This window comes from Companilactobacillus metriopterae, assembly GCF_004117915.1.
Lineage (GTDB): Bacteria > Bacillota > Bacilli > Lactobacillales > Lactobacillaceae > Companilactobacillus > Companilactobacillus metriopterae.
This window is the reverse complement of record NZ_RSTD01000003.1, coordinates 1-115,343: the sequence shown is the minus strand read 5'-3', so window position 1 is coordinate 115,343 and position 115,343 is coordinate 1. Positions and strand designations below refer to the sequence as shown.

Below are 115,343 nucleotides of genomic sequence, written 5' to 3'. Positions count from 1 at the left end.
TCATTGCCTTATATGCATTAGGATCATCAACACCATATGTATTTTGAAGATAAGTATAAAATTCCACTGCATGTTTCATTCCGTCAGATACATCGTTAATTTGGCCACTTTGAATTTCCTGAATATCTGTATCAAGTTGGTCGCTCACATCCATCTGAGTATCTTGATTAATTCCAGTTTCCGGTTTGTCATCAGAAGCCTGATTATCTTCTAGCCACTGAGCATTAACATAATAATAGTAATTATTGTTAGGTGTTGCATCAGTAGGATCAATATTCCAATCTCCACCTGGATAAGTTATCTGATTGAAACTTCTAGTTTCAATAGTATTATTGTCTACTAGAGTGTTGTTTTGAACATTCTCCGTTGAAACCGTTGAATTATCAGCTGTTTCATCAGCGTATGCAGTATTCAAGGTTACAGATAACCCAAAAATTGCCGCAAGAACCCCTCCACAAATTAAAATAGAATTTTTATGTTTCATAATTATTCCCCTTTGCATTAATCCCATGCATAACTTTATTCTATGCTACACATAGCTCTAAAACAATTAAATTTATAAATAAAAATCAGGAGATTATTAATGTCTGATTCTAGAAGAAAACTTTCAAAATTTGTTGGTCAAAAAATCCTCTGTAGTGGAATTTTTAATAAACTAACACACAAACATAATAAAAATACCGGTAATACTAGTCCTGTTATCTTGCTTACTGATATTCACATCTTGAACAATGATTTTTCAAACAGGGATTTAGTAGCTGATCATGTGTGGATCAATGTCACAAAGGGAATGTTCCAGTATATTGATAAAGAATTATTTAATGGCGATTTAATTGTTTTTTCTGCTAAAGTTTCTACTTACAATATTGTTCGTGACGACGTTCTGCAAAAACGTGACAACCTTTATCAGGAAATGAAACAAAAAAACGATATTGCATTTAAACAATACCGTGAGAAATATCTAGATTGGGAAGATGAATGGCAGACAATAAAAGATACTAATGATTATGTCTACCAAGAATATACAAAAGGAAATTACACCTTTGATGAGATGCAAAAAATTCAAAAACAAAACATCAAAGCTTATCAGAATAGACGCCCAAATCTTGATTCAACCAGCAAAAAGCAGCAAAAACAATTTGAAAAATCTCAAAGAGAACAACAAGATTTAAAGCTAGTGGACTATCAACTACAAGAAATTAACATTCCCAAGAAATATGTAAATAAATTCAAACTAAAAAGAGTCTACTATGGTTGGGAACGTCAAAAATACGATAATAAACGTATGAATGAAACAAAATATACAAAGTACTTAGCAGCTCGTAGCATGGCTTACTATGACAAAAAGCCCTATGACAAATTTTCCCGCAAATAACTTCTTACCACTCTTCTTTAAACTCAGCTATAAAATCTTCCATGAATGCTGTACGTTTAGCAGCAATTTTTTTACCACTATTTGTGTTCATCAAATCTTTTAGCTTGAATAGTTTTTCATAAAAATGATTAACACTAGTACTTTTCTGACTTCGATATGTTTCTTTATCGAAGTCTTTTTTTATATTAATTTCTGGATCATAAATCAAATTTCCTTTGTGTCCACCATAAGCAAATGCTCTAGCAATTCCAATGGCACCCAGCGCATCTAAGCGATCAGCGTCTTGAACGTATTGACCAATTGTAGATAATTTCTTCTTATTTTTGAGATTATCGGAATAAGACATGTTTAATATAATATCCATAACCGCATCTACATCCACATGATTATCGACTAAGAATTTTTCAACTTCTTTAATACGAATATCTTTGCTTTCAGTTAATTTATCATCAATCACATCATGCAAATAACTAGCTGAAAGAAGTATCTTCACTTCTTCTTCAGACAATGTTAATTTATCGAAATTTACTAATTTTTTAGCCATTTTTGCGACTCTTTTAGAATGATAAACATCATGACCAGTTGGATCTTCACTCATATATTTTTTTATAAATTGAACTAACTTGTTTTCGATATCCATCAATTATTACCTCATTAGGTATATTCTATCATTTAATATTTAATCAATTTATTTATACAATAGTAATTACTACTATACATTTTATATAAATACGGTATTATGTAGTAAATAAGAAATACAGGTGTTCGCTTTTTGTGAACATAGTATTAGGGGGGGTTCAAAATGGACGAAAAAGAATTAAATAGAAGCCTGACATCCCGTCAAATGCAGATGATTGCACTTGGCGGAACAATTGGTGTTGGACTATTCATGGGATCAGCTTCAACTATTAAATGGACTGGTCCATCAGTATTGCTTGCCTACGCTTTAGCAGGAGCAATTCTATACTTAGTTATGAGAGCATTAGGGGAAATGCTATACGTTGATCCATCAACTGGTTCATTTGCTAAGTTTGCCACAGAATATATTCACCCTCTTGCAGGTTATTTGACTGCATGGAGTAATGTTTTTCAATACTTAGTTGTTGGTATCAGTGAGGTTATCGCGGTTGGTACATATCTAGCCTTTTGGTGGCCAAATCTTCCGCACTGGATTGCTGGTGTAGTTGTTGTTGTAACACTTTGTATCGCTAACTTAGTAACAGTTAAAGCTTATGGGGAACTAGAATTTTGGTTTGCTTTAATAAAAGTTGTAACAATTATTCTAATGATTGTTCTAGGTTTACTAGTTATTGTATTTGGTTTTGGTAACGGTGGACATCCTGTCGGTATCAGTAATCTTTGGACACATGGTGGTTTCTTCACTGGTGGTGTCAAAGGATTTATCTTTGCTTTATCTATCGTTGTTGCTTCATATCAAGGTATCGAAGTTATCGGTATTACAGCCGGTGAGGCCGAAAATCCACAAGCAAATATTATCAAGGCCATCAAATCAATTGTTGGTAGAATTTTAATATTCTATATAGGTGCTATTTTTGTTATCGTATCTATTTATCCATGGGATCAATTAGATACAATGGGATCACCTTTTGTCGAAACATTTGCAAAAGTTGGTATCACATTTGCCGCTGAAATTATTAACTTTGTTATGTTAACAGCTGCTATGTCTGGCTGTAACTCTGGTATCTTTAGTTCAAGTAGAATGCTGTTCACTCTTGGTGAAGAACATCGTTTACCAAAAGTATTTACAAATCTTTCAAAAAATAAAGTTCCATATGTATCAGTTATAGCTATTTCAGTTGGTATTTTAATCGGTTTAATTTTGAATTATTTATTACCACTTATTTCTCACACATCAGGTAACGTCTTTGTTATTGTCTACAGTTCCAGTGTCTTACCAGGTATGGTTCCATGGTTTGTTATTTTAGTTTCTGATTTAAAATTCAGAAAATTGCACCCTGATCAATTAAAGGGACATCCCTTTAAAATGCCATTCTTCCCAGTTGCAAACTACTTAGCAATTGTCGCACTGGCAATCATTCTAATCTTCATGTTCCTAAATCCTGAAACAATCGTCTCATTACTAGTTGGTGTTGTCTTCTTAATTGTTATGACAATCATTTTCTTTGTAAAAGAAAGACGTGCAAATTAAAAAAAGCCTACCCTTATGGGTAGGTTTTTTTTATATATTATCTATATGATAACTTGCCATACGTTTGATGATATCAGTATCATTATGTGAAAAGAATAAACTTTCTTGTTTGATGCTAGATATTTTTTGTTTATCGTCATCATCTAATTCAAAATCAAATATATCAAAATTCTCTCTCATTCTATCTTCATGTGTTGATTTAGCTAAAACAACAATATCTTGCTCAACTAACCAACGTTCAATGACTTGCGCAATTGACTTATTGTACTTGTCGCCAATAGACTGCAATACTTCATTACTAAAGATATTATTCTTTCCTTCAGCAAATGGTGCCCATGCTTCTAACATGATTCCTTCTGCCTTAAAAGCTTCAATTGCTTCCTTTCTTTGATAAAAAGGATTGATTTGGATTTGATTCATTTGTGGAGTAACTTTATTGAATTCTGCTAGATCAACTGTTTTATCAATTGAAAAGTTGGATACTCCAATTGCACGAATTTTTCCTTCTTCTTGCAATTCTTCTAAAGCGCGCCATGCACCGTAAGAATCGTTATATGGTTGGTGTAATAGAACCATATCAATATAATCTAAATTCAACTTTTTAAAAGACAATTCCATTGAATCTTTTACACCTTGATAACTAATGTTTTGAACCCAAACTTTTGTAGTTACAAAAATTTCAGAACGGTCAATTCCGGAATTATTTATAGCTTTTCCGACTGCTTCTTCATTTTGGTAACCTTGAGCAGTATCAATATGTCTGTAACCCACTTTTAGAGCACTTGCAACTGAAGCCTCTGCTTCTTTAGGATCAGTTATTTGATATGTTCCAAAACCTAGAATTGGAATTTCAACACCATTGTTTAACTTTACATTTTTCATAGATTAATCCTTCAAGATAATTGGAAATATTAGCACTAAATTTATTATAGTCAATTATTTCGTCCCGGTATGAACAGCTGCAGCTCCAAAAAATAGTTTTTGATATTCTACATTTTTAAAATTAATCTCAGAAAATAACTCACTTAACTGATCAGCTGATAAAAATTCTTCAGCTGTATTCTTCAAATAGGCATAATTATCATAATTATTAACTAGTAACTTAGAGAAAATTGGTACCATAGCAAAATACATTTTCCAAAGAGGTTTTACTATTAAGTTATCTGGCTTAGAAGTCTCCAAACAAACAACTTTTCCATTTTCATGAACAGCTTTTTTCATTTCTTGTAGCACAGCTTGAGCATCTGGAACATTTCTCAAACCAAATCCTATCGTGGCAACATCAAAATAATTTTCTTCTACAGGCAAATTCATAGCATCACCCTCAATTAGAGTTATTCTGTCATCCAATCCTTGTTTGATGATTTTCCTACGTGCAATTTCAATCATTTCAGGACTAATATCCACACCATAGACATGACCTGATGGACCTACTAATTTTGCCAATTCAATTGTCCAGTCACCAGTACCACAACAAACATCGAGTGCAATTTGACCTTCTGTCAAATCTATTGGAACCATGGATTTTTTGCGCCATTTTTTCTGCATTCCTAATGTTATAACATTGTTCATACGATCGTAATTTTTCGCTACTTCATTAAAGATATCTCGTACATCTGAAGTTGGTGTTTTATTAGTAATAGTCATTTTTATAACCACCTATAATTTTGCTTATACAAATTATAGTCTGTTATTAATGAAACGTCTAAGTTATTTTGGAAAATTTGTTTATTTGGCGTAATATTATTTACGAGGTATTTATAATGTCTAAATTTCCAATTTACGAAAGAACTCTATTTGCCCAGATATTAGCAATTACCGCTGGGGGAATTGATACATACACTTATTTAACACATAATGGTGTCTTTGCCACTATGCAAACAGGTAACCTAATTTTACTGGGTATCAATCTAGCACAGCTCAAATTTGGGGATGCTTTTAACCATTTGTGGCCGATTTTAATTTTCTGTTTAGGTGCAGCTATTACTACACTTCTTCAGTTAAAAATTCACAATAAAAAAGTTCGTCATCAATCAAATGTAATGATATTTGAAATAGTAGCTTTGCTAATTGTTGGTATTATAACTAATTTTGTACCCATTATTGTTACTAGTTTAATCGTATCTTTCACAGCAGCAGTACAATTTGTTACTTTTAATAAATTGCACGATATGCCACTAAATACTCTAATGATGACCGGAAATATTAAAAACGTTGGTCAATTCTTCGTTAAGGGGTTTGTCGAAAAAGATCCCAAGTTTATTCGTCGAAGTTGGCGAACAATTAGGGTAATTAGTTCCTTTTTTATAGGAATAATCATCAATGCTGTATTGGTTCATTATGTTGGTAATTACGCTATTTTCTTTGATGTTGTTATCTTGTGTTCTGCGCTCTTCATGCTGTTGAAAGAAAGAGCATCTGTATAAACAAAAAGACTATCTACTAAGTATAGATAGTCTTTTTTATTATTCTCTAGAATAGTTCGGAGCTTCTTTAGTTATAGTTACATCATGTGGATGTGACTCAGTTAAACCTGCATTTGAAATTTGGATAAATTGTGCGTCTTGTAGTGAAATTAAATCACCAGCTCCAACATATCCCATTCCTGATCTAACACCACCAAGTAATTGATAAATCACATCGCCAACAGCACCTTTTGCTGCAACTCGACCTTCAATTCCTTCAGGAACAAGCTTTTTAGCTTCGTTGACACCGCTTTGGAAGTATCTATCTGATGAACCTTCAGACATAGCGGCTAAACTACCCATTCCACGGTAAGATTTGAATCTTCTTCCTTGGAAAACTTCAAATTCTCCGGGTGATTCGTCAGTTCCAGCTAGCATTGATCCTAGCATTACAGCATTTCCACCGGCTGCCATTGCTTTGACAATATCTCCTGAAAACTTGATACCACCATCAGCAATAATTGTTTTGCCATATTCTCTTGCAACACTTGCTGCATCATAAATTGCTGTAAGTTGAGGTACACCAACACCGGCAACAATTCTTGTTGTACAAATAGATCCTGGTCCTATACCTACTTTTACAACATCAACACCAGCATCATACAATGCACGAGTACCCTCAGAAGTCGCTACGTTACCAGCAATTAGAGTAGCTTCGGTGAATGTATCACGAATTTCAGCTATCTTCCTAAGAACACCAGCTGAATGTCCATGAGCTGTATCGATAACAATTGCATCTGCTCCTGCATCTAACAGTGCCTTAGCACGGTCAAATGTGTCACTTGTCACACCAACCGCTGCCGCTACTAGCAATCTACCATATGTATCTTTGGCAGCATTAGGAAATTCTTGAACTTTTTCAATATCCTTAATAGTTATTAAACCACCAAGTTTTCCATCTTCAGAAATTAATGGTAGTTTTTCAATACGATTCTGTTGAAGAATAGCATTTGCTTCCTCAATACTTGTTCCAACTGGTGCTGTAACTAATGTTTCATGTGTCATAACTGAATCGATAGATACTGAGTAATCATCGACAAATCTCAAATCGCGATTTGTTATAATTCCTACTAGTTTTTGATCTTCGATATTTGAAACAATCGGAACACCACTAATATGATATTTGTGCATAAGCTCATCTGCCTCTGCAACAATAGAATCTGCTGTCAAAAATACAGGATCTACAATAACACCATTTTCAGAACGCTTAACTTTCTGAACTTCTTCAGCTTGTTTTTCAATGGACATATTCTTATGAATAACACCTAGTCCACCTTGTCGAGCCATAGCTATAGCCATATTAGCTTCAGTAACCGTATCCATACCTGCACTAATAATTGGAGTTTTCAAAAGAATATTCTTAGCTAACTGCACTGAAAGATCCACATCATTTGGCAGAACATGACTTTCCGCCGGAACTAATAAAACATCATCAAAAGTAAAACCCTTACGATCAAATTTTGTTTCCCACGCTGACATACCCTATCTCCCATCTTAATTAAAATTTACCTTATGATATAGGTTTTTTTGGACTAGGTCAATTTATAACCTATCTTTAAATAATTACGTTCTTTTTCCAATTATTGATTTTAAAAAGGTATAATATAAACTAATAATTTCTAGGAGGGCATTATGAATTTAACAATTTTTATCTTAATCGCACTTATTGGTATCGAGCACATACTTTTTGCAGGTTTGGAAATTTTTGCAAGTCCAAAGAGACAAGCCAGCGCTTTTGATATGGACGAAGAATTTTTGAATCAAGATGCAGCTCGTGTGGCACTTTCTAACCAAGGAATTTATAACTTTGCCCTTGGAGCAATGATAATTGCTACTATTTTTATTTTTACAGGACTTACATTTAAAGTTATTGCAGCAATGCTATTGTGTTTTGTATTCATCGTTGGAATTTTTGGAGGATTTACAGCTACACGTAAAATTTTCTTAGTTCAAGCATTACCAGCTTTCATTGTTCTAATAATGGTTATTTTTCTTCTTAAATTTTAGGATAGGTTATTAAAATGAAAAAAGATTCATTACTCAAAAGTTCCCTGTGGATTTCCATTAGTGGGATTTTTTCAAGAATTTTAGCAGTTGTGTACATCATTCCTTGGAACATTTGGATTGGACCTGTTGCGATTGCAGCAGCCAACACTATGTATGGGAAAGTCTATAATATTTACAATTTGTTTTTGATAATTGCTACCGCAGGAATTCCAGCAGCAATTTCCAAAGAAGTTGCTGCACATAATGCAGTGGGTAATTTTTACAAGAGTGAGAAACTCTTAAAAAAATACACTGCCTACATGACAGCAATTGGTATCATTCTTGCCGCAATAATGTTTTTTGGTGCAAAATACGTTGCAATTATACTTGCAGCGGGAGATATGCGTGTTGTTACACCAATTAAATATCTAAGTATCGCAATATTAATTATTCCGGCACTAGGTATTATGCGTGGATATATTCAAGGATATGCTTTTATCTCTTGGTCAGCCTTTTCTCAAGTTATTGAGCAAATTGTTCGAATAGCCTATATGCTATATGCAACTTACACAATCATGGTTCTTCAACACGGTAACTATAAATCAGCGGTTAACCAGTCAACTTTAGCATCATTTATCGGAGCTACAGTTGCTTATGTATTCCTGATTTGGATAAGATATCGAATTAGACATAGTATGACTAAAGAAGAGCGTGAAAGAAAAGTAGAAGATGACGGCATAGACGACATTAAGTTTTCTTCGATGTTAAAATCATCAGCGCCTTTCTTGCTAATTGATACAATTATGGTCGTTCTTCAACTATTCGATCAGACTACTTTTTCTCTAATTTATGAACACATACTACATGCTTCTCAAGATAAAATTGATTACTTATATTCAATATTCGGATTTCAGGCAAATAAAATCACTATGATTTTGGTTTCACTAGCTATATCAGTTTCATCATCTGTAATACCTGCTTTATCAGCAATGGTTGCTAAAAAAGTAGATAAAGAAATTTCCAAAGAGTTTATTCAAAAAATCATTATCTTCACTTTTTTCATTATTTTCCCTGCAGCAGTTGGTATGATTGCTGTTTCTAGTCAATTATGGACTGTATTCAATTATCATAATAATTTTGCTGCTCAAATTCTTGCAGCGTCATCTGTTCAAGCCATCTTCTATTGTTTATTTATGATTTTAGAGAATGTGCTTCAAGTAACAGATAATGTTCGTCAATCAATGGTTTACCTAGTTATAGCTTATGCAATTAAAATATTATTACAATTACCACTAACTATTTACTTAGGTGCCTTTGGACCTGTACTGGCATCAACTATTGCATTTGTAGTAGGTACTCTTCTTTCATTTAGAATAATTAACAAGCAATTTAAATTGATAGACCCATACCTATTAAAGAAGATTGGTTTAATAATTCTTGATGGATCGATAATGCTTTTAATAGTACTTGCATGTGATTATGGTCTAACTCTGATCATCAATGATACTACCAGAATACCTGCAACATTTGTGCTGGCTATTTCTGCAATTATTGGTGTTATAGTCTATGGACTGTTAGTTAAGAGAGATGGTTCACTAAAAATTCTTAGAGATATTAGGAATATTGAAATATATTAATAAAAATAATTAAATAATGGTTTGTACCTCCAATTTTCTAGTGTTACTCTTAAAACATCAGATTATTGGAGGTTTTTTTATGTTAGTAGGTAGTATTGAAGCAGGTGGTACAAAATTCGTATGTGCTGTTGGTGATGAAGACTATCGCATCAAGAATAGTATCAACTTCCCCACAACAACACCCAAGGAAACAATTCAACAAGCAATTGATTTCTTCAAACAATATGATATTGAAGCACTAGCAATTGCATCTTTTGGACCTATTGAGTTAAGAAAGAATTCACCTAAATATGGTTATGTTACATCAACACCTAAACCACACTGGTCAGACACTAATTTTGTGGGAATGATCAAGGAACAATTGAATATACCTATATTCTGGACTACTGATGTTAATGGTTCAGCATATGGTGAATATGTTATGTCTACTCTTACAAATGAAAAAATAGACTCTCTTGTTTACTACACTATTGGTACTGGCGTAGGTGGTGGAGCTATTTCAAATGGAGAATTCATCGGTAACGTTGGACATCCCGAAATGGGACACACTTTCTTGAAACGTCATCCTGAAGATTTGAATTTCAAAGGAATTTGTCCGTTCCATGACGACTGTTTAGAAGGATTAGTAGCTGGTCCTACCTTTGACGCACGTTTAGGTAAAAAAGGTAAAGATGTCCCTCTGACAGATAAAACATGGGATATCATGGCATACTACGTTGCACAGGCTGCCATTCAAGTTACTTTGATTTTACGTCCTGATAAAATCATCTTTGGTGGTGGTGTAGTTAGCGAAGGATTTTTAGAAAAAGTTCGTGATCAATTTAAAACATTACTTCATGACTACGTTGAAGTTCCTGATTTAGATAAATATATCGTGATGCCTTCAGTACAAAATAATGGTTCTGCTACGGTTGGTGATTTTGCTCTAGCTATCAGAGAATTAGAAAGTTAAACATAAAAAAAGAATCTTACCCAAAGGTAAGATTCTTTTTTTTATACATTACTTTTATTGACACGAATATCTGAAATAATATCATCTAAACTTATCAAACTCATCTCTCGTTCAGAAGCTGCCTGAACTTGAGCATACTTTGATTCCAGAACATCTTGAATATTTGCTCCAACCAAACAGTTGGGATTTGTATCTTCATCGACATGTAACAAACTTCCGGATTCATCAACAGCGCGATAAATATCCAATAAAGAAATATCACTAGGTTGACGTGACAATTTTGGTGATACTTTTCCAGGGCTAGTAATTAGAAGATCGGCGTTTGAAAGCTGTGACATGATCCTTCTAACTAAACTGGGATTTGACTCCATACTAGCTGCCATAATAGCACTTGAAGGATTTTCATCCTTGAATATTTCTATATATGAAAGAATATGCACCGCATCACTTAATCTATGTGGATATTTCATTTAAGTTCCTCTTTATTTAATTAATTCTTTTAGTTGTTCTGACAATGGTTCGATTGATCTACCAAGTACTTCTGTGATGTCAGCATCATTACCATCTAGTCCGCCTTCACGAATCATTGTTTGGAATGATGTCACAAGAAGAGCAGTTCCTTCATCCAAACCACTTTCTTTCAGACCATTAGTATACTGTTCGTCTGATACTTGTTCAATATCAAAATTGACTCCAGAAACTTCTTGCAATGCTTTAGCCATTTCACCATATGTAATTGCAGTTCCTGCAAATTCATAAATATCTTTAGTATTATCTGATGCTAAGACTTTTGCAGCAGCTTCTGAATAATTTCTTTCTAGTGTCCATCCAGCTTTACCATCTCCGGCAGAATATACAAACGGATTACCATTTAAAGCCCCGTTGATAGTTCCCATTTCGTTTTCTAGGTACCAATTGTTTCTTAAGAATGAATATGAGAAACCTGCATCTTTAATAAGTTTTTCTGTTTCACGGTGATCTGAAGCTAATGGATTCTTCGCTACATCAGCCTTAGGGAAACTAGTGTAAGCAACAAACTTAACTCCCGCAGATTTTGCAGCATTCACAACATTTCTGTGTTGATCAATACGTGCAACTTCTCCACCGGGTTGTGATGAAATAAATAGTAATCTATCTACTCCAGACAAAGCTTTACTCAACTCTGATTCGCTTGAATAGTCTGCTTGGCGTATTTCTATTCCTTCTGGCAAAAGCTTTTGAGCTTTTTCAGGATTTCTAACGATTGCTACAATATTTTCTAAATCTACTAATTGAGATAATTCTTTAACGGCATTCTTTCCAAATTTTCCTGTTGCTGCTGTAATTGCATATTTCATAATTATATTTTCCTCCAACTTGTTACTTTTAATGTAACTTGTGTTATTTATAGTAACACGTTAATTTTTTTATGCAAGTATTTTAGGCAAAAAAAAAGAAAGTATCTATTATACTTCCTTGTCGTATTTTTTTTTAGTTCTAAAAATAAAGAACTTACTGAAGATATAATTCAACGCAATTACTATTACGTTAGCAAATACCTTAGTGATCATTGCGTTAGCATGTAACAATGAAATACCGATTGTCATTGTTCCTTGATCAAAGACCCATGAGCCTGCTCTAAACAAGAAAAATAAAAATATTTCACGAAGCAACTCTGTAAAAGATGGCGCGTGAGACTTAAATACCCATAGTTTGTTAGTTATATAGGCAAACAATACTGAGGCAAAGTATGCAACAACATTAGCTATCTGATAATTCCAACCTAAGGACTTATTTAGAAAACCGAATAATACTATATTAAAAAGTGTTGTTAATACACCAAATACTACATATGGTATGGCATCTTTATATTTTTCCCAATATTTTTCTATCATAGATAAAATCTCCTAATGACTTAATTTCCAGTTTTTGTATCCTAATCCAAGGAAATAGGCAATTACTTCAAAAGTACTGATAAAGAATGTTACTGGCCAATTTGTAACAAAGGCTAGATACAATCCCAACCACACTCCTGCTAAAGATAATCCAACTGAAACCATTATTAATTTAGGTACTGAATGTACCAAATATTTTGCTGTTGCTCCTGGTAAAGTTAACAAGACAAATACCAACAAAGAACCAACAACTTGTGCACCTATACTTACACTCAAAGCCAGTGTTACTAAGAAAATGACTGAGAGAGATTTGGTTTTTAATCCACTTGCCTTAGCACCAACATGATCAAACGAATCGAATGATAATTTTCTATAAAAAATAATAAAAATTAAAATTACAAATACAGCTAATAAGATCAACTGAGTAACTTCACTGTTATCAATACCTACAATACTTCCAAAAAGAATATTAGTAGCATAGGAACTAGATTCTGAAGACAAAGACAAGAACAATATTCCTAATCCAATGAATAATGATGATATCGAACTAATTGAAGCTTCTCTTCTAGAAGACTCACTACTTAATCCTCCAACTGCAATGGAGCTGACTAAAGTGAATAAAATCATCCCTATCAATGGTGAAATTCCTATCAGGATAGCAAAACTAGCACCTGCAAACCCAATCTCAGATAATGTATGTGTCAAAAATGACATATTACGTGAGACAACAAAGACTCCAACTATACCAGCAGTTATTGCGATAAAAGTACTAGCAATAAAAGCATCTCTCATAAATTCGTAAGCAAACATTTATCCGACCCTCACTCAAACATATCTTCTGATATAGATTTCACATCAACACTATTTATCTGATGATTTTCAAAAAGTAACGCACGATTTGTGTACTTCTTTGTTAAATCATAGTCATGAGTAATAAAAAGAACTGTGATATTTTCCTTTTTATTTAATTCACTAACAAGATCCATCAATTGATACTTTACATCCACATCCATACTGGCTGTGGATTCATCTAATATCAAAATTTTAGGATCATTAATTAGTGCTTGTGCCAAATAGGCTTTTTGCTTCTCACCACCTGAAGCTAATCCCAAGGGACGAGACTGCAAATCAGTTAGATGAGTTTTATTGAGAATATTGTTAAGCTTAGCTTTATTTTGGTCTCTTTGAGATTTTAAAAAGGAAAATTTTTGGTTTAATGTAACAAAATTTTTAATATCCAAAGGATAATCCAAATCAATATTACGAAATTGCGGAACATATCCAATCTCGCTAGATTTGTTTATTTTGATTTCACCACTAGTTTTCTTTTCTAAACCCATCAACATTTTAATTAAAGTAGTTTTACCTGATCCATTAGGACCAACTAAACTAACAAATTCACCTTCATTAATTGAAAAATTAACATTTTCAAAGACCAGTTGTTGACCGAATTTTTTTGATAAATTCTTTACTTCAATCACGACTTATTTTTGCACTGCCTTTTCTATTTGATTTAAGTTTCCGTTCATCCATTCATAATACCCTATATCACTTGGTAGTGTCTCGGTAAATGAGATTACAGGGATATTATTTCCCTTGGCAATTTTGGTCATCTTTGTAACTATGCTACTACTTACTTGCTTGTTTACAATTAAAAAATCAACCTTGCCATTCCTAAGACCATCTTCCATATTTTGAATATCTTCTACAGATGGATCAGTATCATCTTCAATTGCTTTGGCAAAATGCTCGTTCTCAACTGAAATTCCTAAATCTCTCAACAAATAATATGGAAGAGGTTCTGTAATATAAGCTTTCTTACCTTTTGTGATTTCTTTTAAATCAGCTTCTCTAGTTGTTAATTTGCCTAATTTTTTTGAATATTTATCATAGTTAGATTGATAATAATCTTTATTTTTAGGATCACGTTTTGAAAGTTGATTTTTAACAGCTTCGCTTAATTTTAAAACATTGTTAACACCAAACCAAACGTGTTCATTTTGACCATTCTTTTTCTTAAGAACACCACTTGCCAAGTTGATTTCGTTATCTGATTTATTATTGGAATCAATTAGCTTATTGATCCAATCATCATAACCTAGTCCATTTGCAACAATTAAAGTTGAATCTGAAACATTCTTAGCATCATTGATTGTAGTTGTAAAACTATGTGGGTCAACATTAACTGATTTAATAATTGATTCTACCTTATACTTATCGCCAGCAATACTTTTGACTGGTTCAACATAAGTATTAACAGTGGTTGTAATGATTTTTTGATTTGACGTTTTCTTTGCAGAACAACCACTAATTATTATGATAAATGTTAAAGCTAAAATTAAGCTTAACTTTTTCATCCCATTCCTCCAAATACTAATATAAAAAAATAAAGAGACTAGGCAAAAATGCTAGTCTCTTTGTTGGTAGTTAATGTATAAGTCTTAAAAAATGTTATCAGACTCATTTTAAAAATGCAAGTTTACTACCAGATTTGCATATATCTACCGTCAGAAGAAACAACATAACTTCCTAATGGAGAATCTGAATTCTTTGAATAAATATTGATTTGGTAACCTGATAAACCATTGAATGTAGTTTGTCCGTTTGCTAGATATTGAGAAGTAGATCTATCATATGTGTTTTGTAATTGATCTGCTAAGTAGGTAATAGCTTGATCAGAAGTGGTTATTGATTGGTTTGAACTAGTAGATTGTGTCTTTGCACTAGTTGTAGTTGATGAGTTAGTGTTTTTTGCAGAATCTGTTGATTTAGAATCATCGTCAGATTTTGCAGTATCATTGCTCTCATTATTGTTCTTTGAATTATCAGATGATGAACTAGGTTTGTTATCATTTGATTTCTTTGCTGTGGCAACATCTGTCGCGTGGTTATTGGACTCTGTATCTTTTTGTGTTGAACAACCAGCTACTGTTACTCCCAACAAAATAATTGCAATGTATGATAGCTTCTTAAACATAGTCACTACCCCCTCTCTGTAAAACCATTATATATAATCTATAAACAGATTAACTAATTTACAAGAAACCTTAATAAATACTTTCGAAATCTATAACTTCTTTATTTCTAATCTTTAAGGCTAATTCTATTGTTTTATCTGCGATTATACTCTGTGCATCGATGACAGAATATTCATGATCTGGTGCCTTAGCTTGGGCAAATGATAATTCTGTACATCCCAAAATAATAGCATCGCAATCAAATTTTTCTTTCATCACTCTTAAAATTCCGTAATATTTTTCAGAATCAACCTGGCCATTTTCTTTTATGTCATCATAAATTAAACTTTCAACTTGATCTTGAACTTCTTGATCACCCAATGAATAATCATAGCCAGCTTGCTTAAGTTCATCTTCATATATATGATCCGCAATAGTTCCTTTAGTTGCGATAAGACCTATTTTTTTTGCTGATGGATAATTCTTTTTTATAGAAGAAACAGCTAAATGAGGCATATGAATCAGTGGAATATCTGTAGCTTCTTGCAATTCTTTGTAATAATAATGAGCAGTGTTACATACCATAACAAAAAAATCAGGTTTAAGTAAACTTTGTTGTTTGATGTCTTCCAGTAATGGAGGTAAGAAACTTGGTTTACTATGATCCATTATATGCTCTGTTCTATCAGGGACTGTAGCATGATTTACTAATATATAGTTCAAGTAATCTTGATCTTTTTTAATGGGAGTCCGTTCATTCAAAAGATTGATAAAACTTTCTGTGGCTAAAGTTCCCATACCACCAATAATTGTAAAGAATTGTTCCATATTAAATACCTCTGTTCTCCAATTCAGCCACAAAATCTTTGGCTATTTGCGTATCACCTTCATAAGGAGTATCCACACCATTTATTTTTTGATAAGGATCGCTACCCTTAGCGGCTAAAATAACTATATCAGATGGCTTATTGTTTGAAATTGCTTCCTTGATGGCAGTTTTACGATCAAGAATTGTTTTAACTGATACTTGCGAATGATCAATCTGAGAATCAATTTCTCGACAAATATCAGCTGGATCTTCGAATCCCGGATCATCTGTTGTCAAAATTGCTTGATCAGCGAGTTCCGTCAAAACTTTAGCAAAACCACTCCTTCTTGAAATTCCCTTATTACCAGGTGAACCAACTACTACAGTTATTTTTGACTCAGGATATTCTGTCTTCAAAAAATCCATCAAAGCTTTCATTGATGCATAGTTGTGTGCGTAGTCAACAAAAACATCCCCATGATCTTTTGTACTGATATGTTCCATGCGGCCAGGGATCTGCGTCTCTACTAACCCTTTAAAAATATCTTCGTTGCTTGCACCTTCCATTTTAGCTGCAATCATTGCAGCAGTAGCGTTAGATTCATTGAAATCTCCAACTAAACTTAATTTATATTCACCATTTAAGTCTAATTTACTTGCCTTTTCTGTAACTGATTTTACATCAAAAATTGAATCACTTAATGTGGCTTCCTTACTTTCAAAAATAACATCAGATTCATCAGCATTACGTCCATATAAATAAACATTATCGTCAGAACTAGTTTGCAGTGCTGCTTCTTTGACTGTTTCTAATTCGTTAGTTTCCGAGTTGATAATATTTACCTTTGAATTAATTAGAAGCTGCTTCTTGCAGTTCAAATAATCTTCAAAAGTAGGGTGTTCATTTTCACCAATATGGTCTGGTGAAATATTCAAAAATCCCCCAATATCAAATTGCAATCCATAAACTCGGTTACGTTTATATGCTTGAGAAGATACTTCCATAACGAGATGGGTCATTCCCTTATCAACGGCTGTTCGCATATCTCTAAATAATTCGAGAGATTCTGGAGTTGTAAGATCAGACTTAAATTTATCCCCTGGTTTTGGTCCCACAATTCTATCAACAGTAGAAAATAGTGCAACTTTATTAGGGTAAGTATGATTTAAAATATTGTAGATAAAATATGAAGTAGTAGTCTTACCCTTGGTCCCAGTGAAAGCTGTGATAGATAAGCTACGCTCTGGATTGCCATAGAATAGTGCACTCAATAAAGCTAAAGATTTTTGAGCATCTTTAACGATAATATAGTCGATTTTGTCACTATATTTTTGTTCAGCAACATAAAGTTTGGCACCATTAGAGATAGCACCCTCTAAATATTCTTTTTTAAAAGTTGTTCCCTTGCAAAAAAAAGCACCATTAGTTTGATCTTCCAAAGAATTGTAACTAACGTTGCTTAAATTTTGATTTTTATCAGAGATATTTTGTTCAACAATCAAATCATGTTCACTTAATAAATTAAGAGCTTCTTCAATATTTAAATTCATCTTTATCTCCTAAAATAGGTTTTTAAAAAAGTCTAGAAAACTGTCCCACCAAGATTTATGTGGTGTAGAAGTTTTTTTAGTTGTTACTTTTTTGGCAACATTTTTTTCAGGCAAGAAACCATATTAGAATACTGCTTTCACCTATAATCGATTTACATAGATTATAACATAAGCATAATTACTGATAATTTTTATGTAATAAAAAAGGTACTAGTTAAATAACTAGTACCTTTTTAGGTATTAATTTAAAAAGATTTATCTAAATTCTTTATTAATAGAATTATTCTTTATTTCTATAATTCTATCAGTTTGATAGGCTTCTTCCATATTATGTGTAACCATAATTATTGTTTTACCATATTTTACATTTATTTCTCTAATTAATTGAAAGGCAACTTTAGCCAAACCGGGATCTAATGCACCTGTGGGTTCATCAGCTAAAACAATATCTCCAGGCTTCAATAAAGTTCTTGCAAGAGCAACACGTTGTTTCTCTCCACCCGATAACTCATATATTAGAGCATCTTTTTTTTCTAACAGGTTAAGCATTTTCAATACTTCTAAAATTTTTTGCTCTTTAGTGTTTGATTTAACAAAATGCATAGACAATAATAGGTTTTCTTTCACAGTTTTATCTTCAATCAATGCAAATGATTGAAATAAATAATTAATTTTATTTCGTCTTAACAAAGTAGCTTGATGATTTCTTATATTTGATAATTTTTGACCAGAGATTAACACCTCGCCAGAATCGAAGGGTTCTAACAATCCAATAATATTTAGAATTGTAGATTTTCCAGAACCTGATGGGCCAACAATGGCAACAAATTCTCCTTCTTTAATTTCAAAATTAAAATTATTCAAAATACTTTGTTCGCCAAAAGATTTAGTTACATTACTAAATTCTATTAATCCTGACATACTTTTCCTCTTTATTTTTTTATTCTGTGTAAACGTATAAAAATTGCAATCACTATAAATTCTAATATCAATTCTGCTGGTATAAGTACTAACCCTAATTTAGATTTCAAAATCAATACTGTTATTAATTTAATAATTCCTAATGTTAAAACAGAAATTATTAAGGGTTTATAGAGTTGATAGTCTGAAAATCCTAGTATTTTTTTAATAAATAGAAACTCAGCGTTAGAAAGTGAAAATATAATGGCTATAGTTATTAAAATCAAAGCTATAGTAAATATTATAAAAGCAATTAATCCAATAAATAATGCAATAATTTGCTTCAAATCTCTTTGTAAACCACTAACGTATTCCTTAACTGGAACAAATTCTATTCTATTATCATCTAATTGATATTTTTTCATAATAGAATGACTTGTGTATTTATTTAAAGTTTTTGCGTTGTTAAATTTTAAAGGCCCAGTTAAAACATTGGCACGAAGACTTCCATATTCTACAGTACCCATATTATTTGCAGTGGTAACCAATATAACGGGTTCTTTATCTACATTAGGTTCGTTACTTTCAGTTAACCAAGTAAATATTGATTGTTTTGATTGATAATCAATAAATTGTATCTTCTTCTTTTTACCAAATATTGTATTAACATCAGCACTAGATAAATCATTTTCTTTTATCCAGTCTTTATAGAGATCTTTTTTATTTTTAGACCATTGATTAGGTATCAAATAAACCCGTGTACCGGAATATGCAATATTTTCAATTTTTTTACTGATTATTATATTATGATCTTTTAAATAATTTGGAGAAAAACTTAAAAGCGTAAACGGATTTTCTGGAACCTTTTCCCGTGTTAATTGCAAATTGTCCAATGTTGATTGTGAATAATATTGTCCAGATGCTAGATAAACACCATCTTTTTTTTCAATGGATTTATACCAATTCCACATTTCATTATCTAATTTATTGTCACTACCAGAAATAGTTCCCTGATTATTACCTGGAGATACAGATTTTAGAGTTTCATAATTAGAAACTTTTGACCAATTAGATAACATTACCTCATTTTGACGAACTTCATCAACTGGTTTATCTAAACCGCTTGATGTAACTACTAGTCCAACACTCAAAATAATATATAAAAATCCCGCAAAAAAGTATAAGATTTTTTTGGGCAATTTTCCTCTAATAGCGTTTAAAATATTTGATCCAACTATAATAAGACTTGCAATGGCGATCATAGAAATAACTATTAATACGTTAATTAGGCCTGAAATAACATAAACATTTATTCCTTTTAATCCAATTCCAGATATAATTGTCCCTAAAATTAAATTTAAAATTACGGTATATAAACTAAAAGTAAAGTAAGTTCCCATCTCACCATTTATAAGATCTCTTTTACTCCAGCCCAGTAATGATAAATTTCCAATTTCTTTTATAGAAGACAGTACGTAAATAACTAACAAAATAAGCAAAATTATTGCTATTATAACTATCGCACTTAATAGAATTATTCCAGTATTACCATTGTCAATAGAAAATCCCATTTTTTGTTGTTGTAAATCTGATACTGATTCACCAGATAATTTTGATAAATCTTTAAGAAACTTGTTTTGCTGATCAAAATTTAAGCCAACAATTTTATAATTTCCCGATATATTATCATTTATATTTGTATCAAGTTTATCAGCATAAATATTTATACCAAACAAAATATGTGGCAATTTCATAATTGAATGAACTGAGCCTAGATTCTCACCAATTATGGCTTTGGGATCGCTACTTTTAGATAATTTTATTAAATTTTCTTTTTGAAAAAAAGTTACGTTATTAGTTATTAAACTTGGTGCTTTTTGAAGATCTCCACCAACAGAAATTTGTATAGTAGGGCTACTATTTTGTGAAATTTCCATATTTTCTTTTATAACAGTTGCAGGCTGTGACAACAATAATTGAGCTATTTCCTCAGTATTTGATTTTTTTCTATTATCTAGGTTTATCGTAAAAGATGACTCATCAGATAATCCATAATTTTCTACATTTGTTTGAAAATTTTCTGATAAAAAAAATATCGCCATTAACAAACACAATACTGCTTGAATGACGATAATTAATTTTATCGAAAATTTTATATTTTTTCGAATATTCATAAATTCATATTCCTAGTAACAGCGCCAATATGCCGTTGCTGTACCTGTACCAACATTTTGCTGTGCATAGGCCACTACCCCTGGAGCTTTAATACCTGAAAATGTAGTATTTGCTGTTGCAGAGTGTCTAAATTTAGATGTCATAACTCTAGAATAGCTATTGACTCCCCATGTTCTACCGTGCTCCCAAGAGACATTATATCCCTTATAATGCACTGTTTCAGCTTGCACAACAGTAGTACCAACTGTACCAACGCTTAGTAATGCAACAAATGAAAGAACAACTTTTTTTAACCCCTTGAATTTCATAATGAAATTCCCCCTTAATAATATATTTTGTTACAATTAAATTATATCATATATTATATTTTATTAAATGTTTTATTAATTTTTTATATTTTTTTAACTTTATTAATTTAATAAGTTTGTAACCCACAATAAAAAAGATTATAAAAAAGAGCATAAAATTAACATTTATGTTCTTTTGCTTAATTTAAATTCATCTTTATCTACTAAAATAGGTTTTTAAAAAAGTCTAGAAAACTCTCCCACCAAGATTTATGTGGTGTAGAAGTTTTTTTAGTTGTTACTTTTTTGGCAACATTTTTTTCAGGCAAGAAACCATATTCTAAATTTGTAGGTAATATTTTTTTGTCGGTGTTTGTTCTAAAACCTAATGCCGTTTTAGAAACACCATATTCTAGTGCCGCAGTATTAACATCATTTTTAATCCATAAACCAACATTCTGATTTAATTTATAGCTTTGACTTGCAGATACTTTTACTTCTTGATCTTTATTCAGAACATCTTTATAAACATAGTTTTCATTTACGTATCTCATCAATGTTTGAGTGCTACGATATCTTTTGTCTAGATTATCACTATTTCCCTTAGCGTCCATAACAATTGTTACCAATCGACGACCTTTGAATGGAAGTGTACCTACAAAAGAATCACCAGCTTGAGTAGTAGTTCCTGTTTTCAATCCATCAAATTCATAACCTTCTTGATAGTCACGATTTCCTTTTAGCAATAGATTAAGTGAAGTATAGGTATGAGTATCTTTACCATTTGAGAATGCGAATTTTTGTTTAGATGTAGTCTTAGTTATTTCAGGATACTCTGACAAAACATGTTTTGTCATGATGGCTAGATCGTTGGTAGTCATCTTATTCTCGCCATCTTTGTTTCCAAGATACATTCCTTTTTTCAATGCAGAATTGTTCAATCCAGAAACATTGTTGATTTCTGCATCTTTAATTCCCCAATCATTAAGAGTTTTGCGCATTTCTTTTACAAAATCAGCCTGATTACCTGAAACTTTTTGAGCTAACATCATCGCTGCTGAGTTAGATGAAACAATCCAAGCAGCATCATAAAGGTCTTTAACTGTATATGATTGATCAGTTTTAAGTGAAACATTTGATAATTCATCTTTTTGAGTCATATCAGCTTGTTGCTTTGTTGGTGTTAATTTATCAGTATATTTTATTTTTCCTTCATTAATAGCTTTTGTGACCAAATATAGTGTAAGTATCTTAGTAATTGAGCCAATTGCTACTTGTTTATCGGGATTTTCAGAATATAAAATTTGCCCAGTTTTTTGATCAAAAACCATAGCAGCTGACGCTTCAGAGATTTCTTCTGCTGCGTTTGCTGGTTTTACATTAATAATCGGAAAGATCATTACCATGAGGGTAAAAATAATTGCGATTTTTTTCATCATCTTTGACATTTTAACTCCCACTAAAATTTATTTTGTAATTGGAAAATGAATAATAAATGATGTCATATGTTCATCAGATTTCACTTCAATGTTACCATCGTGCATTTTTACCAAACTTTTAGAAATTGCTAATCCTAGACCAGATCCACCAGTTTCTTTTGATCGAGAATCTTCAACACGATAAAATCGGTTAAATAATTGTGGTAAGGATTCATCAGGAATTGGAGTTCCATTGTTGGAAATTGAAACTACGATTTCATCATCTAACTGTTTGGCGCTCAGCCATAAATGAGTAGCACCTTCGCCATATTTTAAAGCATTAGTTATTAAATTGTTAAATACACGGCCTAACTTATTTGTATCACCTTGCATAATAATACTTTCTGGTTCAGTTGATACATCAATTTCAATGCCACGCTTATTAGCCTCTAATTCAAAATCAGCTGATAATTGATCTAACATTTGTGTCATATCAAATTCTGATTCATTTAACTGGCTCATTTTACTTTGCAAATTACCAAATTCAAAAAGTGCACTAACTAAGTTTTGCATTTCCAATGATTTTTTGTAAGCAACATGTGTATATTTGAAAAATTGTTCTTGATCAGCAATATTTCCTGATTCAATTAAACCTAAGTATCCAATGATTGATGTCAAAGGTGTACGCAAATCGTGACTAATATTGGCAATCAATTCATCTTTGCTGTTCTCAGATTCTTTTTGCTCACGAATATTTTCATTTAAACTAGAAACTAACTCATTGATATTTTCTACAACGGGTTGTAAGCTCCTATTCACTTTAAAATCAAGTCTCTTTGATGTATTACCTGAAGTTATCTCAAGTACTGTATCAGCCACACGACTTAATTCGAATTGATTATAAGCTTTTTTAGCAACGTGTAGTGATAATAATATTTCGATAATCTCTATCAAATAAAACCATAATATAGTGTCAACCGAATTGAAGATGCGACCAAATATATAGCCAATAGCATCTATTACACCACTAAAACCATTGTGCATTAAAAATGAATATGAAATTCCTATAAGTAGTAAATTAATTATTTGGAACAAAAGAAAGGTGCCTATTCCTTGGAATAGCAAGACACCTTTTTCTCTTGAAGTTAGTTTGATTCGTTCTTTCAAAATCAAACCTCCACTTTATAGCCAACGCCCCAGACAGTTTCAATAACTTTTTCACCGTCTGTTGCTTCTTCTATTTTATCTCTCAAATGCGATACGTGAACCATAACCGTTTTGGCTGAAACAACTGACTCTTGTTTCCAAACACGTTCAAAAATCTCATCTGCTGAATATACTCGATTTGGGTGACTTGCCAATAAATACAATACCCCAAATTCAAGTGCTGTAAGTTGGACTTTAACACCTGAAGATGTAACTACTTCATGAGAATCCTTGAATATGGTAATGGGTCCAACCTCTAGCTTATCAGGAACATTCTTAGATGATTGTTGTTCACTACGTCTTAACAATGAACGCACACGAGCCATGATTTCCAAAGGATTGAACGGTTTAGTGACATAGTCATCGGCACCAGTAATCAACCCTTGGATTTTATCCATATCAGTTGTCTTAGCTGAAACAATAATGATTGGAATTTGTGAATTTTTTCTTACTTCTTTAACAACACTAATACCATCTAGTTCAGGCATCATAATATCTAGGATCATCAAAGAAATATCACTATATTCTGCAAGTTTTTCCAATGCTTCTTGTCCAGAATTTGCAGATACTGGTTCGTATCCTTCATTCTTGATGTAGATACTTAGAAGTTCTACAATTTCTTTGTCGTCGTCTACTACTAAAATTTTCATATTATATCCTCAATAGTCACTAATTTCACAATATGTTAATATTATACAATAAACTAATCCCGATTAAAAATAGTCATGAAAGAGAAAATAATGGAATATCTAAAAAAGAGAATCAGATTCATATTAATTTTTATCTTTTCGATAATTGTACTATTTTTTGTTCATTACGAAATGGCAAAACGACCTGAATTTGCAAACAGCACTCGTATGATTTGGACTACAAATCTACTAAACATCTTCTGTGGTGGTTTTGCTTTATATTCTGTGGTGCAATTTTTCAGAGTTAAATAAAAAAGATCCTACCTAAAGGTAGAATCTTTTTTATTTTAGATGAATCCTCGTTCTGTAATCCCGAATTGTCTTCTAAATAGGAAACGTCCCCCATAAGCAACAACAGCGATTACTATATAGAATGTTCCGTTAAGCGAAGGATTAAACATTGATGGAACAACACTTGTTAGTGCCAATACACCAAACATTACTACCAATCCAACTAACATATATCCTATTGTAACCATTAGTCTTGGTCGCTCTGACTTAGGTTTCTTCATTTGTTGGTTAACCCATGTTAATAGGTAACCCCACATACCTGAAAGAATTAGCAATGTAACAACACCCATTTGTTGTCCTTGTTTTGCACTTTGTTTAGTCATCAATCCCATTATTCCGTACATAATAGCAAACAATGCTAAGAATAATAATGATGTATCCAAACCTAATGCCCAGAATGGTGATTTCTTAACTGGTTTTGTTGGATGAACAATGTCATTAACTTTTTGCGATACAGGACCGTACAATTGATTAGCAGGGATACCTTTAATTTGATTAGAAACTATCTCTGGAATCAATTCATTGATAACTTGTTGTGCTTCATCTTCAGTAAAGCCATCATTAACGAGAGTTTTATTTAATTTGAAAACATACTCTTCATTTTTGTTAGTCAATTTACTACGTAAATCTGAAACGTCAGTAGTTAAGATTTGTTCCTCAGTTTCTGAACTTTTTTCACGTTTTTCGACTTTTTCTTTTTGTTTATTTATAGCTTTTTTGTTCTTTTCTCTTAAATCATCAGACATTAAAGTTCCCTCTCAGTATTCTAGACGTTAAATCTAAACTCAATAATATCGCCATCTTCAACAACATATTCTTTTCCTTCAACACGAAGTCTTCCAGCTTCTTTGACAGCTTGTTCACTTCCATAACTATCTAAATCATCAAAAGAAGTTACTTCGGCTCGGATGAATCCTCTCTCAAAATCAGAGTGAATAACTCCGGCAACTTGTGGAGCTTTCATACCTTCGTGGAATGTCCAAGCACGTGTTTCTTTACCACCAGCTGTGAAGAATGTTCTTAGACCTAGTAATTTGTATGATGCACGAATCAACTTGTCTAATCCAGATTCAGAAACTCCTTCTGCTTCAAGAAATTCTTCACGTTCATCATCATCAAGTGATGCAATTTCTTCTTCTGTACGAGCTGAAATTCCAATAGCTTGTGCATTTTCAGATTTTGCATAATCTTCGACAATTTTGAAATATTTTGATGATTCAGGATTTGCCATATCTTCTTCTGCAATATTAGCAACATAAAGAATAGGCTTAGCTGTTAATAAGAATAATCCCTTAACAAGGGGCATCTCTTCTTTTGAAAAATCAATACTACGTGCTGGTTTTCCTTCTTCAAGAACAGGTTTAATTTTCTTTAGTACTTCAAATTCTTCAACAGCCGCTTTATCTTTACTACGTGCTGCTTTTTCAACACGATCATAACGCTTCGTTACGCTTTCCAAATCAGCCAGAACAAGCTCAGTATTGATTGTTTCAATATCATCTAATGGATCAACAACACCAGTTACACTGGTAATATTGTCATCATCAAAAGCACGTACAACGTGTACTATAGCGTCTACTTGGCGAATATTTTCTAAGAATTTGTTTCCTAACCCTTCACCTTTTGAAGCCCCTTTAACGATACCGGCGATATCAGTAAATTCAAAGGTTGTATGGATAATTTTTTTGGCAGGAATTATTTCATCAATTCTTGCTAATCTTTTATCTGGAACTTCAACCATTCCAACATTTGGATCAATAGTGGCAAAAGGATAATTTGCCATTTCCGCACCTGCTTTTGTAATAGCATTAAAAAGTGTTGATTTACCAACATTTGGTAATCCAACGATTCCAGCTGTAAGAGCCATCGTAATTCCTCATTTCTCATTTATTAATAATTAAATAATGTTCTTCTTTTGATGTATCAACTTCCTTTGAAGTTAATAAAACTTTTTTAAATTTTTTAGAAAAATTATTTCGTGGAATCATAACTATATGTCCACAACCCATGCATTTTATCTTTATATCTGCACCTAAGCGGATAATTTCAAAACGATTAGTTTGACATGCATGAGGTTTCTTCATCTGAACTAAGTCACCTAATTCATACATACTACTCTCCTAATCTAATTTAATACCAAGAATATCTAAAATTCTGTTTAAATCATCGATATTATTGAAATCAATTTCTAATTTTCCTCGACCGTTACGAGATTCCTTAACTGCAACAGATGTATCAAATTTTTCAACAAGTTTTGATTCTGTTTCGCGAACAAATGGTGATTTAGTAATGCTTCTCTTACGAACTTTTACGCTATTACTTTTTGCATCACTTGCTAATTGTTCCAGCTGGCGAACTGTAAGATCTTCTTTTACAGCTTTTTGAGCTAGAGCATCAATTTGTTCAGGATCTTTTAAACTCAATAATGTTCTGGCTTGACCCATTGAAAGTACACCATTTTGAACAAGTTTTTGTGTTTTATCTGGTAAATTTAACAGACGCAAATAGTTAGCTATGTATGGTCTACTCTTACCTAGTCTTGTGGCAACTTGGTCTTGTGTTAAATTCAATTTATCGATCAGTGTTTGATATGCTTCAGCTTCTTCAAGTGCAGTTAGATCTTCTCTTTGAAGATTTTCCAAAACAGCAATTTCCATCATTGCTGTTTCAGATAATACTCGAACAATCGCAGGTATTTCTTTTAGACCTGCTATCTTACTAGCACGATATCTTCTTTCACCAGCAATGATTTCATAACCATTGACACTTTCACGAACAATAATTGGTTGAAATATTCCATTTTCTTTAATTGAATTTGAAAGATCATTTAATGCGTCTTCATCAAATGTTTTACGAGGTTGATATGGATTAGGGCGAATTTGATCAATTTTTATATTTTGAACAGTTTCTGATGATTCATCAATTGCTTCAAAATCAGAAAAAATTGCATCAATACCTTTTCCAAGACCCTTATTATTTTTGCTTGATACCATTATTTTTCATAACCTCCTCAGCCAATTTTTTGTATGCTTCGGCGCCTGTTGACTTATCGTCAAAATCAACAATAGGCATTCCATAACTTGGTGCCTCTGCTAATCTTGTATTTCTAGGTACGATTACTTTATAAACTTTATCTTCGAAGTAAGATTGAACTTCCTCGACAACTTGGGCACCCAAGTTTGTACGTGCATCCAACATTGTCATCAAGACACCTTCAATTGCTAAATCTTTATTGAAGTGTTTTTGAACTAAACGAATAGTATTTAATAGTTGGCTTAAACCTTCCAGTGCATAATATTCACTTTGAACTGGGATAATTATTGAGTCACTTGCAGTGAAAGCATTGGTAGATAACTGTCCTAATGATGGTGGGCAATCAATCAAAACGATATCATAATCATTTTCAACGCGTTCTAATCCACTCTTCAAACGAGTTTCTCGTGCCATCATAGATGTTAATTCCATCTCAGCACCAGCTAATTGAATAGTTGCAGGAACAATATCTAAATTTTTGTGCTTTGTTTTGATGATGACATCTTCAAGTGGATATTCGTTAACTAAAACATCGTAAATATCTTTCTCAACTTCTGCCTTTTTTACGCCTAAACCACTAGTTGCGTTACCTTGGGGATCGACATCAATAATCAATACTCTTTGACCGAAATCTGCCAGACATGCACCTAAATTTATTGTTGTAGTTGTTTTTCCAACCCCACCTTTTTGATTGGCGATTGCAATTGTTAATACCATATTTTTTCCCCTTAAATCAGATCTTAATTTGCTGTTAATGGTTTCTTGACAGGTGTTCCTGGTTTTCTAGGATACTTTGCCGGTGTTTCTTTAATTTTATCTATGAATAAAATGTTTCGAATACCTTCATTGTTTGGCAATGCTATTTCTATTTGGTTGGATATTTCTCCACCTAATTCATCGACAGCATATTTCCCTTCCTCAATTTCTTGAGATGCTTTTTCAGCTTTCAGGGCAACAAACTTACCGCCTACTTTTGTCAAAGGTAAACAAAACTCTGCCAAAATATTCAAAGCTGCAACAGCTCTCGCCGTTACAATATCAAATGACTCTCTAGCATCACTCTTACCAAATTCTTCGGCTCTAGCGTGGACTAGATTAACATCTTCTAGACCTAACTTATTAACCAAATTATCAAGAAATTTGATACGCTTGTTCAATGAATCGATAATCGTAATCTTTAACTGTGGATTGATTATTTTTAAAGGAATTGATGGGAAACCTGCACCAGATCCAACATCACATAATGTCATACTACCCGACAATATATCAGGGCTTACAATTCCTAGAATTATGGAATCATAAAAATGCTTTAAGTAAACCTGATCTTTTTCAGTTATCGAAGTAAGATTCATAACCTTATTTGTTTCTACTAATTCTTTAAAATATATCTCGAATTGCTCTAGCTGGTGGTCGCTGATTTCGATACCATCTTCTAACAATTTTTTTCGAAATTCTTCAGGTGTCATAATCGTCCTCCAGTCGTGTAACAATATATGTTTCACACCATACAATCGTATATTAAAAATGCCTTTTTTTCAATAGATGAGACAAGTTATTCCTATTAAATACCATTAACTTTAAAAGTCTGATAGAATTGATTTATTAATTTAAAAAAACGGAGAATACTCATGGCAGAAACAATTAAAATTGCTTACTTATATGAAGATCTAATGAATACATATGGTGATAGTGGTGATGTTAAAATTCTGTCATTTCTTCTAAAAGAAAAAGGTTACGATACTCAAGTTGACAATATCAGTATAGATACTGACGTTTTCGATGCCTTTGACTATGACTTCTTATTCTTCGGAGGTGGGCAAGATTTTGAACAAACTGTTGTTGCCAAAGATATCATGCGTCATCGCGAAACAATAAAAGACTACATAGAGGATGAACGTCCAATGCTTGGCATCTGTGGTGGATACCAATTCTTAGGTACCTATTATGAAACCATTGGTGGTGATACTATCCAATGTCTAAACATTTTACCTATACACACAGTTTTCAAAGCTGACAGTAGAATGATCGGTGATACCGAATTTGAAACTCCATGGGGAATTGCCAGAGCGTTTGAAAATCATTCAGGTAGAACTTACTTTGATGATAATGAAAAAGTAGAAGCATTTGGAAAAATGGTTCAAGGCTATGGAAATAATCCTGAGGATGGTAATGAAGGATTACGCTACAAAAATACTTTTGGTAGTTACTCACATGGTCCACTTCTTAAAAATGAAAATATTGCCAATATGTTTGTAGAAAAAATTATTGAAAATCACAAAACAAGAGTCGCTGAATAATGAACATCGTATTACTTCTTTTAATTTTTTACTTCACTAAGAAACAGTTTGAATTTGAAAAAACTAAAAGAATATATTTACTTATTATTCCCGTTTATTCAATAATCATGTTTCTACTTAGTTTCAAACCCAGCGTCAGCAATAATTTATATTTACTTGTCATCTTAGTAATCTCAGGAATTGTAAGTTATATTCAAGCAAAATACACCGAAACAATAACTCTTCCTGATAAAGATAAATATAATCGTCCAGTTACAGAGATCAAAGGTGGTTATGTTTATCTTTTAGGATGGATTGTCATTTTCATCGCTGAACTCATATTAATTTGGTTCAAAGTAGGCAGATTAAATATATTGGAAACATTGAGTGAAGAAATAACTTTAGACCTATTCAAATTTAAACATTTTGGAAATGATTCATCTTGGTTTATATTAGCTCTTTCTGGATTCTCATCTTATTTTTATTCCCTATGGTTGAGACTCTTTAACCCTGATGTTAAGAAATCATTGAATAGAAGAAAAAACCAATCTATTAAATAGATTGGTTTTTTATTTGTCTAAAAATTTATTACTCTTCAAAATTGCAACTGATATCGCAGGAGCTATTATCACCGCGGCAATAAGTTCAGGAATTCCATTAACACCTACTATACCTAGCAATACAGCATTAAGAGACGAAACCTGTGTTCCATATGCACTAGCTAAAGTACTTGCATACATTAATCTCATCAAAACTAGAACCAAAACTGTATTAGTTAAAGAACCAACTGCAGAAGCTAAGCCCATTCCAAAAATTTTATGCTTGCCATTATTTTTGAAAATTAAGTATATATATCCTGCAATTAAACCAACTAAAATTCTAGGAATAATAGCTACAAAAGGATTAGTAAATACTGTCGTATCTATAATACTTGTTGGGCTAGTCCAGGCTCTGATAATTGTTCCAATACCCCAAACCAGTCCTACTATACCACCATCAATTGGGCCTAAAACAATAGCCGCAACAATAACCGTTATATGAATTATTGTTATATTAACAAAACCTGTTGGTAGAAATCCCAGAAATGGAACCATAGTCTGTATAAAAATTATTGCACTTAATATTCCCAATATAGAAATTCTGTAAGCATTGTTTCTATTCATAATTATTCACCTTCTGCTGCATCGACTGCTTTTATTATAGCGTTACGAAAACCATATTCTTCAAGAGCAGCCACTCCACGAATTGTTGAACCACCTGGAGAAGTGACTTCATCTTTCAAAGCAGATACATTTGAGTCTGATTGCATTGCTAGTTTGCCTGCGCCAATTGCCATTCCTATGGCTGCCTCGTATGCTAGTTTTCTATTTAGACCGTGCTTAACACCAGCATCACTCAATGCCTCTATAAATATATCTAAGAATGCTGGAGAACAACCAGCCACAGTACCTAATATACCAATTTGTTCTTCTGGAACTTCGACCACTTGTCCGGTATATCCTAGTACTTCAAATGCTTGTTTTTTCTCGTCTTCAGTAAAATCATCAGAGAAAGTTATTCCCGTAAACCCTGCACCAATTTTAACAGGTGTATTAGGAATTGCATGGGCAACTTTTGCCTTTGTTATTATTTTTTTCATTTCAGAAACAGAAGTTGATCCTGTAAATGCAATAACAATTTTGTTTTCTGATATTGATTCCAATTCTTTTAAAACAGAACCCAAGGCTGATTCTCCAACACCTATCAAAATAATTTCACAATTTTCTAGTGATTTTATATCCTCGACTATGTTAAAACCTAATTTTTCTTGTAGAGCCTTGGTTCTTGATGATTTACCACCTTTTACATATATATCTTTAGCTGAATATCCGCTACCTACTATACCAGTGATAACAGCTCCACCTATACTACCTGCGCCAATTAATCCTATCATGTGATGACCTCCTGAATATCTTTATAATACATTTTATCTTAAAGCATTAAATTAATAAAACATTCTATAATTTTAGGCAACAAAAAAAGCACTCAACATAAATGTTGAATGCTTTTAAGACTTTAATCTGCAAAACTAAAGAGCCTGAAGATTTAAAGGTTTTTTTGAATTTATATTAAACGTATTGTTCGTAATAAACTCTGTCTGAGTGTAACCAGAATCCGATGTTGTGTAATTTGCGTACCCAACTTAGAGTTAGTTCTTGTGGACTTGGTACAACTACAGTTTCTTTATCTTCTAATAGACTTAGAACAATCATTGCAGCTAGCAAGATAGCTAGACCAGCAACGGCTGTGGTCATCATCAATGTACCTAAGATAATTGGAGTTACCATAGCAATGATAATGGCTGCGAAGAAGATAATGAATCCGATACCAGCAACTATTGAGAATACCCAACCTACAACTGGAATTAATCCTAGAATACTTAGTACAATCATAATTGGTCCACCGACAAGGATAACAAGAGCTACCCAGATAGGCCATGACATAAATACAAATAGTCCTGGGATAAATAGAAGTAATAGTAATGAACTTAGGAATGCAATTATTTCAAGAACAATTGCTACCAAGTTAGGGAAGAATAGTGCCATGTTTGCGAATCCAAGAATAAATGCTAATGTACCGAATACTAATAGTATTGGTAGTCCGAAGACAAATAGTCCAAGCATTAGTAAGTATAGACCAACAATTTGGAATACGATTAATGCTGGAATGAATAGGAATACAATAATTGCTAATCCGATAAGTGTTGCTAAACTACCACCTAGTAGCCATGGAATAGCTGCTAAGAAGAATACTGCGAATGATGTACCTGTAATTAGAAGTGCTGCAGGAAGAACCAATAGTAGTAGAGGTAGAGCAATACCTAGGAAAAGAATCATTCCTATTGCAAATAGTGTTGCAACGATTAGGAATAGAAGTGCAAATATTGGAAGAAGCACTGGTAATAGACCTAATGTCAAGACAACACCAACTAATGCAACTGCAATAGCAACTGCAATTCCAAGAGCTACAACTGCCTTAATTGCTTGAATACCAATGAATAGACCTGCAAGAATAATGCGAGGGATCCATAGTAGTAAGTCAACTAATACAAATAATGTAGCGCCAATACCAAGAATAGTTCCAATAATTGTTAATGGTAATGTGATGATATTAATAATTGGAATTAAACTAATCAATCCACCAAGTCCTGCAATAGCAAGTGTTCCTAAGAACAAGATTGGTAATAGGATAGGTGAGAAGATTGTAATAACGGCATTCAGGATAATTGGAATAATATTTAGAACAAGTGCAGCAGCTAGTACTAGCGCTGTTCCTAAAATCCAAATTGGAGCTGTAAGTACGTAACCAATTCCCATAAGCACTGCAAGTACAGGAATAGCTAATAAAGTAATGAAAATCACGCCAGGCATATTCTTAGAAGTTTTACCTGTTGAAGTAGTTGTTGAAGCATTTACTAAACCTGATGGAGTATATTTACCAGCTAGGTAATCAGCATATACTTGTGAATCCTGCATTTGTTGGAAAGCAATAATTTGTGAAAAATCACCAGCACGGAACTTATCACCGAATGATTTAACAAGTTGAGGTAATTTAACCTCATAAGGATTATCACTTAATGGATTAGCTGTTGTATCTAGAGTAATCTTATAAACATTTCCGTCAGATGTTTTTTGAACAAATGAATGTACTGAACCTACTGTATCATCAGATGCAGTATTTTTAGATACGTTGTTCAAAATTTCAGGAATGCTTGATAAGATTTCAGCTTTATCATTACTTGATGCTTTACCCATCAAATTGTATACATCTCTTTCGATGTTGTAGAACAATGTTGCACCGTTTGAAGTTTGTGTAGAATCCTTAGAGTCAGCTACACCAGCTTGTTCGGCTGCTTGTTGTACCATCTGTTGAGAGATATAGTCATTCAAAGTTGCTGTAGAGTTATAAGTAACTCCGTTAAGTACGATTGAATCCGCACCAGCAGCTTCTTGTGAATCAACTTGAACGATTTGAAGGTGATCTTTAATGATATTCCATACACTAGTAGGATCGACTTCTTGACCCGGAACTATATAAGTACCATTAAGGTAATCTTGATATAGTTTTGAGTTAAGCATAACGTCCATGTCTACAGCGCTATCAAAAGCATCTGATTCGATGTTTTCACCGAATGATTTAACAAGTGCTGGCATATTCTTTTCCAAGATGCTTTCGCTATCTGGTTTGGCAGTTGCGTCAACTGTCACATATGCGTATCTACCTGTTGAAAGTAGTGTTCTGTATTTGAATACAGAATTTTGACTTTCGGCAGATGACATGTTTGACCATATCCAAGGCATAGTCTTAAGGATTTCTGCCCTTTCAGTTTCGGTCACTGAGTCGTCAAGTTTTGCATAAACTGCATCACGAGTTTCCTCATATACTGATGAATCTTGGTAAGATGTTTCTTCACCCTTAGGATCATCAGTAGTTTGGTCTTTGACAGCATTAGTAAGTGTAGCTTCTACATCAGTAGGCTTACCGTTTGGCGTGTCAATATACTCGCTATTGGCGTCAGCTTCTGTAGTTGCTGTAGTAGCATCATCATTAGCCACTGTAGCAGCTGCACTGTCTGAAGTTGCTGTAGCAGATTCTTGTGTTGTAGCAACAGGTGTTGCTTCAGCATTTGAATCGGTAGCAGCTTCAGCCGCTACACTACTGTCTGTTGTAGCAGCAGAGTTATCTGTTGTAGCAACGCTTGAGGCAGTTGCAGCAGAATCTGTTGTTACATCAGTATTTGTAGTAGCTTGACCAGATACTTCAATAGTAGTGTTGTCTAAAACAGCTTGAGCAGCTTCAGAGTATGTTGGAGCATAATCTGAACTTGCTTGAGTGCTTGTAGAACTTTCTGTAGTTGCTTCTGAATAAGAAGTTACAGATTGACTAGTTGATGTTGATGTCTGGTTAGCAGATTGACTTGATGTTGTTTCTTGAGATTGATTACTTACTGGAACAGCTTGTTCGTAAGATTGAATCTCGTTATCAGAAACAGTAACATCAGAGCCATTGAAGTCAGCCACAACAGTTGATTTAACAGCTACATTTTTTGTAGCAATATTAATTCCTGTTGTATAACTATCGCCCGTTACATCTTTTGTAAATGTATAAACAAATGAATTGTTTTCAACATCTTTTGTAACGGTGAAAGGAACGTCTGCTGATTCTGAGATAGCTTTACTGTTTTGAATATCAACGTTAGTTGGATCAAATTTTACAGTAAATTTATCACCTTTTTGAATCACATTCCCTTCTGAAGGTGCAATAGTCGTAACAAATGCTTGGCCTCCGTCCTCTTTTTCTACTTTAGAATTAAAGATGCTATTTGCATCTCTGTACGGAACGCTTGTATCAGTTGTTGGCTGAGTATCACTATTTGCAACTTCATTAGTTTGTGAAGCAGCTTCTACTAAATTAGCAGTAGTGTAAGAACCGAATGGTAACACTAGTGATAGAGCTGATAGAAATACGACAGCTTTCTTCAATAACGACATACCGTTTCCCCTTTCTATTTAATTTTCAATATACAAGATATAAAAGGTCATCTTTTACATCAACTAAAATAATATAGGAAAAATGGGAAAATACAATAGTTTTTTCACAAATAGAATTATATATTTAAGAAAATTTTAGAACTTTATTGATATATTTTGATAATAAAGAGTGTATTAAACGTTTTCATTTGTGTTTTCTAAAATTACACTGTATAAATTTTTCACAGCATCGACACCGAATTTATCAATATAGTAGTCTGAAAACCTAGAATCATTGATATACATCTCAACAATAGCTCTGTGGATAGCTGGAGTGTAATTTGGCATTGTGAATTTTAACCATTGCTGATGTTTCAAATATATCTGCTCAGCAAGTTCTGGTGTTTTTGTTTTATCATATTCGATAAGATATTTTATCATTTCTTCTTCTACTTCAGACATCTTTCGATAATCTTCCTCTGAAAGATTCATAAATTTACGATTGGATTCATCGATTTCTTCAGAAGAATACTTCTCAGTTAATTCCGATCCGTATTTTTCAGTGTTCTCTTTTATAGCACCTTTTTTAAATGCTTCAAATTTTTGTTGATCAGTCATTTTAGTTCCTCCTTCTTCACTATTAATAGTTTGATCAATCAACTGAATTAATTGATCATATTTATTTCTTTCTTCTATTAATAAGTCTTTTTGTTCATTTAAAATTTCCGACCTATTCAATTGACTATCTGATTGAATTTTTATTATTTCTGATAATTTAAAATTTAATTCTCTATAAAATAATATTTCTTGTAGTTTATCAACCTGATTTTCGTCGTAGTATCTGTAACCAGCTGCTGATTTTTCAGATGGTTTTAAAAGGTTTATTTGGTCGTAATACCTTAGAGTACGTGTACTTATACCTGCTAATTTTGCTAGTTCATTAATTGAATATTTGATGTTTTCCACCTCCTCAATAAATTGATTGTAATTCTTTACGTAACGTCAATTTCAAGTATTTTATATAAAAAATTGTTACTTTTTTATCTAGACTGATAAAATCAAATGTAAGAGCAATATAATACAAATGGAATCGAGGTTTTAATTATGAATGAGTTTACTCAAGTGTTAACCATCGGAGGATCAGATTCTGATGGTAGTGCTGGCATACAGGCCGATTTAAAAACTTTCCAAGCAAATAATGTTTACGGCATGTCTGTTTTAACTGCAGCTGTTGCAGGAAATTCATATGGTATTCACGATCAAATGTTGATGCCTAAAAGTTTTATAGAAAACCAAATTAAAGATATAAAAGATGATTTTAAAGTTTCTGCTTTTAAAACTGGTATGCTTTCTGATTCTAATACAATTAAAACAGTAGCAAAGCAAATTGAAGACAAACAATTCGGATTCTTTGTTTTAGATCCAGTCATTATTACAAAACACGGAGATATGCTACTAGAACAAGAAGCTTATAAAACCTTGATAGAAGATCTTTTTCCACTTGCAGATTTAATAACACCTAACTACTATGAAGCCCAAAAATTATCTGGCCTAGAGTTAAATAGTAAGGACGAAATTATAAATGCAGCAAAGATTTTACAAGAGTTGGGACCAAAAAACGTTTTAATAAAAGGAAAACATTCGAAAAATGAAACCACTGACGTAGAAGATTATGTTCTACTAGAAGATGGGACATCTTTCTGGTTTTCACAACCATTTGTCGATACGGAACATATCAACGGTACTGGTGATACACTTTCATCAACTATAGTCGCTCAGGTAGCTCTTGGTAAAAATCTGAAAGAATCAATTGAATATGCTAAAAAATTTACGTATCAAGCTATAAAAAACGTAATTGATGTAGGTCACAAATACGGTCCTATCAATCATTTTATAAAAAATGATATAATATAGTAATTATTACAACATCTTGGAGGTACAAAATGGTAAGAATCACAAAAATTTCTGCAAGTATTATTTTGCTAATCCTTGCAATTGTTTTGATGTTAAAAACTGGATTTGAAGGCTTTATTGCTGCTCTTATTGGCGCCGGTGCTATTGGTAGTGCAGCAGGTATTCTAATCGCTTTTACATATATAATTGCTGGTGCTATCTACTTAATCACAAATCGTAGTTATAGTATTGTTCCAGATGTTATCAGCTTCATTATTTTAATTTTGGGAGCCTTGATTGGATTTTTCAACGGCGGAGTTCCTGACACTAGATACTTATTGATTTGGTCATGGCTTTCTATCGCAATAGGAGCAATTGTTCTGATAATTAGTATTGTCGACTTGATTAACAATCCTGTACCTACTGATGAACCTGAATCTCAACAGAGTAATCGTCAACAATCATTTAACAACAATCAAAATCCTAATATGCAGTATTCTAATTTTGATCAAAATCCACAAAATTTTCAACAACCTCAAAATCAATATGGTCAACAACAGAACTTCAATGGTTATCAAAACCAACCTTATAACAATAATAATTACAATCAATATCAAAATAATAACTTTGATCAATATAATCAACCTCAGAATTACCAACAAAGCAATCAAAGGTTTAGACCAAACGAACCTCAAGGTAACTTTAATGCACCAAACAGATCAAATAATATGAGTAATTCAAACCCAATGGAATCAAGACAAGGTAGACGTTCACGCATGAATAAGAAGAAATAGCATTATAGCTAAGCTGAAAACGCTTAGCTTTTTTTAATTATTTATTACGAAATATCATAATTCTATTGCCAAATATATTAATTAATCATATGATAAATGATGTGAAAGTATTATTTTTATGTTATGGGAGGAATTTATTATGCTAAATCTTGGATTAAGCGTTGTTTCATTAGCAAGATTTCAATTTGCTATGACAACCGTTTTCCACTTTTTCTTCGTTCCTTTTTCTATCGGAATGGGATTTCTTGTAGCAGTAATGGAAACTATGTACGTTGTCAAAAAAGACAAAGTATATCTAGACATGACAAAATTCTGGGGAAAAATTTTCCTACTTAGTTTTGCTGTCGGTATCGTTACTGGTATTATTCAAGAATTCCAATTCGGTATGAATTGGTCTGAATATTCAAGATTCATGGGGGATGTATTTGGAGCACCGCTTGCTATTGAAGCTCTTCTTGCTTTCTTCATCGAATCAGTCTTTATCGGAATTTGGATGTTTACTTGGGATAAATTTACACCAGGTTGGCATGCAGTGATGATTTGGATGACTTCTATCGGTACAATGCTATCTGCTATTTGGATTCTTGCTGCCAATAGTTTTATGCAACATCCAACTGGATTCAAGATCAACGGTTCAACTGGTCGTATCCAATTGACTAACTTTGGTGACGTGGTTACAAATCCACAATTGTGGAGAGTATTTCCTCACGTTATCATTTCTGCTATCATGGCAGCTGGTGTTGTAATTGCCGGTATGAGTGCTTGGGGACTATTAAAGAAGAAGAAAGGTGAAAACCACTTCTTCAAAACATCACTTCGCTTTGGACTATGGGTTGGACTTATTTTCTCAATCCTTACTCTTATCGCTGGTGATTTCCAAACTCAACAAATGTTGAAAGATCAACCAATGAAGTTTGCTGCAACTGAAGGTATCTACAATGATACTGATGATCCAGCTCCTTGGACAATCATCGAATCAATCGATGCAAAAGATCACAAGGCTTCAAACCAAGTTGATATTCCTGTTATGTTGAGTGTTCTTACATATCACAAGACATCTGGTTCAGTACAAGGTATGAATTCTCTTAATAAAGAATTCCACGCTAAGTACGACAAGAAGTTTGGAAAAGATATGGATTACTATGCACCTGCTAAGACATTGTTCTGGAGTTTCAGAATAATGTCAGCTGTTGATGGTATCATCGGTCTTGTTTCACTACTTGGTCTTATCTGGTCAAGAAAGAAAAAAGACACAATCGAAAACAAGAGATGGTTCCTTATCATCATGGGAATCTGCATCTGGGTTCCATTTATTGGTATAACAGCTGGTTGGTTCGTAACAGAATTTGGACGTTATCCTTGGATCGTTTACGGTCTAATGACTATTGCTCAAGCTGTTTCTCCTACTTCAACTGTAGGATCACTATTATTCAGTAATATTGTTTACTTCTTATTGTTTACAATTCTTGGTGGAACAATGGTTTGGTACTCAAAGAGAACTCTAAACCAAGGTCCATACTACGAAATTGAGGATTCAATTGAAAATGTTGATCCATTCTCAAAGGAGGCGTTTGACAAATGACATTAAGTACATTTTGGTTTATCGTCATAGGTTTGCTATTCGCCATATTCTTATTCCTTGAGGGATTTGACTTTGGTGTTGGTATGGCAACTCGTCTAATCGGTAAAGATATGGACGAAAGAGTTGCTATCATGTCAACTATAGGACCACACTGGGATGGTAACGAAACTTGGTTAGTTACTGCCGGTGGTGCAATGTTTGCTTCACTACCACTTTGGTATGCTTCATTGTTCTCAGGTTACTACATTGTTTTACTTCTAGTTCTTGTAGGTTTGATCTTACGTGGTGTTTCATTTGAATTCGTTAAGCATGCTGAAACAAATGCTGGTAAGAATATTTGGATGTGGACTTTCTTCATTGGAAGTTTCATGGCACCATTCTTGCTATGCTTGATGCTTCTAAGTATGGTTCAAGGTATTCCTATGAATGCTAACGGAGATGCTTTCCCTAAATTCTTTGATATTGTTAACTGGCTATCAGTTGTTGGTGGTGTTGCAGGTGTTCTTCTTTCACTTGTACATGGTCTAAACTTTATCCGTTTAAGAATGGAAGGACCTCTACGCGAACGTGCTAGAAGTCTTAACAAAGTCCTTTACCCAATTCTATTTGCTGGTGAAGTAGTCTTTGCTATCTTAGTATTCTTCCAAACAGACTTCTTTGACAAGAGACCAATTTCATCATTAATCATTACACTTCTTATCGTTGTGTTCTCATTAATTGGATACTGGGGTGTTCTTAAAGATCACGAAGGTTGGAGTTTTGCTGGAAGTGGTTTATCACTATCAATGGTTATAGTTCTTCTATTCAACGGACTATTCCCACGTGTTATGATCGCTACTAACCCAGCACACAGCATCTTGATCAAAGATGCAGCAAATTCACACTATACATTAACAATTATGACAATTGTTGCATGTATTCTTGTACCTATTGTTGCAATTTACTTCATTTGGTCATATTCTTTATTTACAAAGAGAATTAATCCAAAAGAAGATAAGGTAAAATATTAATATGATTGATAAGCGTTTATTACGCTTACCAGGAACTAAAAAACTTCTACTAATGCTTGCAGGATTAACTTTCCTGCAAGCATTTGTTATTTTATTCCAAGGTAAGTATTTAGCAGAAGCACTAGTTAATTCATGGAAAATGAAGCCATTAGACACAATCTATATGCCAATGGCTTTATTTTTTCTTGCCTTTGTAGCAAGACATTTATTTAACTTGTTAAACAGTCGTATCGTTGATAACTATGCAGCCAATACATCTGAAGAAATTCGTTCAGAATTGCTGGATAAGATCTACGATACTGGTTCAGAAATTATTCTACGAAATGGTAGTGGTAATTTAGTTACCTCTTCTCTTGATGGAATTGACCTAATTGAAAATTATTTCAAATTGATTTTTACTAAGATCTTGAACATGTCTATCATTCCTCCCATACTTTTAATCTATATATATATGCAGAGCATTTCTTCAGGAATTACTCTGACAATTATTGTTCCTCTAGTTATACTATTTATGATTATTCTAGGGTTAGCTGCTCAATCTAAGGCAGATGAACAATATGAGCAATATACAATAATCTCAAATCACTTCTTAGATTCTTTAAGAGGTTTACCTACATTAAAAATGCTAGGTTTGAGTAAAAAATATGAAAACAATATACACGTTGTAAGTGATGAATATCGTCGTAGAACGATCAACACTCTTCGTATTGCTATCTTATCTACTTTTGCTTTAGATTGGCTTACAACGCTAGGTATTGCTATCTTGGCTGTATTCCTAGGTCTTGCTCTAATAAACGGTACAATGCCACTCTTCCCAGCGCTAGTTACACTGATTCTTGCACCCGAATATTTCTTACCTCTACGTGATTTTTCTAGTGATTATCATGCTACTCTAGATGGTAAAAATGCACTTGGTTCTATTTTTGAAACTCTAGCAATACCTGACAACAAAACAAAAGACACTTTGTCTAATTTTTCATGGGATGAAAATTCTCATTTAGAAATTAAAAATGTTGAGTTTAAGTATGAAGAAGATGCAATTTCTTCCAGTCTAGATATCAAAGAGCTAAAACTATCAGGATACAAAAAAATTGCTGTAATTGGTAAATCCGGATCAGGTAAAACTACCCTAATTAGATACTTGGGTGGTTTCTTGGGATCAAATACAAATGCCAACGTGGTCATTAATGATCAACAGTTAGATAATTTAAACGTTCAATCTTGGCGTGATCAGTTAGCATTTCTACCTCAATCACCATATTTATTTAGTGGAAGTATTAAGGACAACATTAAATTCTACAATCCATTAGCTTCCGATGATCAAGTCAATCTTGCTGCTAAACAAGCTGGTCTCGATATTTTTATCGATAGTTTATCTGAAGGATATGAAACTATAATTGGAGAAGGTGGTCGAGGTATATCTGGCGGTCAACAACAAAGAATCATGCTAGCCAGAGCCTTTCTAGCTAAAGATCGACATGTGTTGATTTTTGATGAACCTACTGCACATTTGGACATCGAAACAGAATACAATTTGAAAGCACCAATGGAAGAACTATTCAAAGATCACTTAGTAATTTTTGCTACACACAGATTACACTGGTTAAAAAATATGGATTACGTCATCGTTATGGATAACGGTAAAATTGTTGAGCAAGGTACTCCTGATGATCTTCAAAAATCACAAGGTCCTTACATGAATCTGATAGAAAATATGCGAGGTGATCAATTATGAGTTTCTTTAAAACATTCAAAAATGACACCTGGGTAAAACCATATATTAAACAATATAAGGGATTACTTTCATTAGCTATTTTCCTAGGATTTTGTACTTCATTTTGTGCAGCAGCATTGATGTTTACTTCTGGTTACTCGATCGACAAGGCAGCTACACAACCTGTAAATATTTTTCTTATATATGTGCCTATTCTATTAACTAGAGCTTTTGGTATTGGACGTCCAGTTTTTAAATACGCTGAGAGACTAAGAAGTCACAACTGGGTATTGAAGATAACTTCAGAATTAAGAACTCGTCTATATAGAACTTTGGAGAATGATGCATCATTCTTCAATGAAAAACACCGTTCTGGAGACATTATGGGTTTACTATCTGAAGACATAAATCATTTACAGGATTTATACCTAGTAACAGTTTTCCCAACCGTAGTCGCATATCTGCTATCATTATTTGGATCAATTGCTATTGGTGTATTCTCTCCTATATTTGGATTGATTATCTTCTTACTAATTCTTGTTGAAATTTTTGTAGTACCTGTATTTTCTGTTTTAATTGAAAGTGCTCGTCGCGAAAAACAAAAATCCATAAAAGCAAATCTATACTCAGAATTAACTGACAATATATTAGGTGTAGATGATTGGGTTATTTCTGGCCGTTATGACGACTTCAAAAATCTATCTCAAAAAAATCTAAAAGAACTTGAATCACTTCAAAGCAAGTCTAAGAAGTTCCGTCGTAATCGTGACTTTGTTTTACAAATTGTCTTTGCAGTTATCGCTGTTTGTTTTTTGATTTTTACTAATATAAAATTTACTAATTATCAAGCACAAGCCAATTTTGTAGCGGCGATTGTTCTGGCTATTTTCCCTCTTTCAGATGCAATTATCCCCGTTAGTCAAGGATTTGAAGAGTGGCCAGAATATAAGAGTTCTATTAATCGTTTGAATAGTTTAAAAACTGAAAAAGTTGAGCTTCCTGAACAAGTAGACTTTGATACTAAGGAATTCAAAGACATTGAATTAAAGAATGTTAACTTCACTTATAACGGTACTTCATCTGTAATCATCGAGAACTTCTCCCAAAAAATTAATCGTGGTCAAAAGGTAGCTTTACTTGGTCCAAGTGGTATTGGTAAAACTACTATCCTGCAGCTAATTTTAGGTGATCTAGTAGCCAACGATGGTTCTGTTAAAGTCAATGGAATTGATGTTTCTAAACTGCAAAATCACCGTACTGAAATTTTCTCAGTTCTAAATCAAAATCCTTTTCTATTTAATACAACAATTTTGAATAACGTTCGTCTAGGAAATGAAAATAAGTCAAACTCTGATGTAATAGAAGCTCTAGATAGAGTTGGTCTAAAAGATTTGATAGAATCATTACCTGACAAGTACGACACAATAGTTGGTGAAAACGGTGAAAGATTCTCTGGTGGTGAACAAGAACGTATTGCACTTGCGCGTATCCTTTTGCAAGATGCACCAATAGTTCTCCTGGATGAACCTTCCATAGGTTTAGATCCAATTACTGAAAATAAATTACTAGATACAATATTTAAAGTTCTAAAAGAAAAAACCATAATCTGGGTAACGCACCATCTTCAAGGTGTAAACTACGCAGATCATGTCATATTCATGGATGATAGAAAAATTGAAATGCAGGGTTCACCAAAAGAACTCTACAATTCAAATGAACATTTCAAAGATTTATACAATATGGATATTGGAATATAAAAAACCTACCCTTTGGGTAGGTTTTTTTAATCTATTCGATCTAATAATTTTTTTACTATTTTTTCTAATTGTTTACGATAACTAGATCTCGGTAATTTTTTGATACGTCTTTCAGCATGTGAAGTGAAAGTCTTAGCAATATCCTTAGCTTTGTTCAAATATCCACTTTCAACTACTATCTTGGCTGCCTGATTAATTTGCTCTTCCGTCAGACTTTCATTGGATAATAATTCTATTAATTTCTGATTCTTTTCATTAAATCCAATTATATAAGGTAAAGAATAAACACCATTACGCAGATCTTCGTAGTTTGGCTTTCCTGTGCTACTTTCATCTCCAAAATCTAAAACATCATCTATAACTTGAAATGCCATTCCTATATCATGTCCAATATTTTTAGATAAATTAACCAATTTATCATCACCGCCAGATACAACCGCACCCATCTTGGTACTCAAACTAAATAATTCGGCAGTTTTACCGGCAACTTCTTTGAAATACATTTTAGGTGTTGCATTAATGTTATTATTAATTAGTAGTTGGTCTAGTTCACCAATTAGAATTTTCTTCATACTAAGAGAATTACTAAGAATATCTAGCTTTGAAGGTAAGTATTTAGAAATACTCTCAAAGTACAAGGTAAATAAGTAGTCACCTGCATATATAGCGTTACGCTTACCATATCTAGTGTGAATAGTTGGTCGACTACGACGAACTGGCGAATCATCAATGACATCATCATGAATTAATGTGGCAACATGCAATAGCTCAAATGATGCAGACAAAGGTACTAACTGCTCGTTAGATACTTTTTCAGGTCCAAAATTTGTGAACAGCATAAAGAATGCTGGACGGAGCATCTTTCCACCAGAAGTTAAATCTATAATCATCTTTGTAATTTCAGGATTAGAAATTCTTATTTGATTATGAATATATGAAGTTGTGTTATCTAATTTTTCCGCAATTTTTGGATAATCTTTCCAAATTTCATTTGCCATTTAAATTCCCCACTAAACGACTGTACATATACAGTTTTAAAATAATATAATATAGTTTATCAAACAAAAAGGACTGAGTTAATTGAAACCATCTGTATTTTTCGAACTTGTCGAAATTAAAGCAAAAACAGCCAGTATTTTTCCATTTATAATGGGAACATTATATTCCTATTACCATTGGCATTCATTAAATCTATTATACTTATTTATTTTCTTTATTGCCATGCTATTATTCAACATGGCGGTAGATATTAATGATAATTATTTTGATTACAAGAATGCAAGCCATGCAAAAGATTTTCAAAAGAATACTAACGTCATTGGAAAAAACAATTTAAATATTCACCTAGTAGGATGGATCGACTTCATTTTTACTGCAACAGCAGCAATCCTGGGCCTTTTTATAGTATATAAAGTTGGATTAATTATACTTTATCTAGGTTTATTTTCGTTTGCCGTCGGATTTTTCTATGCAGGTGGACCTTTCCCAATCAATCGTGGACCTTTTGGAGAATTTTTCTCAGGTATAACAATGGGATTTGTTATCTACCTAATTGCCATATATATCAATGTTTATAATGTTGGTACAATCACCTTCAACAGTAAATTTTATGGAGATGTTCTACTTTCATCACTATTGACAGTTTTTGCCATTTCCAACCTTCTTTTGGCAAACAATATCGCTGATGCAGAAGAAGATGTTGAATTAGGTAGAAAAACGATTGTTTACTATTTAGGTGTAAACAATGCCAAATTTATGTTTAGCTCATTTTACGTAATAGGATTTATTGCGCTTATTTGTTCTGTGATACTAGGACTTCTTCCAAAAATGATGCTTCTAACATTATTAATCACACCAATAGTTTTTAAAAACACTCTGCAATTTAATAAAAATCCAATAAAAAAGAAGACCTTTCCACTTGCAATTAAGAGTTTATTTTTAATAACTCTAGTACAAGTTTTGACCTTCTTTTTAGGCGTTATATTTAATTTTTAACCATTAACGATTGTATATGTATCATGAGCAATCATTAATTCTTCATCTGTTGGAATTACGTATGCAGCAACTTTAGAATCATCTGTTGTAATTAATCGGTTGTCTCCTTCACCATAATTAAGATCATGATCTTCTTTAATTCCGAAAAGTTGTAGATTATCTAAAATCTTTCCACGAGTTTCTGGTGAATTTTCTCCAACACCTGCGGTAAATGCAATTGCGTCTAATCCGCCCATTTCTGCAGCGTATGAACCAATATATTTAACAATTCTATTTACATAAACATCGATTGCTAATTTAGCTCGAGGGTTAGTGTCTTCTTGTTCACGAATATCACGCATATCTGGTGATATACCTGAAATCCCTAACAAACCAGACTCTTTATTGAACTTAGTGATTATCTCATTTACATCAGTTATATTCAATTTTTCCATTAGGTAAGGAATAATTGACGCATCAATATCACCAGTTCTACTACTCATAGTAATTCCTGCTAATGGGGTGAATCCCATTGAAATATCAACTGGTTTTCCATTTTGGATTGCACTTATAGAAGCACCACTTCCTAAATGTAAAATAATGACATTCTTGTCTTCTAGTCCACCAAGGATTTCATTCAATCTTCTTGTTATATAACGGTGGCTAGTTCCGTGTGCACCATATCTACGAATCTTATATTTTTCATAGTATTCATATTTTAAACTGTACAAGTAGTTAACTTCTGGAATATCAGTAAAGTATGATGTATCGAAGACCGCTACTTGTGTAGCACTTGGTACAAGTTCTTCGAACAATTGAATAAATGTTGCTTCACCTTTGTTATGCAAAGGTGCATATTCAGCGAGTTCAAAAACTCGATCAATGTTATCTTTAGTAATAACTGTAGATTTCTTAAAGTCTTCACCACCGGCAACAACACGGTGACCAAAGGCAGAAATATCATCATATTTTTTAATTAAACCAACTTCAATCAAATCATCAAGAATTGATTGAATAGCAGCTTTATTTGACTCAATTTTTTCTTCGTGAGTAACTTTTTTGCCATTATATTTGAAACTAAAAGTTGAAGTTTCAAAGCCCATACGATCAATCATACCCGATGCTTGAACTTCCTTTTCAGGCATAGCAAACAATTTCCATTTTAATGTTGAGCTACCTGCATTAATAACCATTACTTTCATATCTGAACTTCTCCCTTTACTTAATCTATAGCAATTCATTAAAACATTGATATGTCAACATGATTTTGACACTATTTTAAAAAAATGCTACTCTTTAGTAACTATTATAAACGTTTGTTGGAGGAATTATTAGTGAAATTATTTAATCGCTTTCTAAATTATGATTTAGAGGATGAGGAAACTTCTCCTACAAAAGAAAAAGAGACAGCAACTAACTCAGATGTTACTGCCAAAACAACTGATAACGAAGTTAAAAATGACACAACTCAAGAAGCTGAGCCAGAAAAAATTGCTGGTTCTACACTTGAAGAACAACGTATGAATATTACTCAAAAAATGGGATCTCTTGCTCAAGAATACAGTTCCCTAAAGAAAGATTTAAAGAGTAATTTATTTAGTGAGTACGATAAACTTGTAGAACAAAAAGAAACTTTTGAAAGTTACCTAAAACGTTTAAAAAAAGATACCAAGAAAGATCAAGAATATCTAGATGAATTAGAAAATTACAGTGAAGAAGAACATCAAGAAAAAATTGATCTTGAAAAGAAAAATCAAGAATACGCTGCTGCAAGGCTATTTGAACTAAAAGACCAACAACATGAAGCATCAATTGCAATCTCGAAAGCTGAAGTAGAACTTTCTGAACTACATCAAAATTTAGCTCAAAATCAACAAGACGAATTGAATCTCTCTTCTTCAATTAAAGAAGAAGCAAACTTACAAAAATTGATGGAATTAATGGAAGAACAGAAAAATTCTATCGATACTATTTATAAAGCTAGAAAAGATATACAAAAATCGATTGATGAAAAATCAAAAAATCTAACACAACTTAATCAAAATTTGGAAGAAGTTTCTAAAGAACTTACTGCCCAAGCTAAAAATGTTGGTGACTTGGAAAACAAAGTTACCATTATGCAAAACAATTTTGAAAAAAATAAAGCCTCTCGTGCTTCAGATATTGCCCACTATCAGGGTAATATCAGCAATTTAGAAAAGGAAACCGAAAAAATTTCTAGTGAAATTGAAAAAGTTGACTCTAAAATTGATACGGTCGCTGAATATATTAAAGATACATTTAACACTAGACATCTAATTAGAGATATAGATATTAATTCAAGTAAAAATTACTTCCTTTTTGCTGATTCTATTTCTGAAAAAGATGATTTTGATCAACATATCAGAACTATCAAATTTATTGAAGGTCAGACAAATAAATCTGCTGTTTCAGTAACAACAAGCTATAATAGACATATTGTTGAGAAAATTAGCCAAAGCATGGATAATTCAAATCTACCCAAGCCTATAATTCTTAACATGTACGCAGATTTACAGAGTGTTGACGTAGTAGCAGCCAAAAACTTTATTTTAGAAGTTCATGACGATTGGACAGTTACAACAGAAGACAATCGTGAGCTTGTTTATGATGCTACAAATAGCTTAATCATGGAAGCTACATACAAAAACGGCATTATTCAAGAATTGAAAGAATTCCGTGAAAACACTCTAATTAAGACTAGTTTATATAATATGGCAGGCATTTTATCTTCAGAAATCATCTATAATAATGGAAAAATCAAAGAACAAAATTATTACAAAATGGATGGTCAAAAAGCCTTAGCTGAAATTTATAACGATGGAAATATTTCACTATTCCAAGTTTTTGATGGAAATGATGAAGTTAAAGAAGCATTTGAAAACAAAGAAAGCCTTATAGCTTGGTGGCTAGAAACTGTGGAATTCATCGAAGACACTACATTTGTAACAACATTTGGTGATCTAATGTTTGAAGTTATTAATAGTAATTTCCAACTAAATAATGAGAATATTATTGTTATCGTTAAAAATGTAAATGATGATATTGGTGTCTTAAATAAATTACTTAATGATAAAAAGTATATAACTGATATACTTGTTGAAAACACTACTGATTTGAAGAAAATCGAGCAAAGTATCAAGCACGATATAACAGTTAGTTTGATTGAAGAAAATCTAAATAATAGTGATCTGTTACCTGATAAACTAGAAATAATTTAAATAAGCACTCTGTTATGGAGTATTTTTATATTTGAGGAAAAATATGAAGAAAATATCAATAATTGTCCCTTGTTTTAACGAAGAAGAAACAATTCAAATTTACTACGATACAATGACAAAATTGATGAGCACTATTGATAAATTCAAAATTGAATATTGGTTCATAGATGATGGATCGAAGGATCGCACCTACCCTATCTTAAGAGAACTACAAAATGAACATCCAGAAGATGTTCATTTTGTATCTTTTTCAAGAAATTTTGGTAAAGAAGCTGCAATATATGCTGGTCTAAAAGAAGCAACTGGTGATTACGTTGCTGTAATGGATGTTGATCTTCAGGATCCTCCTGAAACCTTGCCAGAAATGTTCGATATTTTGGAAGAGCATGAATACGATTGTGTTGGTACAGCTAGAATGGACCGAAAGGGAGAAAATGTAATTATATCTGTCTGTTCAAATGCATTTTATGGTTTGATCAACAAAATGTCTCAAACTAAAATAATCCCTGGCGCTCGTGACTATCGTCTAATGACCAGACAAATGGTTAATGCAGTATTATCAATGACAGAATATAATCGTTTTTCTAAGGGAATTTTCAGTTGGGTTGGTTTCAACACAAAATACATCCCTTACAACAATCGTGAAAGGTCTGCTGGATCAACAAGTTGGAATTTTTGGAAACTAACTAAATATGCTATTTCTGGAATTATTGACTTCACAGAAAGACCTCTATCTCTAGCAACATGGCTAGGATCCATCTTCTCTTTGATATCAATTGTAGCTATGATTGCTATTGTTGTTAGAAAGTTAATCTATCCTATGAGCAGTGTGGATGGTTGGTCTTCGATTGTTTCGATAATTCTTTTAGTTGGTGGTATTCAGCTAATATGTATCGGTATTCTAGGTGAATACATCGGTAAAATATTCCTAGAAGTTAAAAAACGCCCTATCTACATCGTTAAAGAAAAAAAATAACCTCTTTACTTTAAATTAAAGTAAAGAGGTTTTTATTTATCAGCTGATAATTATACTATTTGTTTTTCAATAAGTTATAATAATACCTAGATAAGAGGGGAGATTTTATTTTGAATTCTCGTGAATTACAAGCCGAAAAGACAAAAAATAACATTTTAGAAGTAGCTACCGAAAGTTTCTTCACCAAGGGATTTCAGGCAACTTCTACTAGGCAAATAGCCCAAGAATTAGGTATTACTCAACCTAATATGTATCATTATTTTAAAAATAAGAAAGTTTTATACGCTGAATCCATAGATTTTTCCATGGGTGAATTTGGTAATAACTTATTAAAATACTACAACGAAAACAAAGATGACCCCTTCAGTGAATTGCTTCTAAAAATTTCAACATTCATGATTGAAAACTTTAAAATAAACTATTTCTTAATGCGCCATGATATTGAAACTTTTTTTACTGATGAAGAAAAGAAAAACATCAGCCAAAACTGGGGCGGCGGATACTATAAGGTTCTATATAATATATTCCAATCTAACAAAGAAGTTCTCAGAAAAGACATTGCTTTGCCAGTTCAAGTTGGAACTTATTTAACAATGTTGTTACCATATATAGAGTACGATGAAGAAAGCAGACGACATAACATAGCTAACTTAAAAACTATGGTTGAAATCTTCATAAATGGAGTAAAAATAAAAAATGAGGAGTAGATATGGAATTTATAAAAATACTGACGCTAATCCTTTTTTTAAGCATTGTAGTTAGTACTGTATTCAATCGAATCAATATACCCAGTGTTATTGGACAACTTCTCTTAGGTGTTATCCTTGGTAAAGGAGTACTAGATATTGTAAAACCGACACATTCTTTAGAATTATTCGCAGAAATTGGCGTAATTTTATTAATGTTCATTGCTGGTTTAGAGAGTGACTTCAAACTACTAAGGAAACACTTTGCACCAAGTTTTAACGTTGCAGTCTTTGGTGTTGTTATACCAATGATATTAACCTTTGTAACTTCTATTGCCTTTGGCATTGAATTACGTGAGAGTACGTTTATTGCGGTTATATTTGCTGCGACTTCCGTCTCAATCTCTGTCGAAGTTTTAAAGGGATTGAATTATTTACAAAGTAAATCAGGGACTGTTATTCTTGGTGCGGCTGTTGTTGACGATATATTGGCAATCTCAATTTTAAGCATTATGTCGGGTACATTAACAGGTGATTTTTCTTGGCAAAGTTTGGCACTATTAGTTTGCCTATGGATAGTGTTTGTTGTGGTAACTATTGCCAGTTACAAATGGATTATTCCTGAAATACTTAACTTAGTTAAATATCTCGATGCTCCTCAGGCACCTACAGTTGTAGTTCTAATAATATGTTTTATATTTGCGGTCTTCGCAGATGCTGTTCATTTGGACGCTGTTCTAGGTGCATTTGCTGCAGGAATAATTGTTTCCGCATCTGATCAATACGACAATGAAATTGGAGATAATATTGAAAAAATTGGATATTCAATATTTATTCCAATTTTCTTTGTAAGTATTGGTCTCTCACTCGATTTTTCAAACTTCTTAAAAGATTTCTGGCTAATAGTCAGCTTAACTGTCGTTGGAATAGTTGGAAAATTATTTGGAGCAGGTTTGGGTGCAAGGATATCTGGATTCAGTAACAAAGAATCATATATCATTGGATCTGGTATGATTTCCCGTGGAGAAATGGCATTAATTATTGCACAAATTGGCTTTGAAGTACGTCTTTTATCAGAAGAATATTACTCAGCAATTATTATAAGTATCATCCTAATTACTGTTTTATCACCATTTTTCTTAAAAAACTCAATTTCTAGAGATGTTATCGAGTAAATCAATACCATTTGTGAAAACAAAGATATATAATGAATAATAACGAAAATATTTAATTAATCATACTTGGAGGAAGATAATAATTATGGCTCACATTTTAATCTTAGGTGCTGGTTACGGTGGTTTACGTACAGCGCGCGAATTAGCTAAACACGCATCAAGTGATACAAAAATTGATTTAGTAAATGACTCAGAACTTCACGTTGAAAAAACAGGATTGCATACAATAGCTGCTGGAACAAGAAAAGCAGATGCAATTTCTTTCAAAATAACTGATGTTATACCATCAAAGGTTAACTTCATCAAAGCTACTGTTTCAAATATTGATGTTGATAACAAAAAAGTTTCTTTCTCTGATCACGACGACATGACTTACGATTACGTAGTAGTCGCTCTTGGCTTCAGATCTGAAGATTTCGGTCTTGAGGGAGCAAGTGAAAATGCTCTTATCCTTGAGAGTGTAAAAACTGCTGAAAAAATTTACGATACAATTGAAAAAAATATCTCTAACTACAAAACATCAAATGATCCCGCAGATTTGAGCATCGTTGTTTGTGGTGCTGGTTTTACAGGTATCGAAATGCTTGGTGAATTGGTAGATTCTACACAAGTTCTTAAAGCAAAATATAATGTCCCTGATATAACTGTTACTTGTTTAGAAAAAGCCACAAGTATCCTACCTATGTTTGATAGTGAACTTGCTAAGTATGCTGTTAACTATCTTACAAATCATGGTATCAATATTATTACAGGTGCCGATATCAAGAAAATCAATAAGGGTTCTGTTGAATATCAAATGGGCGATGATACTAAAGAAGTCAAAGCCAACTCAATTGTTTGGACTGTCGGAGTTAGTGGTAGTGATGTTATCAAGGATTCAGGATTTGATGCACGTAGAAATCGTGTGATGACAACTAGCTATCTTAATCTAGAAGATCACCCCGAAGCATTCTTCATCGGTGATGACTCAGCAATGATTCCTGAAGGACAAGATCGTCCATTACCTACAACAGGTCAATTAGCTACCGCTCAAGGTACTATTACAGCACAAAACATTGCTAATGCAATTAATGACAAGCCGCTAGTTAAATTTGATTACAAATCAAAAGGTACTGTTGCTTCACTTGGTCAAAACCATGGTATAGCTGAACTACCTAACAAGATGAAATTCCGCGGTCACATTGCCTCATTTATGAAACACATGTCAGCTGATGTTGGTATTTTTGAAGTTGCCGGTCTTAAAACAACATTCCGTAAAGGAACTTTATAATAAATAAAAAAAGAACCCCTAGTTGGGTTCTTTTTTTATTTACAATATATCCGCTCCTAAGACATTTTTAAAATGTTCTAAGGCAAATACGTGTCCTGTTTGACTAAACGATGCCACAGCTTCTTTATAGACGTTTATCGAGTATCCCAAGTTGTATGCATCTATTGCTGTATGAAGTACGCATATATCCGTGCAAACTCCAGTTAAATACAAATCTGTGACTTCCCTCTCACGCAATCTTAAATCTAGATCAGTTCCTGCAAATGATGAATATCTCGTTTTATCAAATTGATTAACTAATTCGCTATTTGAATTACTATCATACCAAGTCTTTAATTTGCCATATAATTCGTGTCCTTTTGTTCCCTTTACATTGTGAGTGGGGAATAATTTTTTCTCAGGATGAAACTTATCATCTTTAATATGAGTATCTGTTGGTAAATATACGAAATTTCCATTTTGATAAAATTCGTCTGCCAAACTAATAATTTTGTTTTCGATTTTCTGACCTGGTTCTCCACAAGTTAGAGCACCGTCATCAGCGACAAAGTCATTTGTATAATCAATTATTAATAGTGCCTTATTTTTGTCCATAACTATTACCTCACCCTACTAATTTTATCTCTTAATATACAATATTATTCTTGATTTCTTACATTATAACAACTTGATATTAAATTATTTTTAGAGTATTGTTGATAGCAATTATTTAAATTATTGGGGTATTTTTATGAACAAATTTAATCGGGGTAAAGTAAACAAAAAATACTTGTTTATAAGTATTTTGAGTGCTTTTTTTGTAGCGCTCGGAATTTTTTTATTACTGGCTAGTATTTGGGCTAACAGCAACTTCAACAACCTTAGTCCAGAACAAATCATTTACAATCTGACTCAACCCATGGAGGGTGCCGATAGTACTTTTATCAATAGTTTTATCACCGGTCCATTATTTATTGGGATATTATTACTAGTAGTTTTGGTAGCAATATTTTATCTTCCGATGGAAAAAAACACGAATTCAAGATTTGGAAAAAGGGCATTTATCTCAAGTCTACTTGTTTTTGTCTTAACGACATCGGTTGCTGCATATAACATCAAAGCTGTGGCTTTCTACAAATATCTAACATCTGATTCAAACTATATTCAAAGAAACTACGTTGAACCTAAAGAGAGTCTTTTGACTTTCCCTAAGAAAAAAAGAAATCTAATCTATATTTATGGTGAATCTTTAGAATCTACTGCAACTTCCAAGAGTATGGGCGGACAAGATAGCCAAAACATGCTTCCTAATCTTACTAAACTAGCTAATCAGGGAATTCATTTTTCTGATAGTGATAAGGAATTTGGTGGAGCTCAACAACTTGAAGGTACAGGATACACAATTGCAGGTATGGTGGCTCAAACAAGTGGTATGCCACTAAAAGTTCCCAGTGGATTAAAGACAAAGGGTTCATATGCGAATGGCCAAGACGACAAATTCTTACCTGGCATAACTTCAATAAACGATATTTTAGCCAAAAATGGTTATAATCAAACATTTTTGCTAGGTTCTGATGCAACATTTGGTGGAAGAAGAAATTACTTCAGCCAACATGGCGATGTCTTTATAGATGATTACAAAAATGCCAAAAAAACTAACAGGATCCCTAACAATTACAAAGTTTGGTGGGGATATGAAGATAGTAAGTTATTCGACTATGCAAAAGTAGATCTTAATTACTTGAGTCAACAAAATAAGCCCTTTAACTTAACTATGTTAACCGTTAATACTCATCACATTGGTGGCTACAAAGAGAAATCGATGCCAAGTAGTTACAGTAAATATGGAGATAAATACTCTCAAGTTATTGCCTACTCTGATTATCAGATTGCAGAATTTATCAAATGGGCTCAAACGCAACCTTGGTATGAAAACACTACGATCATCGTTGATGGTGACCATTTAGGAATGGATACTTCTTACTACAAAGGAGTAACGAACCGTCACACATTTAATATGATTTTGAATGCACCAAGTGATCAAACTAAAAATGTGAAAACAAAAGATCGTCAGTTTAGTACTATGGATATGTTTCCAACAACATTAGCATCTCTAGGTGTTAAAATTAACGGAAATAGACTAGGTATGGGTACTAATCTATTGTCAGATCGTAAAACTTTAATCGAACAAGATGGCTTTGATAAAGTAAATACAGGTCTATCAACAAAATCTAGTTTTTATGATACAAAATTTATTGAAGGTAAATAAAAAAGCAAACTCTATATAGAGTTTGCTTTTTCTTTTTCCAATTGTTTATCATAATTCCTGACTATTGGTATAAGTAGAATTAATATTCCACAGATAAATGCCCCTATACCAGCAATTATAAATAGTTTTTCGACACCTATTTTATCAGCTAAAGGTCCAGCAAATATCAAACCAACTGGTCCGGTGATACTTAGTAAAGAGTTAAAAATACCTAATATCTTTCCGAGCTGTTGCGGTGGATAACTTTGTTGGATCATCGCCATAACCAATGTATTAAAGAAAGGTGTTGCTAAACCAGCAATTAAATTTAATATTACAAATGCAGCAAATCCTCTCTGATTTCCTGGTAATAAGCCACTAAAACCTATTGATAATCCCATAACAAAACATGATAATATGATTGGTTTCATGCGGTCACTCCAATTACCAAAGACCCCAATAAAGGTTCCTCCTGCAAGCATTCCTACAGAATAAATAACCTCTACTATGCCGGCTTGACTAACATTTCCCTTGAAATAAGACATAGTCATCAAAGGATACAAACTGGCAGCAGGCATAAATAGTAATACAAAAATCGAACCAATTAAAGTCAAATACCATAGGCCTTTTTTCTCTGTAAGTTTTTTTAATCCAAATTTTGTATCATCTAAAATATGAATTTTTTCATCATACTTAGGATTTTCAACGATATCAACGAACATCAATAAGGTAACTCCTACGGCAGCTCCCAAAACGTCTAATAAAATCAACATTGATATAGGAACGATTGAAAATAGAAAGGCACCTAATGCTGGTGCAATAATCATATTGGCCGATTGAACCATTCCTAGTTGACCATTTGTCTTGGTCAATTGTTCATCAGGAACCATTGTTGGTAGGATCGATTGAATTGTTGGCATTTGGAAAGTTTGCGCAATTGATCTAACCAATAATGAAACAAAAACTAACCACAATGGAAAAGTGTGATATATGACAGCTGAAATCGAAAGTATAACTGCAAATAATGCAGCCACTAAATCAGGAACAATTAATAGCATTTTTTTGTTCAATCTATCCACAAATGGACCTATAAATGGACTTAAAAATACCATTGGTAACATCCCCAATAAAGTTGCAAAACTTAACACGGTTGCTGAGCCAGTTTCCTTTGTCAGATACCATATGATTGCATACTGAACTATCATACTAGTAACCCCAGAAAGAAATTGACCTATTAAGAATAAAGAAATATTCTTTTTCCAATTATTCATAGGCATATCTACCCCACATCTAACATAATGCTTAAATTATATTAGATGTGATCAACAAAAAAAACAGCCAATATAAAATTGACTGTTTTTATTTATTATCATCTTTTGTTTCTTCATCAAATTTCTTTATAATGTCTGCAATTTCTTCAGGTTTTTCTAAGAATGCAGCATGTCCTACACCTTTGATATCAACAATCTTAAGCTTAGGTACTCGACCTATTGAAGCCTTAGAATCAGCTACACCCTCTTCTCCAAGAATTTGATCTTCATCAGAGAATATTGCCAATGTTGGAAGATAGATTTCTCTTAGTCGACGGTTGAGTGCTTTCTTTTCAAGATAATCTACTCCCATCTTGTCTAGTTTCTTTACATCACGACGGTCTGTTTGTGATGCGGCTTCTTCAATAAGTTTAGGATTAGTTAATTTTGACTCATCAAAATTCTTCGCAAAGTAGCTATGTGATTTTACGCCCTTGCTAAACAATGATACTCGTCTTGATGAGCTTATCTCTGCGTGTTTTGCATTAGCTGGTGTATTCATAAGGATGATTTTATCTACACTTATGCCTCTTAATTCAGCCATATTAGCTACTACCAGACCACTGATACCATAACCAAATAGAACTAATTGTGATGTGATAGGAACCATTGCTAATGCCTCAAGAATAGCCCATGCTTCCATATCTATATCATATTCTTTGTCGTTTGATTGGCTAGATTTACCTTGTCCTAATAAATCTGCAGTAACAACAATGTACTTATCTGATAATAGTGGTGTAATTGACTCGTAGTATTCTGTTGATCCTAAAACTCCAGGAACTAACACGATTACTCTCTTATCATCATCCAAATTACCAGTAACTTTTATGTTAACTGTTCCTCTAGATGTTTCTACAAGTTTTTCCACGATGATACCTCTACTTAGCTTTATCTTTATTTTTTATTATATTATTTTTAGACAAAATTGGCTATTCAATTACCTTACACAATATGTTAACCCTTATAGCTGATAAGTTCTAGCATATTCACAAAAGCTTCACAAAATATTACAAAACCTTATTATATTTTTATATAGACATTAATATTTATGTTTCATTTCATTTATAAAAGTAGATAGACCATTGACTACAGCTGAAACTATTAGTACTCTAAAAGGTACAACTTTTCAGAAATAGGGGGGGATGTTTTATGAAAGAAAAGCTATTTAGAAAAGCTAGCATCAAAGAATTTATGTTGTCAGATGCTCATTTTGAAAAAACACTTACTAAATGGAATCTTATTGCTTTGGGAATCGGATCAATTATTGGTACAGGTATCTTTATTTTGCCTGGTATCGTTGCATATTCTACCTCTGGTCCTGCGATTACGATTTCATTTATTTTAGCAGCGATTGTCTGTGTCTTGGCTGCCTTATGTTTTGCTGAATTATCATCAACTTTTCCGGTTGCCGGAAGTACTTACTCATATGGAAGTTTGATATTTGGTGAATTTCCTGGCTGGATTGTCGGTTGGTCACTTGTTCTAGAGTACGTTCTTGGTGTTGCCGCTGTTTCTTCTGGATTCTCAGCTTACTTTGTAAGTTTATTCAACGGTTTTGGTATCAAGATACCTAAGGAACTAACAGGTCCTTTTGATCCTGGCCAAGGAACTTTTGTAAATCTACCCTCAGTCATTGTTTTAATATTTATTTACTTCTTGCTACGTCGAGGAATAAAATCATCTGCACGTGTCAATGCATTCATGGTATTTGTCAAACTAGCAGTTATTGCAATATTTATTATAATTGGATTATTTTTTATTAAACCTACAAATTACCATCCCTACTTCCCTATGGGAGGAGCTGGTGTGATTAAAGGAGCTGCCTTAGTATTCTTTGCATATCTAGGATTTGATGTTGTTTCCTCATCAGCCCCTGAGGTTAAAAATCCTCAAAAAAATATACCAGCTGGTATCCTCTACTCACTAGCTATCTGTACTGTTCTGTACCTAATTATGTCTACTGTTCTAACCGGTATGGTTAATTACAAAAATTTAAATGTAGCTGACCCAGTTGTTTATGCTCTAAACGCTGTGGGAATGGGTCGCATTAGTTTTATAATTAGTATTGGTGCTTTAGCTGGTATGTTCACCATGATGTTAAATACCGTCTATGGTGGTTCAAGATTAGTCTACGCTCTAGGGCGTGATAATCTGATACCTAAGAAATTCGGTGAAATTAATCCTAACAATAAAGTTCCTATGCTTTCACTAAATTCAATCACTGTTTTAGCTATTTTATTAGGTGGTTTTGTCTCTCTTAAAGAATTGACAAGTTTGGTTAATATTGGAACTCTGGTTTCATTTACTTTTGTTTCTTTAGGTGTAATTAAACTAAGAAAACGTGATGATATTCCAAAGAGTAGCTTTCAAATGCCCCTATACCCTTGGCTTCCAGGATTGTCAGCAATTTTATGTGTTGCCTTGATGACTCAAGTAAGTATCCAATCATGGATTGCTTCATTAGTTTGGTTTGCAATTGGTATAGTTATTTACTTTATCTACGGTTACAGAAAAGCCGGGAAATCTCCTGAAAATTATAAATAGACTTATATCTTTATATTAAAGAAAAGAATCGCAAAAAATGCGATTCTTTTTTCATTTTTTCGCTTGAAAATAAAATTTAATATGGTTTTAAGAAAACGCTTTCACTGAATGAAAAAAAATGGTATATTATTGGCATAAACAAAGAGGGGGATTCAAATTATGAAAAAATTTCTTATTAGCACAATAGCAGCAGCAACACTACTAACAGTGACAGCTACTCCAGCGGTAGCTTTGGCTGACACAACTGATGATGGGGTATCAGTTGAAAGTTCACAAGAAACAGTTGATATCCCTGTTGTCCTAAGTATTCCAGCTGATGCAACTAACATCACTGCTATCACATTTACTCGTGGAACATTTTCACCAGATATCTACATTAGTAGTCGTGCTTTAAAACTAATCGTTGGATCAGGCGCAGTTGCTTCATCAGCTGTTGTATCTCTAATTCCTACAGTAGGACCAGTTCTTGCAACAAGTATAATTTCTAACGCAAAAGAATACGCTGGATTCGTTGATGAAGGAATTGTCATTCATGTAAACAAAGGACTTGTGTCATACGTAAGTGGACAATAAAACAAAAAAACCTACCAAATGGTAGGTTTTTTTATTTGTTCAAATTATAAGAAACAACGTATTCATTTACGGCTCTTATAGAATCTGCAACATCTTGTGATGAAACTTCAAAAGGCATGTTATGAATAGTCTCACTTGGAATTGTTGCTTGCTGACCAACTCTTAATAGATCTTCTGAGGTAACATCAGCAATATGCAAATCTTCCAAGGTAGTTGGCAATCCAACACTTTGATAAAAATCAATAAACTTATTCATTTTTTCTTCTGGTGCATTATCCAACATCAATTCGCACAATGTTCCATATGCTACTTTTTCACCGTGCATCATTTTTTCTATATCACCATCTAATACAGTAAAGGCATCATATATGGCATGAGCAGCGGCTAATCCTGCACTTTCAAACCCTAGTCCACTCAGTAGTGTGTTAGCTTCTACGATCGTTTCTAGAGGTTCACTAGCAACACCTGCTTTGGCTGAACTTATTGCTTGTTTACTATGTGCAAACAAATTATCCATGCAGGTTTGAGCAATTGCCATTGCTGCTAAAGTTTGTTGACCATGCACCATTGATTGATTATGACCCTGTGCTACATCTAATGCTTCAACATTAGTTGCCATTGCATCACCAATACCAGCTATTAAAGTTCTTACTGGTGCATTTGCAACAACTGCAGTATCGATCAAAACCAAATCAGGATTCTTTTTATAGAATGAATAATCCTTGAATGTTCCGTCTTCATGGTACATAACTGACAAAGCTGAACATGGGGCGTCAGTAGAGGCTGTTGTTGGCATGCTGACAACTTTTAAACCAAGGTCATAAGCAACCTTTTTGGCATCATCAACAGTTTTTCCTCCACCTAACCCTAATATAACGTTAGAAGAATTTTCTTTTGCAATCTTTTCTACACGTGAAGCTTCTTCATCAGATGCTTCGCCTCCAAATTCAACATGAACAACATCAAAGTCATTGTCTTTTAAATTGTTATATACTTTATCACCTATAATATCCCAAACCACACTATCACATAATAATAATGGCTTGTCGCCAAGATCTTGAATATATATATTAGCGTTAGGAAATACATCCTTACCCTGAATATATCTTGATGGACTAGCAAAAATTCTGACCATTTTATACATCTCCTTTTTGATAACGGTTACATTATATGTTAAAATTAATATATTGTAAATATTAGATCTAAAATTTAATCTCGCTAGGAGCATATCTATGAAAAAAATAATGAATAAAGTTGAAGATATAGTGCCAGAAATGGTAAGTGGTATGACAAAAGCATATCCTGATTTAATAAAACAAATTGACGGAACTCAGGCAATTATTAGAAATGATAAAAATTTCAAAAAAAATAAAATTGTTGGTCTAGTTTCTGGTGGTGGGAGTGGTCACGAACCACTTCACGCAGGATTTGTTGGCGACGGAATGTTATCTGCAGCTGTCTGTGGTGAAATATTTACTTCTCCCACACCGGATCAGATATATGAAGCAATCAAAGCAAGCGATAACGGTGAAGGAGTTCTACTAATAGTCAAAAACTATTCCGGTGACGTCATGAATTTTGATATGGCAAAAGAAATGGCAGACTTTGATGATATCAAAGTTGAACAAATAATAGTGGACGATGACATTTCAGTTGAAAATAGTGAATATACACAGGGTAAACGTGGTGTGGCTGGAACTGTTCTTGTTGAAAAAATTCTGGGAGCTGCAGCCAGATCAGGTTTAAATTTAACTGATCTAAAAGCTCTAGGGGAAAAGATAATTAATCAAACTCATACAATCGGTATTGCTTTAAGTGCAGCAACTGTACCTGCTGTCGGACATCCAGGATTTGAGCTACAAAATGACGAAATTGAATTCGGAATAGGTATACATAATGAACGTGGATATTCTGTTGAAAAATTACGTCCTTCTAAAGAAATTGCTGAAGAGCTTACTTCCAAAATTATGGATTCCTTTGAAAATGACACTTCTGCTAAATATTCAGTATTAATCAACGGTATGGGCGCAACTCCATTAATGGAACAATATATTTTTACAAATGATGTACTAGATATTCTAAAAGATAAAAACTTCAACGTTGAATATTCAAAAGTTGGTAATTTGGTTACTTCTATCGATATGCAAGGATTATCTTTAACAATATCCAAAGTTGACGATCAACTTATCAATTATTTAAATGAACCTGTTACAACAATCGGATGGTAGGAGAATATAAAAATGAAATTAGAATTAGAACAAGCTCAAAACTGGTTAAACGAATTTTTTGAAAGTATTATTGAAAACAAAGATTTACTTAATGAACTAGACACCGCAATCGGTGACGGTGACCATGGAACAAACATGGAACGAGGGGTTAAAGCAGCGCAAGAGGCGCTACAAAATAAACCTGCAACTGATGTTGCTAAACTTTACATGACAACAGCTATGAGCCTAGTAAATAAGGTTGGTGGTGCTTCAGGACCGTTATACGGAACTGCCTTCATGGACATGGCAAAAGCTGTTAAATCAGAGAATATTGAACTTGCAGATTTAATTCAAATCGGTACTGATGGAATTAAAAGACGTGGTGAATCAGATGTAAAAATGAAAACCATGATTGATGTATGGCAACCAGTAGCAGATGGTTTATCAGATGATAAACTAAACAGTGAAGTAATTGAAAAAGCCTTAAATGACACAAAAGACATAGTAGCAACTAAGGGACGTGCAAGCTATCTTGGTGAACAATCAGTTGGTCATCTTGATCCAGGAGCAAAATCTAGCGAGCTATTATTCAAAGCTCTACTAAATCAAATATAGGAAGTGTAAAAATATATGAAGTACGGAATACTTATAGTTTCTCATGTAAATGAAATTGCTTTAGGCGTTACAAAACTAATAAAAGAGGCAGCGCCTGATTTATCTATTACTTATGCTGGAGGGACTGAAGACAATGATATTGGTTCTTCTCCTGAAAAAATTCAAGCAGCAATTGACGAAAATACTGGTGATAAAATTTTAGCTTTTTATGATTTAGGAAGTTCAAAAATGAATCTAGAAATGCTAATGGAATTTACTGATAGAGACATTGAAAAGTTTGATGTAGCTTTTGTGGAAGGTGCTTATACTGCAGCGACCTTGGCACAAATATCATCACCTATTGAAAGTATAGAGGAATCACTAGCTCCACTTAAAATCAAATAGATAATTATCACTTGATAAACAAAAAACTATTCATCATAATTGATGAATAGTTTTTTGTTTTATCCAATTCCACCAGCCAAATTTTCAAAATCTGGTTTTGGAGCTTTTAAAATTAGTTTTTCATTTACGAATGCTTTTAGTCCTAATTCGCTCATTTCGCGACCATATCCAGAATTCTTTACTCCTCCAAATGGTAATTCTGGTAGCGTTACAACAAAGCTATTTACATAAACCATACCTGTTTCAAGTTGTGAAGCGACTTCAGCACCATGGTTTTCGTCTCCAGCAAAGACAATTCCTCCTAAACCAAAGTCAGAATCATTTGCCAAATCAATTGCTTCTTGTTCTGAATGAACCTTATAAACATGTGCTACTGGTCCAAACATTTCAGTGTGATATGCAGGATTCTCTTTATCGATATCTGTCAAGATAGTTGGTTGGAAAAATTGTCCTTCCAAGTCGATTGGTTCGTTACCATAATAAACTTTTGCTCCAGCAGATATAGCTTCATCTACTTGTTGTTGAAGCTTATCTTTAGCCTTTTTGGTATTCATAGGAGCAAGTGTTGTCTTAGGATCTAGTGGATCACCAGGAATAACTTTTTCGAAATTATCCTTCAGATTTTCTAGAAATTCATCATATACATTGTCCATCACAATAAATCTTTTTGCAGATACACAAACTTGTCCAGCGTTGGCCAAACGTGCTCCAAAAGCTGTTTTATTAACCTGTTCCATATCGGCATCACCTAAAACGATAAATGCATCCATACCACCTAATTCCATCGTACTCTTTTTGATATTTGCACCAGCAATTTGTGCTACTGATTTTCCACCACGTTCTGATCCTGTTAGGGCGACACCTTGAACTCGTTTATCAGCAATAATATCTGATACTTGATCATAGCTTATAAACAAGTTAGTTATACTACCTTTGGGAGCGCCAGCTTTAATAACCATATCTTCGAATGTTTGTGCTGACGTAGGAATATTAGCCGCATCTTTCAAAATCATAGGATTACCAACCATGAAATTAGGAGCAAACACACGCATAATTTGATAGTATGGGAAATTCCATGGTTCTACGGCCATAATTACCCCTGTAGAATTCATTTCTACAGTAGCTTCTCCGGTTGCAATAGTGTTGATTTTTTTAGGTTTTAGCATCTCTTCTGCATTATCAGCAAAGTAGTCAGCGATCATAGCACAGACTTCTACTTCACCTTTTGATTCAGAGATAAGTTTACCCATATCAATAGTAGCTATTTTAGCTAACTCATCAGAATTTTCACGGAATACCTTAGCAATATTCTTTAAAATTTTTGCACGCTCTGATATATCTTGCTTTTTCCAATCATGGTATAGTTTGTCACTTATTTCTAAGGTTTCTTTTATTTCATCATCAGTTGTATTAGGAAATCCTTTTACAAATTCATTGTTGTAAGGATTTATTGTTTTATATTTATAGTCTTGTTCTTTCATGACATTCTCCTGTTGTATCAATTTTAGACAAAAAGCGACTAGCTAAATTAGCTAGTCGCTTTTTTATTAGAATTAAGCTTTAACGCCTTCTTTAAATTCTTGACGAACTTCAATTTGATCTTGAACTTCTTTAGTCAATTGAGCTTTTGTAGCATCGTCCCAGTCATAATAATTTGCCATTTCATCAATAATATCATCTTTAATTGAATTCATGTGATCGAAATCAAACAACATTTGACTACTACGACGTAGAAGATAATCAATTGGATGCATTGCAAGTTCTTGGTCCATTGCATAGTGCAATTGTGCATAATCAACTGGATCTAGTTTTGTATCAGCTGATTTTGCTTCGTCAACATATTCATATACAGCATCAATGTTACTTCCATAACGATGAACTAGCTTACTTGCTTGTTCTTCTGTAAGTCCTTTATCAACACCACGTTGAATAGAACCATCAATTGAAGCTAAGAATTCTTCACTACCGTTAGGATATCCACCAGATAGAGCTAGTTTTTCAGTAGCTGCTTTCTTGTATGTGTATCCAGGATAATTTTCTGTAATATCTTTCAATACTTTATTAACAATTTTTTCAGCCATCTTACGATAACCTGTCAATTTACCACCAGCAATTGAATATAGTCCTGAATCTGAGTGGAAAATTTCATCTTTACGAGAAATTTCTGAAGGATCCTTACCTTCTTCTTGGATAAGTGGACGTACACCAGACCATGCAGATTCAACATCATCGAATGTTAGTGGTTCAATATCGAACATACCATTTACTGCTTTCAAGATGTAGTTAACATCTTGTTTTGTAACTGATGGTTCTTTTGGATCTTCTTCCCAAGTTGTATCAGTTGTACCGAAGTATGTTTTTCCTTCACGAGGAATAGCAAACATCATACGTTTGTCATTGAATGGTGTATCAAAGAAGATTGAGTTTGAAATTGGGAATTTAGATTGGTCAACAATCAAGTGAACACCCTTTGTTAGATGTAGATGTTTACCAACATCAGAACCATCCATCTTACGAATATCATCAACCCAAGGACCAGCAGCATTTACAATACGTTTTGCATGAATTGTTCCTGTTTCACCAGTAATTTGATCAACAAATTCAACACCGTCTGCTTGACCTTTGTCATTATATGTAATGTTAGTTACTTTAGCGTAGTTAGCCAAAAGTGCTCCATCTTCATGAGCTTTCTTGATAACCTCTGTAACTAGACGTGAGTCATCTGTACGGTATTCAACATAAACACCTGTACCTTGTAATCCTTCGCTCTTCAAGTATGGTTCACGTTCCAATGAGTCTGTAGGATTTAGCATGAATTTACGTTCGCTCTTACGAACCATTGCCAAGCGATCATAAACGTCTAGACCTAAAGCTGTTGAGTAACGACCATATGTACCACCCTTGTAGAAAGGTAGCATCATTTTCAATGGTGTTGTTACATGAGGTGCATTTTCATAAACGATAGCACGTTCAGATCCAACTTCATGAACTTCCTTAATAGCAAATTGTGCTAGATAACGTAGTCCTCCATGGACTAGTTTTGTTGAACGACTAGAAGTACCTGATGAAAAATCACGCATTTCTAGTAGTCCAGCATTTAGACCACGAGTCTTTGCATCTAAAACGATACCAGCACCAGTAATTCCCCCACCGATAACTAAAATATCTAATTCTTCTTCTTGCATTTTTTTAAGATCTGCAAGTCTTGTTTTACTGTTAAATTCAACCATTTAATGTTGCCTCCAAATTTTAGTAAGCGTTTTCTTGTAGCTTCATATATAGTTATAACAGAAATAATTCAATTTCACAAACAAATATAGATAATTTTTTGAAAATATTTTTTTTATGCACAATTTTTAAGAAAATTTCCTTATTTTTCAACATTTATATTAAAAAAGAGAACTCCCTTTGGAGCTTCTCCCAGTTTGTGAAATTATTATTTTTTATTCCTTAGTAATTGTAACTGTTAAGTCATTTACATTCTTTGCTTCATGATTTACAGAAATTCCATGATCTTGAGCTAATACATCAATATGTTCTTTAATTGCCTTTTGATAACCATTGAAGAATTTCATGGAAGACCAGTTCATTCCGCCTTCAAATCCCATAAATGTTTCGTCATACAATGGTGTTTCATCTAACTTAGAATGAATAATTATTTTAGTAACTTGATCTCCTGAAATTTCCAAACTGATAGTTATGGGATCATTCTCTACAGCAACAAATAGTCCTTCGTTGTATTCAGCTGGTAACTGCAACTTTTCTGAAACTCGAGGGTTAAAAACCGATCTTAAATTTTCATAACTTGTAATATTAGTCATAAGTGATCTCCTTTTTTTCTCTAGAGTATACAATTAAATATAAAAAAGATATATCAAATTATTTTTTATTAAACTAAATACAGTATAATTATATTAATAATAAGAAAGGGGTGACTTATTTTGCATAGTTTGGAATTAAAATTATCGGATGATCTTTTTTTGAGATTAAAAAATCAAGCAAAGAAAGATAATCTTTCTATTGAAGATATAGTGATTAATGCTCTTGATAATAGCATCTCTAATGCTGAATCCAATTTTGAAATTAGAAATGTTGTAGGTCAAGAAATTGATGGAAAAAATATTTTTGAAAAAGATGATCTAGTATTAATTCATGGAATTTTCTATAGATATAAGTTAGATGAAAATCTAGCTAAAATAGATAAAAAAGAAACTTACATAATTAAAAACGCCACTGGAAATATTATAATTATAGGTCGAAATGGGGAAAAATAATGGCATTTGGAATAACAATTGTTCGTCAAAATAATCAAGGTTTAATTGAAACACTAGGTAAATATCGTAGAAGTGTTGAATCTGGCTTACATTTCTACATCCCTTTTGTTCAAAGAGTTCGTAAGGTCAGTCTTGCTATGTCACCACTATCTTTACCTAACTACTCAATTATTACAAAGGATAATGCCGACGTACGTGCTAGTTTGACATTAAACTACCATGTTACTAATTCTGTTAAATATACATATGAAAATACAGATTCAGTAGAATCTATGTCACAGCTAGTTCGTGGTCATCTACGTGATATTATTGGACGTATGGATTTGAACGAAGCTTTAGGTTCAACTGCTAAAATTAACCAAGAGTTGGCATTAGCTATCGGTGATTTAACAAATACATACGGTATCAATGTTGATCGTATAAACATTGATGAATTAACACCTTCTACTTCTATTCAAGCAGCGATGGACAAGCAACTTACAGCTGATCGTGAAAGAGTTGCTTCCATTGCCAAAGCTGAAGGTGAGGCTAAATCAATCGAACTAACAACTAAAGCTAAAAATGATGCTCTTGTTGCTACGGCTGAAGCCGAAGCAAATGCTACAAAAACTAGAGCTGATGCTGAAAAGTATCGTATTGATACTATCCAAACTGGACTATCAAACGCTGACGATAAGTACTTTAAAAATCAATCCATTACAGCATTCTCTGATTTAGCTAAATCAGAATCAAATACAATCGTAATACCATCTGATGAAATTACTGAACTTGGTAAATTACCTGTTGCCGGTAAACTTCTAGGAACAAAAAAATAATATAAACAAAAAAAGTATACCTACAGGGTATACTTTTTTGTTTATTTAACTGTGAAAACATCACTTACATCAGCTGGTGTATAACTATCAACTGTTACCTTATTTGCCTTAGCAAAGGAATTTGTATTCATAATATATGTCAAAATTCTCTTGGCAGATAATTGCAAGTCACCTAGCATTAACTTGTTGCCATTTTCACCAGTTTTTGAAACATTTTCTTGAATATGGCTCACTGTACCACCAGGCATGATTAAATCATTTCCGGCATGTATTGATTCGGCTGGAGTTTCTAATCCTCCAACACTAAACCAATCAGTCATTACAGATCCTTTATAACCCCATTCACCACGTAAAATATCTGTTAATAATTCATAATTTGTTGAATTATATACACCATTTACCTTGTTATAAGATGACATTATAAATTCTGGTTGTGAATCCTTAACAGCAATCTCGAAGCCTTTTAGATAAATTTCTCTAAGTGCTTGTTCACCAATTACTGAATCACTTGTCATACGGTCTTCTTCTTGATTATTGGCAACAAAGTGTTTTATGGTTGTTCCAACACCAGGGTTAGACTGTACTCCTCTAGTCATGGCAGTTGCTGATACTCCAGAAACTAACGGATCTTCTGAATAATATTCAAAATTACGTCCATTTAAAGGATTACGATGGATATTCATTCCTGGTGCTAACCAAGTATCAACACCAAATTTAATCATTTCTTGACCAGTTTGACGACCAATTTTTTCAATCATATCTTTATCCCATGATTGAGCTAACAAAGTACCTATTGGCCATGCAGTAGCATATTGATAATATGTTTTTCCCATATCAGTATACTCATTTGTTAGACGCAAACCAGCTGGTCCATCTGCATTGACTGTAATTGGAACACCCTTATTTACTAATGTATCAGTTGTTTGTCCTGCAGCACCCTTAACTTGAGTTGAGGCATTACCAACTATAGAAGGATTTTCTGTTAATTCTGACATAATGTCATTAAAATTAGTGCCTTTAAAGGTCATGCTTCCATTTACTATCAAACTCAATTGTTTTGCTGATAAACTAGCCACAAACTGATCCATAGTTATCTTATGATCGTAGACATCTTTCAATGTATAAGAAGATGCCACGTATCCAACATTTTCGATATTCTGATTCATACCATTATCGGGCAAATTTGCTACTTGTGAATCATCCGTTATTAAGGTTGTAGTTGAATTTGAATCGTATTTTGATGCATTATCTCCATTAACCAAATTCAATGAATTAGGATCTAAATTAAGCTTAACCGCACCTGACTTATCCATATTCTTTGATAAGTTTGAATTTGAAGGTTGTGCGTGCAATTCAGTTGGATCATTAGCAGGCATTACCTTATTAGATAATTGTTCTGTTATAACAGTTTCCGGTAAGTTTAAAACTGCTGAAACCTTAGTATTTCTTGAGCTGTCACCTATTAGTAATGTATAGTCTCCAGCGTCCATAACATAGGCAGCTTTTTCAATATCATAACTAGCCATATTTGAAGCATCAAAAGTAATTACTAAATTTTGACTTTCTCCTGGTGCTAAATTCTTTGTTTTAGCGTAAGCAACCAAATTTTGATAAGCTTTATCAACAGTTCCATCTTGTGCTGAGTAATAAACTTGGACAACTTCTTTTCCAGAATACTTGTCGCCTGTATTTGTAACTTTTACTTGTGTAGTAATTTTGTTGTCACTTAGCATTGTACTTAATGGTTCAATATTGAAGTTTGTGTATGACTCACCATAACCAAATTCGTAATGAGGAGTCACATTATAGGTATCAAAATAACGATAACCTACGTAGATACCTTCATTGTAATTTTCAAGTTCTGAATTGTTATCATTTTTACTAAAAGTATCTGAAGATGGATAATCAGAGTAATTATATGCCCATGTATCAGTTAGTTTACCTGATGGAGTTACTTTACCACTTATAATATCGGCAACAGCATTACCCCCTCTTTGTCCTGCTTGTGACATGAGTAAAACTGCATCTAAGTCTGGCATTTCATCAATCCATTTTGTATCAATAGGAGCACCAATATTAAGTAAAACTATGCTTTTTTCATAAGTTTTAGACATTTTTTTGATATTTTGATATTCATTGTCTGTTAACAGATAGTCACCTTTTGTATCTGTACGATCAGCTCCTTCTCCAGAATTACGTTGAAGTACATAGATACCGACATCTGCGGGAGCAGAATCAAATTCTTCTTGAGTGATAGCTTTATCATCATATTTGAAGGTCGATAATAAAGAATTGCCTTCATTGTCATAATCTTGTTTCTTTTGATCATAATCACTCTTAGTATCATTTAAATATTCGTCTGATGTTATTTTATAACCACTATCATTTAATCCATCCCAGACGTTAACCGTATCTCTAGGATTACTATCTCCCGATCCAGTTCCACCTTTTATCGTTCCATAAGCCCCACCACCATACAATGCAACTGTATCGTCAGTTGATACTGGTAAAGCGTTGTTTTTGTTTTGTAGTAGAACCATAGAATCAGCTGCTGCCTGTTGTGAAAGATCAGCATTATTCTGCTCATCTGTTGTCTCTGTGGGATCTACAGTTGCCGCTGAAACCTTATTTGACTTACTTAAAAATAATACAGATCCACCAATAATTATTGATGATGCTGCAAACAAGTATAAATATTTTCGATATTTTTTGATAATCTTCACACCCCTTTTTTATACGTGATTATTTTAACATTTATAAAAACGATTACAATATTAATCAAAATAAAAAGTACATAAATATGTACTTCTTAAAAGGTTTGAAAAATTCTAGAATTACCTTCATTATCAAGATTAAAATTGAATTCTGTTTCAAAAGTGTTTTCTAGTGAATCTTTTTGAATAATATCCTTTGTTATTCCCTGCTTAATTATTGATCCATTGTTGTACAAAATTACATAATCAGATAACTGTGCAAGAGTATCTAAATCATGATCCACAATAAAAAAAGATTGCTTATTTTTTGCATCTTTTATCAATTTAACAACTTGTTTTTTATACTTAGGATCAAGATTATTAAATGGTTCATCAAGATATACATATTCTGTTGACTCAATTAAGACCGCTATAATAAGTAATACTTGCTGTTGACCACCAGACAAAGAATTGAAAGGAATATCCAATTTATCAGTTAAATTAAGATATTCTAAATACTCTGAATAATCAAGTTCATGATGATTACTCAAATCTAAAATAGAGCGGACACTTATTGATCCATAGATTTTCTCTCGTTGATTAAAATAGGCAACTATACTTGATCGATTTTTAATTGAGATTTCTCTCAAGTTGTTATCGTTATAAAATACGTTTCCTTCGTAATCTTTAATTTGTCCTGTAAGTATCTTCAATAAAGTACTTTTACCGCTACCATTTGGACCAATAATTGAAGTAATTCCTTTATTAGGGAGTTCTATTGAAAGATTATCAATAACTGTTTTTTCATCATATGAATAACTAATATTCTTCGCTTCCATTGCTCCCCCTAATTACAAAATAAAATAATATTGGTGCACAGATTATATTACAAATTAAAGCCGCAGGTATTTCAACCGGATAGAATAGATTTCTTCCCAAAAAGTCAGAAAGAATCATCAGATTTGAACCGAGTAAAATTGTATCGATAAAGTATCGATTAGTTTTTATACCATCAATTTGTTTAACAATATTAGGAATAACAATTCCTAAGAATAAGAATTCACCGACTATTCCAACCACAGTTGATATAACGATACTGATTATTAATAATATATAAATATTTATCTTTCGAATGTCTATTCCTAACTCAATAATTTTGTTGTCATTAAAAGAGTAATATGGAATATATTTATCAAACAAAATCAATAAAGTCAGTAATATACATCCTAAAATAATCATTAGGTATGCTTGATTTGGACTAATTAGATTAAATCCAGCAAAAATTGAAGATTCTTGGTTATGCGTTATATAATTCAGTATCTGATTTAAGCATGTAAAGAAAACACTTAGACAAACACCAAACAAAACAAATTTTGTAGGGCTGACATCTTTTGCCTTTATCCAAACTAAGATTCCAATTAATAATAATGATCCAACAGCACCATATATAATTTTTGAACCTAGAAATATTGGCAGAAAAATTACTAATAAATTTTTAAAAAAATTAGCACTGGATGTCAATCCAACTAAACCAGGATCAACTAGATTGTTTCTAAATATCAATTGTAAATACAGTCCTGAAATTGATATTAATGCACCAGTAAACATTGCTACTACTGTTCTGGACAATCTCAACTGTAACACAGCTGCATTTGTACCTTTTACATTAAAAGGATTTATAACACTACTATCACCAAAGCTGATATTCAAGTAGAGCAATATCAACAATAGGACAGCATTAAATATTAGAAATTTATTGAGTCTTGTTTTACTTTCCATTGACAATTTTATTTATCCCATTTAAAGCACGAATAACATTCATATTAGCGGTTGAAGAGTATAACGGTTCTTTCAAATAAAATACTTTTCCATTTTTAAAAGCGGGCATCTGCTGCCAAACTTGATTACTGGAAAATTCCGTTTGAAAGTCTTTCTTTACTACATCAGGCATAGCATGAGCTAAACATATAACAATATCAGGTTTAGCTTTTTGAACCTCTTCCATATTAACTGAAACATACTCACCACTAGTATCTGATTCGATTACTTTATTATTTGTAGTACTTACTAGTGATCCTATATATGAATTACTAGTCGCCTGCAGATAACTTCCTCCAGGCATTCCAAAAAGAATTAACACTTTTTTTGGTTTGTTATTTTTAATATCTTGTTTTATTTTATTGACGCTTCTATCTAGCTTGGCATTATAATCGTCAGCATATTTTTGTTTACCATATTTTTTTGCCATTGAATTCAGAGAACTTTTTAAGCTATCAATATTTTGTAAATCAACATATGTAACATTTATGCCGTTACTTTTAAATCCTTCATTCAAAGTATCCTTAAGAGTAGTTACAGCATAGACCTGATTAGCATTTAGCTTCTTTATTTTCTCCATATTTGGAGACATTGGACTTCCAACTTTTGTAACACCGTTATATCTTTTGGGAATGCTATAACTTGTTGTTGGTATTCCTTTTAAGTTTATATGAAGGGTGTCTGCCATTTGAACTAATGCATATGTTGTAACGACTGGATCATTGTCATTCTTATTATTATCTGTACTTTTTGATAATACATTTAAAGAAAAAATTGAACCTAATCCTATCAACCAAAGAAAAAAGACGAAAATTATTGTCTTAGAATAACTTTTTCTTTTTTGCAAAGAATCCTCCACCGAGTGCTAATGCACCAACTGCCACAGCGGCAGATATTTGAGGAATGTTAGTCTTATCATTTTCGTCTTTTTTGGTTGATTTCTTTTTATCACTTTTATTGTTTGATTTTGGTGATTTCTTTTTGTCAGTTTTCTTTTTTGGCTTTTTATCTTTGTCAGATTTCTTTTCAGAATTATTCGCATTGCTTTCAGCATTTGAATTTTCTGGTTGTGCAGCAGCTGATTGCTGTGAATTATTTGAATTGTTCAATTTAGGATAGTTACTGAACATTAAGCCAAATGGATATGTATGATGATAATCAATACTGTCAATATCAACTTTCATTGTACCTGTAATATTACTTAATTGATTAGAAGTAAAAGTAATTGTTGTATAGTAAAAATTTGCATCCTCACTATTTTTAATACCTGTTGTTTGAACATTCATAGATAAAATTCTAACAGGCCAAGAACCTAATTTTTTATCAGTCTTAACTGTGTAAGACACTTGATAAGAATTATTTACGACATTTACTGTCGCAGGTTTAGAAAAATAAGCATCGGCATAACTTGTAGCGCCACTTGGTTGGACAACTGTATAGTTAACAGCATCAGCTTTAACATCTTGAATATTACTTGTTAAAGTAATACCTAAAATTGTAGCAAGCGTTATAAAAACTAGAGAAACTATTTTCTTCATAGCAAGTCCTCAGAAAACTTTGTACGTGCAATATTAAACATAGCTATTGAAAGTAATATAAATCCCGCGTATGAAATATATTGAGGCAAAGCTTTACTGCTTGTTTGAGGTAGCATTCCACTATATGAAGGTAACGAACTACCTGAGTTTCCTGACAATGATGGCATCATTGGTGATGAACTTACCCCTGTAAAACTAGGTAGAGAAGGAGCAGTTCCTGAACCACCATTTGATTTATCATTTGATAAACCAGATACAATTGGTAATTCTACTTGCGTATTGTTGTCACCATCTGACTTACTAAATTTAAAGTTAATATTGTAAGTTTCATGATATGAATAGCTATCTATATCTACTTTAATTTTGGCAGGAACTAAGTTATTAAGCTCATCCAAACTTTTTACAGTAAAGTCAAAAGCCATATAGTAGTAATCACCACTTTGATATGTAGTAATATCGTCTTTATCTATCTGACTGTTATTGATTGATAAAATTTGAGTAGTATTTGGACCATAACTAACTGGTGTTTTCATTTCAAGACCTACAATGTATTCACCATTTTGTGCCTGCTTTACTGTAGCTTTTTGAGTAAAGAATTGATTAGCAGTTGAAATACCATCATTTGAATCTTCTTTCAATACTTGATAACTGTAATCTCCTACATTTATCGGTTGATCAGTGACTGAACTTTCAGTCTTAGTTTCTGCCTTAGCTTCAACGTTAGTTGTACTTGTTACGTTATTAGAAGATTGTACAGAAGAATTTGTTTTTGCAATTCTTAATTGCATATTTTGTGATTCGTTAACCAAACCAGGAACACTAATATTGACTGTCATATCACTAAAACTACCATCAGAATTTATTGGTAAGGTAATCTTTCCATCTGATGTAGCTTGATATGTTTTTCCATTTATAACAATAGATGACAAGCTCTTTTTAGCAATATCACTCAAAGGAATTGTAGCGGTAGTTTGATCATTAAAAGTCTTTATATCAGCCATTCCATCAAATAATGGTCGTTTTATATAAGGTTGACCGTTATAGTAAACATCAACATTTGATTGATAATCATTTGTTGAAGCTGCTTGAACTTGTTGAATATTTATTACATCATCAACAACTGCTGTACTAAATCCAACAATACCTAAAGACAATAATGTAAGACCAGTATATTTTATTCTATTCATTTTCATCAATACTTCCCCTTAAATTAATGAACTAGCTTTAACCCATTCATGAGTTGCTACGCGATAATATCTTGTACCAGTAGAATCAGTTCTAGTTCTATCTGTATACCATGATGAATTTCCGGCAAGAAGACGGTTTTTAACAACATTGTAACTATCGTCATACAAAGTAGCGATCTGACTATTAGTTGTTACTGATTGATTAATAGGATCGTAACTATATCCAAATTCTTTATCAAAAGCAGAGCCATTAGATGTGTTTCCACCTGTTGTTGTTTCTGTCTTAGGTGATGCTATTCTTAGTTGCATTGGTTGAGATTCATTAATCAATCCAACAACTGATATATTGACTGTCACATCTGAAAATGATCCATCAGTCTTCAAAGGTAAAACAAGTTTGCCATTATTTGGATAATATTTTGATCCGTTTATATCGATACTTGCCAAACTAGTTTTAGCTAGACTACTCAAAGTTAAAGTTACATTTGCTAAATCTGTTGAGCTGTAATCAACGGTAGCTGGATTTGTGAATAATGCACGCTTTGTGTAGGCTTGACCCTTGTAATATAAATCAACATTTGAAGTATATGTATTAGTAGCGGCTTGAGCTACTCGCACTGAACTTCCTTCATTAGTGATAATTCCTGAAGTACTTGCGACTGCACCTGTAATTAGTAAGGCAACACAAAGATACTTAATTTTACTTGTTTTCATAAAATAATCCCCCATTTAATTTATATTTATCACATTTCCATTATCGATAAATGTAATTCTAGATTATCCCAGTATAGGCATTTCGTCAACCAACATTGTATGCATTTACATAAAAAAGAACCTAACTATAAGTTAGGTTCTTTTTTAAAATTATAAATATCAGAAAGCTCCTCCTCCGGAACCGCCACCGAATCCGCCAGAGTTCCCTCCTGAAAAACCACCTGAACCACCTGAAGAGCTGGTTGTTACACCACTACTAAAGCTCTTAGAGAAGCTTCCTACAAAGTAAATATTGTTATATCCATATATAGGATATAAGTCACTTTCAGATATATCAGATAATTCAAAGTTTAATTTCAATGCTTTTATAACTTTCTTAGAAACTCCAAAAGCTGCAGCATATGGTAGTATTTGCTCCCATAAAATAATATCTCCTACTTCTGCCATTTTTATATCATCTATATCTTCAAGCATATTTCTAAATCCTCGTAATTCTGTAACTATGTGTACGCCCTCATCACTATATATAGATACATTTCTACGTTTTATATGTAAATTTAAAACTACTGATATCATAAATAAAACTGATATTACTCGAAATATAATTACTTGTATTCCACTAAAAGTTAATGGAATTATAAAATTAATAATTAATAGCAAGACACCTATTACTATTTGTCCTATTAAAGACCAACGTGCTATTTTCGCATGTTTAACATTAAAATACTTTGGATATTCCTTAAAAATTTCATTTTGCCAATTTTTATAACTTTTATTTAATTTTTGAGAATTATCTTTTTTTGTATATTTTTTAATGTCACTAATATCAAACGAATCACCGTCTCCAACTGAATCAAATAAGAAACCTAATAGATTATTATCTATTTTGGCTAAACGTCTAACATTAAAGTCTTTTTCATTTTCAGTAATTTTTATATTTTTTCTGTTTGCATCGACTAATAAATCACCAACAAAACCATTTTCATCCGGTTTCTTATTTTCTATAATCATTTGAGCAACGCTTGGTGATACTTCAGGAACTTCAAACCAATGATTTACTGGTGTTAATGTGTTATTGGGATCATTTTTAATTTTTCTATAGTTTATGAGTATTAGTATATAAATTATTAATGAGATAAATATTAAAGCTAGAGCAACTGAAAATAGTATTACTTTTTTATGATGTGATACTATCTCGTTCTCTTCAGAAATATTCTTTTCTTCTGAGATAATTTCAGATTTCATTTTCTTATCAACATTTTTTTCATTCTTAGGTGTTACTGATGTCGGAAATATCATATCTGTCTCTACAAAGCTATTTGAAGGATTATTATCCATATCTAGTGTCACATTACCATTCTTTGTATCAACAATCTTATTTCCGTTCTCAGACGCATGTACCCAAGCTCTTAGGTCATTAACATTCTTTTTAGGCAAATTAAATGTCACTTTAACATTTTCTAAATCAACATCCCAATTCTTACCAATGACTTTCCAATTTATTCTTGCTGTATCTTTATAGTTTGTAACTACTCCGTAAATTTTATAATGATAATTAAATTGTATTTTCTCATTAGAAATATCTGTATAGGTTTTTATTTTTAGTTCATTTTTATTATTAGTATATTTAACTTTAATTTTTCGAGAATCATCTGTAGTAACATTTATTGGTTTAGCTCCACCAGTACCATGAAGATCTTGAACAAAGTCAACTCCATGATAATCACCATCGAAGTCATAGGTTATCTTTTGATTAACATCAGCATTACCATATTCATCGATATTCACAATTACATTAAAGTTAGATATTGAGTAACTATCTGCAGATACATTCGTCTTAAAAAGAGCCAATGAAGCTATAAATATTGCTACTGCAAAAATAATATTTTTTAAATATTTCATTAACAAAAATTCCCCCTCTATTTTTAAAATGCGCCACCACCGCCAAATCCACCAGATGAACCATCTGTTCCCCCTGTGGTGAATAGGTTGCTGTTTCCTCCTCCAAGAATTATTCCGCTGATAAATATACCGGCAAATATTCCTGCGAAGTATCCGTTACTAAAATTAAAGATCGAATTTAGATTACTTTCTGCGATATCTGCATCTGGGAATGTCTTCTTAACTGCATCAATAACAGGTCTTGATAATCCAAATGCTGTCGCATATGGAACAATCTGTGCCCAATAATCTATATCACCGATATCTTTCAAATTAGTTTTATCGATATTCTTAAACATTTTTTCAAGTTGTTCAAAATCATTATTTAATACACTACCTCTGTCGTTATAAATGGTTACCTTTTTACGTCTGATTTTTATATCTATTACTACAAACAACATGAATACGACAGTAGCTACCAGGATAGGCAAACTGATATTTCTTTGCCATCCAATTCCTATTAGCATAGTTGCGTTTATTATTATCAATAATAAAGCTATCAAGTACTGTTTCATTGATGATCCTGTAACTATTCTTTCACTGGCTTTGTTAAAGTAAGTTCTGCCTTCTTCCATAATGTATCTTTGCCAATTCCTATAGGCTTCCTCAAGTCTTCCAAAGTTATCCCATTTTGAATATTTTTCAATATCCTTGTTACTTACAGATTGACCATTTCCAATCTTATTAATTAAATAATTCAACAGATAATTATCAGAAACTTGCAGACTGTTAATAGTAAAATTCTTATCGTCCTCAACTAGCTCAATATTTTGATCAGCTAATTCTTTTAGAACATCCCCTGTAAAAGCATTTTCATCAGGTCTTTCATTGTATAGAATGACCTGAGCAACACTTGGAGAAACGTCAGGAACATCCCCTAAATGGTTTATAGAATTGTATATGATACTCTTTTTAACTTCAATCTTCTTATATCTATAACGAAGAAATAAATATATCAACAATGCAGCAATTGCCAATATTTCTGAAATTGTAGTAGCAATCATTTGTTTTGTTTTTTGATTTTCTTTTTGCTCTTTAACGTAGTTATTCTCAGAAGAAATTATGTTATTTCGCTGATTTTTATTAACTACATTAAGATTATTGTTAGTTACCTCTGGAGGGAAAATTATATCAGCAGATAGTGCAGTCTTATATTTATTTTTTGCCATCTTGAAAGTGACTGTACCGGATTCTTTATCAACGATTCTTTCAACGTTACCAGTAGTCTGAGTCCAAGCTTTCAAACCGCTTATATTTCTCTTAGGTAATTTAAAAACTATATTTACGTTATACAAATCAGCGGTCCACTCACTGCCAATAACATTCCAATTTATTTGAGCAGTATCTTTATAATTGGTTACTAAATCGGACAAACTGTATTTGTAGACAAAAGTTACTTTCTCATTAGATAAATTGCCTTCTGCAGTAGCAAAAAGCTCTTCACTAGAGCCAATTGAATTAATTTTCAAATTCTTATTTTCAGGAAAATAAGTTACTTTAGGCAAAGTTCCGCCACCAGTTCCCCTGATATCTTGTACAAATTCGACACCTTTATATTTACCTTTAAAATCATAGGTAATCTTTTGAGTAACGTCTGCACCCCCATTATCCTTAACTTCAACAACTTCATCATAATTAGTTACTGAGTAAGATCGTGCATATACGTTATCTTGAAACATTACTAAAGCCATCAAAAAAGAGAAAAAAGTCATACTCAAATAAATTGTATATTTCATCCCCGTTAACCCCCATTAACTTGATGTCCTAATCTTATATTTTTTTATTATATTTGTCACAATTTTTTTTATAAAAAAAAAGAACCCAGATTTTGTCTGGATTCAGGGGGAATATACATGAATTTTTTTAGAAACTAAATACTTGTCCAATAAAGTTGCCCAAGGCATTTAGATCATTTGAGAATGTGTGGGCTCCAGCAGAAACTCCGCCTTTGATTGAGTTTAAAATAATCATTATTATCTCCTATCTTTTAGAATAATCACATTATCTGCGTTTTAACTTAAGCTAAGCTTAAATGGTGTTGTTCAAAGTTAATAAATAGAAATTAAATGATTTTATTAAAAATAATCATTTGGTAATACTCCTATTATCTATGTTCAGGCTTTTGGTTTGGATCTAATGGTAATTCTGGGATTGGTAGTTGTGGTCCAAATTGTGGAAATTGATTAAAATTTTGCATATTAGTTACCTCTTTTATTTAAATTGTATTTTATAAATATTCTATGCTAACGGAAAACATTACTTATTAGATGAGAAACTGCATTTAGATCATTAGCTGTTGTTTGTGCTCCAGCTGTTACTACTCCGTGAATTGAGTTTAAAATAATCATCTGATGTCCTCCTTTTCTTTAGTATGTCATCATTATGCTTTGAGCAAATTAAGCTAAACTTAAATTAATGTGAACATTATTTGATGAATTAATGAAAATAAAAAAGCATACCGAAAGGTATGCTTCTAAACTATTCGATAACCATATAGTTTACTAATTTGACTACGTAGTCATTTGTTTTTACTGTTTCCTTTGCTGCTTTTCCAATTTCTTCTGGTGAATCAGTTATAACCCCATCCACTTCATAAAACATAGTACGAGTAAGGACATCTTCATCATTTACTGTCCATGCATAGACTTTCTTCTTTTGATCATGAGCTTGCGTAACAAAATCAGAAGTCAATGTAGTGTACTCAACCGTGAAGAAATCCGCTTTTGTTTTTGGTGGACCAACGATATTAAACGGCATGATGTAACCAACTGTTAGTTTAGGATCGCGTGTCTTCAGTTCATCAACTATATCGATAGATAGTGAATGTATAATATCTCCTCTTTTTAAGAGCCCCTTACTATACTTCTTGATAAAAATACTAATCATATCCTTAGAATCAGCTTTGTTAGGTTTTATTTCTATCAGAAGTTTTTGATTGTCCTTATTGGCCGCGGCTAAATAATCATCAAAACTTATCACCTTAGAACTTTTTCCATTCTCTGTGACAGTTAATTTTTGTAATTGCTTCAACGTTAATTGGTGAGTAGTTGTGTTAACACCAGTCAAAGCCTTCAAATTATTATCATGCATTACTACAAATTTCTTATCTTTAGTTTCTTGAATATCCATTTCGACATAATCTGGTTTTACTTTGGTACTTGTATCATTCAGAGCATTAATAGAATTTTGAACAGCATTGTTTCCATTTACTCCACGATGTGAAATAATTTCTGGATTCGTTACTATCTGCCCTGAAAGATACATGTAATCATAGGTAACTGTTCCTGTTAGCAGTACCAATGAAAGTACCGTTGCTAACGTATAAAAAACAAACTTTGATATACCTGATCTTTTTGTCTTTTTAAGAATCAACTGATATCTCTCTTCAACAATACTTGGTTCAAACTCATACAGAACAACCGAAATAATATAGAAGAAAACAAGTGAGGATATCATCGTGAAAATATATTTTATTGCCTGGATAACTAATAATGAGACCATAGATACAGGTAAAGAAGCAGACGAAAAGTTCTTATCAACATACCCTTGGATTAATATTATTATGAAATACAAGATAGCTGTCATTAGATAAATAACTATATTAAATCCGATGAAATAACTTAAAATCTTTTTAGCCCATTTTTTAGTTAAGTATTTACTTGTCTTTATAGCATCCCTTAATTTCATTTTCTTGATGATCATTAAGGGAACAGTGAATATTAGACGATATCCGATATAAATTAATACTAGATAAACTAAGATTATCACTGGAACAAGTATGTATTTATTACTAAATATATAATCAAGTATAAATACAGGAATCTGAACCTTTGATAATAAATCAGTTTTGTAGCCAATCAAACTAAAGGGCATAATCAATATAAAGTAGAAAATTAAAAATAATAATGAACTAAATGATATTCTTCTAGTTTCTGTAAATGTCCTCTTTAGCAGATAAGTCTCAGGTAATTGATAATTTTTTTGAAGTAAAAATACTCCTAAAAATAAAAAGATAAACTCATAAATAATCATGAACAACATGAGGAGCATGAGGACTATTATCAAAATGCTGTAAAATGGATGAACTGAAAATGATAAGAATAGAGAAAAGAAATCAACTATTCCCTCATGTTTAAATGTCCATTCTATTGAGCTAGCCAACATTGGTATAATGACCAGGAATATCAAAATATTTACTAAAACAATATTCTTAGCATACCTAAACGTATTTCCAAAAAAAGATCTCAAATCTCTAATAAAAACTTTCAAATTTCCCACCTATTTCTAAAGCAATTACTTCTATTCTAATATAGAGCTAGTCATAAATAATAATATATCCAAAATTTTTATTTATTGTAAAAATTTATAAAATGTCATGTAATCGCTTGCAATGTTCTCCGGAGCATGATATAACTATAACCATAAAGGAGATAGCTCCTAACTCAAATGGAGTTAACCTCCTTGGCTGGTACATTTAACAAAAGGACTGAATTAGTCATATCGTGTATATACTAATAGTCACTGAATTATACATGGCCTTTTACATACTAGTAGAGCAGATTGATTTAAGTATCAAGCCCCTCTGGATCGAACGATGTAATAAGTACCAGTCGGAAAAGCATACTACCTTTGGTAGCGTGCTTTTTTATTTATTATGAAACATTTTATTTGTTCCACATGAAACACTTACAATAGAAAAACAGCTATAGAACAATGTTCTATAGCTGTTTTTTATTTTATTCTGCAACTTTGGCAATTCTACCTTGTTGAATGTAAATACTCAAAATTCCGATATCAGCAGGATTTACCCCACTTATACGACTAGCTTGAGCTAGAGTTTGTGGATTAATTTTAGATAGCTTTTGTACAGCTTCGGTAGCTAAACCACTCACTTTTGTATAGTCCAAACGTTCAGGAATTTTCTTTTCTTCCATACGTTTTAGACGATCAATTTTAATTTCTTCTTTTTTAATATAACCATAATATTTAACAGCAATTTCAACCTGTTCCTTAACTCGACGATCTGCTGTTACTTCTTCACCCATGATACTAATAACATCATCATAGTGAACCTCAGGACGTCTTAAGAAATGATCAGCTAAGATACCATCTTTAAGTGGTTTCATCCCTAATTTTTGTAAGAATGGGTCTGCCTGATTAGGTGTTATCATCTTACGACCCAATCTATCTAATTCTGCTTCAATTGCAGCTCTTTTTTCATTAAATGAAGCATATCTCTCTTCATTGATTAAGCCTAGGTCGTAACCCTTATCAGTTAATCTTAGATCCGCATTATCATGGCGAAGAATTAGACGATATTCGGCTCTACTTGTTAGCAATCTATAAGGTTCATTTGTACCCTTAGTAACAAGATCATCGATTAAAACTCCAATATATGCTTCATCACGACGTAAGATGAATGGATCTTTTCCATCAACTTTTAATGCTGCATTAATTCCAGCCATAAGTCCTTGACCAGCAGCTTCTTCATATCCAGAAGTTCCGTTCATTTGACCAGCTGTAAAGAGATTTTCTACTACCTTTGTTTCCAAATTTGGTTTCAATTGCCATGGCTCAACAACATCGTACTCAATTGCATATCCAGCACGCATTAACTTGGCGTTTTCTAATCCTGCCATTGAGTGAATCATCTCTAATTGAATTTCTTCAGGCATTGATGTTGAAAAATCTCCAACATAATATTCTTGAGTATTGCGACCTTCTGGTTCCAAGAATATTTGATGTCTTGGTTTATCAGCAAAGCGAACAACTTTATCCTCGATTGATGGGCAGTATCTAGGACCTACTCCCTCGATTACACCTGAATACATCGGTGCACGGTCAAGGTTGGCATTGATCACTGCATGTGTTTGTGAGTTGGTATAAGTCATCCAACAAGACAATTGATCCTTCAAATCTAAGTATTTTTCATCAGGTGTTTCAAATGAGAAGTGATTTGCTACCTCATCACCTGGTTGTTCCTCAGTTTTAGAAAAATCGATAGTATTTTTGTTCACACGAGGAGGTGTACCTGTTTTGAATCTAGTTAATTTGAATCCTTGTTTTTCTAGATCTTCTGATAATTTAATTGATGGTAGTGAATTATTTGGACCTGAAGAATACATCAATTCACCAATAATAATTTTCCCACGTGAGCTAGTTCCCGCTGTTAGTACGACTGATTTTGCATGATAAATAGCACCTGTACTTGTAACTACTCCTTGGCAAACACCATCTTCAACAACTAATCTTTCAACAACTCCTTGACGAAGTGTAAGATTGTCTTCATTTTCCAATGTATCTTTCATAACTTCGTGATACATATTCTTGTCTGCTTGAGCTCTCAAAGCTCTAACCGCAGGGCCTTTACCAGTATTTAGCATACGCATTTGGACATAGGTAGCATCGATATTTTTTGCCATTTGTCCACCTAAAGCATCAATTTCTCTTACAACGATTCCCTTAGCAGGACCACCTACTGAAGGATTACATGGCATGAAAGCTACCATATCAAGATTAATTGTCACTAGAAGTGTTTTCTTGCCCATTCTAGCTGCGGCCAATGCTGCTTCAGAACCGGCATGACCGGCCCCTACTACTACTACATCAAAACTGCCTGCTTCATATTCTTTTATTTCCATTAAAATCCACCTATTATTTTCCTAAACAAAATTGTGAGAATAACTGTGTTATCAACTCATCTGGATAGCTTTCACCGATAATTTCTCCCAGTGTCTCCCAACAAGTTGTCATATCTATTTGAACCAAATCTATTGGCATATCCATTTCGATACCATTGATTACTTCATTTAAACTATCTTTAGCTTGAAGCAAAAGACCAGCTTGACGAGCATTAGTAATAATAACGTTTGAACTATTGTTATCTTCGATACCTTCATTGAAAATATCACTAATTGTTGACTTGATTGTTTCAATTCCGTCATTTTTGATAGCTGAAGTTACTAGAACTATGTCATCTTCTTTCAATTGGTCAACATTTTTTGGCGATATCTTATGAACTAGATCATCCTTATTGAAGATAATAATACGTTTTTTATCGCTAGTTGCTTCTAATAATTCTCGATCTTCTTCTTCTAAATCACGACTAGAATCCAAAACAACTATTACCAAATCAGCATCTTTGAGCGCTTGTCTAGATCTCTCAACACCAATTTTTTCAACAACATCATCTGTTTCACGAACACCTGCTGTATCAATCAATTTCAAAGGTACACCATCGATATTGATGTATTGTTCAACGATATCTCTAGTTGTACCCGCAACATCAGTAACGATAGCTTTATCTTCATCCAACAAACGATTCAATAAACTTGATTTACCAACATTTGGCTTTCCAACAATAGCTGTAGCCAAACCATGTTGCAGGATTTGTCCACTGGTTGCTGTTTTCAAAAGACTGTCGATACTTTGACTGACTAATTTGGCCTTTTCAAGTAGTAAATCTGTAGTCATTTGCTCAGTATCGTACTCAGGATAATCAATATTAACTTCTACTTGTGCTAGTGTATCAAGGATTTCTTGTCGTAAATTGGAAATCAAATGATTTAAATTTCCATCTAATTGATTAACAGCTACTTGCATAGCTTTGTCTGTCTTAGCACGTATCAGGTCCATCACTGATTCAGCTTGAGTTAAATCTATTCGACCATTTAAAAATGCACGTTTAGTAAACTCACCTGGCTCAGCCATTCTGGCACCTGATCCAATTAAAGTTTGTAAAACTTTGTTAGTAGCAACAATTCCACCATGAGTATTGATTTCAACAATATCTTCTCGTGTGAACGTTTTGGGCGCACGCATTACTGATACCATAACCTCATCAATCAATGATCCATTTTCAGGATCGTATAAGTGACCATAGTTGATTGTATGTGATGCTACTTTATTTAAATCTGAACCCTTGAATAATTTGCTGGCTATTTCAATGGATTGGTCCCCAGACAATCTAACGACCGATATTGCCCCTTCACCAGGTGGTGTAGAGATAGCTGTAATTGTATCGTACTCAGTAACTGTAGGCATATTTCCTCCTTTAAGGCACAAAAAAAGTGCATAATCCACCCGCGACTATTGTAGGTGGAAAAGCACTTTGACTACTTTTCAGTATATTTAATTCTTTGATATATTAACGGGATTTAGTTTCTTTGTCAACTAGCTAAACTTTTTTAAATTTGTTTTATTCCACTTCAAATGATTCGCTTCACGTTCAATCGCTCTTGTTAAAACTAAATAGTGACCATAGTTATCGCTAATCATTTGATCATCTGAAAAGATTGATTTTAATCTTTCTTGCAAGTGATCTAATTTTTTCTGGTGAACTTCCAAATCCTGCTCAATTAATGATTTAAGGATTGGACTTTTACCATCCTTGATAAAAAACATCTTTAACGGTGTCAGTTCATCATTCTGATCATTTACAGGCTCTTTAAGCCAATTTAAGAGGTTGCTCTCACCATCAGATGTTATTTTATAAAAAGTCCTTCTAGAATCATTTTTGTCATCAATAGAAGTTATCCAATTATCATCTAACATACGTTGTAATTCTGGATAAATTTGACTATGAGAAGCATACCAAAATTCACCTATTTCGTTTTTAAACTCCTGGCTTATCTGATATCCCGTCAACTGTTCTTCATTGTTAATTAATCCTAGTATTACAAACGGTAAGATACGTTTCTTTGGCAAAAATATTCCCTCGCTTCAAAAAAAGAGTTAACTATTAAAGTTAACTCTAACATAATTCATTTTTATTTGTTAATACGTTTGTAGTTCTCATCGAAGTACTTGCCTTCACGAATATCATCAGGCATGCCCTCATAAGGTTCTTGGCTGATAACATCTTCGTTATTTTGGCCAGCATCCCCCATATAGGTAATGTTTGCAAATTCTGGAACAACTAATTTAGGGTAAGTCTCATATTTTTCACGAGATTCTTCCATCAAATCAATATGATCATTTTGGTAAGTTACAGTTATTTCAGGATGTTCTTCAACCCACTTAGGGAAGAAAATTGTTCCATGAAGCTTATTTTCATTTGGTAAGAAATCTAACGCAACATCTGTACCTGTAGGTTCAGTCCATGAAATTTTGTATATACCTTCTGTGAGCATAACAATGTTGGCTTCTTGATCAGTCACCCAGCGTCCTGCGACCATTCCGCCATGAATACGGTAATCTACAGTATGATCATTTTTTGCGTACCATTCATACTCCCAACCGTTGTCATATGTATAGATAAAGTGAGTTCCTAAAAAGTCTTCTAAAGTTTTAAATTGTTTTGTCATAGTATATATATCCTTCTTTCATTTTTATATCGTTATCAACATAGATAATATTATGTCTATATCAACATAGATAATATTATGTCTATATCAACATAGATAATATTATGTCTATATCGACATAAAGTCAAGACAAAATAAAAAGGATGATTACTCATCCCTTCCTGGTTATAGATCATGATTTTTTCTTTTAAGAGCTATTTTTCGTCTCTGCATCAAGTATTTAGTTAAAGTTATATTTCTTTTTTTCAATTGAAATTTCAAAATTATTAAGTAATATATCCAACCCAAGATACCTGCGAAGATGACAGTTAAAATATTTGGTAATTGTGCCCTCATACCAAAATGATCACGCAACATCTCCCATACTGGTTTTATAATTACGAATTCTAGACCTATGAAAATGATCAATCCTATAATGCGATATTTTTTACTCATATGCTTATATAATACCTTCAGACGAATTTTTTGAAATAATTGAAAGTATAGCACAGTATTTTCAGAAAAATTCACAAGGTAGCAATTAAAACAATTATTAATAAATTTATAATCATTTTTTGATAAATACTAAATAAAAAAGCTGAATCCATCTATATCAAAGATGAATTCGGCTTTTTATTTTTTATGTGCGCGTTTTTTGGCTTTTCTTATTTGACGTTGACGTTCTTTTTCACGTTCTTCTTTTTCACGTTGTTCACGACGATATTTGAATGGATTTTGGAAAACCAATGTCTGAATAACTTGGAAGAAGTTAGAAATTACCCAATATAGTGTAATAGCTGATGGGAATGTAAGAGCTGGGATAAAGATAAAGATTGGCATTACATAGGCCATTATCTTAGTTGTTGAATTCTGTGTTGGTTGTGAGTAACTTGACATGTATGTACTTAAGAAAGTAAATAATGCTGCTAAAACAGCCATTATGTAGTATGGATCTGGCTTTCCTAATTGCATCCATAGGAAACTACCATTACGTAGTTCAGCTGTTTTATAAATTGCTTGATACAAAGCAAACATAACTGGCAGTTGAATTAATAGCGGTAAACAACCTGCGACAGGATTAACCCCTGCTTCTGAATATAATTTTTGTGTTTCTTCACGAAGTTTTTGTTGTGTTTCTTGATCTTTAGCTGAATACTTCTTTTGAAGTGATTGAATTTCTGGTTGAACCTTCATTTGTTTATTCATACTTCTGATTTGGAACCAGTTAAGTGGTAACAAGATCATACGAATGATAATTGTAAAGAAGATAATACCCCAACCATATTGGTTCCCTACTAATGAAGATAACCATAGGATAAATCTTGAGAAATTGTACAAGACAATGTGATCCCAGAAACCACTACTTTGACTAGTTATCGGTTCATTTAGGTTAGAACAACCTGTTAATATCAGAACCAAACCAAGTAGCATAAATATTCCGACATATTTTTTATAATTCTTCTTATTCACGTCTACACCCTTTAATTAAATTATTTATCTGTATCTTCTATCATTTTACCTAATTTTAGTAAATGTACTATATTTTTTTTCGTTTCGGCCATATCCAAGTAGAAAGCACCCTTACGTGCAATAATTAAAAAGTCCGTATCATTAGGAATCTCTGGTTTCAATTCTAATAATGATTGGCGAATATATCTTTTGATTCTATTGCGACCTACGGCTCTTAAAGAGATCTTTTTCCCTACAGAGATACCTACTCTAAAATGTTTTTGTCCTTCATTATGAATTTGATAAAGAACAAAGTTACGGTTGGCACATGATTCACCGTTTGAATAAACATTTTGAAATTCCGATTCTTTTTTTATACGAAAGCTTTTTCTCATCTTAATTAAGCCACCATTTTATTTGTTGAAATAAAAAAGGGTCACTAACTAGTCAGTGACCCCTCAAAATTATGCTGATAATACTTTTCTACCTTTTCTTCTACGTCTTGCAAGAACTTTGCGACCATTACTTGTGCTCATGCGTTTCATAAAACCATGTACACGTTCACGATGACGTTTCTTAGGTTGAAATGTTCTTTTTGTAGTCATCAGTAGACCTCCTGAATAAAATTAACTCTTCAGACAATTGCTCTATAAATATATCATGTTTTTATTAGAATGAAAACCATTATTTTACTGGTTTTTAATAAGTTATTAACAATCACCCCTGTGAACTTAATGTTAATAGATTGTATAAAAAAGGTTATGAACATTTCTTTGAACAACTTTTTGCGGAAAATACTTATTTGTTACTTACTTTTCCACAGGTTTGTTATCTTTTTTCTATTTTTCAGCAAAAGACTGTTAAAAAGGGGCTAGTTTTATCAACAGCTTGTGGAAACAATTGTGAATAACTAATAATTTCTCTTAATTTACACAATTTTTTTGGATTTGTATTAACAAGTTGTTATTTTTTTTTAAATAAAACATATGTTCTGTGGAAAACTTTTTTTTCAAATGATAAACTTATCTTTGTTATTTTTCGTTAAGTAGGTCACTAAAATTTATATAGGGGGGAGAATTATTGTGCAGGACTTAAACAATGAAACTGCAGTTAAATTAACAGAGTTTTGGAATTTCTTTACTGAAAAACTAAAATCTAATATGACACCAGTTAGTTATACAACATGGATTGAAAGTGCTAAACCTGTAAATCTTGAAGGTAATGATATCTATATCTCTGTTCCATCTGATCTTCATAAGGATTACTGGAATCGTAACTATTCAAAAGATATCGCACTTTACTCATTTGACTTTAATGGTCAGGAATTAAATCCTGTCATTAAAACAGAAGATGAGTTTAATGAAACATCAAATTCACAAAACAACTCTACTGGAACAGAAAAACCAGTAAAAAATAGAGAAGAGAGACAAGTCTTCCATAGTTCTGATTTGAATTCAAAATATACTTTTGAAGCTTTCATAACTGGTGGAGGTAACCAAATGGCTCACGCTGCAGCCCTTGCTGTTGCAGAAGAACCAGGTCGTATCTATAATCCACTATTTATATATGGGGGAGTGGGATTAGGTAAGACTCACTTGATGCAAGCCATTGGACACCAAATGCTAGAAAATGATCCAACTGCGATAGTTAAGTACGTAACCAGTGAGACATTCGCTAACGACTTCATTAATTCTATTCAAAATAGAACACAAGATGATTTTCGACAAGAATATCGCAATGTAGACTTACTTTTAGTAGATGATATTCAATTTTTTGCTGAAAAAGAGGGTACTCAAGAAGAGTTTTTCCATACTTTCAACGAATTACATACTAAAGAAAAACAAATAGTCATGACTTCAGATCGTTTACCAAATGAAATACCTAAGTTACAAGAACGTCTGGTTTCTCGTTTCAAATGGGGACTATCTGTTGATATCACAGCACCTGACTTGGAAACAAGAATTGCTATTCTTAGAAATAAAGCTAATGCCGAAAATCTTGAAATACCAACCGAAACACTTTCATATATTGCTGAGCAAGTAGATTCAAACGTTCGTGAACTTGAAGGCGCTCTTGTCCGTGTTCAAGCATTTTCTACTATGAAAAATGAAGATATTTCAACCAGTATCGCTGCCGATGCTTTAAAAGTATTGAAGCTCAACAAAGAAAAACAAGGTGCTTCAATTGCTAAAATTCAAACCAGCGTTGCAAAATACTTCAATATTACAGTCAATGATATGAAAGGTAAAAAACGTGTCAAAACTATTGTTGTACCTAGACAAATTGCCATGTACCTTTCTAGAGAATTGACTGGTAAATCATTACCACAAATAGGACGTGAATTTGGAAACAAGGATCACACTACAGTAATGCATTCATGCGAAAAAATTAATGAACTTATTGACTCAGACAGTCAAATTAAACTCGCTGTTGAGGAATTGAAAGAAGATCTGAAGTAATTCACATGTGGAAAACTATCCAATTTATCAACATTTATCCACAGAAGTTATTCACAGCTGTCAGACTTGGCTCTGTAGTGTTACACTAGTTTATGCACGCAATTAACAGGACCTACTACTATTACTATCTATATATATTAATTAATTAAAAAAGGGACTCAGCAAATGAAATTTTCTATTGATCGTATCAAATTTGTAAATCAATCAAATAATGTTTTGAGAGCAATTTCTAGTAAAACTACAATTCCTATACTTACAGGTATCAAGTTAGATTTAGACGAATCTGGCTTAACCTTAACTGGTAGTAACGCTGATATTTCTATCCAAGCATTTATATCAAGTGATTCAGACAATGATCTAAATATTGAAAGTACTGGTTCTATTGTTTTACCTGCTCGTTTTTTCAGTGAAATTATTAAGAAACTTCCTGGAGATACTTTAACTTTGGAAGTAACAAACAATAATCAAACTGTTATTTCTTCTGGTGTTTCAGAATTTACTATCAACGGATTGGATGCAAATAGTTATCCACATCTTCCAGAAGTTGAAACAAGTGAACAACTAACAATTCCAACTAATCTATTCAAAGAAGTCGTTAGTCAAACTGTTATTGCCGTTTCTACTCAAGAAAGTCGTCCCGTACTTACAGGTGTCAACTTTATTTTAAATTCAGAAGGACTAACATTAGTTGCTACAGATAGTCATCGTCTATCTCAGCGTAAGATTGATATTACAAGTGATGAAGCATATTCATTTATCATTCCTGGTAAAAGTCTATCTGAATTGATTAAGACAGTGAGTGATTCTATTAAAGAAATCAAAGTTGCTATATCTGAAAATCAAGTTCTTTTCAGTTTTGACAATGTTATGTTCTTTTCACGTTTACTTGATGGACGTTATCCTGAAACAGATCGTTTGATTCCTAGTGACTCATCAACTCGTTTGATGTTTGATTCTTCAAAATTAATCTCATCTGTTGACCGTGCGTCAATTCTTTCACACGAAAGTCGTAACAATGTTATCAAACTAGTAATAAATGTTGCTGATAAAAAAGCCATTCTAACTGGTAATTCTCCAGAGGTTGGTACAGTTGAGGAAGTTCTTGAACTAGAGAACGTTGAAGGGGAGGATTTAGAAATTTCCTTCAATCCTGATTACTTGAAACAAGCACTTCAATCCTTTGGTGGAAGTACAATTACAGAGATGTCATTCACATCTCCATTACATCCGTTCACATTGAGACCTACTGAAAATAAAGAAAACTTTGTTCAACTGATAACTCCAGTTAGAACATTTTAAAAAGAAGATTCTTGGAATCTTCTTTTTTTTTGCATAAATATAGCCTTATTTTTAGTTTTAAAAAGATTTTAGATTATTTTAGTAGGGGAACAAGTAAATGGGGGTAAAATGTCTCAAATCGCTTAAAAATTGCCTATAGCTTGTTTTTATAGTAAAAAACAACTATAATATTACCTATGTCATTAGTGAATAAAATGATGGATGAGGGGATAATTTATGTCTGAAAAAATTACGATCGAGACAGAGTTCATTACTTTGGGTCAGGCTATCAAAGAAGCTGGTATCGTGGGTACTGGTGGCCAAGCCAAGATGTACTTAAAAGACAATATGGTTCAGGTAAATGGTGAAGATGAGAATCGTAGGGGTAGAAAACTTTACTCTGGTGATGTTCTAGTTATTGAAAATACTACTTTTGAAATTGCATAGTTCTCTTGTATATCAAAGAATTAAAGTTAGTTAACTTCCGTAATTATCAATCACTGGACATTGAGTTTTCGCCAAATATCAATGTTTTCCTTGGACAAAATGCCCAAGGAAAAACAAATCTACTAGAATCAATGTATTTTTTGGCTTTGACGAGAAGTCACAGAACTAGTAACGATAAAGATTTGATTAACTGGCAGAGTGAGTTTGCTAGAATTAGCGGTTTAGTCGTTCGAGACAATCGAAATAGTTTGTCTCTCGATCTAGCTGTTAGTAAGTCTGGTAAGAAAGCTCGGATTAATAATCTCGAACAAAAGAAACTATCAAGTTACATCGGTAATTTGAATGTTGTGCTTTTTTCACCAGAAGATTTGAGTATTGTAAAAGGAAATCCTGCAATCAGAAGGAAGTTTATTGATATGGAATTTGGACAAATTTCATCCCAATACTTAGCCGCTGTGACGAATTTTCGTAAATCTTTAAAACAGCGAAACGCCTATTTAAAGAAACTTCAATACCAAAAAAACGGTGATCGAGTTTATTTGGAAGTTTTATCGGATCAATTAGCGCAATTTTGTGCTCAGGTTGTTTATCAGAGATTAATTTTTTTGAGTAAAATTCAAAAATTTGCTCAAAATATTCATTCAGAAATATCTAATCAAACAGAAAAACTAGAGTTTTCATATCAAACTTTTTTTGATCCAGCGGATAAGAGTTTGGAAGAGATTTATGAAATATATAAGAATAAATTTCAAGATAACTCTCAAAAAGAGATTGATCGAGGCATAACATTGTATGGACCTAATAGAGATGATTTATTGTTCTTAATTAACCAAAAAAACGTGCAAGATTTTGGTTCCCAAGGTCAGCAAAGAAGTGTGGCTCTTAGTTTAAAGCTGGCAGAAGTAGAATTAATAAAGTCTGAAGTTGGAGATTACCCAATACTTTTGTTGGATGATGTTTTATCTGAATTAGACAATGTGAGACAGACCCATTTATTGTCATCAATAGGCGATAATGTCCAAACATTTATTACCACAACATCGATTGATGATATTGATCGAGACTTAGTAAAAAATCCAAACATTTTAAATATTAATCAAGGTACTGTTTCTTAGGAGGAAATTCATGGCTGAAAATAAAGATCTTGAATTGGAAAAAGTAGAAGAAGAAAAAGTAGAAGAATATGATGCCAGTCAAATTCAAGTCTTAGAAGGACTTGAAGCCGTTCGTAAACGACCTGGTATGTATATTGGATCAACTAGTAAACAAGGTCTACATCACCTTGTTTGGGAAATTATTGATAACGGTATCGATGAAGCTCTAGCTGGATTTGCTGATGAAATCCAGATTTTTGTTGAGCCTGATAATTCAATTACAGTTACTGATAATGGACGTGGTATTCCCATCGATATCCAAGAAAAGACTGGAAAACCTGCTTTAGAAACAGTTTATACAATTCTGCATGCTGGAGGTAAGTTCGGTGGTGGAGGTTACAAGGTTTCTGGTGGTCTTCATGGTGTTGGTGCGTCGGTTGTTAATGCTCTAAGTAAGACAGTTGATGTTCAAGTAACACGTGCTGGTAAAATTTATGGAATAGATTTTGAGCGTGGAAAAGTTAAGCACCCTATGTATGTTGTTGGGGAAGCTGCTGATGAATTTGTTCATGGAACAAAGGTTCACTTTGTACCTGACGAAGATATCTTTACAGAAACAACTGTTTTTGATGATAAAATTTTGACTACAAGAATTCGCGAGTTAGCCTTTTTGAATAAAGGTCTAAAACTTATCTTTACTGACAAACGTTCTGAAAACCCAGAACCAATTGTTTATCACTATGAAGGTGGTATCAAAAGTTATGTAGAGTATCTTGATACAGACAAGGATGTTCTATTTGAAGATCCAATCTATATCGAAGGTAATCAAGACGGTATCAATGTCGAGGTGGCTCTTCAATATACGGATGAATACCATACAAACTTGATGACTTTTGCTAATAACATTCACACTTATGAAGGTGGTACACATGAGGTTGGTTTCAAGACTGCCTTAACACGTGTTATTAATGACTATGCTCACAAGAATAAACTTCTAAAAGATACTGAAAAGCTATCTGGTGAGGACGTTCGTGAAGGTATGACAGCTGTTGTATCTGTAAAACATCCAGATCCACAATATGAAGGACAAACTAAAACAAAACTAGGTAATTCAGACGCTAGAACGATCACTGATCGTCTGTTTAGTGATCATTTCATGAAGTTCTTACTAGAAAACCCTAGTGTTGCTAGAAAAATTGTTGAGAAGGGTAATCTTGCTACAAAAGCACGTCTAGCTGCTAAACGTGCTCGTGAAGTTACTCGTAAACAAAATGGTCTAGAAATTTCTAATTTACCTGGTAAATTGGCTGATAATTCTAGTAAAGATCCTGAAATCTCTGAATTATTCATTGTTGAGGGAGATTCAGCTGGTGGTTCAGCTAAGACTGGACGTTCTCGTCTAACTCAAGCTATCCTACCTATTCGTGGAAAAATTTTGAATGTTGAAAAAGCTTCAATGGACAAGATTTTAGCAAATGAAGAAATCAGAACACTGTTCACAGCTATGGGAACTGGTTTTGGTGAAGAATTTGATGTATCAAAAGCACGCTATCACAAGGTAATCATCATGACTGATGCCGATGTCGATGGAGCTCATATTAGAACATTGTTACTAACATTGTTGTATAGATACATGCGCCCAATCGTTGATGCAGGGTATGTTTATATTGCTAAGCCACCATTGTTCCAAGTTCGACAAGGTAAAAATATCATGGAATATTTTGATACTGATAAAGAAAAAGATGACTTTGTATCTCAATTACCTGCAAAACCTGAAGCAAAGATCCAAAGATATAAGGGACTTGGTGAAATGGATGCAGAACAATTATGGGAAACAACTATGGATCCTGAAAGAAGACGTTTAGATAGAGTTAGTTTAGATGATGCTATTGAAGCAAACAACGTCTTCACAATGCTAATGGGCGATAAAGTTGAACCACGTAGAGAATTTATCGAAGAAAACGCTCAATACGCTGAAGTAGATTACTAAAAATTAAGGGGACATAAATAAATGGATGATAGAAGAATATCAAATGTAAATTTGACAGAAGTTATGAAAAAATCTTTTGTCGATTACGCAGCAAGTGTTATTGTTTCACGTGCACTTCCTGATGTTCGAGATGGCTTGAAACCTGTTCACCGCCGTATTCTATACGGTATGAACGAATTGGGTGTAACACCTGAAAAGCCACATAAAAAGAGTGCTAGATTTGTTGGGGATATCATGGGTAAGTATCACCCCCATGGTGACTCAGCTATTTACGAATCAATGGTTCGTATGGCACAGGATTTCTCATACCGTTATCCCTTAGTTGATGGACACGGAAATTTTGGTTCTGTCGATGGTGATCCTGCAGCCGCAATGCGTTATACAGAAGCTCGTATGAGTAAAATTGCCGTAGAAATGTTGAGAGACATCAACAAAGATACAGTTGACCTTGTACCTAACTATGATGGTGAAGAGCGTGAACCTATGGTTCTACCAGCTCGCTTCCCTAACTTGTTAGTTAATGGTGCTACAGGTATCGCTGTTGGTATGACAACAAATATTCCTTCACATAACTTGAAGGAAGTTATCGATGCATTACACATCTTGATGAAAAATAAAGATGCTGAAATTTCTGATTTGATGCAAGTATTGCCTGGACCTGATTTTGCTACAGGTGGTATTATCATGGGACGTTCAGGTATCCGCAAAGCCTATGAAACAGGTAAGGGTACTATCATGATTCGTGCTAAGGTAGAAGTTGAGACAAAGAAAAACGGTGCAGAAAAGATTATTGTTACCGAACTACCTTACATGGTTAACAAGGCAAATCTTGTTGAAAGAATTGCAGAGTTAGCTCGTGATAAGAAAATTGAAGGAATTACTGACTTGAACGACGAATCTGATCGTGAAGGTATGCGTATTTCAATCGATATTCGTCGTGATATCAGTGCTTCTGTTGTTTTAAACAATCTATACAAATTAACACAACTTCAAGTTTCATTTGGTATCAATATGGTTGCGATTGTTAACAAAACACCTAAAGTGTTGTCACTTAAACAAGTGCTACTAGAATATTTAGCTCATCAAGAAGTAGTTATTACACGTAGAACTGAATTTGAGTTGAAGAGAGCAGAAGCAAGAGCTCATATCCTAGAAGGATTGAGAATAGCTCTTGATCATATTGATGAAATCATTTCTATTATTCGTGGATCTCAAACTTCAAGTATTGCTAAACAAACATTGATAGATAGATTTGAATTGTCAGATATTCAATCCCAAGCTATTCTAGATATGCGTTTGGTAAGATTGACAGGATTAGAGCGTGAAAAAGTTGAAGCAGAATATCAAGAATTATTAGTAAAAATTGCTGATTACAAAGATATTCTTGCAAATCCAGAACGTGTCGACCAAATTATTTATGATGAATTGTTAGAAATTCAAGAAAAATTTGGTGATGAGAGACGTACTGAAATCCGTGCTAGTGAAGTTAACGCTATTGAAGATGAAGATCTTATTGAAGAAGAGAACATCTTAGTTGTTTTAACTCACCAAGGTTATATCAAACGATTATCTGCAGATGAATTTAAAGTTCAAAACCGTGGTGGTCGTGGTATACAAGGTATGGGTGTTCATGATGATGACTTCATTGAACAGATGTTGTATGCATCTACTCATGATCGACTATTGTTCTTCACGAATACTGGTAAAGTTTATCGAACAAAGGGTTATGAAGTTCCAGAATATGGCCGTACAGCCAAAGGTATTCCGGTTATTAACTTGTTAAACATTGAAAAGGGTGAGAAAGTTCAAACTGTAATCAATGTTGGACGTGATATTGATCGAGAGAATACATTCCTATTCTTCGTAACTAAGTACGGAACTGTAAAACGTACTCAGGTTAGTGACTTTACTAATATTAGACATTCAGGTCTTCGCGCTATTACTCTTAAAGAAGAAGATGAACTTAATGATGTTTATATGACTGATGGTTCACAGACAATCTTTATTGGAACTCACAAGGGTTATGCCGTAACCTTCAAAGAAGAAGACGTTCGTGCTATGGGTAGAACAGCCGGTGGTGTTCGTGGTATTAAGCTACGTGAAGAAGATTATGTAGTTGGATCATCGATTGTTAAACCTGATCAAGAAGTACTTACTATCTCTGAAAAAGGATATGGTAAACGTACAAAGGCAACAGAATATCCAGTCAAAGGTCGTGGTGGAAAAGGTATAAAAACTGCCAATGTCACTGAAAAAAATGGACCAATTGCTGGTGTAACTGCTGTTAATGGTGATGAAGATATTATGTTAATCACAAGTAAAGGAGTAATGATCAGATTTGATGTAGCTAATGTATCTCAAACTGGTCGTGCAACTCTTGGGGTTAGATTAATCAAAGTTGATGACGGCACGATAGTATCAACTATGACAAAAGTTGCCAAAGAGGAAGAAGTTTCACGTGAAACAATTTCAGAAGATGAAAATTCTCAAGACAACAATATAAAAGATTAAAACAAAATCATTTCTACGTAATTTAAAACAAGTTTAAAAACTTGTGTTAGGTAGGAATGATTTTTTGTTTTTTATATAGCAATAGCTTATGAAATATGCTAATATATTAATTTGTGAGTATAAACTTAAATTTATATTCCTTGTTCATTTAATTGAACCATTAGACCATAAGGAGGTACACAGTCATGGCAGAAACACGCTACGAAATCACATATATCATTAGAACTGATATTGAAGAAGACGTTAAGAGTGCACTTATCGAACGTTTCGATAAGATTATTGCAGATAACGGTTCAACAGTTGTTGAATCAAAGGACTGGGAAAAGAGACGCTTAGCATATGAAATTGCTAATCAAAAAGAAGGTATGTATCACATCGTCACAGTTGATGCACCTAATGATGAAGCACTAAGCGAATTCGATCGTCTATCAAAGATCGAAGACAACATTCTTCGTCACATGATCATTAAGATCGAAGAATAATTTGTTTCACATGAAACAAAATAAGGAGGAGATAAGATGATTAATCGAGTAGTTCTTGTAGGACGCCTAACACGAGACCCTGAGCTTAGATATACTTCTAGTGGCTCAGCTGTAGCTAGTTTTACAGTTGCTGTTAACAGACAATTTACTAATCAACAAGGCGAACGTGAAGCCGACTTTATTAATTGTGTTATTTGGCGTAAAGCTGCTGAAAACTTCTCAAACTTTACTAATAAAGGTTCACTTGTAGGAATCGAAGGACGTTTACAAACACGTTCTTATGAGAACCAACAAGGTAATAGAGTATATGTAACAGAAGTTGTCGTAGACAGTTTCTCATTACTAGAATCTAGATCTGAATCTGAGAGAAGATCTTCATCAAACACAAATAATTCAGCTCCTTCGAACCAACAATCATCATCTTCATTTGCTCCACAAGATAGTAATAATAATAACGATTCTAATTCATTTGGCGGTATGAGCGATCCATTTGCTGACAACAGTAAACCAATCGAGATATCAGACGATGATTTACCATTCTAATTAAATTATATAGAAAGGACTGACTAAAATGGCTCAACAAAGAAGAGGCGGACGTAGAAGACGTAAAGTTGACTTTATCGCTGCTAACCACATCGAACATATCGATTATAAAGATACAGAATTACTAAAGAGATTTATTGCTGAAAATGGTAAGATTCTTCCTAGACGTGTTACTGGTACAAGTGCCAAGAACCAAAGAAAACTTACTACAGCTATTAAGAGAGCAAGAATCATGGCTCTATTGCCATTCGTTGCTGAAAATTAATAATAAAAAAAGATCGCATATGCGGTCTTTTTTTATTGCCTAAAACCGCCTCTACCTAAAGAAACAATAAGGTAAATATGGTAAAATATATAGGTATATTCAAGAGGGGTTTATTATGAAAAAATTAAAAGATAATCTACAGTTTTTCTTTAAGAGGGTAGATGGATCGACCCAATTGACTGCCGGTGCTATAGTTATAATTCTACTATCACTTTTGATAACAGGAATAATTCATGGTGGAATAATAGGCGCAGTTCAAACGTTACTGGTAGTTGTTATATCTATATTATTCATACATATATTCTTATTATTAGGTGAAAAAGCAGGACGATACACCAATGATCTACAATATCGAATTGATAGGTCGGTAGATAATAGTTTTATAGAGTATCCATTAGCAATTTTAATTTACGATGAAGAACAAAGAATACAATGGGTAAACCCTTATTTTATTGATAATAATGAGATAAGTGGTATCTATACTAAAAATATTAGCGATATATCTAAGGAATTATCTGAACTCATAGATAGTGATGAAGAAGATATATCAAAAACTATTTCAATTAACGATAAGAAGTACTTAGTTCAAATAAAAGAACAGTTTAATGCAATATACATGTTTGATGTCACTCACTATGTTGAAATGGAACAAGAGTACGAAGAAAATCGTTCAGTTATCGGTCAAATTTATCTAGATAACTTTGTAGAGATTACTCAGTCAATGAGTGATCGAGATATATCAAACTTAAATAATTATCTTACTAATGAGTTATCAAACTGGGCATTAGAAAATCAAATGTATCTTAAGAGGATAGATGATGACCACTTTATAACATTTGCGTATACTAGTAAGCTATTTGAACAAGAAAAAGAAGGCTTCAAGATAATTGATCGTATTAGAGAGTATACATATCATCAAAATGTTCCACTTACCTTAAGTATGGGATTTGCCTATGGGGTTGATGATTTAAATACTTTAAATGATGAAGCTCAAAAGAATTTGAATCTATCTCTTGGACGTGGTGGAGATCAAGTTATTGTAAAAGAAGTTGGACAAAAGGCTAGATTTTATGGTGGTAACACTAACCCAATGGAAAAACGTACCCGTGTAAGGGCAAGAATGATCAGTGAAGCATTGCAAGAATTACTTAAAGACAGTGATCAAGTTATTGTTATGGGACACTCTCATCCTGATATGGACGTTTTAGGATCTTCATTAGGAGTTAGAAGAATATCACTAATGAATAACACTCCTTGTAAGATTGTTATTGATCAGAATGATGTCCACACAGATATTGCAAGAATGCTTGATGAAACTAACAAAGATCCAGATTTGAAGAATGATTTAATTAATTCAGCTGAATCAGAGGGAATTATTACTAATAAGACCTTGATTGTCATGGTTGATCATTCAAAACAAAGTATTTCAATTAATCCTGGGATCTTCAAACGTGGTAACGAGAAAGTTGTCGTTATTGATCACCATAGACGTGGTGAAGAATTCCCCGAAAATCCAATGCTTATATACATTGAACCTTATGCATCATCTACAAGTGAATTGGTAACAGAGATGTTAGAGTATCAACCAAAGAATAAAAAAGCTATTCAAAAAATCGAAGCAACTGCAATGTTAGCTGGTATAGCAGTTGATACAAAATCATTCTCACTTAGAACAGGAACAAGAACTTTTGATGCTGCTAGTTATTTACGTTCAGTTGGTGCTGATGAAGCAATGATACAAAATCTTTTAAAAGAAAATATTGAATCATTCATTCAAAGAAATCATTTGATTGAAAGCATTGTTATGGTTGATAACAATATGGCAGTTTGTGTTGGTGAAGAAGACCATGCTTACGATCCTGTCATTGTAGCTCAGGCTGCAGATACACTATTATCATTGAATAATGTTGAAGCTTCATTTGTGATTTCAAGAAGACCTGATGGACGTGTGGGAATTTCTGCTCGTAGTTTAGGTAATATAAATGTTCAATTAATTATGGAAAAACTTGGCGGTGGTGGACACCTATCCGATGCTGCTACACAAATGGACGATGTTTCGGTGGAAGAAGCACGTCAAAAATTAATTGATGTCATTACAAACTCTGATTCTAAAGATAAATAGGAGATTTAATTATGAAAATCATTTTTACTGAAACAGTTAAAGGTAAGGGTAAAAAGGGAGAGATAAAAGAAGTCGCTTCTGGATATGCTCAAAACTTTTTGATTAAGAATAATAAAGCTGTTGAAGCAACAACTGCAAATATGGCTAAATTAAAAGGTGAACAAAAACGTGAAGAAAAAGATCACGATGCAGAACTAGAAAATGCAAAAAAATTAAAAGCAAAAATTGAAGACGAAAAAACAGTTGTTGAAATTGGAGCCAAATCTGGAGCCGATGGAAAATTGTTTGGATCAGTCACAACTAAAAAAATTGCTGAAGAATTAGATAAGCAATATGGCATCAAACTCGACAAGCACAAAATGGAGCTCTCTGACGGTGTTAAGACACTTGGATACATAAATGTACCAGTTAAGCTTTTTGAGAGCTTAGAAGCCACAATAAGAGTACATATTTTTGAGAAGAATTAAAAAATGGATAATTTAACTACAAGAATTCCACCTAACGATCGAGATGCAGAACAATCTGTTTTAGGTGCAGTTTTTCTGAGTGCAGATGCTCTTCCAAGTGCCAATGAGTTTGTCGAGCCTGGAGATTTCTATCAGCACGCAAATCAATTAATATTTCAATCAATGATTGATTTGAATGATCGTAGTGAGCCGGTTGATGTTGTTACAGTTCAAAGTGAACTTGATAAGAATAACAACCTAGAGGATGTTGGAGGAGTCAGCTATCTTGCAGAATTAGCTGCTGCAGTTCCAACGGCTGCCAATGTTGAGTACTATGCAAAGATAGTACGTGACAAAGCCACTCTGCGTAATTTAATTAGTGCAGCTACAAAAATTGTCAATCGCTCATTTGAAGAAGGCGATGAGCTGGATTCAATTATTGATCTTTCTGAAAAAGATATCATGGATGTTTCAGAAAATCGTAATAGCAACGGATTTAGAAAGATGGAAGATATCGTTAAGTCTACATTTAAAGATATCGAAAAACTTTATGAACAAGATTCAGATATTACAGGTCTTTCTACCGGATTTAAAGATTTGGACAATATGACAACAGGTCTTCACGATGATGAGCTAATTATTTTAGCAGCTCGACCAGGTGTTGGTAAAACAGCTTTTGTTTTGAATATTGCTCAAAATGCAGCTACAAAATCTAATGCAACAGTGGCAATGTTCTCACTAGAAATGGGAGCTGAACAACTTGTTACTCGTATGCTTTGTGCTGAGGGTAGCATTGATTCTAATGCTTTAAGAACAGGTCAACTTGATGAAAATCAATGGAATTCGCTGGTTGTTGCAATGGGTAGTCTTTCTAGAACTAATATTTTTATAGATGACACTCCTGGTATTAAGATGGCCGAGATTCGTTCAAAATGTCGTCGTTTAGCCAAAGAAGAGGGTGGGGTAGACCTTATAGTTGTCGATTATCTTCAACTGATTGAAGGTACTGGTCAAGAAAATCGTCAGCAAGAAGTTTCTGTTATTTCAAGACAATTGAAGAAACTAGCTAAGGAATTACACGTCCCTATAATTGCTCTTTCACAGCTATCCCGTGGTGTTGAAGCCAGACAGGACAAACGACCAATGCTTTCAGATATTCGTGAATCTGGATCTATTGAACAAGATGCTGATATTGTGGCTTTTCTATATCGTGATGATTACTATCGTGACGAGGGCGGAGACGATGATGATCAACCAGCTGAAGTAGAAGATCAAGATGTAGGTGAAGTAGAAGTAATTATTGGTAAAAACCGTTCAGGTCCTCGTGGAACGGCAAAGTTATTATTTGTTAAGTCTTACAATAAGTTTTCATCAATTGCTAATTATTCTGAATAAATAAGTAGATTAAGTGGGGAAATTATGACAACAGTAGTAGTAGTAGGAACACAATGGGGTGACGAAGGTAAAGGTAAAATTACTGATTATTTAAGTGAAGATGCCAAAATTATTGCTCGTTATCAAGGTGGCGACAACGCTGGACATACTCTTAAGATGAATGACAAAGTTTACAAATTAAGAAGTGTCCCATCAGGAATCTTGTACTCTGACAAGGTTAGTTTGATAGGAAATGGTGTTGTTTTAAATTTAGAATCACTTAGTGAAGAGCTAAAAAGACTTCATGAACAAGGTGTCGATACAAGTAATTTGAAGATATCTAATCGCGCTCACATTATCTTGCCTTACCATATCAAGCTAGATAAGTTACAAGAAGAATCACGTGGTGATTCTAAGGTTGGTACAACAAATCGTGGTATTGGACCAGCTTATATGGACAAAGCTGCTAGAATCGGTATCAGAATGATTGATATTCTTGATAAAGAAACATTTGCAGAGGTTTTAAAGGATAACCTTGATCAAAAAAATGAATTATTCACAAAATTGTATAATTCAGATCCTATGGAATTTGATGATATTTTTGAGAATTACTACCAAATTGGTCAAGAACTAAAAGATCGTGTAATCGATACGTCTGCTTTCCTAAACAAAGAAATAAATAATGGTGAAAATGTACTTTTTGAAGGTGCACAAGGTGTAATGTTGGATATTGATCATGGTACGTATCCTTATGTAACTTCATCTAATCCAGCTGGTGGAGTAAGTACAGGTGCTGGTGTTGGTGGACCTATGATTGATCGAGTTGTCGGTGTTGTAAAAGCTTATTCTTCTAGAGTTGGGGAAGGACCTTTCCCAACACAACTTGATGATGAAATAGGCGATTTTATCCGCGAACGAGGCCATGAATATGGAACTGTTACTAAACGACCACGTCGTGTTGGTTGGATTGATACAGTTGTTTTAAAGCATGCTTGTAATGTATCTGGTGTTACACATCTTGCTCTAAATGTGTTAGATGTTTTAACTGGATTAGAAGAAATCAAAGTATGTACTGGTTATGAACTAAATGGAAAAGTAATTACTGAATATCCTGCAAGTTTGAAGGAACTATCAAATTGCAAACCTGTTTATAAGACATTTGCAGGTTGGGATCAGGACATTACTAGTATTAAAAGTTTAGAGGATCTTCCTCATGAAGCTCTTGAATACCTAGACTTTCTTAAAAATCAGTTAGGTGTTAGTTATTCAACGGTCTCAGTTGGACCAGATCGTTCACAAACAATTCCAGTATCAGATGTTTGGAAATAAATAAAAGGGATGTAATCATTTGATTACATCCCTTTTATTTTGTATTTGTAGACGATATTAGGCCATTTTGGAAACTTACGAACTGATTGTTATTACGGTTATAACTAAGCGTGTAGTAATATGAAACACCATTGTTAACTTGCTTGATATAAATCCTAGTTTTTCTTGGTACATCAGTAATTTCGTAGTCGATAATAGCATAATTAGTTATACGAGAGTTAGCATTTTTAGAAAAACGATACAATCCCTTGTTACTATAATCAGGATCAAGTCCCAAATTGGTTGATATCTGGTTAAAGTTTCCAGCGTTTTGGGCATTCGTTGAAGTAAGGTTGGAATTTAAAATAGCTGTTTTAACACTATCCATGAATGAATTGGCTTGCTTGATGCCGGTATTTCCTACAGCCACATCATCATAAACGTATTTTGGAGGAGTAGTGTTAGATAGCTTCTTTAGATATTTAGCTGATTTAATACTATCTCCTTGGTAGTAAAGGCGAAAGCGGTAACTGACAATTTGTTTTGTGTCATTGTATTGATTACAACTTATAGTCAGGTAATTTCCAGTGGTATCTTTACCAAAATTGATTAAAGTTATGCTGTATATGTACTGATATTGGGAACTATTGATCATTTCCTTTAATTGTTTTTCTTGATTTGCTGATAAGAAACTAAATTTTTTAGTCTGAAGATAGTTTTCCTCGATATTATCAGTTAAATCTAGCACATGTTTTTTAGTTTTTTCATAGTTAGTATCAGTTATCTTGATACCCTTAGGGGTAACACCTTCATCGATATGCTTAGGATTTACAATAAGTGAAAAGGGTACGGATATACTTGATATTCCATCCGCTGTCTTATCTCTAATTTGGAAAGCGTTAAATATGAATAAAATAACAATAATAATTACCACTATTATTGGAACTATTAATTTTACGTAAGATTTATTTAGATTTTTCAAATTTTTATCCTTTACTGTTATTGTTAGTATATATTAAGAAATCAAAAAAACATATATCTAGGGAAAAAAATGAAACCAGAAACTAAAGTATCAAGATGGTTATTGCATGTAGCGCAAGGTATTGTAATACTAACAGCTGTAGTTTTTGTCATCATGTTATCTAGGGGAGTAGCCAATGCCAGTGTTACTCAACTGTTGAATTCACAGTATCAACAAAAGGAATTCAAAATTCTCAAAACTAAAGTAAATGAGAGATCACTTGATTTTGTTGGAGGAATTATTAAATCAACAGGTGACAGTATCTTGTCCCAAGACAACATTAAGAGTTATCGAGAAGTTAAAAAAATTGTTGATGAGAGAAAAGAAAACGACGCAAAAATAAGCAGTCTCTACGATGGTAAATCCAACTATCGTAATGGGGTAGATGCTGCTCTTATCAATGATATTGACAAGAATTTGACTGCAGAAAAGAATCAGGACATCTACCAAAAGCAAAAGAATCGTCTAGATAAAATTCAAATATGGTACGAACAAACTCAAGATGCGGATAAAAATATATCCAAGGTATACGATGATTACACGGATTATAATTCGTCTCTTAGTTTTGAAAATATAACACTGGTTAATACCTATTATCAGCTAATAAAGAATAAGACTGTCAAAGATAGTTGGTCTGATATAGTCAACGAATTAAATACTTACTATGACGGTCATGAGCAAGTTAATTCAAGGGTTACCGATGCACAAAAGGAATTAGACAGATTGAAAAATTCCTCATTGGGAGATGATAAATTTCAACCAGCAGTTGTTACAATAATATCTACCACTGATATGATAAATCGTGCTAACAAAGTATTGGGTGCCAATAATATTACAGATAGCAAGGTTCTCTATTATGACAGTGTCGCTAATAAACTAGCTGTACTGACATACAAATCAGGAAAATATAGCTCGAATAGTGGAACAATCGGTGTTAAATCATCGCAAGTTTCTGGTGGACAGTATGGAATTAGAAAGTTAATTTCAGATGAAAACACAGGTATTGTCACAGACAGTTCTGGTAGTTTTGGTCAAGTAATATCTAGTCCAAGTGATAGCTATCCAAGTAATTCAACAAGTAATTTCAATGCCGCTAAACCAGTATTCTGGGTAAAAAATGATTCGGATTTAACTAATTCAATTTACTTTAGTAGCTCAAGTTCTATTGGTTTCATTTATTCAGGATCTAGCAAAAATAATGGTTTAGTTGTCAGTTCAAGTGATTTAGGTAAATTAAAATCACAAGTGTCAACTGGAATGATATTCTACGCAAATTAGGTGATTAATATGCGAGAGCAGCAGTTAAAGAAAAATAAGGTTAAAGATAGCAAGAAAAGACGCATTCTGTGGGTCTTATTTGCCATTATCTTAATTTTCTTGATCTCAGTAGGAATCTTCTGGATAAAAAATGGTGCAGAGATAAAGAACTCTATTAGGGATGGCTATGCTTACAGCCAAAACATCAAAAAAGATAACTTTGAGCCAAAGAATAAGACATTAATTTATGATAAGAATCATAAAGTTATTAAAAAATTGTCAACAACATCATCAATTTACACAAAAATAGATAACGTGAACCCTTTGATCAAAAATGGATTAGTTCAGGTTGAAGATAAAAGATTTTACTCTCACCATGGTGTTGATATCTATGGAATTGGGCGAGCTGCTTTTTCCAGAGTCTTTCTGAGAAGACAACAAGGTGGATCAACATTAACTCAGCAATTAGTTAAAAACATTATTCTAAAGGATCAGTCACAGACATCTGATCGAAAGATCAAAGAAATGGTTATCGCCCAAGAGATTGAGAAGAAATTTAGTAAGCAACAGATCCTAGAATTTTATATTAATAATGTCTATATGGGACATGGTAATTATGGATTTAGTAGTGCTTCTGAATACTATTTTTCAAAGGATCAGTCAAAGCTTTCAATAGACCAATTAGCTTTACTTATCGGTTTACCAAATAATCAAACTTTATACGATCCTGTTATTAATCCTAATAATGCTAAATATAGACGAAATGTTGTTCTAAAGACTATGCTTGATAGTCAATTGATTTCAAATAAAGAGTATAAAGATGCTGTAAAACAACCTATCAAGCTCAAAATTAATCAGCAGAGCTACGACAATGATATTTCTAAAGACTATGCAATTAATTATGCTGTCTATAATGCAACGGAAGAGTTAATGAAATCGTCAGGCTTCACTATGAAGTACAAGTTTGATAGTGACCAACAGCGTAATGATTATAATGCTAGCTATCAACAAGCATTTGATAAGGCAAGAGGTCAATTATTAAGCGGTGGATATTCAATAAATTCAACAATTGATATGAATCTACAAAATGAAGTTGTTAAAATTGCTCAAGACCAGTATAAAGCCTACACAGGTAAGGACTCTAATGGGAAATTGACGCCACAGTTATCAAGTACAGTTGTAGATAATAAGACTGGGGATGTTATAGCTATAGTCGGAGGTCGATCAACTGATGACGATCAAGTTAACCGTGCTATCAGTGGTTATCGTCAACCGGGATCAAGTGCAAAACCCATAGTTGCTTATGCTCCCGCATTTGAACGAGGATATTTGCCACAGAGTACAGTTGAAGATTCAAAGATTGATAATATTAAAAACTGGTATGAAGGTTTTAAAGGTAAGATGGATCTTAGATCAGCTCTGGAAAATTCTGTAAACACTGTTGCATATAAGTTGGCTGTTTCCGATACAAAACATAGCTACTACGATGATTTATTAAAAATGGAATTTGCAAGATTATCTCCACAGGATAATAATCCGATTATTGCTATTGGTGGATTTACTTACGGTACAACTACCAATGAAATGGCATCAGCATATAGTACGTTAGCCAGAGGTGGTAAGTTTATCCATCCAAGTAATTTGAATAGCATCTATGATAGCTCTAATAATCGCTATATTTACCAAAATCGACACATTAATAAACGGGTATATAGTCCTGAATCAAGTTATATGACTATTAACATTATGCAGTCTGTAATTACTGATGGATTAGGTAAAGGCGCTGCGTTATCTAATTACGGCTACACAGCTGGTAAGACAGGTACTACTGATGATACTAAAGATTCTTACTTTGTTGGATCCACACCAGAGTTTACAATTGCCAACTGGACTGGAAATGATACTCCTTCAACGATATCAGCTAGTGAGCAAGAGTTATCAATGCAAACCTTTAAAGCTGAAGGTGAGTATATGGTAGATTACCTTAAAGAAGAGAATAAGGACTTTACAACGCCTAGTGATATTAAAAAAGACGGCGAAGATTTAAAAGTTGTTAAGAGTAAAAAGAAACAATCTACACAGGAAAAAATAACAACAAAATTTGATTTATTTAACAAAAAGCAACGTAAAGATAACAACAACCGTTTGGACGATTTAGACTATCGAATTATTTACCATCTAACTAAAAAAGAAGAGAAGAAACGAGAATCTAAGGTAAAGAAGGCTATTGCAAAATATAAGAAGAGCCCATTTACTAAGAAATCTCAATATAAATCTAAGTTAGAGGCGCTACAAAAAATAGGTTATTTGAATGCTAACGTTAAGCATCAAAAGGCAAAGATTAAGTTCAGTAATGAATTAATCAAACTACAAAAAGAGTTGAACTTTACTCAAGCTCAGCTACTTTCAGATAAAGATGCTGCTAAATTAGCTGAAATTCAAGGCCAAATAGATACATTAAAGAGTCAAAAAGATAGCGATAAGAAGACTAAACTGGCTCAGTTGAATAAGGATTATCAGGATCAGCTTGCTAAGGTTAAGACCGCCTATAAGAATGATGACGATGATAAGGAAGCACAGAAGAAAAAGCTTGAAGATATCATGGATCAAATTAGAAGTTATGGTGGATCAGCACCCGATATAACCATAAACGTTGATAATTAAGCCAGAAGGTATTATATTTATCGTATGATAATTAAATGGAGGATTTTAGTATGAAATCAGAAGAATTTTTAACTAAAGGTGTTATTGTGTTTGCTTGTTACAACTGTGACCATCCAGCAATGGTAATAGACAGCCGTGATGAAGTAGCTACTAACGATGATGGTTCTACTAAGTATGAGATCAAAATGCATTGCCCACGTTGCAAATCAACAGATAGCTTCATTTTAAACGACGGTTCAGCTGAAAATCATTCTGAATCAGTTAACGCTAAGAAGGTACCTAATTTAGATAAAGCACTATAAAAAAAGACTAGCCATAGGCTAGTCTTTTTAATTAATCAATTAATTCATTTTTGTTAGTACGCTTTGCGATTGCAGGAAGGATAAGTCCTAATAGAATAAAAATGATAGGTGTGGCAATGTTTAAAGCTAGTTGGAACCACCATGATGATGGATCGTTAGCTTGGTTCATCTTAGGAATCATCCCTAAGATACAGGCAAATGCAGTTAAGATGAAGCACCATAGTCCAAATCCGAATCCAACGTATTTGTTTTTAACAAACATATATTCAGATTGGTATTTGTCCAATTGTCTTGTAAGCAACATATAAGCGAAAAATACCCATAAGTAACGCATTGGCATAACAATAGCATTTAGATTAAGCATCCAGTTGTATAAATCATTCATTCCATTGATACCAATAGCAGGTACAATGATAAGAATAGATACTAGGATAGCGGTCATAATATAACCATTAACAGCAACACCATTTTTATTCTTCTTAGATAGGGCTTTTGGAATGAAATGCTTATCAGCATCATTCAGCAACATTCTAAGAGGAGCATCAATTGAAATTGCTAGGGCAGTTGCTGAAGCAAGTGCCATTGTAATAGCGTATAACCAAACAAAAAGATTACCAACATGGAATGAGTTACCTAAGTATTGAAATGCTTGGTAAGCACCATTAGCCATAAGATCTTGAGGGATGTGATTAGAATCAACAATCATTCCCATAGCAAATGATCCAAGAACAGCACTTACGGCAACCATAGTAGCAAGGACAATCATTCCTAGTGGGAATTCCTTGGAAGCATTCTTTGTTTTATTGACATATGGTGAAATCTTTTCAGCACCACCAACTGCAAATATAAGCATAGAAACAGTTGTGAAGTACTGTAGATTAAACTTAGGTATGTAAGTATGAATGTCTGTCATGTTAGGAGTAGCAATAGTAGCCTTAGTAATAAATGGAGCACTAACACCTAAAATAATAAATAAGATAGACATAGTAAACATCAATATACCGGCCAAACTTCCTAACTTACTTAGAAAATCAGTACTCTTAGTTGATACCCAAACGAATACTAAGAATATAATCAAGCTAGCTCCCTGAACTATTATAGGAGAAGCGGTATTGATAAATGAACCATTACCCTTAAATAACCATGATAAACTAATCATGATCAGTTGAGGTTTTTGAGCAAGATAAGGGATGTGAACAATCCAATAAGTCCACGCAGTAAAGTAGGCTAGACGGTTATTGGACAATGCCTTAACCCATGAACTAACGCCACCTTCAGAGTCTTTAAAAGTCGAGCCAAGTTGACCAACCATTAAAGCGTAAGGTACAAAATAGAGTACCATGATAAGAATCCAAGAGGTTATAACACCTAAACCTTGATTAGCGTAGTTGTTAATAACATTGTTTAGTCCCCAAACAGCTGTAAAAGCAACGAGGGCGATATTCCACCATCTAAACGTTTTTGCATCGTAATTTTCTTCTAACATATTTTTCCTCCGATACTTGAAAAGTATACATTAAAATTACTCCAAAAATATTGTAAAAGTATAAAGCTGATAGATTTTTATAGTAAGAGATGAAAAAAGTCTGTATAATACATCTATACGATTAAATCTGATTTCACATTTGGAGTTAATAATGGACAATAAAAATTCCCGCAGAATAAAGCGTGGTAACCTTACACGTAATGGTGCGCTTGCTTCCCAAAAGACAGGGAAAGCATCTAAACAGTTTATTAAAATATTCAGTTTAACTTTACTAATATTATTCTTCGCATTAGGTTCATACGGATTTAGACTAATTGCTCAGACTCAAGGAGCATTTAGTAAAACATATAAGCCCTTAGCAGGTAGAGAAGCATCATCTAAAATTCAAAACAAAAAACCAGTTTCTATACTATTATTAGGTGTCGATACAACAGATAACGGAGTACGTGATACTGAGGTCGATTACAAAGGAAACTCAGATACTATGATTGTAGTTACAGTAAATCCCGATACAAATAAGACAACAATGATGTCAGTACCAAGAGATACTATGGCTCAAATATGGAAGACAAGCACTAATAACACAAAGAAGATTCAAAAAATTAATTCTGCATATAATATAGGTACAGAACAGAGTTCTGTAGTTACAACTGAAAAACTATTAAATATTCCAATTGATTACTATATTAAGGTAGACTTCAATTCATTAACTAAGATTGTTAACAGTGTTGGTGGAGTTGATGTAGATGTTCCATTTAGTTTCTCTTATGGAGACACAGGTAAGAAACCATCTGTATTCAAGAAGGGTAAAATGCATCTAAATGGTCAACAAGCACTGGACTATTCAAGAATGCGTCATGATGATCCTGATGGAGACTACGGTAGACAAAAGAGACAACGACAAGTTATATCTGCAATTATTAAATCAGCAGCAAGCGCTCAGACTTTCACTCACTATCAATCAGTCTTAGATAGTATCTCTGATTCAATGACAACAAGTATGCCATTTAATGATATGCAATCAATGTTCCTTAACTATCGAGGAGCATCTAAGAATATTGATTCAGATTATATTCAAGGTTACGGTTCAATGATTGATGGTCAATCATTTGAAGTAGCTCCAACAAAAGAATTACAACGTGCGTCAAACAAATTGCGTAAACAATTAGGATTACCAAAAGAAACATTAAATAATGAAGAAACAAAACTTAATAAATTAAATGAAGATCGAGGATTTGATTTCAACGTAGATTTAGATCAGACTTATAATATCTTTACAAAAAATCAAACATCCAAATAGGCAGAAGGGCTGAAAATTTTTTCAGCCCTTTTACATTTATAGAAAGAAGACAATTAATGAGCATTTTAGAAGTTAGTCATCTAACTCATCAGTTTCTAGACAAGAAGCTTTACGATGACACTGGATTACAAGTAAATAAAGAAGACCATTTGGGGATAATGGGCCAAAATGGGGTAGGTAAATCTACTTTCATTAAAATTTTGACAGGGCAAATCCAACCAGATGAAGGAAAGGTAACCTGGCAGAAGAATTTAACAATAGGTTATCTTGATCAAGAGGCAAAGCTAGTTCAAGGGATGACCATCCGTGAGTATCTCAGATCAGCCTTTGCTAAGTTGTATGAAGCAAGTGATCGTCTGAATGAAATATATATGAATGATCCCGATGATGAAGACTTAATCAAGGCAGGTAGACTCCAAGAATTGTTGGATGCTAACCAGTTTTATGAAATTGATACTATGATTGAACAAGTTGCTACTGGTTTAGGAATCGACGCAATTGGTTATGATCATGATGTTTCAGAGCTAAGTGGGGGACAACGTTCTAAGATCATCTTGGCAAAAATTCTTTTAGAGAAGCCAGATATGATTCTTTTAGACGAGCCAACTAACTATTTGGATACAACACACATAGATTGGCTAACAGACTATCTTAATGATTTTTCAGGAGCGTTCATTGTTATTTCCCATGATTATGGATTCTTGGAAAATATAATCAACTGTGTTGCTGATTTCGAATTCGGTAAGATTACCAAATATACAGGATCATTGAAGCAAGCACTAAAGCAAAAAGCTGCCAATAAAGAAACACATATGAAGGCATATGTTAAACAACAAGAACAAATTAAGAAGACAGAAGCATACATAAGAAAGAATAAGGCGGGATCTAGATCTAAAAGTGCCCGTAGTAGAGAGAAGCAACTAGCAAGACTAGATATAATAACTCCACCAGGTAATAAAAGTGTATCTACATTTGAGTTTCCATATAAACCAATTGCCCAATCTAGGGTGATTTTGGAAGTAAACGATCTAGTAGTAGGATACGATGATCAACCATTACTTGAAACACCTATTAACTTTTCTGTAGTAAGCGGAGAGAAAATAGTAATAAAAGGCTTCAACGGTATAGGTAAGTCAACTCTAATTAAGACCTTGTTAGGAATAATACCATCTATAGAAGGTAACTTTGATTTTTCAGATGTAAGTGAGATAGGTTACTTTAAACAAGACTTGAAGTGGAACTCTAATCTAGAGACACCTTTTAAAGTAATAAGCGATAAACATAGTAAAGAAGATTCTAAAAGAGTTAGGCAAGTATTAACTAGAACAGGATTGACCAATCAGCAAGTAATGTCAGAAATGAGATCACTATCTGGTGGTGAACAAACCAAAGTAAAACTAGCAGACCTTATGTTTGACGAGAGTAATATTTTATTCATGGATGAGCCTACTAATCATTTGGATGACGAGAGTAAGGCAGCACTGCGTTCAGGATTGATGAATTACCCTGGTTCTGTTATACTAGTAACACACGAAGAAGATTTTTACAGTAGTGATTGGATCGATAAAATAATCGATATCGAATCATTAAAAAATAAATAGAAGTTTTTACGTTTAAACACTTGAAACCATCTGTTTTTATTGCTAAGATATTCTTTGTTGTTTTGAGAGAGACAATAGAGAGATGAGTTGAGGGACTTATTTCTCAGAAAATTTTTTAAAAAACTAGTTGACATGAGTTAGCTAAGTTGATAAGATATTCTAGTCGCTTGTTAAGAAGCGAAAGCGATTA

General features: G+C 33.1%; 106 protein-coding genes (1 of these 106 running past the window's edge). 47 read left to right on the top strand and 59 right to left on the bottom strand.

From position 1 onward, the window contains the following. Positions 1-484, bottom strand: partial view of a M13 family metallopeptidase gene (locus EKN01_RS06990; protein WP_164966381.1) — the start only. The gene continues 1,631 nt to the left of window position 1, outside the view; only the first 484 of its 2,115 coding nucleotides appear in the window; the start codon lies at positions 482-484; the stop codon falls past the left edge of the window. Positions 485-583: 99 nt separating this feature from the next. Between EKN01_RS06990 and EKN01_RS06985 the strand changes: the two genes are divergently transcribed. Next, entirely contained in the window at positions 584-1,375 is a 792-nt protein-coding gene (locus EKN01_RS06985; RefSeq protein ID WP_129045569.1) for a hypothetical protein, read from the top strand. Between the two features lie 4 nt (positions 1,376-1,379). Here EKN01_RS06985 and EKN01_RS06980 read toward each other — a convergent pair whose 3' ends face one another. Continuing rightward, a complete protein-coding gene (locus tag EKN01_RS06980) occupies positions 1,380-2,015 on the bottom strand; it encodes an HD domain-containing protein (protein ID WP_129045654.1) in 636 nt (211 codons plus the stop codon). A 162-nt stretch (positions 2,016-2,177) separates the two neighbouring features. Here EKN01_RS06980 and EKN01_RS06975 point away from each other — a divergent pair, with 162 nt between their 5' ends. Then, positions 2,178-3,545 (top strand): amino acid permease, encoded by a 1,368-nt coding sequence (locus EKN01_RS06975; protein ID WP_099974023.1) that lies wholly within the window; start codon positions 2,178-2,180, stop codon positions 3,543-3,545. A 30-nt stretch (positions 3,546-3,575) separates the two neighbouring features. On the opposite strand, the gene EKN01_RS06970 is transcribed toward EKN01_RS06975, so the two are convergent. Next, positions 3,576-4,427, bottom strand: a complete 852-nt coding sequence (locus EKN01_RS06970; RefSeq protein WP_129045568.1) for an aldo/keto reductase — start codon at positions 4,425-4,427, stop codon at positions 3,576-3,578. 54 nt (positions 4,428-4,481) lie between these two features. Further along, entirely contained in the window at positions 4,482-5,192 is a 711-nt protein-coding gene (locus EKN01_RS06965) for a demethylmenaquinone methyltransferase (RefSeq protein ID WP_129045567.1), read from the bottom strand. Between the two features lie 116 nt (positions 5,193-5,308). Between EKN01_RS06965 and EKN01_RS06960 the strand changes: the two genes are divergently transcribed. Continuing rightward, positions 5,309-5,971, top strand: a complete 663-nt coding sequence (locus EKN01_RS06960; protein WP_129045566.1) for a YoaK family protein — start codon at positions 5,309-5,311, stop codon at positions 5,969-5,971. A gap of 39 nt (positions 5,972-6,010) precedes the next feature. On the opposite strand, the gene guaB is transcribed toward EKN01_RS06960, so the two are convergent. Beyond that, positions 6,011-7,489 (bottom strand): IMP dehydrogenase, encoded by a 1,479-nt coding sequence (gene guaB / locus EKN01_RS06955; RefSeq protein ID WP_129045565.1) that lies wholly within the window; start codon positions 7,487-7,489, stop codon positions 6,011-6,013. Positions 7,490-7,642: 153 nt separating this feature from the next. Here guaB and EKN01_RS06950 point away from each other — a divergent pair, with 153 nt between their 5' ends. The 3 genes from EKN01_RS06950 to scrK all read left to right on the top strand — a co-directional run bounded on the left by EKN01_RS06950 (position 7,643) and on the right by scrK (position 10,585). After that, positions 7,643-8,017, top strand: a complete 375-nt coding sequence (locus EKN01_RS06950; RefSeq protein WP_099974028.1) for a DUF1304 domain-containing protein — start codon at positions 7,643-7,645, stop codon at positions 8,015-8,017. A 14-nt stretch (positions 8,018-8,031) separates the two neighbouring features. Continuing rightward, positions 8,032-9,633 (top strand): putative polysaccharide biosynthesis protein, encoded by a 1,602-nt coding sequence (locus EKN01_RS06945; protein WP_129045564.1) that lies wholly within the window; start codon positions 8,032-8,034, stop codon positions 9,631-9,633. Positions 9,634-9,712: 79 nt separating this feature from the next. Continuing rightward, positions 9,713-10,585 carry a fructokinase ScrK gene (gene scrK / locus EKN01_RS06940; protein ID WP_129045563.1) on the top strand — a complete coding sequence of 291 codons (873 nt, stop codon included), beginning with the start codon at positions 9,713-9,715 and terminating at the stop codon, positions 10,583-10,585. A 41-nt stretch (positions 10,586-10,626) separates the two neighbouring features. Here scrK and EKN01_RS06935 read toward each other — a convergent pair whose 3' ends face one another. From EKN01_RS06935 to EKN01_RS06865, 15 genes are all read right to left on the bottom strand, one after another. After that, positions 10,627-11,055, bottom strand: a complete 429-nt coding sequence (locus EKN01_RS06935) for an Rrf2 family transcriptional regulator (protein WP_129045562.1) — start codon at positions 11,053-11,055, stop codon at positions 10,627-10,629. 12 nt (positions 11,056-11,067) lie between these two features. After that, positions 11,068-11,922, bottom strand: coding sequence for an SDR family oxidoreductase (locus tag EKN01_RS06930; RefSeq protein WP_129045561.1), 855 nt, complete (start codon positions 11,920-11,922; stop codon positions 11,068-11,070). A 108-nt stretch (positions 11,923-12,030) separates the two neighbouring features. Next, positions 12,031-12,459, bottom strand: a complete 429-nt coding sequence (locus tag EKN01_RS06925) for a GtrA family protein (protein ID WP_129045560.1) — start codon at positions 12,457-12,459, stop codon at positions 12,031-12,033. Positions 12,460-12,471: 12 nt separating this feature from the next. Continuing rightward, on the bottom strand, positions 12,472-13,269 hold the full coding sequence (locus EKN01_RS06920) for a metal ABC transporter permease (protein WP_099974034.1): 798 nt from the start codon (positions 13,267-13,269) through the stop codon (positions 12,472-12,474). 11 nt (positions 13,270-13,280) lie between these two features. Continuing rightward, the gene (locus tag EKN01_RS06915) at positions 13,281-13,940 is read right to left on the bottom strand and encodes a metal ABC transporter ATP-binding protein (RefSeq protein WP_099974035.1); all 660 of its coding nucleotides are present in this window, start codon (positions 13,938-13,940) and stop codon (positions 13,281-13,283) included. Between the two features lie 3 nt (positions 13,941-13,943). Next, positions 13,944-14,816, bottom strand: a complete 873-nt coding sequence (locus EKN01_RS06910; RefSeq protein ID WP_129045559.1) for a metal ABC transporter solute-binding protein, Zn/Mn family — start codon at positions 14,814-14,816, stop codon at positions 13,944-13,946. 125 nt (positions 14,817-14,941) lie between these two features. Further along, the gene (locus tag EKN01_RS06905) at positions 14,942-15,436 is read right to left on the bottom strand and encodes a hypothetical protein (RefSeq protein WP_099974037.1); all 495 of its coding nucleotides are present in this window, start codon (positions 15,434-15,436) and stop codon (positions 14,942-14,944) included. Positions 15,437-15,506: 70 nt separating this feature from the next. Next, positions 15,507-16,244, bottom strand: a complete 738-nt coding sequence (locus EKN01_RS06900) for an amino acid racemase (protein ID WP_129045558.1) — start codon at positions 16,242-16,244, stop codon at positions 15,507-15,509. A 1-nt stretch (position 16,245) separates the two neighbouring features. After that, entirely contained in the window at positions 16,246-17,775 is a 1,530-nt protein-coding gene (locus EKN01_RS06895; protein WP_129045557.1) for a UDP-N-acetylmuramoyl-L-alanyl-D-glutamate--2,6-diaminopimelate ligase, read from the bottom strand. Positions 17,776-18,030: 255 nt separating this feature from the next. Next, positions 18,031-18,696: an ABC transporter ATP-binding protein gene (locus EKN01_RS06890; RefSeq protein ID WP_129045556.1), complete on the bottom strand. Its 666-nt coding sequence runs from the start codon at positions 18,694-18,696 to the stop codon at positions 18,031-18,033. 11 nt (positions 18,697-18,707) lie between these two features. Then, positions 18,708-20,849, bottom strand: coding sequence for a hypothetical protein (locus EKN01_RS06885; RefSeq protein ID WP_129045555.1), 2,142 nt, complete (start codon positions 20,847-20,849; stop codon positions 18,708-18,710). Positions 20,850-20,861: 12 nt separating this feature from the next. Further along, a complete protein-coding gene (locus EKN01_RS06880; RefSeq protein WP_129045554.1) occupies positions 20,862-21,158 on the bottom strand; it encodes a hypothetical protein in 297 nt (98 codons plus the stop codon). Between the two features lie 203 nt (positions 21,159-21,361). After that, positions 21,362-22,576 (bottom strand): D-alanyl-D-alanine carboxypeptidase family protein, encoded by a 1,215-nt coding sequence (locus EKN01_RS06875; RefSeq protein WP_241685266.1) that lies wholly within the window; start codon positions 22,574-22,576, stop codon positions 21,362-21,364. Positions 22,577-22,603: 27 nt separating this feature from the next. Then, the gene (locus EKN01_RS06870; protein WP_099974041.1) at positions 22,604-23,722 is read right to left on the bottom strand and encodes a sensor histidine kinase; all 1,119 of its coding nucleotides are present in this window, start codon (positions 23,720-23,722) and stop codon (positions 22,604-22,606) included. Between the two features lie 2 nt (positions 23,723-23,724). Continuing rightward, a complete protein-coding gene (locus EKN01_RS06865; RefSeq protein ID WP_099974042.1) occupies positions 23,725-24,411 on the bottom strand; it encodes a response regulator transcription factor in 687 nt (228 codons plus the stop codon). 90 nt (positions 24,412-24,501) lie between these two features. Here EKN01_RS06865 and EKN01_RS06860 point away from each other — a divergent pair, with 90 nt between their 5' ends. After that, positions 24,502-24,702, top strand: a complete 201-nt coding sequence (locus EKN01_RS06860; protein WP_129045552.1) for a hypothetical protein — start codon at positions 24,502-24,504, stop codon at positions 24,700-24,702. A 35-nt stretch (positions 24,703-24,737) separates the two neighbouring features. On the opposite strand, the gene EKN01_RS06855 is transcribed toward EKN01_RS06860, so the two are convergent. From EKN01_RS06855 to rsmG, 6 genes are read right to left on the bottom strand one after another with little or no spacing between them, the layout of a single operon-like run. Beyond that, positions 24,738-25,487 (bottom strand): DUF1129 domain-containing protein, encoded by a 750-nt coding sequence (locus EKN01_RS06855; RefSeq protein WP_129045551.1) that lies wholly within the window; start codon positions 25,485-25,487, stop codon positions 24,738-24,740. 20 nt (positions 25,488-25,507) lie between these two features. Then, on the bottom strand, positions 25,508-26,608 hold the full coding sequence (gene ychF, locus EKN01_RS06850) for a redox-regulated ATPase YchF (protein ID WP_129045550.1): 1,101 nt from the start codon (positions 26,606-26,608) through the stop codon (positions 25,508-25,510). Between the two features lie 16 nt (positions 26,609-26,624). Continuing rightward, positions 26,625-26,852, bottom strand: a complete 228-nt coding sequence (locus tag EKN01_RS06845; RefSeq protein WP_129045549.1) for a DUF951 domain-containing protein — start codon at positions 26,850-26,852, stop codon at positions 26,625-26,627. A gap of 9 nt (positions 26,853-26,861) precedes the next feature. Beyond that, the gene (locus tag EKN01_RS06840) at positions 26,862-27,734 is read right to left on the bottom strand and encodes a ParB/RepB/Spo0J family partition protein (protein WP_129045548.1); all 873 of its coding nucleotides are present in this window, start codon (positions 27,732-27,734) and stop codon (positions 26,862-26,864) included. Beyond that, complete coding sequence (locus EKN01_RS06835; protein ID WP_099974048.1) at positions 27,715-28,491, bottom strand: ParA family protein; 777 nt, start codon at positions 28,489-28,491, stop codon at positions 27,715-27,717. The genes EKN01_RS06840 and EKN01_RS06835 overlap by 20 nt, the downstream gene beginning before the upstream one ends. A gap of 23 nt (positions 28,492-28,514) precedes the next feature. Beyond that, positions 28,515-29,240 (bottom strand): 16S rRNA (guanine(527)-N(7))-methyltransferase RsmG, encoded by a 726-nt coding sequence (rsmG, locus tag EKN01_RS06830; protein ID WP_129045547.1) that lies wholly within the window; start codon positions 29,238-29,240, stop codon positions 28,515-28,517. A 162-nt stretch (positions 29,241-29,402) separates the two neighbouring features. On the opposite strand from rsmG, the gene EKN01_RS06825 reads away from it, so the two are divergent. Both EKN01_RS06825 and EKN01_RS06820 read left to right on the top strand, forming a co-directional pair. Further along, complete coding sequence (locus tag EKN01_RS06825; protein ID WP_129045546.1) at positions 29,403-30,071, top strand: type 1 glutamine amidotransferase; 669 nt, start codon at positions 29,403-29,405, stop codon at positions 30,069-30,071. Then, positions 30,071-30,610, top strand: coding sequence for a hypothetical protein (locus EKN01_RS06820; RefSeq protein ID WP_129045545.1), 540 nt, complete (start codon positions 30,071-30,073; stop codon positions 30,608-30,610). Before EKN01_RS06825 ends, EKN01_RS06820 begins: the two co-directional genes overlap by 1 nt. Positions 30,611-30,619: 9 nt before the next feature. Here EKN01_RS06820 and EKN01_RS06815 read toward each other — a convergent pair whose 3' ends face one another. The 4 genes from EKN01_RS06815 to EKN01_RS06800 all read right to left on the bottom strand — a co-directional run bounded on the left by EKN01_RS06815 (position 30,620) and on the right by EKN01_RS06800 (position 36,526). Then, positions 30,620-31,213, bottom strand: a complete 594-nt coding sequence (locus EKN01_RS06815; RefSeq protein ID WP_129045544.1) for an ECF transporter S component — start codon at positions 31,211-31,213, stop codon at positions 30,620-30,622. Between the two features lie 2 nt (positions 31,214-31,215). Continuing rightward, positions 31,216-31,983, bottom strand: coding sequence for a pyrroline-5-carboxylate reductase (proC, locus tag EKN01_RS06810; RefSeq protein WP_129045543.1), 768 nt, complete (start codon positions 31,981-31,983; stop codon positions 31,216-31,218). A 175-nt stretch (positions 31,984-32,158) separates the two neighbouring features. Continuing rightward, complete coding sequence (locus EKN01_RS06805; RefSeq protein ID WP_129045542.1) at positions 32,159-35,581, bottom strand: hypothetical protein; 3,423 nt, start codon at positions 35,579-35,581, stop codon at positions 32,159-32,161. A gap of 174 nt (positions 35,582-35,755) precedes the next feature. Continuing rightward, positions 35,756-36,526 carry a MerR family transcriptional regulator gene (locus tag EKN01_RS06800; RefSeq protein ID WP_129045541.1) on the bottom strand — a complete coding sequence of 257 codons (771 nt, stop codon included), beginning with the start codon at positions 36,524-36,526 and terminating at the stop codon, positions 35,756-35,758. Between the two features lie 135 nt (positions 36,527-36,661). On the opposite strand from EKN01_RS06800, the gene thiD reads away from it, so the two are divergent. The 6 genes from thiD (at position 36,662) to cydC (ending at position 44,310) form a co-directional block, all read left to right on the top strand. Continuing rightward, positions 36,662-37,474 carry a bifunctional hydroxymethylpyrimidine kinase/phosphomethylpyrimidine kinase gene (gene thiD, locus EKN01_RS06795; protein WP_164966393.1) on the top strand — a complete coding sequence of 271 codons (813 nt, stop codon included), beginning with the start codon at positions 36,662-36,664 and terminating at the stop codon, positions 37,472-37,474. A 29-nt stretch (positions 37,475-37,503) separates the two neighbouring features. Continuing rightward, entirely contained in the window at positions 37,504-38,247 is a 744-nt protein-coding gene (locus EKN01_RS06790; protein ID WP_129045539.1) for a hypothetical protein, read from the top strand. A gap of 139 nt (positions 38,248-38,386) precedes the next feature. Then, positions 38,387-39,829 (top strand): cytochrome ubiquinol oxidase subunit I, encoded by a 1,443-nt coding sequence (locus EKN01_RS06785; RefSeq protein WP_099974058.1) that lies wholly within the window; start codon positions 38,387-38,389, stop codon positions 39,827-39,829. Then, positions 39,826-40,839 (top strand): cytochrome d ubiquinol oxidase subunit II, encoded by a 1,014-nt coding sequence (gene cydB, locus EKN01_RS06780; protein WP_129045538.1) that lies wholly within the window; start codon positions 39,826-39,828, stop codon positions 40,837-40,839. The genes EKN01_RS06785 and cydB overlap by 4 nt, the downstream gene beginning before the upstream one ends. Before the next feature lies 1 nt (position 40,840). Beyond that, the gene (cydD, locus tag EKN01_RS06775; RefSeq protein ID WP_129045537.1) at positions 40,841-42,574 is read left to right on the top strand and encodes a thiol reductant ABC exporter subunit CydD; all 1,734 of its coding nucleotides are present in this window, start codon (positions 40,841-40,843) and stop codon (positions 42,572-42,574) included. Then, positions 42,571-44,310 carry a thiol reductant ABC exporter subunit CydC gene (gene cydC / locus EKN01_RS06770; protein WP_129045536.1) on the top strand — a complete coding sequence of 580 codons (1,740 nt, stop codon included), beginning with the start codon at positions 42,571-42,573 and terminating at the stop codon, positions 44,308-44,310. The genes cydD and cydC overlap by 4 nt, the downstream gene beginning before the upstream one ends. 26 nt (positions 44,311-44,336) lie before the next feature. Here the strand turns inward: cydC and EKN01_RS06765 are convergent, their stop codons facing one another. Then, a complete protein-coding gene (locus tag EKN01_RS06765) occupies positions 44,337-45,308 on the bottom strand; it encodes a polyprenyl synthetase family protein (protein ID WP_129045535.1) in 972 nt (323 codons plus the stop codon). An 82-nt stretch (positions 45,309-45,390) separates the two neighbouring features. On the opposite strand from EKN01_RS06765, the gene EKN01_RS06760 reads away from it, so the two are divergent. Continuing rightward, entirely contained in the window at positions 45,391-46,305 is a 915-nt protein-coding gene (locus tag EKN01_RS06760) for a 1,4-dihydroxy-2-naphthoate polyprenyltransferase (RefSeq protein ID WP_129045534.1), read from the top strand. Here EKN01_RS06760 and EKN01_RS06755 read toward each other — a convergent pair. Continuing rightward, positions 46,302-47,486 carry an acetate/propionate family kinase gene (locus EKN01_RS06755; protein WP_129045533.1) on the bottom strand — a complete coding sequence of 395 codons (1,185 nt, stop codon included), beginning with the start codon at positions 47,484-47,486 and terminating at the stop codon, positions 46,302-46,304. The two genes, EKN01_RS06760 and EKN01_RS06755, sit on opposite strands and share 4 nt — an antisense overlap. Before the next feature lie 132 nt (positions 47,487-47,618). Between EKN01_RS06755 and EKN01_RS06750 the strand changes: the two genes are divergently transcribed. The 5 genes from EKN01_RS06750 (at position 47,619) to EKN01_RS06730 (ending at position 53,630) form a co-directional block, all read left to right on the top strand. After that, entirely contained in the window at positions 47,619-49,523 is a 1,905-nt protein-coding gene (locus EKN01_RS06750) for a coiled-coil domain-containing protein (protein ID WP_129045532.1), read from the top strand. 43 nt (positions 49,524-49,566) lie between these two features. Continuing rightward, positions 49,567-50,499 carry a glycosyltransferase family 2 protein gene (locus tag EKN01_RS06745; protein ID WP_129045531.1) on the top strand — a complete coding sequence of 311 codons (933 nt, stop codon included), beginning with the start codon at positions 49,567-49,569 and terminating at the stop codon, positions 50,497-50,499. A gap of 110 nt (positions 50,500-50,609) precedes the next feature. Continuing rightward, positions 50,610-51,206 (top strand): TetR/AcrR family transcriptional regulator, encoded by a 597-nt coding sequence (locus tag EKN01_RS06740; RefSeq protein WP_129045530.1) that lies wholly within the window; start codon positions 50,610-50,612, stop codon positions 51,204-51,206. 2 nt (positions 51,207-51,208) lie between these two features. Continuing rightward, positions 51,209-52,360: a cation:proton antiporter gene (locus EKN01_RS06735; protein WP_129045529.1), complete on the top strand. Its 1,152-nt coding sequence runs from the start codon at positions 51,209-51,211 to the stop codon at positions 52,358-52,360. Positions 52,361-52,445: 85 nt separating this feature from the next. Beyond that, on the top strand, positions 52,446-53,630 hold the full coding sequence (locus EKN01_RS06730; protein WP_129045528.1) for an NAD(P)/FAD-dependent oxidoreductase: 1,185 nt from the start codon (positions 52,446-52,448) through the stop codon (positions 53,628-53,630). 39 nt (positions 53,631-53,669) lie between these two features. Here EKN01_RS06730 and EKN01_RS06725 read toward each other — a convergent pair whose 3' ends face one another. After that, positions 53,670-54,224 (bottom strand): cysteine hydrolase family protein, encoded by a 555-nt coding sequence (locus EKN01_RS06725; RefSeq protein WP_129045527.1) that lies wholly within the window; start codon positions 54,222-54,224, stop codon positions 53,670-53,672. A gap of 136 nt (positions 54,225-54,360) precedes the next feature. On the opposite strand from EKN01_RS06725, the gene EKN01_RS06720 reads away from it, so the two are divergent. Further along, positions 54,361-55,878, top strand: coding sequence for a sulfatase-like hydrolase/transferase (locus EKN01_RS06720; RefSeq protein WP_129045526.1), 1,518 nt, complete (start codon positions 54,361-54,363; stop codon positions 55,876-55,878). An 11-nt stretch (positions 55,879-55,889) separates the two neighbouring features. On the opposite strand, the gene EKN01_RS06715 is transcribed toward EKN01_RS06720, so the two are convergent. Together EKN01_RS06715 and EKN01_RS06710 are read right to left on the bottom strand one after the other, a co-directional pair. Then, positions 55,890-57,134 carry an MFS transporter gene (locus tag EKN01_RS06715; protein WP_129045525.1) on the bottom strand — a complete coding sequence of 415 codons (1,245 nt, stop codon included), beginning with the start codon at positions 57,132-57,134 and terminating at the stop codon, positions 55,890-55,892. Between the two features lie 82 nt (positions 57,135-57,216). After that, positions 57,217-58,035: an alpha/beta fold hydrolase gene (locus tag EKN01_RS06710; protein WP_129045524.1), complete on the bottom strand. Its 819-nt coding sequence runs from the start codon at positions 58,033-58,035 to the stop codon at positions 57,217-57,219. 281 nt (positions 58,036-58,316) lie between these two features. Between EKN01_RS06710 and EKN01_RS06705 the strand changes: the two genes are divergently transcribed. Together EKN01_RS06705 and EKN01_RS06700 are read left to right on the top strand one after the other, a co-directional pair. Further along, complete coding sequence (locus EKN01_RS06705) at positions 58,317-59,711, top strand: amino acid permease (protein WP_129045523.1); 1,395 nt, start codon at positions 58,317-58,319, stop codon at positions 59,709-59,711. A 159-nt stretch (positions 59,712-59,870) separates the two neighbouring features. Continuing rightward, positions 59,871-60,284 carry a hypothetical protein gene (locus EKN01_RS06700; RefSeq protein WP_129045522.1) on the top strand — a complete coding sequence of 138 codons (414 nt, stop codon included), beginning with the start codon at positions 59,871-59,873 and terminating at the stop codon, positions 60,282-60,284. Positions 60,285-60,315: 31 nt separating this feature from the next. Here the strand turns inward: EKN01_RS06700 and EKN01_RS06695 are convergent, their stop codons facing one another. Next, on the bottom strand, positions 60,316-61,419 hold the full coding sequence (locus EKN01_RS06695) for a glycerol dehydrogenase (protein ID WP_129045521.1): 1,104 nt from the start codon (positions 61,417-61,419) through the stop codon (positions 60,316-60,318). Positions 61,420-61,516: 97 nt separating this feature from the next. Here EKN01_RS06695 and dhaK point away from each other — a divergent pair, with 97 nt between their 5' ends. Genes dhaK through dhaM form a run of 3 tightly spaced genes read left to right on the top strand, consistent with a single transcriptional unit; the run spans position 61,517 to position 63,490 of the window. Beyond that, entirely contained in the window at positions 61,517-62,512 is a 996-nt protein-coding gene (dhaK, locus tag EKN01_RS06690) for a dihydroxyacetone kinase subunit DhaK (RefSeq protein WP_129045520.1), read from the top strand. Positions 62,513-62,524: 12 nt separating this feature from the next. Then, entirely contained in the window at positions 62,525-63,106 is a 582-nt protein-coding gene (gene dhaL, locus EKN01_RS06685; RefSeq protein WP_129045518.1) for a dihydroxyacetone kinase subunit DhaL, read from the top strand. Positions 63,107-63,121: 15 nt separating this feature from the next. Then, complete coding sequence (gene dhaM / locus EKN01_RS06680; protein WP_099974078.1) at positions 63,122-63,490, top strand: dihydroxyacetone kinase phosphoryl donor subunit DhaM; 369 nt, start codon at positions 63,122-63,124, stop codon at positions 63,488-63,490. A gap of 59 nt (positions 63,491-63,549) precedes the next feature. Here the strand turns inward: dhaM and EKN01_RS06675 are convergent, their stop codons facing one another. The 3 genes from EKN01_RS06675 to EKN01_RS06665 all read right to left on the bottom strand — a co-directional run bounded on the left by EKN01_RS06675 (position 63,550) and on the right by EKN01_RS06665 (position 67,311). Continuing rightward, positions 63,550-64,971 (bottom strand): NAD-dependent succinate-semialdehyde dehydrogenase, encoded by a 1,422-nt coding sequence (locus EKN01_RS06675; RefSeq protein WP_129045516.1) that lies wholly within the window; start codon positions 64,969-64,971, stop codon positions 63,550-63,552. Positions 64,972-65,043: 72 nt separating this feature from the next. Continuing rightward, positions 65,044-66,720 (bottom strand): glycerol-3-phosphate dehydrogenase/oxidase, encoded by a 1,677-nt coding sequence (locus EKN01_RS06670; protein ID WP_129045514.1) that lies wholly within the window; start codon positions 66,718-66,720, stop codon positions 65,044-65,046. 213 nt (positions 66,721-66,933) lie between these two features. Next, entirely contained in the window at positions 66,934-67,311 is a 378-nt protein-coding gene (locus EKN01_RS06665; protein WP_129045513.1) for a hypothetical protein, read from the bottom strand. Between the two features lie 159 nt (positions 67,312-67,470). Here EKN01_RS06665 and EKN01_RS06660 point away from each other — a divergent pair, with 159 nt between their 5' ends. Further along, on the top strand, positions 67,471-67,764 hold the full coding sequence (locus tag EKN01_RS06660; RefSeq protein ID WP_129045511.1) for a toxin-antitoxin system HicB family antitoxin: 294 nt from the start codon (positions 67,471-67,473) through the stop codon (positions 67,762-67,764). Then, the gene (locus EKN01_RS06655; RefSeq protein WP_099974083.1) at positions 67,764-68,579 is read left to right on the top strand and encodes an SPFH domain-containing protein; all 816 of its coding nucleotides are present in this window, start codon (positions 67,764-67,766) and stop codon (positions 68,577-68,579) included. Before EKN01_RS06660 ends, EKN01_RS06655 begins: the two co-directional genes overlap by 1 nt. A 41-nt stretch (positions 68,580-68,620) precedes the next feature. Here the strand turns inward: EKN01_RS06655 and EKN01_RS06650 are convergent, their stop codons facing one another. From EKN01_RS06650 to rpmH, 18 genes are all read right to left on the bottom strand, one after another. Then, positions 68,621-71,302, bottom strand: coding sequence for a glycoside hydrolase family 3 protein (locus EKN01_RS06650; RefSeq protein WP_129045509.1), 2,682 nt, complete (start codon positions 71,300-71,302; stop codon positions 68,621-68,623). Positions 71,303-71,388: 86 nt separating this feature from the next. Beyond that, positions 71,389-72,111 (bottom strand): ABC transporter ATP-binding protein, encoded by a 723-nt coding sequence (locus EKN01_RS06645; protein WP_129045508.1) that lies wholly within the window; start codon positions 72,109-72,111, stop codon positions 71,389-71,391. Continuing rightward, a complete protein-coding gene (locus tag EKN01_RS06640; protein WP_129045506.1) occupies positions 72,092-73,051 on the bottom strand; it encodes an iron chelate uptake ABC transporter family permease subunit in 960 nt (319 codons plus the stop codon). The genes EKN01_RS06645 and EKN01_RS06640 overlap by 20 nt, the downstream gene beginning before the upstream one ends. Next, complete coding sequence (locus EKN01_RS06635) at positions 73,041-73,937, bottom strand: ABC transporter substrate-binding protein (RefSeq protein ID WP_129045505.1); 897 nt, start codon at positions 73,935-73,937, stop codon at positions 73,041-73,043. The genes EKN01_RS06640 and EKN01_RS06635 overlap by 11 nt, the downstream gene beginning before the upstream one ends. Further along, positions 73,912-74,628, bottom strand: coding sequence for an NEAT domain-containing protein (locus EKN01_RS06630; RefSeq protein ID WP_129045504.1), 717 nt, complete (start codon positions 74,626-74,628; stop codon positions 73,912-73,914). Before EKN01_RS06630 ends, EKN01_RS06635 begins: the two co-directional genes overlap by 26 nt. Next, positions 74,625-75,821, bottom strand: a complete 1,197-nt coding sequence (locus tag EKN01_RS06625; RefSeq protein ID WP_129045503.1) for a hypothetical protein — start codon at positions 75,819-75,821, stop codon at positions 74,625-74,627. Before EKN01_RS06625 ends, EKN01_RS06630 begins: the two co-directional genes overlap by 4 nt. A gap of 12 nt (positions 75,822-75,833) precedes the next feature. Then, complete coding sequence (locus EKN01_RS06620) at positions 75,834-76,529, bottom strand: hypothetical protein (RefSeq protein WP_099974090.1); 696 nt, start codon at positions 76,527-76,529, stop codon at positions 75,834-75,836. Positions 76,530-76,688: 159 nt separating this feature from the next. Continuing rightward, positions 76,689-78,431, bottom strand: a complete 1,743-nt coding sequence (locus tag EKN01_RS06615; RefSeq protein ID WP_129045502.1) for a DUF2207 domain-containing protein — start codon at positions 78,429-78,431, stop codon at positions 76,689-76,691. A 23-nt stretch (positions 78,432-78,454) separates the two neighbouring features. Continuing rightward, entirely contained in the window at positions 78,455-80,206 is a 1,752-nt protein-coding gene (locus EKN01_RS06610) for a DUF2207 domain-containing protein (RefSeq protein ID WP_129045501.1), read from the bottom strand. Positions 80,207-80,948: 742 nt separating this feature from the next. Continuing rightward, positions 80,949-82,739 (bottom strand): glycerophosphoryl diester phosphodiesterase membrane domain-containing protein, encoded by a 1,791-nt coding sequence (locus tag EKN01_RS06605; RefSeq protein ID WP_164966380.1) that lies wholly within the window; start codon positions 82,737-82,739, stop codon positions 80,949-80,951. Positions 82,740-83,206: 467 nt separating this feature from the next. Continuing rightward, complete coding sequence (gene mnmG, locus EKN01_RS06600) at positions 83,207-85,111, bottom strand: tRNA uridine-5-carboxymethylaminomethyl(34) synthesis enzyme MnmG (RefSeq protein ID WP_164966379.1); 1,905 nt, start codon at positions 85,109-85,111, stop codon at positions 83,207-83,209. A 13-nt stretch (positions 85,112-85,124) separates the two neighbouring features. Beyond that, positions 85,125-86,513: a tRNA uridine-5-carboxymethylaminomethyl(34) synthesis GTPase MnmE gene (gene mnmE / locus EKN01_RS06595; protein WP_129045499.1), complete on the bottom strand. Its 1,389-nt coding sequence runs from the start codon at positions 86,511-86,513 to the stop codon at positions 85,125-85,127. Positions 86,514-86,642: 129 nt separating this feature from the next. Next, positions 86,643-87,176 (bottom strand): PadR family transcriptional regulator, encoded by a 534-nt coding sequence (locus EKN01_RS06590; RefSeq protein ID WP_129045498.1) that lies wholly within the window; start codon positions 87,174-87,176, stop codon positions 86,643-86,645. A gap of 62 nt (positions 87,177-87,238) precedes the next feature. Next, the gene (locus tag EKN01_RS06585) at positions 87,239-87,775 is read right to left on the bottom strand and encodes a phenolic acid decarboxylase (protein WP_129045497.1); all 537 of its coding nucleotides are present in this window, start codon (positions 87,773-87,775) and stop codon (positions 87,239-87,241) included. 165 nt (positions 87,776-87,940) lie between these two features. After that, entirely contained in the window at positions 87,941-88,210 is a 270-nt protein-coding gene (locus EKN01_RS06580; protein ID WP_129045496.1) for a hypothetical protein, read from the bottom strand. Positions 88,211-88,387: 177 nt separating this feature from the next. After that, positions 88,388-89,224: a membrane protein insertase YidC gene (gene yidC / locus EKN01_RS06575; protein ID WP_241685265.1), complete on the bottom strand. Its 837-nt coding sequence runs from the start codon at positions 89,222-89,224 to the stop codon at positions 88,388-88,390. Positions 89,225-89,244: 20 nt separating this feature from the next. Next, positions 89,245-89,598, bottom strand: a complete 354-nt coding sequence (gene rnpA / locus EKN01_RS06570) for a ribonuclease P protein component (RefSeq protein WP_099974101.1) — start codon at positions 89,596-89,598, stop codon at positions 89,245-89,247. A gap of 69 nt (positions 89,599-89,667) precedes the next feature. Further along, positions 89,668-89,808 (bottom strand): 50S ribosomal protein L34, encoded by a 141-nt coding sequence (rpmH, locus tag EKN01_RS06565; RefSeq protein WP_057887251.1) that lies wholly within the window; start codon positions 89,806-89,808, stop codon positions 89,668-89,670. A 555-nt stretch (positions 89,809-90,363) separates the two neighbouring features. On the opposite strand from rpmH, the gene dnaA reads away from it, so the two are divergent. The 13 genes from dnaA (at position 90,364) to EKN01_RS06500 (ending at position 105,543) form a co-directional block, all read left to right on the top strand. Continuing rightward, complete coding sequence (gene dnaA, locus EKN01_RS06560) at positions 90,364-91,662, top strand: chromosomal replication initiator protein DnaA (RefSeq protein ID WP_241685270.1); 1,299 nt, start codon at positions 90,364-90,366, stop codon at positions 91,660-91,662. Positions 91,663-91,827: 165 nt separating this feature from the next. Continuing rightward, positions 91,828-92,961 carry a DNA polymerase III subunit beta gene (gene dnaN, locus EKN01_RS06555; protein ID WP_129045494.1) on the top strand — a complete coding sequence of 378 codons (1,134 nt, stop codon included), beginning with the start codon at positions 91,828-91,830 and terminating at the stop codon, positions 92,959-92,961. 216 nt (positions 92,962-93,177) lie between these two features. Continuing rightward, a complete protein-coding gene (gene yaaA, locus EKN01_RS06550; protein WP_099974104.1) occupies positions 93,178-93,387 on the top strand; it encodes a S4 domain-containing protein YaaA in 210 nt (69 codons plus the stop codon). Between the two features lie 5 nt (positions 93,388-93,392). Then, complete coding sequence (recF, locus tag EKN01_RS06545; RefSeq protein ID WP_129045493.1) at positions 93,393-94,502, top strand: DNA replication/repair protein RecF; 1,110 nt, start codon at positions 93,393-93,395, stop codon at positions 94,500-94,502. 10 nt (positions 94,503-94,512) lie between these two features. Then, positions 94,513-96,471 carry a DNA topoisomerase (ATP-hydrolyzing) subunit B gene (gene gyrB, locus EKN01_RS06540; RefSeq protein WP_129045492.1) on the top strand — a complete coding sequence of 653 codons (1,959 nt, stop codon included), beginning with the start codon at positions 94,513-94,515 and terminating at the stop codon, positions 96,469-96,471. Between the two features lie 21 nt (positions 96,472-96,492). Then, complete coding sequence (gene gyrA, locus EKN01_RS06535; protein ID WP_129045491.1) at positions 96,493-98,982, top strand: DNA gyrase subunit A; 2,490 nt, start codon at positions 96,493-96,495, stop codon at positions 98,980-98,982. A gap of 185 nt (positions 98,983-99,167) precedes the next feature. Beyond that, positions 99,168-99,464, top strand: coding sequence for a 30S ribosomal protein S6 (gene rpsF / locus EKN01_RS06530; RefSeq protein ID WP_129045490.1), 297 nt, complete (start codon positions 99,168-99,170; stop codon positions 99,462-99,464). Positions 99,465-99,500: 36 nt separating this feature from the next. Beyond that, a complete protein-coding gene (ssb, locus tag EKN01_RS06525) occupies positions 99,501-100,007 on the top strand; it encodes a single-stranded DNA-binding protein (protein ID WP_129045489.1) in 507 nt (168 codons plus the stop codon). A 28-nt stretch (positions 100,008-100,035) separates the two neighbouring features. Beyond that, positions 100,036-100,272: a 30S ribosomal protein S18 gene (rpsR, locus tag EKN01_RS06520; RefSeq protein ID WP_099974110.1), complete on the top strand. Its 237-nt coding sequence runs from the start codon at positions 100,036-100,038 to the stop codon at positions 100,270-100,272. Positions 100,273-100,387: 115 nt separating this feature from the next. Further along, a complete protein-coding gene (locus EKN01_RS06515) occupies positions 100,388-102,394 on the top strand; it encodes a DHH family phosphoesterase (RefSeq protein WP_129045488.1) in 2,007 nt (668 codons plus the stop codon). Between the two features lie 11 nt (positions 102,395-102,405). After that, on the top strand, positions 102,406-102,861 hold the full coding sequence (gene rplI / locus EKN01_RS06510; protein ID WP_129045487.1) for a 50S ribosomal protein L9: 456 nt from the start codon (positions 102,406-102,408) through the stop codon (positions 102,859-102,861). Between the two features lie 3 nt (positions 102,862-102,864). After that, complete coding sequence (gene dnaB, locus EKN01_RS06505; RefSeq protein ID WP_099974113.1) at positions 102,865-104,235, top strand: replicative DNA helicase; 1,371 nt, start codon at positions 102,865-102,867, stop codon at positions 104,233-104,235. Positions 104,236-104,259: 24 nt separating this feature from the next. After that, the gene (locus tag EKN01_RS06500; protein WP_129045486.1) at positions 104,260-105,543 is read left to right on the top strand and encodes an adenylosuccinate synthase; all 1,284 of its coding nucleotides are present in this window, start codon (positions 104,260-104,262) and stop codon (positions 105,541-105,543) included. A 34-nt stretch (positions 105,544-105,577) separates the two neighbouring features. Here the strand turns inward: EKN01_RS06500 and EKN01_RS06495 are convergent, their stop codons facing one another. Further along, positions 105,578-106,504 (bottom strand): hypothetical protein, encoded by a 927-nt coding sequence (locus tag EKN01_RS06495; RefSeq protein ID WP_129045485.1) that lies wholly within the window; start codon positions 106,502-106,504, stop codon positions 105,578-105,580. A 69-nt stretch (positions 106,505-106,573) separates the two neighbouring features. On the opposite strand from EKN01_RS06495, the gene EKN01_RS06490 reads away from it, so the two are divergent. From EKN01_RS06490 to EKN01_RS06480, 3 genes are read left to right on the top strand one after another with little or no spacing between them, the layout of a single operon-like run. Further along, positions 106,574-107,821 (top strand): hypothetical protein, encoded by a 1,248-nt coding sequence (locus EKN01_RS06490; protein WP_129045484.1) that lies wholly within the window; start codon positions 106,574-106,576, stop codon positions 107,819-107,821. Between the two features lie 9 nt (positions 107,822-107,830). Then, positions 107,831-110,464, top strand: coding sequence for a transglycosylase domain-containing protein (locus tag EKN01_RS06485; RefSeq protein ID WP_129045483.1), 2,634 nt, complete (start codon positions 107,831-107,833; stop codon positions 110,462-110,464). 50 nt (positions 110,465-110,514) lie between these two features. Continuing rightward, positions 110,515-110,766 (top strand): hypothetical protein, encoded by a 252-nt coding sequence (locus EKN01_RS06480; RefSeq protein WP_129045482.1) that lies wholly within the window; start codon positions 110,515-110,517, stop codon positions 110,764-110,766. Positions 110,767-110,797: 31 nt separating this feature from the next. Here the strand turns inward: EKN01_RS06480 and EKN01_RS06475 are convergent, their stop codons facing one another. Beyond that, positions 110,798-112,252: an amino acid permease gene (locus EKN01_RS06475; RefSeq protein WP_129045481.1), complete on the bottom strand. Its 1,455-nt coding sequence runs from the start codon at positions 112,250-112,252 to the stop codon at positions 110,798-110,800. A gap of 151 nt (positions 112,253-112,403) precedes the next feature. On the opposite strand from EKN01_RS06475, the gene EKN01_RS06470 reads away from it, so the two are divergent. Together EKN01_RS06470 and EKN01_RS06465 are read left to right on the top strand one after the other, a co-directional pair. Beyond that, the gene (locus EKN01_RS06470; RefSeq protein WP_129045480.1) at positions 112,404-113,552 is read left to right on the top strand and encodes an LCP family protein; all 1,149 of its coding nucleotides are present in this window, start codon (positions 112,404-112,406) and stop codon (positions 113,550-113,552) included. A gap of 56 nt (positions 113,553-113,608) precedes the next feature. Continuing rightward, complete coding sequence (locus EKN01_RS06465; protein ID WP_129045479.1) at positions 113,609-115,153, top strand: ABC-F family ATP-binding cassette domain-containing protein; 1,545 nt, start codon at positions 113,609-113,611, stop codon at positions 115,151-115,153. The last annotated feature ends 190 nt before the right edge of the window (positions 115,154-115,343 follow it).

What these genes read in the sequence shown, in the direction of transcription:
- EKN01_RS06960 (WP_129045566.1), top strand. Translation starts at nt 5,309, where the DNA reads ATGTCTAAATTTCCAATTTACGAAAGAACTCTATTTGCCCAGATATTA.
- scrK (WP_129045563.1), top strand. Translation starts at nt 9,713, where the DNA reads ATGTTAGTAGGTAGTATTGAAGCAGGTGGTACAAAATTCGTATGTGCT.
- rnpA (WP_099974101.1), bottom strand. Translation starts at nt 89,598, where the DNA reads ATGAGAAAAAGCTTTCGTATAAAAAAAGAATCGGAATTTCAAAATGTT.
- EKN01_RS06640 (WP_129045506.1), bottom strand. Translation starts at nt 73,051, where the DNA reads ATGGAAAGTAAAACAAGACTCAATAAATTTCTAATATTTAATGCTGTC.
- yaaA (WP_099974104.1), top strand. Translation starts at nt 93,178, where the DNA reads ATGTCTGAAAAAATTACGATCGAGACAGAGTTCATTACTTTGGGTCAG.
- EKN01_RS06765 (WP_129045535.1), bottom strand. Translation starts at nt 45,308, where the DNA reads ATGGCAAATGAAATTTGGAAAGATTATCCAAAAATTGCGGAAAAATTA.
- EKN01_RS06670 (WP_129045514.1), bottom strand. Translation starts at nt 66,720, where the DNA reads ATGGTTGAATTTAACAGTAAAACAAGACTTGCAGATCTTAAAAAAATG.
- EKN01_RS06805 (WP_129045542.1), bottom strand. Translation starts at nt 35,581, where the DNA reads ATGTCGTTATTGAAGAAAGCTGTCGTATTTCTATCAGCTCTATCACTA.
- EKN01_RS06815 (WP_129045544.1), bottom strand. Translation starts at nt 31,213, where the DNA reads ATGAATAGAAACAATGCTTACAGAATTTCTATATTGGGAATATTAAGT.
- guaB (WP_129045565.1), bottom strand. Translation starts at nt 7,489, where the DNA reads ATGTCAGCGTGGGAAACAAAATTTGATCGTAAGGGTTTTACTTTTGAT.
- EKN01_RS06720 (WP_129045526.1), top strand. Translation starts at nt 54,361, where the DNA reads ATGAACAAATTTAATCGGGGTAAAGTAAACAAAAAATACTTGTTTATA.
- EKN01_RS06820 (WP_129045545.1), top strand. Translation starts at nt 30,071, where the DNA reads ATGAACATCGTATTACTTCTTTTAATTTTTTACTTCACTAAGAAACAG.
- EKN01_RS06980 (WP_129045654.1), bottom strand. Translation starts at nt 2,015, where the DNA reads ATGGATATCGAAAACAAGTTAGTTCAATTTATAAAAAAATATATGAGT.
- EKN01_RS06935 (WP_129045562.1), bottom strand. Translation starts at nt 11,055, where the DNA reads ATGAAATATCCACATAGATTAAGTGATGCGGTGCATATTCTTTCATAT.
- EKN01_RS06920 (WP_099974034.1), bottom strand. Translation starts at nt 13,269, where the DNA reads ATGTTTGCTTACGAATTTATGAGAGATGCTTTTATTGCTAGTACTTTT.
- ssb (WP_129045489.1), top strand. Translation starts at nt 99,501, where the DNA reads ATGATTAATCGAGTAGTTCTTGTAGGACGCCTAACACGAGACCCTGAG.
- EKN01_RS06470 (WP_129045480.1), top strand. Translation starts at nt 112,404, where the DNA reads ATGGACAATAAAAATTCCCGCAGAATAAAGCGTGGTAACCTTACACGT.
- EKN01_RS06895 (WP_129045557.1), bottom strand. Translation starts at nt 17,775, where the DNA reads ATGAATTTAAATATTGAAGAAGCTCTTAATTTATTAAGTGAACATGAT.
- EKN01_RS06735 (WP_129045529.1), top strand. Translation starts at nt 51,209, where the DNA reads ATGGAATTTATAAAAATACTGACGCTAATCCTTTTTTTAAGCATTGTA.
- rpsR (WP_099974110.1), top strand. Translation starts at nt 100,036, where the DNA reads ATGGCTCAACAAAGAAGAGGCGGACGTAGAAGACGTAAAGTTGACTTT.
- gyrA (WP_129045491.1), top strand. Translation starts at nt 96,493, where the DNA reads ATGGATGATAGAAGAATATCAAATGTAAATTTGACAGAAGTTATGAAA.
- EKN01_RS06900 (WP_129045558.1), bottom strand. Translation starts at nt 16,244, where the DNA reads ATGGAACAATTCTTTACAATTATTGGTGGTATGGGAACTTTAGCCACA.
- EKN01_RS06880 (WP_129045554.1), bottom strand. Translation starts at nt 21,158, where the DNA reads ATGAAATTCAAGGGGTTAAAAAAAGTTGTTCTTTCATTTGTTGCATTA.
- EKN01_RS06945 (WP_129045564.1), top strand. Translation starts at nt 8,032, where the DNA reads ATGAAAAAAGATTCATTACTCAAAAGTTCCCTGTGGATTTCCATTAGT.
- EKN01_RS06860 (WP_129045552.1), top strand. Translation starts at nt 24,502, where the DNA reads ATGGAATATCTAAAAAAGAGAATCAGATTCATATTAATTTTTATCTTT.
- EKN01_RS06835 (WP_099974048.1), bottom strand. Translation starts at nt 28,491, where the DNA reads ATGGTATTAACAATTGCAATCGCCAATCAAAAAGGTGGGGTTGGAAAA.
- EKN01_RS06465 (WP_129045479.1), top strand. Translation starts at nt 113,609, where the DNA reads ATGAGCATTTTAGAAGTTAGTCATCTAACTCATCAGTTTCTAGACAAG.
- EKN01_RS06840 (WP_129045548.1), bottom strand. Translation starts at nt 27,734, where the DNA reads ATGGTATCAAGCAAAAATAATAAGGGTCTTGGAAAAGGTATTGATGCA.
- cydB (WP_129045538.1), top strand. Translation starts at nt 39,826, where the DNA reads ATGACATTAAGTACATTTTGGTTTATCGTCATAGGTTTGCTATTCGCC.
- EKN01_RS06930 (WP_129045561.1), bottom strand. Translation starts at nt 11,922, where the DNA reads ATGAAATATGCAATTACAGCAGCAACAGGAAAATTTGGAAAGAATGCC.
- cydC (WP_129045536.1), top strand. Translation starts at nt 42,571, where the DNA reads ATGAGTTTCTTTAAAACATTCAAAAATGACACCTGGGTAAAACCATAT.
- mnmG (WP_164966379.1), bottom strand. Translation starts at nt 85,111, where the DNA reads ATGGAAATAAAAGAATATGAAGCAGGCAGTTTTGATGTAGTAGTAGTA.
- EKN01_RS06885 (WP_129045555.1), bottom strand. Translation starts at nt 20,849, where the DNA reads ATGAATATTCGAAAAAATATAAAATTTTCGATAAAATTAATTATCGTC.
- EKN01_RS06825 (WP_129045546.1), top strand. Translation starts at nt 29,403, where the DNA reads ATGGCAGAAACAATTAAAATTGCTTACTTATATGAAGATCTAATGAAT.
- EKN01_RS06730 (WP_129045528.1), top strand. Translation starts at nt 52,446, where the DNA reads ATGGCTCACATTTTAATCTTAGGTGCTGGTTACGGTGGTTTACGTACA.
- mnmE (WP_129045499.1), bottom strand. Translation starts at nt 86,513, where the DNA reads ATGCCTACAGTTACTGAGTACGATACAATTACAGCTATCTCTACACCA.
- EKN01_RS06785 (WP_099974058.1), top strand. Translation starts at nt 38,387, where the DNA reads ATGCTAAATCTTGGATTAAGCGTTGTTTCATTAGCAAGATTTCAATTT.
- EKN01_RS06480 (WP_129045482.1), top strand. Translation starts at nt 110,515, where the DNA reads ATGAAATCAGAAGAATTTTTAACTAAAGGTGTTATTGTGTTTGCTTGT.
- EKN01_RS06475 (WP_129045481.1), bottom strand. Translation starts at nt 112,252, where the DNA reads ATGTTAGAAGAAAATTACGATGCAAAAACGTTTAGATGGTGGAATATC.
- rpmH (WP_057887251.1), bottom strand. Translation starts at nt 89,808, where the DNA reads ATGACTACAAAAAGAACATTTCAACCTAAGAAACGTCATCGTGAACGT.
- proC (WP_129045543.1), bottom strand. Translation starts at nt 31,983, where the DNA reads ATGATAGGATTAATTGGCGCAGGTAGTATAGGTGGAGCTGTTATCACT.
- EKN01_RS06500 (WP_129045486.1), top strand. Translation starts at nt 104,260, where the DNA reads ATGACAACAGTAGTAGTAGTAGGAACACAATGGGGTGACGAAGGTAAA.
- EKN01_RS06910 (WP_129045559.1), bottom strand. Translation starts at nt 14,816, where the DNA reads ATGAAAAAGTTAAGCTTAATTTTAGCTTTAACATTTATCATAATAATT.
- EKN01_RS06755 (WP_129045533.1), bottom strand. Translation starts at nt 47,486, where the DNA reads ATGAAAGTAATGGTTATTAATGCAGGTAGCTCAACATTAAAATGGAAA.
- EKN01_RS06585 (WP_129045497.1), bottom strand. Translation starts at nt 87,775, where the DNA reads ATGACAAAACAATTTAAAACTTTAGAAGACTTTTTAGGAACTCACTTT.
- rsmG (WP_129045547.1), bottom strand. Translation starts at nt 29,240, where the DNA reads ATGACACCTGAAGAATTTCGAAAAAAATTGTTAGAAGATGGTATCGAA.
- dhaL (WP_129045518.1), top strand. Translation starts at nt 62,525, where the DNA reads ATGAAATTAGAATTAGAACAAGCTCAAAACTGGTTAAACGAATTTTTT.
- EKN01_RS06905 (WP_099974037.1), bottom strand. Translation starts at nt 15,436, where the DNA reads ATGTTTAAGAAGCTATCATACATTGCAATTATTTTGTTGGGAGTAACA.
- EKN01_RS06665 (WP_129045513.1), bottom strand. Translation starts at nt 67,311, where the DNA reads ATGACTAATATTACAAGTTATGAAAATTTAAGATCGGTTTTTAACCCT.
- EKN01_RS06580 (WP_129045496.1), bottom strand. Translation starts at nt 88,210, where the DNA reads ATGAGTAAAAAATATCGCATTATAGGATTGATCATTTTCATAGGTCTA.
- EKN01_RS06715 (WP_129045525.1), bottom strand. Translation starts at nt 57,134, where the DNA reads ATGCCTATGAATAATTGGAAAAAGAATATTTCTTTATTCTTAATAGGT.
- EKN01_RS06970 (WP_129045568.1), bottom strand. Translation starts at nt 4,427, where the DNA reads ATGAAAAATGTAAAGTTAAACAATGGTGTTGAAATTCCAATTCTAGGT.
- EKN01_RS06925 (WP_129045560.1), bottom strand. Translation starts at nt 12,459, where the DNA reads ATGATAGAAAAATATTGGGAAAAATATAAAGATGCCATACCATATGTA.
- EKN01_RS06705 (WP_129045523.1), top strand. Translation starts at nt 58,317, where the DNA reads ATGAAAGAAAAGCTATTTAGAAAAGCTAGCATCAAAGAATTTATGTTG.
- dnaA (WP_241685270.1), top strand. Translation starts at nt 90,364, where the DNA reads ATGACACCAGTTAGTTATACAACATGGATTGAAAGTGCTAAACCTGTA.
- EKN01_RS06985 (WP_129045569.1), top strand. Translation starts at nt 584, where the DNA reads ATGTCTGATTCTAGAAGAAAACTTTCAAAATTTGTTGGTCAAAAAATC.
- EKN01_RS06845 (WP_129045549.1), bottom strand. Translation starts at nt 26,852, where the DNA reads ATGTATGAATTAGGTGACTTAGTTCAGATGAAGAAACCTCATGCATGT.
- EKN01_RS06485 (WP_129045483.1), top strand. Translation starts at nt 107,831, where the DNA reads ATGCGAGAGCAGCAGTTAAAGAAAAATAAGGTTAAAGATAGCAAGAAA.
- EKN01_RS06745 (WP_129045531.1), top strand. Translation starts at nt 49,567, where the DNA reads ATGAAGAAAATATCAATAATTGTCCCTTGTTTTAACGAAGAAGAAACA.
- EKN01_RS06655 (WP_099974083.1), top strand. Translation starts at nt 67,764, where the DNA reads ATGGCATTTGGAATAACAATTGTTCGTCAAAATAATCAAGGTTTAATT.
- dnaB (WP_099974113.1), top strand. Translation starts at nt 102,865, where the DNA reads ATGGATAATTTAACTACAAGAATTCCACCTAACGATCGAGATGCAGAA.
- EKN01_RS06645 (WP_129045508.1), bottom strand. Translation starts at nt 72,111, where the DNA reads ATGGAAGCGAAGAATATTAGTTATTCATATGATGAAAAAACAGTTATT.
- ychF (WP_129045550.1), bottom strand. Translation starts at nt 26,608, where the DNA reads ATGGCTCTTACAGCTGGAATCGTTGGATTACCAAATGTTGGTAAATCA.
- cydD (WP_129045537.1), top strand. Translation starts at nt 40,841, where the DNA reads ATGATTGATAAGCGTTTATTACGCTTACCAGGAACTAAAAAACTTCTA.
- EKN01_RS06620 (WP_099974090.1), bottom strand. Translation starts at nt 76,529, where the DNA reads ATGAAAACAAGTAAAATTAAGTATCTTTGTGTTGCCTTACTAATTACA.
- EKN01_RS06675 (WP_129045516.1), bottom strand. Translation starts at nt 64,971, where the DNA reads ATGAAAGAACAAGACTATAAATATAAAACAATAAATCCTTACAACAAT.
- EKN01_RS06700 (WP_129045522.1), top strand. Translation starts at nt 59,871, where the DNA reads ATGAAAAAATTTCTTATTAGCACAATAGCAGCAGCAACACTACTAACA.
- EKN01_RS06490 (WP_129045484.1), top strand. Translation starts at nt 106,574, where the DNA reads ATGAAACCAGAAACTAAAGTATCAAGATGGTTATTGCATGTAGCGCAA.
- EKN01_RS06965 (WP_129045567.1), bottom strand. Translation starts at nt 5,192, where the DNA reads ATGACTATTACTAATAAAACACCAACTTCAGATGTACGAGATATCTTT.
- EKN01_RS06975 (WP_099974023.1), top strand. Translation starts at nt 2,178, where the DNA reads ATGGACGAAAAAGAATTAAATAGAAGCCTGACATCCCGTCAAATGCAG.
- gyrB (WP_129045492.1), top strand. Translation starts at nt 94,513, where the DNA reads ATGGCTGAAAATAAAGATCTTGAATTGGAAAAAGTAGAAGAAGAAAAA.
- EKN01_RS06875 (WP_241685266.1), bottom strand. Translation starts at nt 22,576, where the DNA reads ATGATGAAAAAAATCGCAATTATTTTTACCCTCATGGTAATGATCTTT.
- EKN01_RS06610 (WP_129045501.1), bottom strand. Translation starts at nt 80,206, where the DNA reads ATGAAATATACAATTTATTTGAGTATGACTTTTTTCTCTTTTTTGATG.
- rpsF (WP_129045490.1), top strand. Translation starts at nt 99,168, where the DNA reads ATGGCAGAAACACGCTACGAAATCACATATATCATTAGAACTGATATT.
- EKN01_RS06615 (WP_129045502.1), bottom strand. Translation starts at nt 78,431, where the DNA reads ATGAAATATTTAAAAAATATTATTTTTGCAGTAGCAATATTTATAGCT.
- EKN01_RS06865 (WP_099974042.1), bottom strand. Translation starts at nt 24,411, where the DNA reads ATGAAAATTTTAGTAGTAGACGACGACAAAGAAATTGTAGAACTTCTA.
- EKN01_RS06890 (WP_129045556.1), bottom strand. Translation starts at nt 18,696, where the DNA reads ATGTCAGGATTAATAGAATTTAGTAATGTAACTAAATCTTTTGGCGAA.
- EKN01_RS06790 (WP_129045539.1), top strand. Translation starts at nt 37,504, where the DNA reads ATGGTAAGAATCACAAAAATTTCTGCAAGTATTATTTTGCTAATCCTT.
- EKN01_RS06625 (WP_129045503.1), bottom strand. Translation starts at nt 75,821, where the DNA reads ATGAAAATGAATAGAATAAAATATACTGGTCTTACATTATTGTCTTTA.
- rplI (WP_129045487.1), top strand. Translation starts at nt 102,406, where the DNA reads ATGAAAATCATTTTTACTGAAACAGTTAAAGGTAAGGGTAAAAAGGGA.
- EKN01_RS06725 (WP_129045527.1), bottom strand. Translation starts at nt 54,224, where the DNA reads ATGGACAAAAATAAGGCACTATTAATAATTGATTATACAAATGACTTT.
- dnaN (WP_129045494.1), top strand. Translation starts at nt 91,828, where the DNA reads ATGAAATTTTCTATTGATCGTATCAAATTTGTAAATCAATCAAATAAT.
- dhaK (WP_129045520.1), top strand. Translation starts at nt 61,517, where the DNA reads ATGAAAAAAATAATGAATAAAGTTGAAGATATAGTGCCAGAAATGGTA.
- EKN01_RS06695 (WP_129045521.1), bottom strand. Translation starts at nt 61,419, where the DNA reads ATGGTCAGAATTTTTGCTAGTCCATCAAGATATATTCAGGGTAAGGAT.
- EKN01_RS06630 (WP_129045504.1), bottom strand. Translation starts at nt 74,628, where the DNA reads ATGAAGAAAATAGTTTCTCTAGTTTTTATAACGCTTGCTACAATTTTA.
- EKN01_RS06950 (WP_099974028.1), top strand. Translation starts at nt 7,643, where the DNA reads ATGAATTTAACAATTTTTATCTTAATCGCACTTATTGGTATCGAGCAC.
- EKN01_RS06515 (WP_129045488.1), top strand. Translation starts at nt 100,388, where the DNA reads ATGAAAAAATTAAAAGATAATCTACAGTTTTTCTTTAAGAGGGTAGAT.
- EKN01_RS06855 (WP_129045551.1), bottom strand. Translation starts at nt 25,487, where the DNA reads ATGTCTGATGATTTAAGAGAAAAGAACAAAAAAGCTATAAATAAACAA.
- dhaM (WP_099974078.1), top strand. Translation starts at nt 63,122, where the DNA reads ATGAAGTACGGAATACTTATAGTTTCTCATGTAAATGAAATTGCTTTA.